The organism is Streptomyces endocoffeicus, assembly GCF_016741935.1.
Classification (GTDB): domain Bacteria; phylum Actinomycetota; class Actinomycetes; order Streptomycetales; family Streptomycetaceae; genus Streptomyces; species Streptomyces endocoffeicus.
The window spans coordinates 1-111,785 of record NZ_JAERRG010000026.1; the positions used below are offsets into that span (position 1 = coordinate 1).

Below are 111,785 nucleotides of genomic sequence, written 5' to 3' on the forward strand. Positions count from 1 at the left end.
CCGGGCGGCCGCGGGCGGCGGGCCGCAGATGACCCCGGCGTCCAGGCTGCCGTCCAGCAGCGCCTCGATCTGCCGGGCGCTGGGGAGCTCCCGCAGCTCCAGCCGGACCTGCGGGCGGCGGGTCCGGAAGGCGGTGAGCACCTCGGGCAGCACGGCGGCCAGCGCGGTGCCGAGGAAACCGATGGCGAGCGAACCGGTCTCGCCCCGCCCGGCGTCGGCCGCGTCCCGTACGGCGAGGTCGAGATGGTCCAGCACCTGCCGGGTCCGGGCCAGGAACGCCTCACCCGCGGCGGTGGGCCGCACCCCGTGCCCGGTGCGGTCGAAGAGCCGCACGCCCAGCTCGGTCTCCAGCGCCTTGATCTGCTGGGACAGCGGGGGCTGCCGGATGCCCAGCGCGGCGGCGGCGCGGCCGAAGTGGGCGTGCTCGGCGAGGGCGAGCGCGTAGCGGAGATGGCGCAGCTCCATAAGGGCCAAGCCTATATCTGATCGCGAATAATCCCTTCACGTCTCATATATCAAAGAGGAAAGCATCGTCGCGCCGGTGTTCGACTGGCCCGCTCGCCCCGGCGACCCGCGGCGCCGTGATCGACGACAGCGGCCACTTCCCCAGCTCACGCGGTGGCCTGCCGGGCCTCGTTCACCACGGCGAGGAGTTCGTCCATGGCGGCCCGCCAGGCCGGGGCGTCCTTGTCGAGAGTGTGTACCGCGTGTTCGGCGTTACGCCGTCGTGCGGCCAGGTCGGGGCGGCGCTCGATCTCCACCTCGCCGGCCCAGATGGTCAGCCATTGGCGGATGGGGCCGAGGTTGTTGTGTTCGGCTGCCAGGGCGAACGCCTCGTTCTTCTGGGTTTCCATCTCGCCCAGCCGATGGGGGGCGACGCGGGCGAGCGCGAGGCGCAGCGATTCAGGAGTGCGCTCCGGTCGGGGGCATTAGCGTCGCGTCGGCCGCGAGTCGGAGCCGCGTGGCCGGGATGTCGGCTCGGCCACGCGGGTGCGGCTTTGGGCCCGCCGCCGTCGGACGAAGGTCGCGAGGGTGGTGAGCGGGGAGCGGCGGTGCGGTGGGGTGGTGCCTGGGTGGGCGGGGCGGGGGACGACGGGGCGGGAGGCGAGGAAGAGGATCATGCCACTACGGTCCAGGGCCCGGCCGGGGGCGGTCCAACACCTGATCGGGGGGCATTCACGCATCTCTGTTGTCAATTCTGCCGTCAATGCCGGCCGGATGAGGATCGAGGGGCGCGTCGGTCACCATGTGCGGGTGAACCGGGACATCGAACCGCGGCTGCTGCGCGCCTTCACCGCCGTCGCCGACGAACTGCACTTCACCCGCGCCGCCGCCCGCCTCTACATCGCCCAGCAGGCCCTCAGCCGCGACATCCGGCGCCTGGAGCGGGAGTTGGGCGCGGAGCTGTTCGTCCGTACCACCCGCCAGGTCGCCCTCACGGCCGCGGGCGAACGGCTGCTGCCGTACGCCCGGCGGGTGCTCCAGGCCCAGGACGACCTGGCGGCGGCCTTCAGCGGGGCCGAGCGCCGTCCGCTGCTGGTGGACGTGAGCGCCCCGGTGAGCACCGGAAACCAGGTGCTGGCGGAGGCGCGGCGCCGTATCGGCCCCGAGACCGAGCTGGTGGCCCGCTTCCACAGCGGGCTGGCCGGGGCCGCCGCCGAGCTCCTCGCCGGACGCCTCGACGTCTCCTTCGGCCGGGCCCGCGGCCTCGACCCCGCCGTGCTCGCCCGGCTGGACCACCGGCTGATCCGCTACGAGCGCATCGCCGTGGTCCTGCGCGCGGACCACCCGCTGGCCCGGCTGGCGGAGATCCCGCTGTCCGCGCTCGCGGGCGAGACCCTGTACGCGGCGGCGGGCAACGACACCACCACCGAGTGGACGGACCTGGCCACCCAGCTCTTCGCGGGGCGCGGGATCGCGGTGGCGGAGCCGTTCCCGGAGATCGACGGGGACGAGGAGTTCATCCGGGTGGTGACCAAGCGCCGCTGGTCGGTGCTGGCCAGCGAGGTGTTCACCCACCTGCCCGGCGCGGTGCTGCGGCCCCTCACCGAGCCCGTTCCGCTCTCACCGGTCTCCATCGTGTGGCGCAAGGGCCTCACCCACCCCGGTCTGGACGCCCTCCACGCCGCGGCCCGCGCGCTCGCCACCACGTCCGGCTGGCTCCACCGCCCACCGGACTCCTGGCTGCCGCGCCCGGAGGCGGACTGAGCGATTTGCGGGAAGCGCGTTGAGCTCCCGTCGCTCGTCTGCGTCGTGGCTGTTCGCGCCCATGCGGCGGAGCCGCACCCGGCTGTCGGAGGCGTGGTCTACGGTGGGGATCGTCCTGGCCCCCTTGGGGTCGTAGAGCCCCTTCCGTCCCCTGAGCCCCTTCAGCCGAGTGCGAGTCGAGTGCGAGTCGAGTGCGAGGAGAATCCGGAGTGAGCCCCGAGCAACTGCGGTCCTTCTGCCTCTCCTTCAACGCGGTGGTGGAGGAGTTCCCGTTCTCCCGGCACCCGGAGGTCTCGACCTTCAAGGTGCTCGGCAAGATCTTCGCCCTGACGACGCTGGACGCCCGTCCGCTCACGGTGAATCTGAAGTGCGACCCGGCGGACGCGGGTCGGCTCCGTGAGGGGCATCCGGACCTGATCGTCCCGGGGTGGCACATGAACAAGCGCCACTGGAACACGGTGACGGTCGACGGGGCCCTTCCGGACCGGCTGGTCCGGGAGCTCATCGAGGACTCCTACGACCTGGTGGTCGCGGGGCTGCCGAGGGCCGAGCGGCTCCGGCTCGACCGGCCTTGAGGGCGTCGTGGCCGCCCTAGAGGGTGCCGTGGCCCTGGCTTCCACGGGGTTCCGGGCCCCCGGGGATCCCCCTCACCGCCACCCGGCCCCCCAGGTGAGAGCAAGGTTTCGTCCGCGTCACCTGCCGCCACAGCCCGGAAATCCGCTGTCCCTACCGTCTGCAGCGACACCGAGAACTGTGGAGGCGTGATGACTGCCCCGACCACCACCGCCGCGCGCAAGGGGGGCCGCTGGATAGAGCAGTGGGACCCGGAGGACGAGAGGTTCTGGAAGGAGGAAGGCGAGCGGATCGCCGCCCGGAACCTGGTCTTCTCCATCCTCTCCGAGCACATCGGGTTCTCGATCTGGAGCCTGTGGTCGGTGATGGTGCTGTTCATGGGGCCGGAGTACGGGGTCGACCCGGCCGGGAAGTTCTTCCTGGTCGCGATGCCCACGCTGGTGGGCGGGGTGCTGCGGGTGCCGTACACCTTCGCTGTCGCGCGGTTCGGCGGGCGCAACTGGACGATCATCAGCGCGGGGATGCTGCTCGTGCCCGCGATCGCCGCCGCCGTGGTGATGGAGCCCGGGACCTCGTACACCACGTTCATGGTGGTCGCGGCGCTCACCGGGGTCGGGGGCGGCAACTTCGCCTCGTCCATGACCAACATCAACTCCTTCTACCCGCTGCGCAGGAAGGGCTGGGCGCTCGGCCTCAACGCGGGCGGCGGCAACATCGGCGTGCCCGTGATCCAGTTGGTCGGCCTGCTGGTCATCGGCACCGCCGGGGCGGCCCATCCGCGGCTCGTACTGGCCGTCTACGTCCCGCTGATCGTGGTCGCGGCGGCGCTCTCGGCGCTCTTCATGGACAACCTGGCGCCGGTGCGCAACGACACCGGGGCGGCTAAGGAGGCGGCGCGGGACGCCCACACCTGGATCATGTCGCTGCTCTACATCGGCACCTTCGGCTCGTTCATCGGCTACAGCTTCGCCTTCGGTCTGGTGCTGCAGAACCAGTTCGACCGCACCCCGCTGCAGGCCGCCTCGCTCACCTTCATCGGCCCGCTGCTCGGCTCGCTCATCCGCCCCGTCGGCGGCCGGCTCGCCGACGCCCACGGCGGCGCGAAGATCACGCTGTGGACCTTCGCGGCCATGGCCGCCGCGACCGTCGTGGTCGTCTACGCCTCCGCGCAGAAGTCGCTGACCGTCTTCCTCGTCGGCTTCATCGCCCTCTTCGTCCTCAGCGGACTCGGCAACGGCTCCACCTTCAAGATGATCCCCGGCATCTTCCAGGCGAAGGCCGTGGCCCGCGGCCTGACCGGCGAGGAGGCCGCGACCTACGGGCGGCGGCTGTCGGGCGCGGCGATGGGGCTGATCGGGGCGGTCGGCGCGCTCGGCGGGCTCGGGGTCAACCTGGCCTTCCGGGAGTCGTTCGCGGGCGCCCACTCCGGGACCCCCGCCTTCGTCTCCTTCCTCGGCTTCTACGCGGTGTGCTCCGCGGTCACCTGGGCCGTATACCTCCGTGGTGCCCGCCGCCCGGCCGCGGTGTCCGCCGCGCGGGCGGGTGCGCATGATCCGCGGTCGGAGCGGCAACCCGCCTACGCGGACGTCTGAGCGGGACGCCCAGGGGCTCCGGACGCCCAGGGGGCTCCGTACGCCCCGGCGGTTCGGGGCGTACGGTCGGCCGGGGAAGCCCCCGGCCGTCCGCTCCGTTACGCCTGGGAAACCTCTGTGAACCGCCACCGACACGGGACGGCGACAGGATGCGGAACCGAAGGCGCCCATACACGAGTGAATCGGGAGATCGGGAGATCGGGACGAGAGCCATGCACCGAGAACAGACCGGAGCCGCGGGTGACGAGACGCCCGTCGCCCCTCTCGCCGGATTCACCGTGGGAGTCACCGCCGCGCGCCGCGCGGATGAGCTCGGCGCCCTGCTGCGGCGCCGCGGCGCGGAGGTGATGCACGCGCCCGCGCTGCGGATCGTGCCGCTGGCCGACGACTCCGAACTCCTCGCCGCCACCAAGCAGTTGATCGACAGCGCGCCGGACGTCGTGGTCGCCACCACCGCCATCGGCTTCCGCGGCTGGGTCGAGGCCGCCGACGGCTGGGGCCTGGGCGACGCCCTGCTCGACCGGCTGCGCGAGGTGCGGCTGCTGGCCCGCGGGCCCAAGGTGCGCGGGGCGATCCGGGCCGCCGGGCTCACCGAGGAGTGGTACCCGGCCTCCGAGTCGATGGCCGAGGTGCTCGAGCGGCTGCTGGAGGAGGGCGTCGAGGGGCACCGCATCGCCGTCCAGCTGCACGGCGAGCCACTGCCCGGCTTCGTCGAGTCGCTGCGGGCCGGGGGAGCGGAGGTGGTCGGGGTGCCGGTGTACCGCTGGATGCCTCCGGAGGACATCGGGCCCGTGGACCGGCTGCTGGACGCGACGGTGGCCCGCTCCCTGGACGCCGTCACCTTCACCAGCGCGCCCGCCGCCGCGAGTCTGCTGGACCGGGCGGAGCGGCGCGGGATGCGCGAGGAACTGCTGGACGCGCTCCGCCATGATGTGCTGCCCGCGTGTGTCGGGCCGGTCACCGCGCTGCCGCTGGAGGCCCACGACATTCCCACCTCCCAGCCCGAACGGTTCCGGCTCGGGCCGCTGGTGCAGCTGCTGACCGCGGAACTTCCGGGGCGGGTGCGGCCGTTGCCGGTCGCCGGGCGGCGGCTGGAGATCCGTGGCCACGCGGTGGTCGTGGACGGGGAGCTGCGTACGGTGCCGCCCGCCGGGATGGCGTTGCTGCGGGCCCTGGCCCGCCGGCCCGGCTGGGTCGTGGCGCGGTCGGAGCTGCTGCGGACGTTGCCGGGGGCGGGGCGTGATGAGCATGCGGTGGAGACGGCGATGGCTCGGCTGCGGGCGGCTCTCGGCTCGCCGAAGCTGATTCAGACGGTGGTCAAGCGGGGGTATCGGCTGGCGCTGGATCCGTCGGTCGACACGAAGTATGGGGGCGGGTAGCCGTTGTTGTCGGGGCTCCGCCCCTTGCCCCGCCGGGGCTCCGCCCCGGACCCCGCTCCTCAAACGCCGGAGGGGCTGGAATTCCCGGAGAGGGCTAGAGATCCCGGAGAGGGCTGGAGTTCCCGGAGGGGCTGAAACAAGGGTTCGCCCGGCGTTTGCCCGGGGCCTGGTCCTGAGGGGTTACGGGGGACAGGCGGGGCGGGCACTCTGAAGGGTGACCGGATCGGGCCTTCCCCGAAGGGGTGACAGGAACATGGCGTCGGCGTTGGCCTACGACCTGCGGTTCGACTCGGGGCGGATCTGCCTGGACCTGGTGGCCACGGTCGGCGGCCGGCTCAGCGAGGCGCCCGTCGAGCGGCTCGGCGGGGTGGAGCCCCTCAGGGCGTGGCTGCTGGGCGCCGGACTGGTGCCCGGCGGCACCTCGCTCGAGGCCGTGGACCACCGCTGGCTCATCCGCTTCCGGGCCGCCCGCGACCTGCTGCACCGCATCGTCCACACCGAGGTCGAGGGCCATGCCGCGGCCGCCGATCTGGAGCGGATGAACGCGCTGGCCGCCACCGCCCCGCCCGCCCTGCGCGCCGTACGGACCCCCGACGGCGCCCTGGTCGGCGCCCTCGCCGGGAAGCCGGACTGCGGTGCGCTGCTCTCCCAGATCGCCCGGGACGCGGTGCAGCTGCTCACCGACCCGGTGGCGCGCGGGCAGTTGCGGCGCTGTGCGGGGGAGACCTGCTCGCTGGTCTACCTCGACACCTCGCGCGGCCGCCGCAGGCGCTGGTGCTCCAGTGAAGTCTGCGGAAACCGCGAGCGGGTTGCCCGTCATCGCCGCCGGGTAAACCCGAGCATCAGCAAAGCATGAGCGATATTCAGTCATGACCCGGACATGACGCAGGCCCCGGATGGGGGGACCGGGGCCTGCGGGGCGGATTTGGGGAGGGAGCCCTTCCTGGCAGCCGGCGCCCGCCCGGCGTCGGCCTTACTCGGACTGAAGTACGCACCGCACAGCGGGAGATGTTCAGTCCGGGAATGGGATGTACATCACACGGTGACGGGTGAACGGCGAGCGTTTCCAGCCCGTACCCCCCTCGACCCGGCGGCTTGCGTACGCAAAGATGCCCTCGTGACCGAGAGGACGACACCGGACGACGCGCTCATGCGCGCGCTCTACGCGGAGCACGCAGGCCCGCTTCTCGCCTTCGTCCTGCGCCTGGTCGCGGGCGACCGGCACCGCGCCGAGGACGTGGTCCAGGAGACCCTCCTGCGCGCCTGGCGCAACGCCGACCAACTGCGCCGCTCCGGAGGATCGGTACGGCCCTGGCTGGTGACCGTGGCCCGCCGCATCGTCATCGACGGCCACCGCCAACGCCGCGCACGGCCCCACGAAGTGGACGCGGCGCCGCTCCATGCGATGCCCGCCGCGGACGACATCGACCGCGCATTGCGCCAGATGACCATCTCCGACGCGTTGAATGACCTCACCGACGCACATAGAGCGGCGCTCGTCGAGACATACTTCAAGGGACGGACGGTGAGTGAGGCGGCCGAAGTGCTGGGCGTTCCCCCCGGGACGGTGAGGTCCCGGGTCTTCTACGCGCTGCGCTCCCTGAAGCTCTCGCTCGAGGAACGGGGGGTCACGGCATGATGCCGGCAGCGGACGACCAGCAGCACACCGCGGTCGGCGCCTATGCGCTCGGGGTGCTCGACCCCGCCGACGCGGCGCGCTTCGAGGACCACCTCATCGGGTGCGAGCGGTGCGCCGTCGAGCTCGACGAGCTGATGGGCCTCCCGCCGCTGCTGGCCGAGTACGCCACCGCCGCCGACGGCACCGCGCTCCCGGATCCGGCGGTGGTCACCGCCCGCCCGGGGCCCGAACTGCTCGACCGGCTGCTGGACGACGTCGCGGTGAGCCGCAAAGCCGCCGGCAGACGGCGTCTCTTCCTCGTCGCCGCGGCCGCCGTCCTCATCGTCGGCGGCCCGCTCGCGGGAGCGGCGATCACCGCGAGCTCCGACGACGGCGGGGGCAACGACCAGGTGGTGGCCTCCTCCTCCAAGCAGGTGTACGACCAGGGCGAGAAGTTCAGCTCGGTCGACCCCGTCACCAAGGTGGACGCCTCCGTCTCGCTCCAGCAGAAGGGGTGGGGCACCTCCGTCGCCCTCAAGCTGGGCAACCTCAAGGGGCCGCGCACCTGCGACCTGGTCGCCATCGGCAAGGACGGCCACGAGGAGACCATCACCACCTGGGCTGTGCCCACCTCGGGCTACGGCGTCAAGGACGGGGACGGCTCCCGCTGGAGCAAGGAGCCGCTCTACGCCCAGGGCGGCGCCGCCATGAACACCGACGACATCGAGCGGTTCGAGGTCCGCACCCTGGACGGCCAGCGCCTGGCCCAGGTCAGGCTCTGAGAAACCCCCTCCCCTTCAGGTGTACGGTTGACGGCTGCCCTTAAGAACACAGAAGGGGGCCTGGGTGGCCGCGCAGAACGCCACGCATGACGACCGGACGGCACCGCGGGGGGACCGCGGGGACGGGGTCCGGGACAGCGAGATCCGGATCGAACAGGCGCATCTGGACCGGGTGTACCACCGCCTCGCGGAGAAGATCCACGAGGCGGAGTTCCTCATGGACGACGCCGCCAAGCGCGGTCAGGTCGGCACGCCCGGCGCGCTCGCCGAACGGGACGCCCAGGTCTTCCGGGCCGGGGTGCACCTCAACCGGCTGAACAGCGAGTTCGAGGACTTCCTCTTCGGCCGCATCGATCTGCTGCCGGGCAAGGACGGCGAACGCGGCCCCGACGGCGCCTACACCTCCGTGGAACCCGCCGACGACGCCATCCGCACCGGCCCGGACGGCGACCGCGCGGAGATCGCCGAAACGTTGCACATCGGCCGCATCGGGGTCCTCGACGCCGACTACGCCCCGCTGGTGATCGACTGGCGGGCGCCCGCCGCCGCGCCCTTCTACCGCTCCACCCCGGTCGCCCCCGGCCGGGTCGTCCGCCGCCGGGTGATCCGCAGCAAGGGCCGCCGGGTGCTCGGCGTCGAGGACGACCTGCTGCGCCCGGAGCTCAGCGCCACCCTCGACGGCGGGGCGCTGCCGGTGGTCGGCGACGGCGCGCTGATGGCGGCGCTCGGCCAGGCGCGCGGCCACACCATGCGGGACATCGTGGCCTCCATCCAGGCCGAGCAGGACCAGGTGATCCGCGCCCCCGCCGCCTCCATCACCGAGGTCGAGGGCGGCCCCGGCACTGGCAAGACGGCGGTCGCGCTGCACCGCGCGGCGTACCTCCTCTACCAGGACCGGCGGCGGTACGCGGGCGGCATCCTCGTGGTCAGCCCCACCCCGCTGCTGGTCGCCTACACCGAGGGCGTGCTGCCCTCGCTGGGCGAGGAGGGCCAGGTGGCCATCCGGGCGGTGGGTTCACTGGTGGAGGGCGCCGAGGCCACCACGTACGACACCCCGGCCGTGGCCCGCGTCAAGGGCTCGTCCCGGATGGTGAAGGTGCTGCGCAAGGCCGCCCGCGGCGCGCTGGAGCTGCCGCGCGGAGCCGCCGCGTCCGCCGGTTCGGCCCCTTCGCCGTCATCGGCCTCGTCATCGGCCTCGTCATCCGAGTCGTCCGACCACGGCCAGCTGACACTGGACGGGGAGCTGGAGGCCCACGGCGGCAGACCCGGTGCGGGCCCCGGGTCCAGACCCGGCGGCCCGCCCGAGCGGCTGCGCGTGGTCGCCTTCGGCGCCCGGGTCGAACTGGGCGCCGAAGAGCTGCGCACCATCCGCGAACACGTGCTGGGCGGCACCGCGCCCGTCAATCTGCTGCGCCCCCGCGCCCGGCGGCTGCTCCTGGACGCGCTGTGGACCCGCTCCGGCGCCCCCAGGCGGTACACCGACCCCGAGTTGGCCGCCGAGGCGCGGGAGGGCTTCGACGAGGACATCTCCTCCGAGGACTCCTTCCACGAGTTCCTCGACGCCTGGTGGCCCGAGCTCACCCCCCGCTCCGTCCTCGCCGCCATGGCCGATGAGAGGCGGCTGAACCGCTGGTCACGGCGGGTGCTCAACTCCCGCGAGGTCCGTCAGGTGGCCCGGTCGCTCGGACGGCTCGGCCCGGACGGGCAGGGCCCGCTGTCGGTCCACGACGTGGCGCTGCTGGACGAGCTGACCACCCTCCTGGGCACCCCCGCCCGCCCCGCGTCCCCCCGCGAGGCCGACCCGCTGGACCAGCTCACCGGTCTGGACGAACTGACCACCTACGCCGACCGGGTCAGCCCCCGCCGCAGCCGCGCCGACCGGGCCGAGCGGGAGCGCGCCGACTACGCCCACGTGATCGTCGACGAGGCGCAGGACCTCACCCCGATGCAGTGGCGGATGATCGGACGGCGCGGCCGCCACGCCACCTGGACGGTCGTCGGCGACCCGGCCCAGAGCTCCTGGTCCGACCCGGACGAGGCGGGACGGGCCCGGGACGAGGCGCTCGGCAGCCGCCCGCGCCGCCGCTTCACCCTGACCGTCAACTACCGCAACCCGGCGGAGATCGCCGAACTGGCCACCAAGGTCCTCACCCTCGCCATGCCCGGCACCCCCGCCCCCGAGGCGGTCCGCTCCACGGGCGTGGCACCGCGCTTCACACCGGGCGCGGACGGTGGCCTCGGCGCGGCCGCCCGCCGCGAGGCGGCCCGGCTGCTGGACGAGGTGGACGGCACCGTCGGCGTCGTCGTCGCGATGAACCGGCGCGCCCAGGCCCGTCAGTGGCTGACGGGCCTGGGCGACCGGGTGGTGGCGCTGGGCAGCCTGGAGGCGAAGGGGCTGGAGTACGACGCGACGGTCGTGGTCTCGCCCGCCGAGATCGCCGACGAGTCCCCGGCGGGGCTCCGGGTGCTGTACGTGGCGCTCACCCGCGCCACCCAGCGGCTGACGGTGGTCTCGGGCGACCGCGACGAGCCGGACGCCAACGCCGTCCCCGACCTGCTGCGGGACTGACCACCACCCGGGCCGCGGGACCCCATCGCCCGGTGTTCCGACGGCCTCGAAAATCCACCCCCCGGGAGGGGAATCCCTTCCCGGGCCTGTTTGTTAGCCTTGATGTGGCACCGGCCCGATCCAAGCCCCCGGGCCCAACCTTCGTCGCTTCGAGCGACCACTTGCCGCGAGGCGAGCATGGCGGGTCGGTGCCACTTCTCATCTCTTCCGTAAGGGGTCCGCGCCCGGCGGCGTCAGCCGCCCAGGACGCGGACCTCTTCCGCTTGGGGGCCCTTGCGGCCCTGCACGATCTGGAATTCGACCCGCTGCTCGTCGACCAGGCTGCGGTAGCCGCTGCCGTCGATCGAGCTGTAGTGGACGAAGACATCCGGTCCGCCGTCCTCCTGGGCGATGAAGCCGTAGCCCTTCTCGGCGTTGAACCACTTCACGGTGCCCTGAGCCATGCCCGCGCTCCTCGTTGTCTCTTCCTCGACGTCCTTACGACGCTGTAGCGCGCCAGAGCCTAGGGCGGCGGCTGCGGCGGGCGGCCCGCCTCGCCAGGCGTTCCCGCGAAGGAGTGGGGCTTTCCACTCGCCTGACCCCACTCTGCTATGTCAGAACAATATGTCCGAAAGTCGGGCCGGGTTACCCCGTACCCAGAGGTAGGTGTAACCATCTGAGGACGTGGCCCGGCATTCCGAGGCACGGAGAGCATGAACAAGGGAAAGCAAAGGAAGCAGGCCATGGCAACGGCGCCCAGCGTCTCGTACTCGATTACGGCTCGGCTGGAGGTGCCCGCGAGCGGTACCGCGGTCAGCCAGCTGACCACGGCCGTGGAGTCCTCCGGTGGCTCGGTCACGGGCCTCGATGTGACCGCGTCCGGCCACGAGAAGCTCCGTATCGACGTGACCATCGCCGCGACCTCGACCGCGCACGCCCAGGAAATCGTGGAGAAGCTGCGCGGCATCGAGGGTGTCTCGCTCGGCAAGGTCTCCGACCGTACGTTCCTGATGCACCTCGGCGGCAAGATCGAGATGTCGTCGAAACACCCCATCCGCAACCGTGACGACCTCTCCATGGTCTACACGCCGGGCGTGGCCCGGGTCTGCCAGGCCATCGCGGACAACCCCGAGGACGCCCGCCGCCTCACCATCAAGCGCAACAGTGTGGCCGTCGTCACCGACGGCTCCGCGGTGCTGGGCCTCGGCAACATCGGCCCCAAGGCCGCCCTGCCGGTCATGGAGGGCAAGGCGGCCCTCTTCAAGCGCTTCGCGGGCATCGACGCCTGGCCGATCTGCCTGGACACCCAGGACAGCGACGAGATCGTCGCGATCGTGAAGGCCATCGCCCCCGGCTTCGCGGGGATCAACCTGGAGGACATCTCCGCCCCCCGCTGCTTCGAGATCGAGGCGCGGCTGCGCGAGGCCGTGGACATCCCGGTCTTCCACGACGACCAGCACGGCACCGCGATCGTGGTGCTGGCCGCCCTCACCAACGCGTTGCGGGTGGTCGACAAGAAGATCGAGGATGTGAGGGTCGTCATGTCCGGCGCGGGCGCCGCCGGCACGGCCATCCTGCGGCTGCTGATCGCCGCGGGCGTGCGGCACGCGGTCGTGGCCGACATCCACGGTGTGGTGCACGCCGGGCGCCAGGACCTGGTCTCCGCCGACCCGGAGTCCCCGCTGCGCTGGATCGCGGACAACACCAACCCCGAGGGCGTCACCGGCACCCTGCGCGAGGCCGTGCGGGGCGCGGACGTCTTCATCGGCGTCTCGGCCCCGAACGTGCTCTCCGGCGACGACGTGGCCGCCATGGCGGACGGCGCGATCGTCTTCGCACTGGCCAACCCGGACCCCGAGGTGGACCCGGCGATCGCCCGCCAGACCGCCGCCGTGGTCGCCACCGGACGCTCGGACTTCCCGAACCAGATCAACAATGTCCTGGTGTTCCCGGGCGTTTTCCGTGGTTTGCTGGACGCGCAGTCGCGTACGGTGAACACCGAGATGATGCTGGCTGCTGCCGGTGCGCTCGCCGACGTCGTTCACGACGACGAGCTCAATGCCAACTACATCATTCCGAGCGTCTTCAACGACAAGGTCGCTGGGGCGGTCGCCGGGGCCGTGCGGGACGCGGCGCGCGCTGTGACCGGTACCACTGCGGTCTAGGCGGGGTACGGCGCGTCGCGCGCTTCGGGGTCCCGGAAGCGGCCATAGGGTGGCGGACAGGAAAACGACCGCCACGGCGCTTTTCGTGTGACTCTCCAGGGCTCCGGATTGGCATTCCCGCCACAGGTGGGGGCAGGATGCGTTCCGGGCGCGAGGGTCTGAACAGCAGACCCGGGTCCGGGGACTGTCCGAGGGCCCTGGCAGCATCGGCTTCGATCTCACGCCTCATTGGCAAGATGAACACGGGAGTACAACATGAACCGCAGTGAGCTGGTGGCCGCTCTGTCCGAGCGCGCCGAGGTGACCCGAAAGGACGCCGACGCCGTGCTGGCCGCCCTCGCCGAGGTGACTGGTGAGGTCGTCGCGAAGGGCGACGAGAAGGTCACCATCCCCGGCTTCCTGACCTTCGAGCGCACCCACCGTGCCGCTCGCACCGCGCGCAACCCGCAGACCGGTGAGCCGATCGAGATCCCGGCCGGCTACAGCGTGAAGGTGTCCGCGGGCTCCAAGCTCAAGGAAGCCGCCAAGGGCAAGTAAGCCCCCGCGAATGAGAGGGGCGGCCACCCGTGAGGGTGGCCGCCCCTTCGGCGCTCCTACGGGCCCTGAGGCCCGCCCATGAGCCTCCACGAGGCCCCACGGAGGCTCTACACGGCGTTGCCGCCGCCGGGGAGCTCCACCTTCGCGCCGAGCTCGACCAGTTTCTCCATGAAGTTCTCGTAGCCGCGGTTGATCAGGTCGATGCCGTGGACCCGCGAGGTGCCCTGCGCGGCCAGGGCCGCGATCAGGTAGGAGAAGCCGCCGCGGAGGTCGGGGATGACCAGGTCGGAGCCCTGGAGCTTGGTGGGTCCCGAGACGACCGCGGAGTGCAGGAAGTTGCGCTGGCCGAACCGGCACGCGGAGCCGCCCAGGCATTCGCGGTAGAGCTGGATGTGCGCGCCCATCTGGTTGAGCGCCGAGGTGAAGCCCAGCCGGGACTCGTAGACCGTCTCGTGGACGATGGACAGGCCCGACGCCTGGGTCAGGGCCACCACCAGCGGCTGCTGCCAGTCGGTCTGGAAGCCGGGGTGGACGTCGGTCTCCAGGGCGATCGCGTTGAGCTTGCCGCCCGGGTGCCAGAACCGTATGCCCTCGTCACCGATGTCGAAGGCGCCGCCGACCTTGCGGTAGGTGTTCAGGAAGGTCATCATCTCGCGCTGGCGGGCGCCGCGCACATAGATGCTGCCCTCGGTGGCCAGCGCCGCGCTCGCCCAGGAGGCGGCCTCCAGGCGGTCCGGGAGGGCGCGGTGGTTGTAGCCGCCGAGCTGGTCGACACCGGTGATCCGGATCGTGCGGTCGGTGTCCATGGAGATGATGGCGCCCATCTTCTGCAGTACGCAGATGAGGTCCTCGATCTCCGGCTCGACCGCCGCGTTGGAGAGTTCCGTCACACCCTCGGCGAGCACCGCCGTCAGCAGCACCTGCTCGGTGGAGCCCACCGACGGGTACGGCAGCCGGATCTTGGTGCCGCGCAGCCGGTGCGGGGCCTCCAGGTACTGGCCGTCCGCCCGCTTCTCGATCGTCGCCCCGAACTGGCGCAGCACGTCGAAGTGGAAGTCGATCGGCCGGCCGCCGATGTCACAGCCGCCCAGGCCCGGGATGAAGGCGTGGCCGAGGCGGTGCAGCAGCGGGCCGCAGAAGAGGATCGGGATCCGCGAGGAACCTGCGTGTGCGTCGATGTCGGCGACATTGGCGCTCTCCACGTGCGTGGGATCGAGCACCAGCTCACCGGGCTCGTCACCGGGTCGCACCGTCACACCGTGCAGCTGCAGCAGCCCGCGCACCACCCGCACATCGCGGATGTCGGGGACGTTGCGCAGCCGGCTGGGCGCGCTGCCGAGCAGGGCGGCCACCATGGCCTTGGGCACGAGGTTCTTCGCGCCGCGGACACGGATCTCGCCTTCGAGCGGGGTGCCGCCATGGACGAGCAGGACATCGTTCGAGCGGGTCATCTGGTCTCGCGTTCCTGAGACGGGCAAGGGCCAAAAGGCACAAGGGCCAAAGGGCAAGAGTAATAGCCCCGGAGACCGCCTCCGTAAGGCTCTTGCACCCTTTGCGTCACCCCGTAGGCGACACAACACGTTCCGTTCCGGTCGAAAGGCCCACAGTCACGTGCGCCGCATCTGCTGTCTTGCGCCCCGACCTGCTCTCATACGGGACTCGACTTCCACTCCCCCTCCGGCCCGGATATGGGGGATCATGTGGCCATGACCGAGGTGTCCTCGCTCACAGGACGGCTGCTTGTCGCGACACCGGCGCTTGCTGACCCGAATTTCGACCGTGCGGTGGTGCTGCTCCTCGACCATGACGAGGAGGGCTCGCTCGGCGTGGTCCTGAACCGCCCGACCCCGGTGGGGGTGAGCGACATCCTGGAGTCGTGGGCCTCGCTGGCCGGGGAGCCGGGGGTGGTCTTCCAGGGCGGTCCGGTTTCGCTGGACTCGGCGCTGGGCGTGGCCGTCGTACCGGGCGAGTCGGGCCGGTCCTCGGCGCGCAGTGAGGACGGGCCACTCGGTTGGCGCAGAGTGCACGGCGCCATCGGCCTGGTGGACCTGGAGGCGCCGCCGGAGCTGCTGGCGGCGGCCGTGGGCTCGTTGCGCATCTTCGCCGGTTACGCGGGCTGGGGGCCCGGTCAGCTGGAGGACGAGCTCTCCGAGGGCGCGTGGTACGTGGTGGAGTCCGAGCCGGGCGATGTGTCCTCGCCCGCCCCCGAGCGGCTGTGGCGGTCGGTGCTGCGCCGCCAGCGCAGTGAGCTGGCCATGGTCGCCACGTATCCGGACGACCCTTCTCTCAACTAGGCATGAGTACCCTAGGGCTGTATGAGCACTCTTGAGCCCGAGCGCGGGGCAGGCACGGGGACCCTCGTTGAGCCGACACCACAGGTGTCGCACGGTGACGGCGACCACGAGCGCTATGCCCACTATGTACAGAAAGACAAGATCATGGAGAGCGCCCTCTCCGGATCTCCCGTCGTCGCACTCTGCGGCAAGGTCTGGGTCCCGGGCCGTGACCCGAAGAAGTACCCGGTCTGCCCCATGTGCAAGGAGATCTTCGAGGGCATGGGTGCCGGTGGCGACAAGGGCAAGGACGGCGACGGCAAGAAGTAGCCGGTCCGTCGGCCCTGGGCGCTGACGAAAAGCCTCGACGAGAAGCCTCGACGAGCAGCCTCGGCGAAAAGCCTCGACGAGAAGCCTCGCGCGAACGGACGGCACGCCCGGCCCGCGATCCCGAGACGGGGTCGCGGGCCGGGCGTGCCGTGCCGTGTGCGCCCTGCCGCGCGCCGGACGGCCCCAGTAGGGTCGGCCCATGAGCGGGCGTACGGAGAACGGGGCGGCGCGGGCCGCCTATCTGGTGTTCGGGGCGCGTGAGGTCGACGAGCCCGAAGCAGAAGGCGCCAGCGCCTACTGCCAGTTCGAGAAGGACTGGGACGCCCAGCTGGAGCGGTGCGGGCGGCTGGCCGCCGAGCGGGGCTACCGGCTCTCCGGCGGCTGTGTGATGTCGGTCGCCCAGCCGACCCTTCCCAGGCTCCTGGAGTGGGCGGAGGACCCGGGCGCCGATGTGGTGCTGGTGGCCAGCGACCGCGTTCTGGAGCGGTTCCGGAAGACCTGGCCGGACTGGGACCGGGTGGTCGAGCGCCTGGCGGAAGCGGGTGCGCGGGTGGAGGCCGTGCCGTATGTTGAACCCGCCTATCCGGGCGAGGAGTTGCCGCGTCGCTAGCGCGAAGTTCCTTTTGTCGCGGAGTGGTTCGGTTCGTTTTCCCGCCGAGTGGTTCAGACCTCTTGTGGGGTCGCTCAAGGTTCCCTAGCCTCACGCATATTGTGCTGTGCGAAACATGCGTTGCATTACTTGCAACGCCAAATGGTTAAGGGTCCCTATGAAGTCGTCCCATCTCTCCGTTTCCCGGCTGTCCTCCCGTATCACCGTGCCCGTGGTGGCACTCGCCCTGGCCGGGCTGGCCGCGACCGGATGCGCCCCCTCCACCTCCGACAACAGCTCCAAGGAGGACGAGAAGAGCGGCAAGCTGCGGGTCTGGCTCTTCCAGGAGGTCAATAACGCGCCCAAGAAGAAGGTGATCGACGCGGCGGTCGCCGGCTTCGAGAAGGAGCACGACGGAACCGACGTCGAGGTGACCTACATTCCCATCGACACCCGGGCGCAGAAGATCAAGGCGGCTTTCAACGACCCCAAGAGCGCTCCCGACGTCATCGAGTTCGGCAACACCGACACCGCCGGCTATGTCAAGGACGGCGGGCTGCTGGACATCAGCAAGGAGTTCGGCGCCTGGGTCGACTCGACCAATATCGACCCCACCGCGAAGTACTCGCTGACCATCGGCGGCAAGGTCTACGGCGCCCCGCTCTTCGTCGGCGTACGGGCGCTGTACTACCGGACGGACGTCTTCAAGGAGCTCGACCTGGAGCCGCCGACCACCCAGGACGAGCTGATTGCGACTGCGAAGAAGATCCGCTCGGAGCGGCCGGATCTGTACGGTCTCGCGGTCGGCGGCGCCTACACCTACGGCGCGATGCCCTTCATCTGGGCCAACGGCGGCGACCTCGCCGATGAGAAGGGCAAGTTCGGCTCCAACGAGTACGCGGCGGCCATCGACAGCGCCGACGCCCAGAAGGGCGTGAAGGCGTACACCTCGCTCTTCGGCAACGACAACTGCCCGGCCGCCAAATGCGCCCAGTGGGGCGGCAACGACACCGTCGAGGCGTTCGCCTCGGGCAAGGCGGGCATGGCGATCGGCGGCGACTTCAACCGCCAGGCCGTCGAGGCGGGCAAGGTCAAGGGCAAGTTCAAGGTCGTGCCGCTGCCGGGCGTGAAGAAGGGCGACATCGCACCGGCCTTCGCGGGCGGCAACAACCTCGGGGTGCTCAAGAGCACCTCGCACCGCACGATCGCCGTGGACCTGCTCAAGACGTTCGCCGGGAAGCAGACCCAGCGCGAGCTCTACGACGCCATGGGCTTCCTGCCCACCTTCACCGATGTGCGCGGCGACATCTCCCACAAGGACGCCTTCGTCAAGCCCTTCGTGAAGACCCTCAACGACAGCGCCAAGTTCGTGCCCACCTCGCCCGGCTGGGCGGCCATCGACGCGCAGCTCGTCCTGCCCACCATGTTCCAGGAGATCGTCAGCGGCCGTAAGAGCGTGCCGGCCGCCACCCAGGACGCCGCGAAGAAGATGGACGAGGCATTCGAGCAGTGAGCGCCGGCACCGCACAGCACGCCCGGCGAGCCCCCGCCAAGGGCCGCCGGTCCCGGCCGGGATCCACCGTCCCGGCCGGGCGCCGATCCGGGAAGGGCGCCCGGCGCGGCACCTGGACCCCCTGGCTCTATCTCGCCCCGGCGCTCATCGTCCTGGGCGGGCTGCTCGTCTACCCCATCTACCAGCTCGGTCTGATCTCCTTCCTGGAGTACACCCAGGCGCAGGTCAGCGGCGGTGAAGCGACCACCTTCCAGGGGTTCGCCAACTACGCCGAGCTGTTCGGCGACGGCGAGTTCTGGAACGTCACCGTCGCCACCCTGCTCTTCGCCGCCGTCTGCGTGGTGTCCACCCTCGCCGTCGGCTGTGCGCTGGCGGTGCTGCTGACGCGCGTACGGGCGATTCCGCGGCTGGCGCTGATGCTGGCCGCGCTCGGCGCCTGGGCCACCCCGGCGATCACCGGCTCGACGGTCTGGGTCTTCCTCTTCGACCCCGACTTCGGGCCGGTGAACCGGGTCCTGGTGTGGTTCGGCCTCTCCGGTTTCGAGGACTACTCCTGGACCTACGACCGCTACAGCGCCTTCGCCCTGGTGCTGTTCGAGGTCGTGTGGTGCTCGTTCCCGTTCGTCATGGTCACCGTCTACGCGGGCATCCGGGCCATCCCCACCGAGGTGCTGGAGGCCGCCGCCCTCGACGGCGCCTCCGCCTGGCGGATCTGGCGCACGATCATGGCGCCGATGCTGCGGCCGATCCTCGTCGTGGTGACCATCCAGTCCATCATCTGGGACTTCAAGGTCTTCACGCAGATCTACGTCATGACGAACGGCGGCGGGATCGCCGGCCAGAACATGGTGCTCAACGTGTACGCGTACCAGAAGGCGTTCGCGTCCTCGCAGTACAGCCTGGGCTCGGCGATCGGCGTGGTGATGCTGCTGATCCTGCTGGCCGTCACGCTGGTCTATCTGCGGCTGCTGCGACGCCAGGGAGAAGAACTGTGAGCCACTCGCGCGTTTCGCTGCGCATCCGCCGTCCCTGGCGCTTCGCCGCCGAGGCCACCGCCCTGCTCGTGGCGGCCGTGGTCGCCTTCCCGCTGTACTGGATGGTGCTCTCGGCCTTCAAGCCCGAAGGGGAGATCCAGTCCACCGAGCCCCGGCCGTGGACGGGGTCCCCGTCGCTGGACTCCTTCCGGCGCGTCTTCGAGCAGCAGGACTTCGGGCGCTACTTCCTCAACAGCCTGTTCGTGGCCGGGGTGGTGGTGGTCGCCTCGGCGCTGATCGCCTTCCTGGCGGCCACGGCGGTCGCCCGCTTCAAGTTCCGCTTCCGCACCACGCTGCTGATCATGTTCCTGGTCGCCCAGATGGTGCCGATCGAGGCGCTGACCATCCCCATGTTCTTCCTGATGCGCGATCTGGGGGAGTCGGTGCCGGGGGTGGGGCTCAACACCCTGGGCTCGCTGATCCTGCCGCACATCGCCTTCTCGCTGCCGTTCGCCATCTGGATGCTGCGCGGCTTCGTCAAGGCGGTGCCCGAGGCGCTGGAGGAGGCGGCCTATCTGGACGGGGCCAGCCGCTCCCGCTTCCTGTGGCAGATCCTCTTCCCCCTCGTCTTCCCCGGACTCGTGGCGACGAGCGTCTTCTCCTTCATCTCCGCCTGGAACGACTTCCTGTTCGCCAAGTCCTTCATCATCAGCGCGACCGAGAACTCCACCCTTCCGATGGCGCTGCTGGTCTTCTTCAAGGACGAGGGGAACGACTGGGGAGGGATCATGGCGGCGTCCACCGTCATGACCATCCCCGTGCTGATCTTCTTCGTGCTCGTCCAGCGCCGGCTGGTCTCCGGCCTCGGCGGCGCGGTGAAGGACTGACGCGGACTGACGCGGACTGACGCGGACTGATGAGTACTGAGGACTGACTGAGTACTGAGTACTGAGGACTGACGAGTACGGACAAGAGCTGACGAGGGACCGACAGGGGAGCAGATGACTCACGACGCCGCGGGGCTGATCCCCGCGCCCCGCCATGACCAGAGCCGTCCCGGCCGCGCGGGCGCGCGGATCCACCCGCGGCGCACCGCCCTGGCCGCCGGGCCCGGCACCGAGGGGGTGGCGCGGCTGCTGCGCACCACCCTCGGCCAGGCGTTCGGCCTGTCCCTGCCGGACGGTGAGCCCGGCGGCGACGACACCATCAGCCTGCGGATCGACGCCGCGCTGGAGCCCGAGGGCTACCGGCTCACCGTGGCCGACGGCCGGGTGGAGATCGCGGGCGGCACGGCCGCGGGCGTCCACTGGGGCACCCAGACCCTCCGTCAGCTGCTGGGCCCCGACGCCTTCCGCCGCGCCCCGCTCAGGGGCGCGGAGACCGGCTGGGAGCTGGCGGAGCGGACGGTCGAGGACGCGCCGCGGTTCGCCTGGCGCGGGCTGATGCTGGACGTGGCCCGCCACTTCATGCCCAAGGACGGCGTCCTGGCCTATCTGGACCTGCTCGCCGCCCACAAGCTCAATGTGTTCCACTTCCATCTCACCGACGACCAGGGCTGGCGTGTCGAGATCCGCCGCTACCCGAAGCTGACCGAGGTCGGCGCCTGGCGCGAGCGCACCAAGCTGGGCCACCGGGCGTCCCCGCTGTGGGACGAGCGGCCGCACGGCGGCCACTACACCCAGGACGACATCCGCGAGATCGTCGCCTACGCCGCCGAGCGGCATATCACCGTCGTGCCCGAGATCGACATCCCCGGACACTCGCAGGCCGCCATCGCCGCGTACCCGGAGCTGGGCAACACCGACGTCATCGACACCGCCTCCCTCGGAGTCTGGACCACCTGGGGCATCAACCCGAACGTACTCGCCCCCACCGACAACACGCTCCGCTTCTACGAACACGTGCTGGAAGAGGTCCTGGAGCTGTTCCCCGGAGCCTTCGTCCACATCGGCGGCGACGAGTGCCCCAAGGACCAGTGGAAGGCGTCCCCGGCCGCCCAGGAGCGCATCCGCGCCCTGGGCCTCGCCGACGAGGACGAGCTGCAGAGCTGGTTCATCCGCCACTTCGGCCACTGGCTCGCCGAGCGCGGCCGACGGCTGATCGGCTGGGACGAGATCCTCGAGGGCGGCGCGCCCGACGCCCCGCTGCCCGAGGGCGCCGCGGTCTCCTCCTGGCGCGGCTACGCGGGCGGGATCGCCGCCGCGCGGGCCGGCCACGACGTCGTCATGTGCCCCGAGCAGCAGGTGTACTTCGACCACCGGCAGGCCCCGGGCGAGGACGAGCCGGTCCCGATCGGCTATGTCCGCACCCTGGAGGACGTCTATCGCTTCGAACCGGTTCCCCCGCAGCTCACCGGCGTAGGAGCGGACCGGGTGCTGGGCGCCCAGGCCAATGTCTGGACCGAGGTGATGGAGGACCGCCGGCGGGTGGACTACCAGGCCTTCCCCCGGCTCGCCGCCTTCGCCGAGGTCGTCTGGTCGGCGCTGCCGCCCTCTCCCGAACGGGACTTCGAGGCGTTCCAGGGGCGCATGGAGGCACATTACGCGCGCCTGGACGCGCTCGGCGTGAGCTACCGCCCGCCCGCCGGGCCGCTTCCCTGGCAGCGGCGCCCCGGCCTTCTCGGACGCCCGCGCGAGGGGGCGCCCCCGATCGTGTGAGCCGCCCGTAAGGTGCGCACCGCGCTCCGCCGCCCCTGGGAGCGTAGTCCCACCGGCGCAAGCCCAAATCGCACAAGGGTCCCTGAAACGTGGCAATCCACTCCCGGCGGAGACGTCGTAAGAAACCCGTACCATCCCCCAGGTCAGGGACGGATCCACGGATCACGGACCCCCGCGACGGCGGGCTCGCAAGATGTGCCAGAGTTGCCACGTCCGGGCTGTCAGCACGTACCGTACGGCGCAACAGCCGGGACACCGGGGAAGGGGCAGCTGGGTTGACCACGCACGCACCGCAGGCGGCGCACACGGTGACGTTGCCGGGCACGCTCGACGAGGCCGTGGCGGCACTGGCCGCCATGCCCGCCGCCGTGCCCGTGGCGGGCGGTACCGATCTGATGGCCGCGGTCAACTCCGGCCTGCTGCGGCCCGCCGCGCTCGTCGGCCTCGGCCGGATCAGCGAAATCCGCGGCTGGCGCTATCTGGACGGGCACGCCCTCCTCGGCGCCGGACTCACCCACGCCCGGATGGGCCGCCCCGACTTCGCCGCGCTGATCCCGGCGCTGGCCGCGTCCGCGCGCGCCGCCGGGCCCCCGCAGATCCGCAACGCCGGCACCCTGGGCGGCAACATCGTCACCGCCGCCCCCACCGGCGACGCGCTGCCGGTGCTCGCCGCCCTGGAGGCCACGGTGATCATCGCCGGGCCCGAGGGGGCCCGCCGCGAGATCCCGGTCAGCCATCTGCTCGCCGGGGTCGATCTGCTGAACCCCGGTGAACTCGTCGGATTCGTCCGGGTTCCGCTGCTGCACGCCCCACAGACCTTCATCAAGGCCACCGGGCGCACCGGGCCCGGCCGGTCCACCGCCTCCGTCGCCCTCGTCCTGGACCCCGCGCGGCGCGGGGTGCGCTGTGCCGTCGGCGCGGTCGCGCCGATGCCGCTGCGCCCCCTGGAGGCCGAGCGCTGGGTCGCCTCGCTCATCGACTGGGACGGCGACCGCGGCCATCTGGACCCGCAGGTCACGACCGCTTTCGGCGAGTACGTCGCCGCCGCGTGCATCCCCGATCCGCTGCCTCCGCAGGACGGCAGCGAGCCGGTCCCCCTGCCGCCTGCCGCGATCCACCTGAGGCGTACCGTGGCAGCCCTGGCCCGCCGAGCACTGGGGAGGGCACTCGCGTGAGTGATGAACAGCAGCCGCACCGGCCGGATCCGGGGAGCGGATGGCAGCCGATGCCGCACGGCCCGGAGTACGACGCCGAGTCGACGGCCTTCGTCCAACTGCCGCCCGAGTTCGCCCACCCGGACCCGACCGACCCCTCCGGCCGTTGGGACCCGCTCGCGGCGCCCGGCACGGGTTACGCGCCCCCGCCGATGGACATCGGGCACGGTGACCCGTCCCAGGGCGGCCACTGGCAGCCGTCCGGCCATGGCCAGGGCGCGCCCCACGACCAGGGCATGACCGGCCACTGGACCACCGCCGAGACCGATGGCGGCTACCTCTATGGCGGCCACCACGATCCCCAGCACGGCTCCGGCCAGTGGCCGATGCCCGCCGAGGACCAGCAGGGCCACCACCTGCCGCACACCGGCCACTGGCCGGCTCCGGCGGCCGAGGAGCCGGTGGACGACTGGCCGGTGCCCGCTCCGTCGGACGACGGCGCCGGGCGGCCCGTGCACACCAGCCAGTGGACCATCCCGGTCGCGGGCGACGAGGGGGTGGACGAGACCGGTGAGTACCGCGTCGACGACCACCCCGGTCCGGCCGCCCCTCCGTACGGCGGCCATGCGGACGGTCCCCAGGACCCGCAGACGACGGCCCAGTTGCGGATGCCCTTCGCCGGGCCGGCGCAGCCCCGGCAGCAGTCGCACCAGCCCCATCAGCTGCACCAGCCTCATCAGCAGCCTCACCAGCCGCAGTCCGGGCAGCAGCAGGGGCACTCCGGCCAGTGGTCGGTTCCGGCCGCCGACGAGGGCATGGAGGACTCCGGGGAGTACGCGGCCGAGGGCCACCCGGGCCCGGCCGCGTACTCCCCACCGGCCGCGCCCATGCCGCCGCCCGCCCGCCGCCGGCTGCGCATGCCCAACCGCGACGAAGCGGCCCCGGCCGCGGACCCGGCGTGGCCGGGCCCCTCCGCCGGGGACTCGGGCGAGTTCACGACCGAGGGGCACCAGGGGCTGCACACCCCGCCCCGCGGCACCCCGCCGCACGGCACGTCCCCGCACGGCAGCCCCGCGCCCGAGCGGCCCGCCGCCGACGACCCCGGCCGGCGACCGGGCGATATCGGGGACTCCGGCGCGTTCCCGGTCGACGGGCAGCACACCGGGCCGGCGACCCCGCCGCACGGCAGCCCGGCTCCCGGACTGCCCCAGGAGGCGTCCTGGCACGACGCGTTCGCGGACGACCGGTTGGCGGGCGCCCCCTTCGCGGGCGACACCCATGGGCACGCCCCGCACCCCGGCCCCGAGGACGGCGTGGGCCACACCGACGCCGCCGAGGCCGCGCCGGGCGCCGCCGAGGCCCCCGCCGAGGCGGTGCCGGACGACGCCGGGCCCGAGTTCAGCGATGCCGCTACCGCGGCCGGGTCCGAACCGGCCTTGGCCGAGGGCGAGTTCACGGACGCGCCTGACGCCGCCGGAGCGCCCGCCCCGGCCGGGGCTCCGGCCGACGCCCCCGAGGCCGCCGACACCCCCGTCGAGCCCCTTGCGGAGCCCCTCCTCGCCGAGGCCGCCCAGGCCGCGGACGAGGGCCCGAGCCACAGCGAGCATCCGCTCGCCTCGTACGTGCTGCACGTCAACGGCGCCGACCGCCCCGTCACCGACGTCTGGATCGGCGAGTCGCTGCTCTACGTCCTGCGCGAGCGCCTCGGCCTCGCCGGGGCCAAGGACGGCTGCTCCCAGGGCGAGTGCGGGGCCTGCTCGGTCCAGGTCGACGGGCGGCTCGTCGCCTCCTGTCTGGTGCCCGCCGCCACCGCCGCGGGCAGCGAGGTCCGCACCGTCGAGGGCCTCGCCACCGGCGGACAGCCCTCCGACGTCCAGCGCGCGCTCGCCCAGTGCGGGGCCGTGCAGTGCGGCTTCTGCGTACCCGGGCTCGCGATGACCGTGCACGACCTCCTCGAGGGCAACCACGCCCCGACCGACCAGGAGACCCGCCAGGCGATCTCCGGCAACCTCTGCCGCTGCTCCGGCTACCGCGGCGTCCTCGACGCCGTCCGCGAGGTCGTCGCGGGCCGTGCGGCCGCCGACGAGGCGGAGGCCGAGGCGGACGAGGGACACGACGCCCACCAGGACCCGGCCCGCATCCCGCACCAGGCGGGACCGCACGGCATCACCGGCAACGGGAGCGTCAACGGAAGCGGTAGCGGAAGGGCATCGGCATGACCGGAATCGCGGACGGCGCGGGCGCCGTCACCGCCACCCCCGCCGCCGGAACGCCCGTCCAGCCCCCGTCCACCATGGGCCTCGGGGTGTCCCTGCCGCCCACCGACTCGGCCGCCAAGACCTCGGGCACCTTCCCGTACGCGGCCGACCTGTGGGCCGAGGGGCTGCTGTGGGCGGCCGTGCTGCGTGCCCCGCACCCGCACGCCCGTATCGTCTCCATCGACACCAAGCAGGCCGTCGACATGCCCGGCGTACGGGCCGTGGTGACCCACACCGACGTGCCCGGCGACGCCTCCCACGGCCGCCGGGTCGCCGACCGTCCGGTGTTCGCCAAGGAGCTGGTCCGCCACCACGGCGAGCCCATCGCCGCGGTCGCCGCCGACCACCCCGACACGGCCCGGCTGGCGGCCGCCGCCATCGCCGTCGAGTACGAGGTGCTGGAGCCGGTCACCGACCCCGAGCAGGCGTTCTCCGCCGAGCCGCTGCACCCCGACGGCAATCTGGTCCGCCACATCCCGCTGGCCTTCGGCGACCCGGACGTGGTCGGCGAGGTCATCGTCGAGGGGCTGTACCGCATCGGCCGCCAGGACCCGGCGCCCATCGGCGCCGAGGCGGGCCTGGCCGTGCCGCGCCCCGACGGCGGGGTGGAGATCTACACCGCCTCCACCGATCCGCACGCCGACCGCGACCTGGCCGCCGCCTGCTTCGGTCTTGAGCCGGAGCGGGTGAAGGTCGTCGTCACCGGCGTCCCCGGCGCCATGGGCGAGCGCGAGGACCCGGGGATGCAGCTGCCGCTCGGGCTGCTGGCGCTGCGCACCGGCCATCCGGTGAAGCTGGCCGCGACCCGTGAGGAGTCCTTCCTCGGCCACGCCCACCGCCATCCCACCCTGCTGCGCTACCGGCACCACGCGGACTCCCAGGGCAAGCTGGTCAAGGTCGAGGCGCAGATCCTGCTGGACTCGGGCGCCTACGCCGACTCCTCCGCGGACACGCTGGCCGCCGCCGTCTCCTTCGCCTGCGGCCCCTATGTCGTTCCGCACGCCTTCATCGAGGGCTGGGCGGTCCGCACCAACAACCCGCCCTCCGGCCATGTGCGCGGCGAGGGCGCGATGCAGGTGTGCGCCGCGTACGAGGGCCAGATGGACAAGCTGGCGGCCAAGCTGGGCCTCGACCCCGTCGAGATCCGCATGCGCAATGTGATGGCCACCGGCGATCTGCTGCCCACCGGACAGACCGTCACCTGCCCGGCCCCGGTCGCCGAGCTGCTGCAGGCCGTAAGGGACGCACCGCTGCCCACCCTCCCCAAGGACGACCCCGAGGAGGAGTGGCTGCTGCCGGGCGGCCTGGAGGGCGCGGGCGAACCGGCCGCGGTGCGGCGCGGGGTCGGCTACGCCCTGGGCATGGTCCATATGCTCGGCGCCGAGGGGAGGGACGAGGTCTCCACCGCCACCGTCAAGGTCACCGGGCCGGTGGCCACCGTCATCTGCGCGGCCGTCGAGACCGGCCAGGGTTTCACCACCCTGGCCCGCCAGATCGTCCAGGACGTCCTCGGTATCGAGGAGGTCCATGTGGCGCCCATCGACACCGACCAGCCCCCGGCCGGGCCCGCCTCGCGCGGCCGCCACACCTGGGTCTCGGGCGGTGCGGTCGAGCGCGCCGCGAAGATGGTCCGCACCCAGCTGCTGCAGCCGCTGGCGCATACGTTCGGTATGTCCACCGAGCTGCTCAGCATCGCCGACGGCAAGATCACCTCGTATGACGGGGTGCTCAGCACCACCGTCGAGGAGGCTCTGGAGGGCAAGGAGCTGTGGGCCACCGCGCAGTGCCGTCCGCACCCCACCGAGCCGCTGGACGAGACCGGCCAGGGTGACGCCTTCGTCGGGCTCGCCTACTGCGCGGTGCGCGCCGTGGTGGACGTCGACATCGAGATCGGCGCGGTACGGGTCGTCGACATGACGGTGGCCCAGGACGTGGGCCGGGTCCTCAACCCGCGTCAGCTGAGGACCCGTATCGAGGCGGGCGTCGCCCAGGGCATCGGCGCGGCCCTCACCGAGAACCTGCGCACCTCACGCGGGGTGGTCCGGCACCCGGACCTGACCGGCTACGCCCTGCCGACCGCCCTGGACGTCCCCGACGTCCGCATCGTCAAGCTGGTCGAGGAGCGGGACGTGGTGGCGCCCTTCGGCGCCAAGGCGGCCAGCGCGGTGCCGGTGGTCACCACCCCGGCGGCGGTGGCGGCGGCGGTCCGCGCGGCCACCGGCCGTCCGGTCAACCGCCTCCCGATCCGCCCCCAGGCGGCGGTGGTCAACCGGGGCCAGGACACCCGGTAAAGAGGCCGCGGGCGGGGCCACCGCCCGCACCTCGCCGTCCGCGGCGCGGGACCGTGCGAGACGTGTGGTCGCGGGATTGTCCGAGACGTGTAACAGAGGGATCCTTCCCCGCCCCGGCTCCATCCTCATGTTTGCGAAAGCGACACAGGAGACATGGGGAGCGAGGCGGACATGGCGCGGCACCGGATCATGGGGGCGAACGGCCGAATACTGGCGGCGGCGTTCGGTGTGATGGGGGTGACCGCCCTGGCCGCCGTGTGGACCGCCCAGTCCGGGTCCGCCGAGGCGGACCCGGGCGCGTCCCCGACGCCGAAGCCGATCGTGGGCCAGACCTCCAAGCCGGACCCGAAACTGCCCGACCCCGTGGTCAACATGGACATAGCCCACGCCTCCGACAAGGGCGCCAAGGGCGTCAACATCACGATCGACGACGGTCCGGATCCGACCTGGACCCCGCAGGTCCTCCAGGTGCTCAAGGCCAATGGCGTCAAGGCCACCTTCTGCATGGTCGGTCCGCAGGCCCAGGCCCATCCGGACCTGGTCAAGGATGTGGTCGCGGACGGGCACCGGCTGTGCGACCACTCCATGTCGCACGACACGACGATGGGCACCAAGTCATCCGCCTACCAGTCCAAGGAGATCCTCGACGCCCAGCGAATGATCACCAAGGCGTCAGGGGGCGTCAAGCCGCTCTACTACCGTGCCCCGGGCGGTGCGTTCACCCCGTACAGCCGTCAGATCGCCGCCTCGCAGGGCATGCGGCCGCTGGGCTGGAACGTGGACTCCAAGGACTTCAAGCAGCCGGGGGTCGACACCATGGTCAACACCGTCAAGAACGAGATCTCCAGCGGCCCCACCGTGCTCTTCCACGACGCGGGCGGCGACCGCGGCCAGACGGTCGAAGCACTGCGCCAGGTCCTGCCGTGGCTGAAGGAGCAGGGGTACGGCTTCGGTTTCCCGGTGCGCTGATCAGGGAGACGGAGCGCCGGCACCGCTGGGCCGGTGCCGGGTCCGTCACCGGCGGACGCCTTCCTCCCACCGGTGCCGCGTCTGTCACCGGCGGACGCCATCCGCCCGCCGGTGACGGACACCCCGCTCAGGCCGGGGGCCGACCCGTCAGCGCGGGCTCGCGCTCGCCCTCGGCGGCGGCGAACGGGCACTGCCAGTCAGCGGGCTTCGGGCGGCCGGAGTAGCGGCGGGCCTCGGAGAGCTCCTCGTACTCGAGCAGGTTGGGGTTTATGTCGCCCTGGAGCTGGATGTCCTGCTTGCGGATCTTCTCCGCGAGCCGGTCCCACATCTTGGCGCCCTTGATGCGGTCGAACTGCTCATGCGAGTTGAAGGCCAGCATCGGGAAGGGAGGACGGCGGCCCCAGCGGCGGTGGGTCTCGTGCAGACCGATGACGAAGAAGGGGTGACCGGCGACGCTGTAGGCGAACTCCCTGGCCTGCGGATCGGACGAACAGGCCGCGGCCCAGCGATAGGACCTTGAGTCCTGTTCGTGGAGTAGCTGGAGCTGTTCCCACAGCAGCTCCTCGAACCGCAGCTCATCCACCCCGCGAGGCTGCTCGAAGGTCGCGATGAAGCTCGTGAACGACCGGTGGCTCCAGTCGGCCGAGTCCACGAAATCCGCGAGATCGAGTGCCATCAGCCGGGCCGAATCGTCGGACCCCATCAGGTCATAGTGACGATGGGTGATGCCACCCTTGCGCCAGGCGGACCGTCCCGCCAGGCAGGCGAACCGATCCCCCAGAATGAACCGCTCCACCTCGTCCGTTGCGTCCACTGTCATGGCCAGCCTTCCTTCCAACTACGTGCCTCCGCGCTGGGAGCTCATCTCCTTCTCCACATGAAGGCGCCCACCCTGCTCACCTGCGTAGGAGAGCAGGAGAACGAGATGGGGCGCCTGGCTGAATTGTGATCGTCGAGGGCCCATTCGGCGAAATCGGGTCCGGGCCGCCCTCGAGGGAGCGGCCCCGACCCGGGCCCTGAGCCCCTGCCTTTCAGCTCCGGGTGCGGTCCAGCGCCGCCGCCACCACCGGGCCGATCCGGTCCAGGGACTCCTCCCGCATCATCCGGTAGTGGTGATCGGGGACGCCGTGCACCACCAGGGCGCCGTCCACGGAGGAGAGCCAGGCGTCCGCCACATGCAGCGGATCGCGCCGGTAGCCGGGGATCTCCCGCACGGCCCGGAACAGCAGCATGTCGCCCTGGAACCGCTCGGGCGCGAACTTCCGCATCAGCTCCTGGTCGTTGAGCAGGATGTCGAGCAGCGGGAAGCTGGTCTCGCCCGCCAGCAGCCGGGCGGGCAGCCCGGTCTCCCGGCAGAGGTCGGCCACCAGGTCGGCGGTGCCGTCGGCCCCGTCGGGGTGCGCCTCCAGCCAGCCCGGGGCGAAGATGTCGCCGCCCCCGATGTCGTCGAGCAGCACCCCCAGCCACTGGCGCTTGCTGAGTTCCGGCGCCTCGGGCAGCGCCTGGGCGTTGTCGGGGTAGGCGTCGACCACGGCCAGCGTGGCGACCTCCTCGCCCCGCGCCTGCAGCCGGGTGGCCATGGCGTGGGCGATCAGCCCGCCGAAGGACCAGCCGAGCAGATGGTACGGACCGGTCGGCTGGACGGCCCGGATCTGCTCCAGATAGTCGGCGGCCATCTCCTCGACGCTCGCCGGGAGGACGTCCGGTTCGGTGAGACCGCGCGCCTGGAGGGCGTACACCGGCTGGTCCGGGGCGAGATGGCGGAGCAGTCCGGTGTACGACCAGCCGAGACCGCCGCCGGGGTGGACGCAGAACAGCGGCGGGCGCGCCCCCTCGCCGCGCAGCGGCAGCAGGATGTCCAGCGGCTGCTGGCGGTGCGCCTCGGCCGGGCCGGCGGCGTCCAGGCGGGCCACCAGCCGGGCGACGGTCGGCGCCTCGAAGAGGTCGCGCATCGACAGCTCGGTGGCCAGCGCGGCGCGGGCCTGGCTGGCCAGCTTGGAGGCGAGCAGTGAATGGCCGCCGAGCAGGAAGAAGTCGTCGTCGACGGTGACGCCGTCGACGCCCAGGACCTCGCCGAAGAGCGCGCACAGCGTCTCCTCGCGCGGGGTGCTGGGCGCCCGCCCGCCCGTGGCGGCCTCGAAGGAGGGGGCGGGCAGCGCGGCGCGGTTCAGCTTGCCGTTGGCGGTCAGGGGAAGGGCGTCGAGGATCACGAACGCGCTGGGCACCATGTGCTCGGGCAGCACCTCGCCCAGCGCCTCGCGGGCCGCGGCGACGTCCGGCGGGGTGTCCCCGGCGGACGTCACATAGCCGATCAGCCGCTGGTCGCCGGGGCGGTCGGCGCGGACCGCCGCGGCGGCCTCGGCCACCTGGGGGAGCGCCCGCAGCGCCGCCTCGACCTCGCCCAGCTCGACGCGGAAGCCGCGCAGCTGGACCTGGCCGTCGGCGCGGCCGACGTACTCGACGTCGCCGTCCGGCCGCATACGGGCCAGGTCGCCGGTGCGGTACATCCGGGTGCCGGGCGGGCCGTAGGGGTCGGCGACGAAGCGCTCCGCGGTCAGGGCGGCCCGGTTGAGATAGCCGCGGGCCAGCTGCGCCCCGGACACGTACAGCTCGCCGGTGACCCCGGCCGGGCAGGGCTTCAGGGCGCTGTCGAGGACGTACATCCGGGTGTTCCACACCGGCCGGCCGATCGGCACCGGGCCCTCGCCGCCGGGTGCGGAGGGGTGGTGGGCGATCTGGATGGTGGTCTCGGTGGGCCCGTAGAGGTTGTTCAGCGGCACGCCGGGGAACCGCTCGTGGAACCGCTCGGCGGTCTCGCGCGGCAGCGCCTCACCGCCGCTGAAGGCCCGTCGCAGGACGCCCGCGCACGCGTCGGCGGCGCCCGGCTCGGCGAGGAACGCCTGGAGCATCGACGGCACGAACTGGAGCGTGGTGATGCCCTCCTCGCGCACCGTGCGCGCCAGATACGCGGGGTCCTTGTGGCCGCCGGGCTTGGCCACCACCAGGGTCGCGCCGCTGATCAGCGGCCAGAAGAACTCCCAGACGGAGGCGTCGAACCCGGCCGGGGTCTTCTGGAGCATCCGGTCCCCGGGGGCGAGGCCGTAGGCGCCCCGCATCCACTCCATGTTGTTGGCCACGGCCCGGTGGGGCACCAGGACGCCCTTGGGGCGGCCGGTGGAACCCGAGGTGTAGATGATGTACGCGGGGTGCTCGGGGCCGATCGCCACCGCCGGGGCGGAGCCGCCCGCCGCGCCGCCGCTGCCCGTGAGGTCCACGACGTCCAGCAGCAGCCGCCCCACACCGTGGCGCGCGGGCAGCGCACCGGCGCTGTCGGCGCGGGTGACCACGAGCGCGGGACCCGCGTCGTCGAGCATGTACGCCAGCCGCTCGGCCGGGTAGTCCAGGTCCAGGGGCAGATACGCGGCCCCCGTCCTCAGCACCGCGATCAGCGCGATGACCAGGTCCGCGGAGCGGGGCAGGGCCACGCCGACGGTGCGCTCGGGCCCGGCGCCGCGCGCGATGAGCACCCGGGCCAGCCGGTTGGCCGCCCGGTCCAGCTCCGCGTAGCTGAGCACGGTGTCATCGTCATCGCAGACCAGGGCCTGGGCGTCGGGGGTCCGGGCGGCCTGGGCCGCCAGCAGCGCCGGGAGGGTGGCGCCGGAGGTGGGGTGCGCCGTGTCGCCCGGCGCGCCCAGGACCCGCCGGCGCTCCTCGGCGGACAGCAGCTCCAGCGAGCCGACGGTGCGCTGCGTGTCGGAGGTGTCGGAGGTGTCGGAGAGGGTGCGCAGCAGGCCGAGATAGCGCTCCCGGTGGCCGATGAGGGCGTCCTCGGTATAGAGGTTGGAGTTGGCGTTGAGGTCGATCCGGATACCGGTGCCGTCGGACCGGTCGTATCCCATGATCGAGAGGTCCTCGACGGTGCCGTTGGAGAGGTTGTGCGCCTTGACCCGGTGACCGGCGAAGTGGAAGTCGTAGTCGTACGTCATGATGTTGACGTGCGGGCCGAGCAATCCGTTTCCGCCGTCCGGGAGTCGCAGATCCCGGGCCAGGTCGATTCGGCGGTAGCGCTGATGCCGAAGGGCCTGCCTGACTTCACGTGAGATCTGCCGGACCAGCTCCCGTATTCGCATATCGGCGCGTACCTGGATGCGCAGCGGCACCACATTGGCGAACATCCCGGGAATAGCGCGGGAAGTGGCATCGGTACGGCCGGATACGGGGAGCGTCAGAATGATGTCCGATTTACCGGTCAATCGGTGCAGATACAGCGCGGTTGCCGCAATGATCATAGCGGACCAGTGGGTGGCGTATTTACGCGCGGCGGCCCGCAGCTCGACCGCTTCCGCCTCGGTCAGGTAGGCGGTCTGGCGGCGGACGGTGGAAAGTTCCCTGGTGGGGTGGGTGGAAAGCCGCGCTGGGCGCGGGGAATCACCGAAGTGTTCCAGCCAGTACGCCCGGTCTTTGGCGAAATCCGGTGAGGCCCGGTATTCCGCGTCCTGGTCGAGCATCGCCCGCAGGGAGGCGAAGACCGTTTCCCCCTCGGCCGGGTCGGTCCCCTCGACGAGCGCGGTGTACACCTCGGCGGTCCGCCGGCCCAGCAGGGCGGCCGAGCCGGCGTCCGAGACGATGTGGTGGGTGCCCTGGTACCAGAGGAAGCGCTCGGCCTCCACCTTGATCAGGGCGAAGGAGAACGCCGGGTGGTCGCCCAGCTTGAGCGCCCCCGTGGCCAGGTCGTTCTTCATCCACCGCTCGGCCGCGGCCCAGGGGTCGTCCTCGGCGGTGAGGTCAAGCTTCGGGAGCTCCCAGTCGGTCACCGGGTCAAGGGCCTGCCAGGGCTCCCCGTCGTCCTCGCCGACCCGGATGTTGTAGGGCTCGGCCTCCGCCACCGCTCTGCGCAGGGCCCGCTCGAATAGCTCGGTGTCTATCGGTCCTTGTATCTCCAGGTACTCACCGACCCGGAAGGTGGTGCTCTCCGGCGGCTCCAGCTGCTCTATGAACCAGATTTCACTCTGGCCGGTCGAGAGCGGCAGACGGGCGGCCGGTACGGCGGGCTGCACATTTCCCCCACTGAGAATGGGACCACGGTCGAAGAATGTGCCCGCCGACCGGGAGTAGTTTTCCGCACGGTCACAGGCACCACACGCGACCCTATGAGACGGAATTGCACTCAGTGCGGGGGCCAGGAGACCGTTCGGTGGCGAGACTGTGAAAATCGCCGAGCCCTAGGTGTTTACCTGGAGTATCCGCGATGGCTCAACGGCATGAGCGCGTGCACGAGCATGCGCCCTACGGGCTCAAGTGTCGAGAGGATGTCGGGGAGTTCACCGAGCGGCAACCCAATGCGCGGGCGCCGAGTGAGGCGCCCGCGCCGGGGTGTGGAGGCCGTGGCGGGAATCGAACCCACGTAACTCGATTTGCAGTCGAGCCCCTCAACCACTCGGGCACACGGCCGATGTCGTGCTTACGTTCCCGACGATAGGACCGGGGCGGGGCGGGCACAACGGAGCGGCGGGGGCTGCCATACGACTGACACACTGCGTTCACGCCCCGCCGGGCGGCGCCCGGGCCCCTTCATGGCGTGGGCGCGCGCCCCGCCTTCACCGCGCGCCCCGCCTTCACCGCGCGGGGCGCTGTGCCAGGAAGTCCTCGACCACCTGGCGGAAGAGGTCCGGCTCGTCGACCCACGGATAGTGGCCCACCCCGGGCAGCGGCCGCGCTTGGCCGTTCGGGAAGGACTCGGCCACCAGCTCCCCGGCCCGCATCCCGGTCACCGCGTCCCGGTCGCCGGTGATCGCCAGGACCGGGCACGGCACCTCGCGCAGCCGGGCCAGCACCGCGCGCCGCCCCGCCTCGTCGACGCCCTGCCAGAAGCCGGCCCGCGCCACCCGCCCCAGCTGCTCGCCCTCGCTCTCGGCGTGCGCCCGCTGGGGCTCCTCCCAGCGGCCGTACGCCATGGGGGCGGCCTGGAGCAGCAACCTGCGCATCTCGGGGAGGTCGGTGGTGTCGGGCAGGAGCTGCACCGCCGTGTACGCCTCCTCCCACCAGGGCTCGTCGGCGCGGGACTCGAAGATCTCCCGGGCGTCCTCGGGGAGTTCGCCCTGAAGGCGGGCGCCCGGACTGACCAGGGTCAGCCGGCTGAGCCGCTCGGGGTGGGCGGCCGCGTACGCCTGGGCGGTGGCGGCGGCCGCGTCATGGGCGAGCAGCGGGAAGCGGACGAGGTCCAGATGGCGGCGGAGCGCCTCGAGGTCCTCGGCGAGCCCGGGGAAGGCGTAGCCGATGGGGTCGAAGGCCGGCGGGGAGTCCCCGGTGCCGCGGCTGTCGGGGATGAGGAGGGTGTGGTGGGCGTTCAGCCCGCCGAGGTCGCCCAGATACGCGGCGTCCCGTCCCGGCCCGCCCGCCAGGCAGATCAGCGGTGGCCCCGCCGAGCCGTCCCGGGCCTCCAGGACGCGGTAGGCCAGCTCGGTTCCGTCGTACGAGGTGTAGTGCGGCATGGGGTCAGCTTGCCCCAGCTTTGTCATCTTGACCGTGCTTGACCGGGTGTCCTCGCGCACCGGGTGTGGCGCCGGGCGGTATGTCCCGTGGCGCCGGGCGGTATGTCCCGTGGCGCCGGGCCGTAGGTTTCGTGGCGCCGGGCCGTGGGGCGGCTCCGGTCCGGCCCAGTGGTCCGGCTCAGTGGTCCGGGTCCGGCCCGGCCCGGGGGCCCGGCTCCGTGGCGCGGTGGGCCGTGTGACGCAAAAGCGCCGGTAGGGGCGATCTTGTGGGGCCCCAAATCCCGCTTATGGTTTCGGTCTCGGGCTCCGTATGATGCGAGTGTGTTCGATTCCCGGCACATCAAGACGTTCCATGAGGTGGTGCGCTCCGGCTCCTACTCCGGGGCCGCCCGTGCCCTCGGCTACACCCAGCCGGCCATCACCCAGCAGATGAAGGCGCTCGAACGGGCCGTGGGCAGTCCGCTGTTCATCCGGGTCGGCCGGGGGATGCGGCTCACCGAGGCGGGGGAGACCCTCGCCCGGCACGCCGACACCATCCTGACCAGCATCTCCACCGCACAGCAGCAGATGAGCGCCATCACCCGGCTGCGCTCGGGCCGAGTGCGGATCTGCGCCTTCCCCAGCGCCAACGCGACCCTCATCCCCGAGACCATGGCCCGGCTCGCCGCCGCCCATCCGGGGGTGCGGGTGGAGCTGCTGGAGGGCGAGCCGCCGGATTCGCTGGGGCGGGTGGTGCGCGGGGAGTGCGACATCACCCTCGCCTTCACCTATCCCGGGCTGCGCGAGGAGACCCCCGCCGAGCTGGTGGAGATCCCGCTGCTGGAGGACCAGCTGACCGTGCTGCTGCCGACCGGCCACCCGCTGGCCCGGCGGCGGGCGGTCAAGCTGGCCGAGCTGAGCGAGGAGCGCTGGATCGCCGGATGTCTGCGGTGCCGCGCCAACTTCCTGCACGAATGCGCCGAGCAGGGCTTCGCCCCGGACATCGCCTTCACCACCGACGACAATCTGGTGGTGCAGAGCATGGTCGCGGCCGGGCTGGGCGTGGCGATGATGCCGGGCCTGGTGCTGTCGTTCCTGTGCCACCAGAAGGTCACCGGGCGCGCCCTGGACCCCGCCTCGCGCCGCCATGTCTCGGCGTACGTCCTCCGCGAGCACCTGGGGATACCGGCCACCGCGCGGGTGCTGGAGGAGCTGAAGACGGTGGCCGGGAACCGGGTCGGATGCTGACCCCTTACCCATAAGCGGAGCTTGGGGACGGCTCAACAACCTGTCGTTGGACGTGATGGTGCGAGCGGCAGGACGCTGCCACCATGACCACCCCGACCGCGTATCCGTCCTCCCGTCTTCTCACGGCACGCCTCGGCGCGTTCGTCGGCGACGTCCGCGAGGCCGTCGGCCGGGGCCTGGCACCCGATGTGACCGCCTATCCGGTGGGCGAGCGGCTCGCGCCCCACCTCGGCGCGGACGATCTGCTCACCCCCGGGCAGCGCGAGGGCCACCCCGACCGCTACCGCCAGCACATCCTGCACGCCGAGCCCGACGGCAGCTTCTCGATCGTCGCGCTGGTGTGGCTGCCCGGCCAGCGCACGGCGATCCATGACCATGTGTCCTGGTGCGTGACCGGCGTCCATGAGGGCGAGGAGCACGAGCGGCGCTACCGCCTCGTCCCGGACGGCCCTGGCTCGCGGCTGATCGCGGTGGAGGACGTGGTCAACCCGCGCGGCGCGGTGTGCGGATTCGCGCCGCCCGGAGATATCCACAGGGTGTGGAACGCCTGTGGGTCGAAGGCGATCTCGATCCATGTCTACGGGGCGGACATCGCCCGCCTGGGCAGCAGCGTCCGGCGGGTCTACGACCTCCCGACGGCGGATGACCACCTTCCGACCGCGGACGACCACCTTCCGGCCGCGGATGGCCACCTCCCGACGGCGGATGGCCATCTCCCGACGGCGGACGGCCAGTGACGCTGACCGCCGCGCCCGGCCGGGCGCGGCAGGCTGCCGGATGGCGGCCGCCCGCCCCGGCGTACGGGCTCGGGCTGGCCGCGGCCGGGGTCGGGGCCGCCTGGGGCGTCCACCGGCTGCTCCCCGCCGTCCCCCTGCTGACCGCCGCCGTGGTGCTGGGCATCGTCGCCGCGCATCTGCCGGGGGCGCGCGGCCTGGTCCGGGGCGTCTGCCGGGCCGGGCTGTCGCTCGCCGGGAAGCGGCTGATGCGCCTGGGCATCGTGCTGCTCGGCCTCAAGCTCAGCCTGAACGATGTGCTGGGCCTCGGCTGGGCCACCGTGGCGATGGTCCTGGGCGTGGTCGCCGCCACCTTCTGCGGCACCTGGTGGCTCGGCCGCCGGATGGGGCTGAGCGGCGACCAGCCGCTGCTGATCGCGACCGGCTACTCGATCTGCGGGGCGTCCGCGATCGGCGCGGTGAGCGAGGTGTCGGACAGCGATGAGCGCGATGTGGCCACCTCCGTGGCGCTGGTGACGCTGTGCGGCACGCTCGCCATCGCCGTCCTGCCGCTGCTCCAGCACCCCTTGGGGCTCGGCGACGAGGCGTTCGGCCGGTGGGTGGGGGCGAGCGTGCACGACGTGGGCCAGGTGGTGGCCACCGCGCAGACCGCCGGGCCGTCGGCGCTGGGCGACGCGGTGCTGGTCAAGCTGGTGCGGGTGGCCCTGCTCGCCCCGCTGGTCGCGGTCCTCGCGACATCCGTACGGGCGCGGGCGCGCGCCAAGCAGGCGGAGGGTGAGACGGCGGAGGGTGAGCAGGCGGAGCGGCGGCGGCCGCCGCTGGTGCCGCTCTTCGTCCTCGGCTTCCTCGCGATGACGGCCCTGCGCAGCACGGACGTCCTGTCCACCACCGTGCTGGACAGCGCCGCCACGGCCCAGGAACTCCTCCTCGCCGCCGCCCTCTTCGGCCTCGGCAGCGCCGTCCACCTGCCCTCCCTCACCCGCACCGGCGCCCGGGTCGCCGCGCTGGGGCTGTGCGCGTGGGTGGTGATCGCGGGCGCGTCGTACGGGGGCGTCCTGCTCACCACGTAGGGCTTCACGTCGCGGGGTTCCGCGTACGCCCAGGAGGCACGGGGCTCCGCCTCGCCCACGGGAGGTGGGGGCGCTTCCGACTGCGAAACGTTCGCCTACCGCACCATCGACCTGCCCGGCGAGGTGGCGCAGCAGCTCGTCGCCCTGCGCAAGCGCCTTGGGCTGCGATTCGGCGGGGGTCGACTTTCGCCGTTCCGCGGGGCATCGAGCCCCCGACAGCAGCCCGATCTCATCGGCCGACGCTCTCGATCAGGTGGTCGTCGAGGTCGGCGACGAAGCTCTCGGCGCGCCACGGGCGGAGTTCCCGCCTGGCCCTGCGAAGCCGGATCGAAGCTACGCGGCCCCCCGTGGTCACCGCGTCATCGATGCATTGGTGAAGGAGATCAGCCGCCGCGTGCGGCTCGTTGAGCTTGAGCCGAGCGAGAGCCTGGTCTGTTGCGACGATGGCGTGCTGCACGCGCTCACGCGGGGCGGTCAGCGCACGCGCGGACTGGGCGAACGTCTCGTGTGCGACCGCCGGATCACCGACGTAGAGCTCGCACAGTCCCTCGAATCCGCGCAGATGGGCAGGCGAGAAACTGCTGACGGAGGGATCGCCTTCCTGGTCGCCGTCCATGTCGTACCAGGCGAGAGACAAGGCAGCCCGCGCATGTTTCGCGGCACCGGCTCGGGCTGCCACCTCAGCCTGCAAAGCGTGCGCGCGAGCACGCACGATGACGCTGCCACCAGCCCGAGCGTCACGTACGGCCTCGTCAACGAGGAGCCGAGCGGCGTCGATACCGGGAGTCGAGTACAGAGTGACCAGGGAATGACTCATATGGACGACCGCACGCCGCCACGGATCGTCAAGGCGCCCGGCAACACCGGTAGCGGCAGCGTACAGAGCGCGCGAGGCGCCATCGTCGCGCGTCTCGAAGGCGAGGCGTCCCGCGAGGGTGTATGTCTGCGCTGCGATCGAGCGCAGTTCGTGCAGCAACCCGTCGGGAACGGGCCCGCTGAGGAGTCGGCGGCAGGATTCGACGACCGGCGCGAGCAAAAGCTGTAGGCGAACAAACGGCACGGTGCCGACCTGTTGGTTCACGTCCGCTACGACTGCCCGGAGTCCGTCGACGAGCGCCTCGTCTGTGCGCGAAGGATCGGCCAAGGCATCCGCCATCAGGCGTTGAGTAGTCGGTCCGAGCAGGGCCAACAAGCCCGTTCCATCATCGGTGACGGTACGGACGCACAGCACGCGGAGTTCTCGGAGTTGGTCGCTCCCTGCCCCCAAGTAGGCCAGGGCGTCGAGAAGTTCGGCGAAGTCGCTGCCTGGACCGAGGATGTACTGCCCGCCAGGGGTACGCGCATATACGTAGGCAAGCAGCAGTTGGTAGCGGTCGCCCGGAAGGATGGCGGAACGAGGACTCTCCCACCGGGCGACGCATCGCTGCACACTGGCCGTATCGACTTCAAGGGGCCGGCCGAGTTGCTCGGCTGCTTGGGCGATCGCCCGCGCAGCGCCCGCAAGAGACCAACCGCGCGACAGCCGAAGTCGCTTGAGAGCAGCAGCGCCGAGCTGTCTGTCGCGCACGTTCATGCGGCCATCATGGCGGGGAGGGTGGCTACACGGGCACGATCAGACGAGGTTTCCCCCGTTCCGTACCGTAGTTGAGCGTCTGCCATGTGCCGGATGTCTCCGGCGCATCCTCCTTCGGGAAGCCGATCACCATATCGGAGCGGTCGACCATCCAACGATTCCGGGCGTGGTAAGCGGGGGTGCGTACTTCCTCCGCCCTCAGCTCGACAACTTCGGCGATGCGACTCCGGCACTGGCTGATCGCCTGCCGCGCCTCGGCAGGCTGCTGCGCCACGGTCCCCGGAACCACAATCGTGATCTTTGACTTTGCGTTCCCGGCGATCCACAGCAGAGTCAAGCTGTCGATGCCCTTTGCACCGCCGACGTGGAAGTGCGCCTGATCCTCCGCGAACGGTCCCAGGTAGGACGCGAAGAGCTGTGCGTACCAGCTCATTTCACGGTGTCCCGTTGAGCGCGTGCCGGTGATCGTCACAGCCAGAGGCATTGATCAACTCCGTGTCATAGGTTGTCAGATCCCCTGCGGCGCCGTCCTGCGGTGGGATCAGAGCATGGACGCGAACGCCCCGGCCATTCTGGCCGAGCAGCTCAAGGTGCGGGGACTCTCTGCCATAAGCCATGACGAAATAGTTGTTAATGTTATAAACCCGTTGAACCCTCATCTCGTCGAGGCGGTCGGCATCCGGGACGGGCGCTACGTGACCAACTGGGGATATGAGCTCGGCGAGGCCGGTGACGAGGTGGGCACCGCACTGCGACGCGCCTTCCTGCTGGGCATCCCCACCAGTGCCCATACGAGCGACGACCTGAGTCCACGCAGATGAGGGGGCGTCGTGCAGAAACCAAGTGAGAGGCAATTCACACGTCACCCGGCATCGGTGGCCAAGGCTCGAACCTTCGTAGCCGAGGCGCTGACCGTCTGGCGCTTGGACGGCCGCCTTGACGATGTCCGCGCGTGTGTCTCCGAACTGGTCACGAATGCCGTCGAGCACGGGACGTCCGCTGGCCCTGACTTCCTTGTGCGAGTCGCGCATGACGACGAACGAGTTCGCGTCGAGGTGCTCGACAGCGGCGACGGTACGCCCGCCATGAAGCAGACAACCCCCGATGACGACGACGGGCGCGGCTTGTTCCTCGTCGACGCCATAGCGGACGAGTGGGGATTCGAGCCCCGCACCGGACCGGGCAAAGCCGTATGGATCGAGTTCAAGCTCAGCGTTACGCCGTCCGGCCCCGGGGCCATCCCTTGCTGACCTCTGTCGGTGTCGCACCGTCCGCCGGACTGATCGTCTCACTCATAACTGTGGCATGGATGGACGTCGTGCGGAATGACCAACCAACGCCCCAAGCGCTCGGCCGACGGTCTGCGGCAGGGGAGCGGGGAACACCCCACAGGAGAGAGAACCCCATGCCCGATCCGCTCGTACAGACCGTGACCGTGACGGGTGATCGCGTACGGCCCGGCGACGTGATCGCCGTGGGCGGCATCCCACACGCCGTCGAGGACGTGCGCGAACTCGTCGGCAACCGCAAGCGGCTCCAGTTCGCCGACGGCAACGCCTACGTACTCGGCCGCTCCATCACCGTCGAGGTCACGCGCACCTACATCCCGGTGCACGGACGGCCGCACACGCCGCAGCGTCCCCGGTCCATGGCCGCCCGCTGACTCCGCGCCCGCGCGCCGGGCGCGCGGGCGCGGGTGGTGCGCCCTTGTCGGTCAACACCGACTTCCGCACCGTTCCTCGAAGAACCACACACCGAGAGAAGGAGAGCGCAGCATGACGACGCCTAGCCACGTCGACGCCGATCCGCTCGACCTCGTCCTGCACTCGCCCGACGGCGAGTCGCGTGGGATGTTCCACCGGACCGGCGATCTCTTCCCGCTCAACCCGATTCGGCACATCCTCTCCAGCACCGACGAGCAGCCCACCGCGGCGCGTCCGTGGGGCCTGCGGTTCCTGACCGTCCCGAGGCCGACCGCCGGCGCGCACGAGGGCGGGTCGAAGGAGACGAGCGAGGGCTCGCCCGACGGCAGCGCCCCGCAGAACGAAGAGATGCAGAGCGACTGAGAAAGGGGATCAGCGTGGCACACGTCCTTGTCATCACTGACGAGGACGACCGGACGGCGAGCCGGGTTACTTCCGAGCTCGCCGTCCGCGGCGTCCCCGTAGCGCGCATCGACGCTACGGACTTTCCCACCAAGCTGCATATGTCCGCCCGGATCGGCACCGGCGCTACGTGGACGGGCCAACTCGTCGACGCCGACACCGGCCGTGAGCTCGTCACCCTCTCCGCCGTGCGCAGCGTCTACTACCGTCGCCCGACGCAGTTCACCATGGACCAAGAGATGAACCGGGCCGAACGGGTCTTTGCCTACGGCGAGGCACGCCGCGGGTTCGGCGGAGTGCTGCAAGCCCTCGACGGCGCCCTGTGGGTCAACGACCCTGCTGCCGCAGCCCGCGCCGAGTACAAGCCCAACCAGCTCGCCGCAGCCGCAGCCGTCGGGCTCAACATCCCGCGTACGCTCATCACCAATGAGCCGGAACGCGCCTACGAGTGGGCAAAGGACCTCGGCCGCCCCATCATCTACAAGCCGCTGTCCGGCATCTGGCACGCCGACGAGGGCAAGGTGCGCATCATTTACACGAGCCCCGTCACCGACCTCGACGAGCTGCGCGCCCCCGCCCTCGAACGCACCGCCCACCTGTTTCAAGAGCAGGTCGACAAGGATCACGAGGCCCGCGCGATCATCGTCGGTGAACAAGTCTTCGCCGTAGCGATCGACGCCGCATCCGAGGCAGCCCGTACCGACTGGCGATCCGACTATGACTCGCTCACCTACCGCACCATCGACCTGCCCGGCGAGGTGGCGCAGCAGCTCGTCGCCCTGCACATGCGCCTCGGGCTGCGATTCGGCGCGGTCGACCTCATCCACGACACCGCAGGCCGCTGGGTCTTCCTGGAGACCAACCAGAGCGGCGAATGGGGATGGCTCGTTGCCAAGACGGGCATCGGCGTAGCCGACGCCCTCACCGACCTACTCATCAAGGGGTACGACACATGATGAGCACCGAGCCCGAACAGGCGTTCGCGGACACGCTCACCGCATCGGGCAGACTCGGGCCCACATGGCGCGCCGCCTACGAGGCCGTACCACGGCACCAGTTCATTCCCGCCGTGGCATGGGTCGTCCCCGACGGCCCCGAGCCGGGCTACCCCATCGATCGCGGCCAGGATCCCGACGGCTGGATGCGGGCCGTGTACTCCGACGCCTCGATCGTCACGCAACTCGACGACGGCGACAGCGACCTGACCACCGGGAAGGGAACACCGAGCAGCTCCGGCTCGGCCCCCGGAATCGTGTTCGCCGCCCTCGACACCCTCGACATCCGGGACCATCATCGCGTCATGGAGATCGGCACCGGCACCGGCTGGACGGCAGCCCTTCTCTCGCAGCGCGTCGGCGCACACAACGTCGTGTCCATCGAGGTCGACGAGCAGGTCGCCGGACAGGCCGAGAAGAATCTCACGGCCGCCGGGCACACTCCGCACCTCATCGTCGGCGACGGCGCCGCCGGCTGCCCCCCACGTGCCCCCTACGACCGTGTGCATGGCACGTGCGCGGTGGCCACCTTCCCGTACGCGTGGGTCGAGCAGACCCGTCCCGGCGGCGTCATCGTGGCCCCCTGGGCGCCTCTCTATGGTTCCGGACAACTCGCCCGCCTCGTCGTTGACACCAACGGACGCGCGAGCGGACGGTTCCCCGCCCTCGTCTCGTACATGATGCTGCGTTCCCAACGCCGCACGGTGAGATGGAACCCGCACCACGCCGACGAGGCCCGCGAAACCACGACCCGAATCGACCCTCGGACTCTCGCCGAAGCCCCATACGCGGCAGACTTGATGATCGGTGCGCTCGTGCCGGGCGTTGCTCGCATCCCGGCACCGAGCGACGACGGCTCGGGCCGGTTCTCCCTGCTGTTCGTCGAGGCCGAAAAGGACGATGCCGCTTGGGCCGCGGTCGACTACGTCCCGGGAGAGGCCGAATACCGGGTCACCTCGTTCGGACACCGCGACCTGTGGCAAGAGGTCTCCGACGCCTTCCTGCGCTGGATCGCCTGCGGTCAGCCCGAACGCAGGCGATTCGGCCTCACGGTCACGCCGGAGGGACAACGCCTCTGGCTCGACGACCCATGCCAACCGGTCACCTCATGACCGAGCCCACCTCTCACCAGCGTCCCGACCTCGCCGACGAACTGCTGCGCCGCGTGGCCGCCGACCAGCACGCCCGCGGCGTACGCGAGAACGGGCCCGACGCCGAGTGCGATCACGACCTGATGCGTACCGTCGACGCGGACAACGTCGCCGCCCTACAGCGCATCATCGACGAGCACGGATGGCCGGGGCACTCGCTCGTCGGCGAGCAGGCCGCCAACGCCGCATGGCTGATCGCCCAGCACGCCGAACTCGCCTTCCAACTGCGCGCCCTCGACCTGCTCGACGAGGCAGTCGCCCAAGGCGAGGCCACCCCTGTACAGCGGGCGTACCTCCTCGACCGCTGCCTCATGCGGCAGGGGAAACCGCAGCTCTACGGCACGCAGTACCACGACCCCGGCGGCGGGATGCGGCTATGGGAGGTCGCTGACCCCGAAAACCTCGACAGACGTCGCGGCGAGGTCGATCTCGGGCCGCACGCCGAGTACGACGCCGCAATCCGCTCACGCCAGTAATCCGACCGCCAAAGCGCCCCAGCGACCGCGGGCACGGTCGCCGGGGCAGGCCACCGGCTACACCGTTGAGGAGAGCCGACGGCCAACGCGCCGCCCTATCGCCTGCCTGTGCACACCGCTGCCTAGGACCGACGGCCGAGGCCGGTTCCGTCCCACGACAGGTGTGACCTTGCCGTACGCCTCTTACGCTGGCGCCATGACCCCACGTGACCCCCAGGACGCCGACGCCGCCGTCGGCGCCGTTCCGCCCCTGCCGTCCACCGCCCCGCACGGGCCGGACGGCAGGCACGGCGCCGTGGATCCGGAGGACGGCGGCGGCACCGGCGACACCGTACTGGGGAGGCGCTACCGCGCCCTCACCCTCGGCATCGTCACCGTCGTCTCCCTCATCGCCTTCGAGGCGAGCGCGGTCAACACGGCGATGCCGGTCGCGGCCCGCGCGCTGGACGGGGTCGAGCTCTACGCGTACGCCTTCTCCGCCTACTTCACCGCGAGCCTGTTCGCGATGGCCCTGTCGGGGGAGTGGTGCGACCGCAAGGGGCCGCTGGCGCCGCTGTTCGCCGGGATCGCGGCCTTCGCCGCCGGGCTGCTGGTGGCCGGTTCCGCGCAGACGATGTGGATGTTCGTGGGCGGGCGCGCGGTGCAGGGCATAGGCGGCGGGCTGGTGATCGTCGCGTTGTACGTGGTGGTGGGCCGCGCCTATCCGCAGCGGCTCCAGCCCGCCGTGCTGGCGTCCTTCTCCGCCGCCTGGGTGCTGCCCGTCATCGTCGGCCCGCTCGCCGCCGGGACCGTCACCGAACACGCGGGCTGGCGCTGGGTGTTCCTCGCCATTCCGGTGCTGGTGCTGCCGCCGCTCGCGGTGATGCTCCCCGCGCTGCGCGCCCTGCCCCCGAGCGAGCTCTCCGCGGGCATGAACCGCCGCCGCATCCTGCTGGCGCTCGCCGTCGCGGTGGGCGCCGGGCTGCTGCAGTACGCGGGCCAGGACCTCAACTGGCTCTCCCTCGTCCCGGCCGCCGCCGGGCTCGCCCTGATCGTCCCGTGCGTACTGCGGCTGCTGCCCAAGGGCACCTTCCGCGCCGCCCGCGGACTGCCGTCGGTGATCCTGCTGCGCGGGGTGGCGGCGGGGTCCTTCCTGGGCGCGGAGAGCTTCGTTCCGCTGATGCTGGTGACCCAGCGCGGCCTGTCCGCGACCGCCGCCGGGCTCTGCCTCACCGGCGGCGGCCTCACCTGGGCCCTGGGCTCGTACACCCAGAGCCGCCCCCGCCTGGAGCCGCACCGCGAACGGCTGATGGGCCTCGGCCTGCTCCTCATGGCCGTCTCCATCGCCATGGTGCTCCTGGCCCTCATCGACTCCGTCCCCGCCTGGATCGTGGCCGTGGCCTGGGTGATCGGCGGCTACGGCATGGGGCTGGCCATCTCCAGCGGGAGCGTGCTGCTGCTGAAGCTCTCCCGCCCGGAGGACGCGGGCAGCAACTCCGCCTCCCTCCAGGTCTCCGACGCGCTCGGCAACATCACGCTGGTCGGCCTCAGCGGTGTCCTCTTCGTCACCTTCGGCGGTGGCGACATCGCGCCCAGCGGCACCGCGGCCACCCACCAGCCGGCCGCCTTCGGGGCGGTCTACGTGGCGATGACGGCGGTGGCGCTGGTGGGGGCCTGGGTGACGACGCGGTTGCGGCCCGAAATCCGTTAGCACCGCGTGGTACCACGCGGTACCATCTGCTCATGGCAGCACTGAATCTACGCTTTACGGACGAGGAGCTCGACGCCCTGCGCAAGCGCGCGGAGGCGGAGGGCCGGAGCATGCAGTCATTCGCCCACGACGCGGTGATCGCTGCGATCAACGAGCACTCCCGGCTGTTCAACGAGGCCGCCGCCCATGTGTTGCGGGCGAGCGAAGAGCTCAACCGGAGGCTCGCCTGATGCACTACCTCACCCTGCCCGAGCTGCTGAACCTCGCGGAGCGCCTCGGGGCCGACGAGGTGCGCGACTACGGGCTGCTGGAGTCCGCGCTCGCCCGTCCGCAGGCGAGCGTCTTCGGGCAGGACGCCTATCCGGACGTGTGGCAGAAGGCGGCGGCGCTGATGGAGTCGCTGGCCCGCAACCACGCCCTGGTGGACGGCAACAAGCGGCTCTCCTGGTACGCGACCTGGGTCTTCCTCCACATCAACGGACACCCGCTGAACGCGGACTTCGACGTCGACGAGGCCGAGCGCTTCGTACTGGGCGTCTGCCAGGGCGAGCTGGACGTGCCGAAGATCGCGGAAGGGCTGACCCGGTTCACGAACGGAGTGTGAGCCTGATCCCACCCTCGGGTGGGATCCCCGCGTACCCCCGAAGCGTGAGGACGGCACCGGTAGGCTGACGCGGTTCCCGATCGACCCCGCCGAGTCAGCCCGACGGAGACCGTGAGTACTACTGCCGCCTCCACCAGCCATCACCTCTCGCCCGCCTTCCCCGGCCGGGCGCCTTGGGGTACCGCTAGCAAGCTGCGCGCCTGGCAGCAGGGCGCGTTGGACAAGTACATCCAGGAGCAGCCGCGGGACTTCCTCGCGGTGGCGACCCCCGGCGCCGGTAAGACCACCTTCGCCCTCACCCTCGCCTCCTGGCTGCTGCACCACCACGTCATCCAGCAGGTGACGGTCGTCGCGCCGACCGAGCACCTCAAGAAGCAGTGGGCGGAGGCCGCGGCGCGGGTCGGCATCAAGCTGGACCCGGAGTACAGCGCGGGCCCGCTGAGCCGGGAGTACCACGGCATCGCCATCACCTACGCGGGCGTCGGCGTCCGGCCCATGCTGCACCGCAACCGGATCGAGCAGCGCAAGACGCTGGTCATCCTCGACGAGATCCACCACGCCGGCGACTCCCGCTCCTGGGGCGAGGCGTGTCTGGAGGCGTTCGAGCCGGCCACCCGGCGGCTGGCGCTCACCGGCACCCCGTTCCGGTCCGACACCAACCCCATCCCCTTCGTCACCTACGAAGAGGGCAACGACGGCATCCGGCGCTCCTCCGCCGACTACACCTACGGCTACGGCAACGCGCTGGGGGACGGCGTCGTGCGCCCCGTCATCTTCCTCTCCTACAGCGGCAACATGCGCTGGCGCACCAAGGCGGGCGACGAGATCGAGGCGCGGCTCGGCGAGCCGATGACCAAGGACGCCGTCTCCCAGGCCTGGCGCACCGCGCTCGACCCGCGCGGCGACTGGATGCCGAATGTGCTGCGCGCCGCCGACCAGCGGCTGTCCGAGGTCCGCAAGGGCATCCCGGACGCGGGGGCGCTCGTCATCGCCTCCGACCAGGACTCGGCCCGCGCCTACGCCAAGCTGATCCGCGAGATCACCGGCACCAAGGCGACGCTGGTGCTCTCCGACGAGGCGGCGGCGTCCCAGCGGATCGAGGACTTCAGCCACTCCGACGACCGCTGGATGGTCGCGGTCCGCATGGTGTCCGAAGGGGTGGACGTGCCCCGGCTGGCGGTCGGGGTGTACGCGACCACCATCTCCACCCCGCTCTTCTTCGCCCAGGCCGTCGGCCGCTTCGTACGGTCGCGGCGGCGCGGCGAGACCGCGTCCGTCTTCCTCCCCACCATCCCGAACCTGCTCGGCTTCGCCAACGAGATGGAGGTCGAGCGCGACCACGTCCTCGACAAGCCGAAGAAGGACGGCGAGGAGGAGAACCCGTACGCGGAGGAGGAGAAGCTCCTCGAGGAGGCCGAGAAGCAGCAGGACGAGGACACCGGCGACCAGGACCAACTGCCCTTCGAGGCACTGGAGTCGGACGCCGTCTTCGACCGGGTGCTGTACGACGGCGCCGAATTCGGCATGCAGGCGCACCCCGGCAGCGAGGAAGAGCAGGACTACCTGGGCATCCCGGGACTCCTCGAACCCGACCAGGTGCAGATGCTGCTCCAGAAGCGGCAGGCCAAGCAGATCGCGCACAGCCGCAAGAAGCCGGACACGGAGGCGGATCTGCTGGAGCTTCCGGCGGAGCGGCGGCCGGTGGTCACCCACAAGGAGCTGCTGGAACTGCGCAAGGAGCTCAACTCGCTGGTCGGCGCGTACGTCCACCAGAGCGGAAAGCCGCACGGCGTGATCCACACCGAACTGCGCCGGGTGTGCGGTGGCCCGCCGAGCGCGGAGGCGACGGCGGGGCAGATCCGCGAGCGGATCAAGAAGGTCCGGGAGTGGGCAACACGCATGCGCTGACGCGCGGACCTTTCCCCACCCCGACGCCTGACGCGATGCGGTTCCGGCGCGTGGTGGGGGCTTCGCCTCTGGTCTCCGGGGTCTGGGGCGGAGCCCCAGTTGCGGGAAGGGGCGGGGAGGGGAACGGCTCGCCGCAGGCGTTACGCCCTCCGCAACCCCCTTTCGAAAAATTTCATGAACTGGTCGCAGACCCCCCTTGTCAATCCGGGTAAACCCGGACGATTTGGGGTGCTCTCGCGCCGCACTCTTTGACAGCTCCGCTCGGATTCTGGACAAACCCTTCCGCAAAGCGGACCAGCTCGCTAGCGTTCGGGCACGCACACGCCCCGTGGCAGCGCCGCCGCGGAGCGCAGCCGGTGCGTGACCACCGCGACCGGCGGCCTCTTCGCGCGCCGTCGTCGGGACCGACGGGGCACCGCACGAAGAGCCGCCACTCATCACCGAGGAGGGGGCGTCGTGACCGCGGAGACCTCTCAGACGCTCGATCGGGGACTGCGCGTCCTCAAACTGCTCGCCGACACCGACCACGGGCTGACCGTGACCGAGCTGTCCAACAAGCTCGGCGTCAACCGCACCGTGGTCTACCGGCTGCTGGCCACCCTCGAGCAGCACTCCCTGGTCCGCCGGGACATCGGCGGGCGGGCGCGCGTCGGGCTCGGGGTGCTCCAGCTCGGCCGCCAGGTGCATCCGCTCGTACGGGAGGCGGCGCTGCCCGCGCTGCGCTCCCTCGCCGAGGACGTCGGCGCGACCGCCCACCTCACCCTGGTCGACGGCACCGAGGCACTCGCCGTCGCGGTCGTCGAGCCGACCTGGACCGACTACCACGTGGCCTACCGGGCCGGATTCCGGCATCCGCTCGACCGGGGCGCCGCCGGGCGCGCGATTCTCGCCGCCCGCGCCGGCCGCCCCGACGACCCCGGGTACGCCCTCACCCACGGCGAACTGGAGGCGGGCGCGAGCGGCGCGGCCGCCCCACTCATCGGGGTGACGGGGATAGAGGGCAGCGTCGGGGTCGTGATGCTCTGCGACTCGGTCCCGGAGCGCGTCGGCCCCCGGGTGGTCGACGCGGCCCGAGAGGTCTCGGACGCCTTGAGGTGACCACGGGGCGGCGGGCACCTTGGGTTCGCCGCCCGCCGCCCGCCGCCCGCCGCCCGCCGCCCGCCGCCCGCCCCTGCCGTCCCCGGGCGGCGCCATGGGACGGGGCGGCGGCTCATACGGCTCAGCGGTCAACTAGATTCGCACCATGCCTGCCGTCTCCCCCCGCGCCCGCACCCTCGCGCTCTGTTCCGCGCCCGTGCTCGCCCTGCTCGCGGTGGCCGCGTTCGCGCCGCTGCCGTTCACCGTGGCCCAGCCCGGTTCGACCGTGAACGTCCTGGGCTCCGACCGCGGCAAGCAGGTGATCAGCGTCTCGGGGACCGGCACCCGCAAGACCGCCGGGCAGCTGCGGATGACGACGATCCTGGCGACCGGCCCGGACGCCACCGTGCGGGTGAAGGACGTGGTCAGCGGCTGGTTCGCCACCGACCGCGCCGTCATGCCGCATGACTCGGTCTACGTCGGCGGCACCACCAAGGAGATCGAGCGGCACAACGCCGAGGAGATGGAGGAGTCCCAGTCCTCGGCGACCAGCGCCGCACTGGGCTACCTCCACCGTTCCCCGCGCGACGTCAAGGTCACCCTGCGCCTCGCCGACGTCGGCGGTCCGAGCGCCGGGCTGCTCTTCTCCCTCGGCATCGTCGACAAGCTGGACGGCGACGGCCGCGGCGGCGACCTCACCGGCGGCCGGACGATCGCGGGCACCGGCACCATCGACGCCAAGGGCAAGGTCGGGGCCGTGGGCGGGGTCCCGCTGAAGACGCAGGCCGCCAAGCGGGACGGCGCCACGGTCTTCCTGGTGCCGAAGGCCGAGTGTGCCGATGCCACGGCCGAACTGCCCAAGGGGCTGCGGCTGATCCCCGTCACCACCCTCAAGGGTGCGGTGACGGCTCTGCGGGCGCTGCGGTCTGGCGGCGCGGTCCCGCACTGCTGAGCGGCGCCGCCGCCCCTTCATTCACGGTCATCGCCGCCCCCTCATCCACCGTCATCGCCGTCCCCTCGTCCATCCCGCGCCAGGCCGGGAAGACCAGCGGGCTGAGCGTGGCCAGGAAGTAGACACCGCCCGTCACCAGGAAGGCAGCGGTCAGCCCCACCCCCTCGACCAGACATCCGGCCGCGAGCCCGCCGAGCGGCATCACCACCCACACCCCCGCGGTGAGCGCCCCCGAGACCCGGCTGCGCAGCTCATCGGGGACGGCCTCGTACGTCACCGTGGTCAGGATCGGGTTGAGCATCCCCGCCGCGACCCCGCTGGCCGCCATCGTCACGGCGAGCGGGGACACCCCGGGCACGAACGCGGCGATCAGGAACCTCGGCAGCCCGCACACCAGGAAGCTCACCGCGAAGACGGTCCGGCGCGGAAAGCGGTCGCCCACCGCCCCGTACAGCAGCGCCCCCACCAGCGCCCCGCCGCCGAACAGCGCCGTGAGCAGCCCCAGTTGCACCGAACCGCCCAGGTGCCGCTCGGCGTGGACCGGCAGCAGTACGGAGGACAGGCCCTGGTCGAGGCCGTTGGTGACCATGACCATCAGCACGATGGCCAGCAGCAGCCGATGGCGCAGCAGGAAGCGGTACCCCTCGCCCAGCTCGGCGCGGTAGGCGCGGGCGGACACCGGGACGACGGGCTTGCGCGGCGCGGCGGCGGGCAGCCCGCGCAGCCCCGCCATGATCAGTACTGCGGACGCCGCGAACGTCGCCGCGTCCAGCAGCAGTACGGACGGCGGGCCGAGCAGCGCGATCAGCAGTCCGCCCAGCGCGGCGCCCAGCATCCTGGCCCCGCGCGAGGCCCCGTCGTAGAAGCTGGCCGCGCGGCTGAGGGTGGTGCCCGCCCGCTCGGCCAGCGCGGGCACGAGCACCTGGCGGGCGGTCTCGCCCGGCGCGTGGAGCAGTCCGCAGAACGCCATCAGCGCGCACAGCTGCCAGAACCGCAGCAGCCCGGCGAAGTGCAGCACCGGAATCGTGGCGACGGCCACCCCGCACATCGAGTCGGAGGCGATGGAGACCCGTCGGCGGCCGATCCGGTCGATGACCGGCCCGCCGATAACGGCCGAGACGACCACCGGCAGGGTCGCGCAGAAGGAAACTAACCCGGCCTTGGCCGCGCTGCCCGTGGTCTCCAGGACGAACCACGGGACGGCGATCAGAGTGAGGGAATTGCCCGCGATGGAGACGGTGTTGGCGGCGAGGACGAGTAAGAGTGGTCTTCGGTCGTCCCCGCTGTTCCCCCGGCGCTCTCCGTCTCCTGTGTCACCGGCCATGTCAGTGGTCGAACCTGGCGGTCAGACCGGATTGTGGCAGCCGCGGCGTGGCCAGCCGCAGCCCGACCTCCACCAGCGTCCAGCCGACCCGGGCGCGCAGCACCCGGGCGCGGGCGGGGCGGGAGCGGCGGGACCGGCGGTGGGGCCGGGGCGCCTCGCGGGCCTCGTCACGCAGACGCTCGGCGCGTATGTGGTGCAGCCACAGATGGATGTCGTCGCCGTACATGTGGTTCCCCCCAGGGATCGGTCAGTCCTCGTCGCGCGGGAAGGCGTGCAGATGGACGCGGAGGCGAGCTGAGTTCTCGACGTCCTGGTCCACCTCCTTCTCGCGATAGCTCTCGATCACTTCGTGCACCCTGTCGCGCATTTCCGCGGCGAGCTCAGGAGCGAGGCGGATGGTGAAGCTGCTGATGTCCCAAGCGCGTCGCCATTCCTCGGACCAGTCGTGCAGGGTGCCCAGCCAGGTGGACATCTCCTGCGTGTGCAGGGTGGCCACTTCATGCAGCATGGTGTTCACCGCCCCCCGTACGGCCGGGTCGGGGTGGGCCAGGAACTCGTCGGTGCCCAGCCGCGTGCCCCTGTGCGCCGCCTTCCACCACCGCTCCCGCCCCTTGCCCCGCTCCGGGTCGTCCTTGACGAAGCCATGGGCGGCCAGCTGTCGCAGATGGTAGCTCGTGGCGCCGCTCGACTCGCCCAATCTGTCGGCCAGTTGGGACGCGGTGGCCGGTCCGTACTCGCGCAGCGCTCCGAGCAGGCGTATCCGCAGCGGATGCGCGAGTCCGCGCAGGGAGCGTGGGTCGAGCACCCGGACATCGTCGGGCGCAGGCTCTTCGTTCTCTGCCATGAGCGGAGCCTAAGCGTGCAAAGATGTGCTTGCAACACTTTCTTTGCAACGGATTCTTTGGATCCGCTTCAGGGCCCCGGGCCCCGGTGCTCAGTCCCGCGCCGCCTGCCGCACCAGCGGGATGATCCGCAGCGGCACCGGGTTCTCCATCACGATCGCCGTCGAGGCCCGGACGATCCCCTCGAACCCCACCACCAGGTCGATCACCCGCTGGAGATCGGCGTTGGAGCGGGCCACCAGTCGGCACAGCATGTCCCCGTGACCCGTGGTGGTGTGCAGCTCCAGCACCTCCGGAACGGTCGCCAGGTGGGCCCGTACGTCCGGCCCCTGCCCCTGCTTGATCTCCAGCGTCGCGAACGCGGTGACCGGGTAGCCGAGCGCCGCCGGGTCCACATCGGGGCCGAAGCCCCGGACCACCCCCTGCGCCCGCAGCCGGTCCAGCCGTGCCTGCGCCGTGCCGCGGGCGACACCGAGGCGGCGCGATGCCTCCAGTACCCCGATCCGCGGCTCCTCGGCGAGCAGCTCGATCAGGCGGGCGTCGAGCCCGTCGATTCCCATGCGGTCCCCCTCCAGGTCCCAGGCTTCTCTTGAGGTGTCCCCTGTGACGGTAGTCACTCTGTACATGATGCGCTGCTGAATGCACTCGTGGCTATACACACTGACCAGCGTTTTCTCTAAGTGTTGCGCATCTTGAGTCGCCGGGGGACGCTTCGAAGTATGACTGAGACGACAGAGATGCTGCAGCAGGGGGACGCACGGCACGCCGACCCGTTCCCCGTGAAGGGGATGGACGCGGTCGTCTTCGCGGTCGGCAACGCCAAGCAGGCCGCGCACTACTACGCCACCGCCTTCGGCATGAAGCTCGTCGCCTACTCCGGCCCGGAGAACGGCAGCCGGGAGACGGCCAGTTACGTCCTCGTCTCGGGTAGCGCCCGCTTCGTGTTCACCTCCGTCATCAAGCCGGTGAGCGCCTGGGGCCGCTTCCTGTCCGAGCATGTGGCCGAGCACGGCGACGGTGTGATCGACCTCGCGGTCGAGGTGCCGGACGCGCGCGCCGCGTACGCGTACGCCCTCGATCACGGCGCCACCGGGATCGAGGAGCCGCACGAGCTCAAGGACGACCACGGCACGGTGGTCATGGCCTCGATCCGCACCTACGGCGACACCCGCCACACCCTCGTCGAGCGCACCGGCTACTTCGGCCCGTACCTCCCCGGCTACGCCGAGGCCGAGCCGATCGTCGCCCCGCCGGCGCGCCGGAACTTCCAGGCCATCGACCACTGCGTGGGCAATGTGGAGCTCGGCCGGATGGACGAGTGGGTCCGCTTCTACAACGACGTCATGGGCTTCACCAACATGAAGGAGTTCGTGGGCGACGACATCGCCACCGAGTACTCCGCGCTGATGTCGAAGGTCGTGGCGGACGGCACCCGCAAGGTGAAGTTCCCGCTCAACGAGCCCGCGGTCGGCAAGAAGAAGTCCCAGATCGATGAGTATCTGGAGTTCTACGGCGGCCCCGGCGTCCAGCACATCGCGCTCGCCACCAACGACATCGTCGCCACGGTGCAGGCGATGCGCGCGGCCGGGGTGAGCTTCCTGGACACGCCGGACTCGTACTACGAGACCCTGGGGGAGTGGGTCGGCGACACCCGCGTCCCGCTGGAGACCCTCCGCGAGCTGAAGATCCTCGCCGACCGGGACGAGGACGGCTATTTGCTCCAGATCTTCACCAAGCCGGTCCAGGACCGGCCGACCGTCTTCTTCGAGCTGATCGAGCGGCATGGCTCGATGGGCTTCGGCAAGGGCAACTTCAAGGCGCTGTTCGAGGCGATCGAGCGCGAGCAGGAGAAGCGCGGAAACCTCTGACGCCATGCGCGGAAACCTCTGACCGCCAAGCGCGGCAATCTCTGACGGCCATGCGCGGCAACCTCTGACCGTCACGCGGGGCGGGGCCGCACGATCGCGGCCCCGCCCCGCCCCGCATGCCCGCCTTACGCGATCGACCGCGCTTCCACACTCCAAGGGCGGAAGCCCGGGCCGGGCCGTGGCCGGGCGGCTGGGTGGGCGGCTGAGTGGGCGGCTGAGTGGTAAGAATAGGTACGTGTCGAAAGAGGCCCAGGTCAGCGCCCCGCGCACGCGCAACCGCTGGGGGGAGGGCGAGCGGCTGCGCGGGGAGATCCTCGCCGCGGCCAGCCGATTGCTGTCCGAGCTCGACGGGGAGGACGGACTGACCATCCGCGGCGTCGCCCGCACCGCCGGTATCGCGCCGGCCAGCATCTACCAGCACTTCACCGATCGTGCCGCGCTCGTAGCGGGCCTCACCGACCACGAGTTCGCCCGGCTGCACACCGCGATGGAGGCGGCCGAGGATCGCGTGGATTCTGGCGACGTGGTGGGCCGCGTGCGAGCGATGCTCCACGCCTCCTGCCGGTTCGCGATGGACAACCCGGGGCACTACCGGCTGATGACGGCCAACGGGCCGCCCCGGACCGCGCCCGGCGTCCGTCAGGCCGGGCCACTGGCCGACGTGATCGACCTGCTCGTCGCCGGCTTCGCGCGCTGCGCCGCGGCGGGGGTCGCACTCCGGGTGCCCGCGGAGCGAGCTGCCGTGATCGCGTTCGTCGGCGCGCACGGTCGCGTCGCCCTCTTCCAGAACTCCGCCAAGCACGCCGATGCGGACTCCGTGATGTCGTTCGTCGATGAGTTCGTGTCGCTCGTTTTTGCCTGAGATACGGCGTTTTCGCCCATCATTTTCCCCATCTCATCCCAGCTGTTCTCCTCTGTAGTGGCGATCTTGATCAGGAGGGGTGGACGAGTGCCCTCAAGATTCCTAACATCTGTTCAGTAAGTCTCTGAACAATCGTTCGGTAACTTTCTGTGGGGGCGAGATTGGAAAGGATCGACATGTTTCATCTTGATCACCTCTGCCTGGGCGTCCGCGAGTTGGGCGACGGCGTCCGCCGGGTGCGGGAGGAGACGGGACTCGCCCACTACGACGGTGGCGTCCTCGCCGCCGCCATCGCGAACACGATCTTCCCGCTCGGCGGGGACGTCTACCTGGAGGTCGAGGCGGTGACGGCCCCCGCGGCCGTGCGGGATGCGGGGGCCGCCTGGTTCGACCGGGCCGTCGCGGATGGCGACCGGTGGATGTTCTGGAGCCTGCGCGCCGACACCCTCGAGGAGCTGGCCGCGGTCGCGCAGCGGCTCGGCGGCGAAGTGGCGCGGCTTCCGGGACGCGTCCAGCCCGACGGCACCCAGCGCATCATCACCACCGCGCCCGGCCCCGGCCGCGCGCTCGACACGTGCTGGCGCCGGGGGCTGCCGAACTGGTTCTACCGGGAGGACCCGGCCACCAACCCGGATCGTGGGGCGGCGGAGCACGGTGAGCGCGGGGTGGCCGTGACCCGGCTGGAGATCGGCGCTGACGCCGGGGAACTGCGGGAGCACATCGGTGCCGAGACCTTCGACCGGCTGCCGCTGGCGGTCGTGCCCGGCCGGCCGGGCGTGCACGCGGTCACGGTGCGCACCGCGTCCGGGCGCGAGGTCACGCTGCGCAGGGACCCGGCCGACCTGTAGGGCATATGCGCCCACACTCCCGTGTCCATGCGCCGCTGGTGCCAGAAAAAGCGAACACCTGAATGGGAGCGCTTTCTCACCGTCTACACTCACGGCGATCTGTTCACTCCAACACGGCGTGATCACACGGGAGTTGTTGAGTATCAATGCACACGGAAAAGTACACTGCGGGCCGTTTGACCAGGCGTAGGTTCACCCTCGGCGGGGGAGTCGCCGCGGCCGGCGCGCTCGGTGCCTTCGCCGCCCGCGCGGGGGCCACCACCGTGGCGGGCGGCCGGTTCGACCTGTCGGTGCCCTCCACCCAGCTGATCCGCGAGAAGACCCCGCACAACTCCACCGTGCTGCAGTCCTTCGCGTTCGACGACGTGGGCGGGCACGTCTACACGATCCAGCTGATGGAGGGCGGGATCCGGCTCAGCGGGGAGTCCGCCCCCGTCTCCGGCGCCGACCGCGCCGCCCACGGCGATCTGTGCGTCACCAAGCTGTCCCTGGCCGGGGCGGAGCTGGGCTCGATGTACCTCAAGGGGTTCGGGCACGGCGTCGCCATGGGCTGTGAGCCGGTCGGCTCGACGGCCTATCTGTGGACCGAGTCGGACGCCAACCCCGACTCCGGCTACGGCCGCGCCATCAGCCGCCTCAAGTTCGCCGATGGCACCGTGCTGTCGTCCGGTTCGTCCTCGCTGGTCAAGCACCGCCCGGTGGCGGGCTCCACCAGCAATCAGCCCGCCGTCGACATGCTCAACCGTCGGCTGCTGCTGCGCCACCGCCTCGGCGGCGAGGTCCGCTACCGGCTGATGAGCCTGTCCGGGGTCAGCGCGGGCGACTACACCGCCGTGTACGACGACATACCCCAGACCGGTGTCGAGGACGGCGAGGTCTTCCAGGGCTTCACGGTCCTCGGCGACTACGTGTACCAGCTCACCGGCACCGCCTACACCGGCGAGGACGGCGCCAACCCGCCCTCCGGCCACGGCAACACCTACGTCTCCTGCGTCGATCTGCGCACCGGCGAACTCGTCCAGCGCGCCCGCACCGAGGCCGCCTACTCGCTGAGCTACCGCGAGCCCGAGGGGATGGCCGTCCAGCTGTCCAGCCCGCGCCGGCTGTGCATGGGCTTCGCCTCGGGCGCCGCCGGGGACCGTAAGGTCAGCGTCTACTACAAGGCGCAGTAGACCGACAATTTCGCGGTAACCCGTCCGCTGCAGCGATCTTCCCCGGGCGCTTCCCGGGTGCGAGTCTGGAGATATGACGGACCTCATCGAGCTGCTGCGGGAGGGCCTCCCCGAGGAGGCGGTGCTCACCGATCCCGATGTGACCGGGGCCTACGCCAATGACATGGCGAGCTTCTGCGAGGCGGGCGCGCCGGCCGTGGTCGTCCTCCCGCGCACGGTGGAGCAGGTGCAGCACGTGTGTCGCACCGCCACCGCGCTGCGCGTGCCGATCGTGCCCCAGGGCGCGCGCACCGGGCTGTCGGGCGCGGCCAACGCGTCCGACGGTTGCGTCGTGCTGTCCCTGGTCAAGATGGACCGGATCCTGGAGATCAACCCGGTGGACCGGATCGCGGTCGTCGAACCGGGCGTGATCAACGCGACCCTGTCCCGCGCGGTCATGGAGAAGGGCCTCTACTATCCGCCGGACCCCTCCAGCTGGGAGCAGTGCACGATCGGCGGCAACATCGGCACCGCGTCCGGCGGGCTGTGCTGTGTGAAGTACGGCGTCACCGCCGAATACGTCCTCGGCCTCGATGTCGTCCTCGCCGACGGCCGGCTGCTGAAGACCGGCCGCCGCACCGCCAAGGGCGTCGCGGGCTACGACCTGACCCGGCTCTTCGTCGGCTCCGAGGGCAGCCTCGGCATCGTCGTGCGCGCGGTCCTCGCCCTCAAGCCCGCCCCGCTCGAACAGCTCGTGCTCGCCGCCGAGTTCCCCTCCACCGCGTCCGCCTGCGACGCCATCTGCCGGATCATGGAGCGCGGCCACGCCCCCTCGCTGCTGGAACTGATGGACCGTACGAGCGTCCGCGCGGTCAACGCGATCGGGAACATGGGCCTCCCGGAGTCCACCGAGGCCCTGCTGATGGCGGCCTTCGACACCCCGGACCCGGCCCCCGACCTCGCCGCCGTGGCCGAGCTGTGCACGGCGGCCGGTGCCACGGAGGTGGTCCCCGCCGAGGACGCCGCCGAGTCCGACATGCTGCTCCAGGCCCGCCGGATGACGCTTCCGGCGCTGGAGGCGGTCAAGGGCGTCACCATGATCGACGACGTCTGTGTGCCGCGCTCCCGGCTCGCCGAGATGATCGACGGCACGGCCGCCATCGCCACGAAGTACGGCCTGACCATCGGTGTCGTCGCCCACGCCGGGGACGGCAACACCCATCCCACGGTGTGCTTCGACCCCGCCGACCCCGACGAGTCCCGCCGCGCCCGGGAGTCCTTCGACGCCATCATGGCGCTGGGCCTTGAGCTCGGCGGCACCATCACCGGGGAGCACGGCGTCGGCGTCCTCAAGCGGGAGTGGCTGGCGCGTGAACTGGGCCCGGTGGGGGTGGAGCTGCAACGCGGCATCAAGCAGGTCTTCGATCCGCTGGGCCTGCTCAACCCCGGCAAGCTCTTTTGACGGCGGCCCTGGCAAGTCCCCGCCTCGGGGCGAGCCCTCTGCGCGACCTCTCCCTTCACTGATCTTGAGTACCCGCAGCAGGCGGACGACCTCGGGCGCGGCCGCGCCCGCTGCGTCGAGCCGCTCGACGAGTCGGGCGACGGTGCCCCATGCGGTGTCTTTCATGCGCGCCCAGCCGTGGAGTGGGGGAGGCTCCATCGCGTTCCGTCGGGGATGTGCCAGACGTAAGCGCTTCCGTCCGCTTCACGGGCGTACCCGAACCGGTCCTGCGACGGGCGGCCGACGTCGTTCCACCAACGCCAAGCCGTCTCGGCCTGCTGCCAGAGTTCGGCGTCGCCGCCGTAGCTGACGGTGCCGGTGTTGTCGCCGGTCAGGGGTGCGCGGGCCCAAGACCCGTCGGGCTGCTGAATCTGGATGGCCATGGTGCCTGTGGTGTCGTCGAGGTGGTAGACGAATTCCGCCTCGGGCAGGTGGAAGGCGAGCAACAGGCGGAAGGGGTAGTGACCGCGGATGCTCTCGGCGGTGACCACCGTGGGTCGGGTCTCTGCTTCCGGTGCCCGTTCAGGTCGTGGGGGTGGGGCGTAGGCCCGTGCGTCGGTGCGGGCTGCCATGAAGCGGCCGGCGACGGTGGTGAAGTGGCCGAGGGCGCGCTGTCGCTCGTCGACGGCGAGGCGGACGAGGCCGCCCTCGATGCCGAGGGCGACATCGGCGACCAGGGTGGTTCCGGGCTTGCTCTGGTCGATCCACGCTTGGGGGATGGCGGGCACGGAACAGGTGGCGATGATCCGGTCGAACGTGTCCCCGGTGGGGTAGCCCCGCGTTCCGTCGCCCGGGACGACTTGGGGGGTGCATCCGGCGTCGGTGAGGCGCTGCTGTGCCGCCTCGACGAGGGCGGGGTCGACGTCGACGGAGTGCACGAGGTGTTCCCCGAAGCGTGCGCACAAGAGGGCGGCGTTGTAGCCCGTGCCGGTGCCGATTTCGAGAATCCGGTGTCCATCTTCGGCGTTGAGGTCTTCGAGCATGCCGGCCATGAGGCTTGGCAGAGTGCTGGACGAGGTCGGGACCCCGGTCCATGCCGTCTCGTCGACCTGCTCGGCGGTGGCCGGGTCGAGGGCGGTCACGAGCGTCTGGTCGCGGTAGACGGCGGCGAGGGTGTCCTCGGCGGTGGTGGCGCGGTGCTCGCGCCAGACGGTGATGCCTTTGTCGTTGGTCTCCTGCTCGAACCACTGGGGGACGAACACGTGGCGGGGGACATTGGCGAATGCTTCGGCCCATGGGCGGGTGCGGATGGCGCCGGCCCGAGTGAGTCCGTCGGCGAGGGCCGCCATGTAGGGGCGGGCCTGGTCGAGGGCTGGGGCGTTCATCGGGAGACTCCTTGCAGTTCGTCGGCGATGGCCTGGGCGATGGGCAAGCCGGTTGCGTGCTCGATCCAGTCCCACTGCCCGCACGGATTCGCTTCCAGGTACGTCCACACCCCGTCGGGGCTGACGACGAAGTCGAAGGCGGCGAACCGGAGATCAAGGCGATCCATGTAGCGTCGCACGCCCTCGACGACGTTGGGTGGGGCTGTGCCGATCCGGTACGTGAGCGAGCGGTAATCGCTGCGCCAGTCCGTATGCGCGGCGTCGCTGCCCGCGTGGACTTCGGCGGCGAAGAGCCGGTCGCCGACGACCGTGAGCCGCACCTCGTACGCCTTGTCGACCCACGCTTGGAACAGGTGCGCGGTGGTGTCGATGCCGCGCAGGTCGGCGAGGTCGTCCTCGGTGACACGACGGGTGTACACGGCCTTGAACTGGTCGTCTTCGATGAACACAGGTGTGGCCGTCGGCTTGCAGACGATCGGACCGGTTACGTCGCCGACGAACGCGCGGACGGCATCGGGGCTGTTGGTGATGAGCGTGGGCGGAACGGTCAAGCCGCAGGTTCGAGCGGTGGCGAGCTGAAGTGGCTTGTACTCGGCGCGGGACATGGCGGCGGGGTGGGAGACCCATCGGCAGTCGAGGGCGGTGATGATGCCGCCGAGTCCGGCGCGGGCCTGCGCGGCGGCGAACCGGTGCTCGGGTTCCGACATGGTCGCGGGCAGGCTGAACGGGTTCGGGGCGCGGTAGTAGACGGCGGAGACGTCGGCGAGGTCGACGGCGCGGTGAGCGGTGGTGAGTCCGCCGGACCATCCTCGTCGAGCGTCGATACGCCCGGCGAGGGTGACCTCTTGCGGGAACTCGGCGGTGTCCATGCGGAACACCTCCGCTCCACCGTCCGTGAGTGCCTTGACGACGCGGTCGGTCGGCCAGTCGTCGCGCGCTGCGATCACGAGAACGGTGGACATGGGGGCATCAGTCCTTCGCGCCCTCGTCGAGCGGCGGCGGGTTCTTCACGTTGCCGTCGGGAACCGTCGGGTTGTGGGTTTGCATGTAGGGGAGCGGGCCGTCGTACAGGCCCCGGGACATCTGTAACTCGTTGTCGTAGACGGCCGGTGGCTTCACGATCGCCTGCGTGGCGTCGGGGACGCGGGCGAAACGGAGAATCCATGGGCGCGTGTCCGGTCCGCTCGGCGGTGTGCTGCCGTACGGGATGCGCCCACCCTCGGGCGCGAGCGGGAAGGCTTCCCTCACATCAGCGGTGGCTGTTGTCATTCCGCATTCCTTCCTGTGACAGGTCGGCCGCGCCCCGACGGCGTGGCCTCGACCGAGCGGCATCACGGGGCCGTCTTCATTTCGGCCCAGCAGCGCTTACGGTTCGGCCGCCGCGCGGGGCCCAACAGGTCGTAGCCCCACCGGTCGGCAAGAACGTCGACCAGGATCAGGCCCCGCCCGTCGGTGTCGTCGCCGCCGGGGGTGCGCAGCATCGGCACCCGGGACGGGTCCATGTCCACGATCGCCAGGTACAGCCGGTCATTCGCCGGGCGGTCCACGATCACGCGCAGGCTGTGCCCCCGGGCGTGCTTCACGGCGTTGGTGACGAGTTCGGACATCGCCAGCGCGGCGGTTTCCGCCGTCTCGTCGCCGAGGCCCCACGCGGCGCACGCCGTGCGGACCAGGCCGCGCGCCACGGACGCCGTCTCTTGTGCGTGCGGGTGGGTCTCGCTGTAGCCCTGGCATCCCGTCGCGCGGGCTCTGCTTGCCGTCATCGTTATGGATCACGCCTTGGTCAGGGGGCGGGGGAAACCGCGCCGGTCCTTCTTGGAGGTTGGGGGTGAAGAAACCGGTGCGATCGTCAACCGGTCGCCCGATCTCGATCACCGAACGGCCGGTAATCACTCAACTCCAGTGCGTGCATCGGGGTAAGGGAGCAGAGTGGAGGCACGGTTGAACTGGTTGAACACAGCTCGGGGGTTGGAATGGCGCGACGACTGCGCACGCCGAACAGGGCTCTCGCGAGCCTGATGCAGACGGAGGGGATCGGAAACGCGAGGCTGGCACGGCGTACAAACGCTGTCGGAAAAGAACTCGGGGTCACGCTGCATTACGACAAGTCGAGCGTGTCGCAGTGGCTCGCCGGCAGTACGCCGAAGCCGCAGGCACGGCCCGCGATCCTCGAAGCGCTCTCCCGACTCGCCGGGCGGCCGGTAACGTCCGACGAAGTCGGCTGGGGGGACGATCCGGTCGAAGAGCGCGATGCTGTTTCGGGAGTGATGGCGCTGAGCCGAGCAGATATGGACCCGTCCCGCCGCAGCGTGCTGACCGCGGCAATGTACGCGGCCACGCTGGTGGTCCCCACATACGACGAGTTAGCCGGGGAACCGGACCAGCGCGTGAAGGACACCAGCGCGGGGAGCCTTCTTCGTATCGGTATGAGCGACGTTGAGACCGTGACCAAGATGACGGACAAGGTCGCCGAGATCCTGGACGAGATCGGAGCTGGTCACGCTCGGCCGATGGCGGCGGCGTTCATCACCAACACCATCGGCACCTATCTGCGCGCTGACGCCTCGGACAAGGTGCGCAAGGCCATGCTCGCGGCCGTCTCGGACTTCGTGTACCTCACGGGCTGGATGGCGATGTACGAGATGAAGCAAGGGCTTGGGCAGAAGTACTACCTGCGCGCGCTCGATCTCGCTGCGAGGGGCGAGGACCACGTCACCTACTGCCGGACCCTGCGAGGCATGTCCTTGCAGGCGTCCCACCTCGGCTACGGGCCAAAGGCGTTGGAACTTGCGGACGCAGCGGCGGAGGCCGCCCCCGCATCTGGGCCGCGTCTGGTGGCGTTCCTGCGAGGACAGCAGGCCGCTGCGGCGGCGATGACCGGCGACCGGAACACCGCTGTGACGCGCTTGCGTGAGACGGAGGCCGCCCTGGCTCAGGCGGACAACCGGAGGGATGCCGTGGGTGGGTACGACGAAGCCGCCTTCCACTTCCACGAGGCGCACGTCAGGTGGTCACTCAAGGACGGGCCGGGCAGCATCAAGGCCCTGCGCCGCTCCAACGCCGCCCGCAGCCCTCAAGAACGTCAGGGGCGAGTGCACTGCCTTGGGGTGATCGCTCAACGGCAGATGGCCATGCGGCATGTCGAGGCAGCCTGTGCCACCTGGAACGAGTTCCTCGACGAGCACCAGATGATCAGCTCTGCGCGGGGGGATGAACACCTGCGGAACCTGCGCACCGGCCTCAAACCGCATGCATCGCTGCCGGTTGTGCGCAGCGTCGCCGAACGGGCGCGCGAAGTCGCCCATCTGAAGGCAGCTTGAAATAAAGATCCGAGACGGAGAGGCCGCCCGGACCCGGGGGTGGTCCGGACGGCCTCGGTCTCAGCGGCTGATCAGGCCTCGGCGCCGATCAGGCCTTGAGCGAGGCGATGTCGATCACGAAGCGGTAGCGCACATCGCTGCTCACGACGCGGTCGTACGCCTCGTTGATCTGGTCGCCGTCGATCAGCTCGATCTCCGCGCCGAGCCCGTGCTCGGCGCAGAAGTCGAGCATCTCCTGGGTCTGCCGGATGCCGCCGATCTTGGATCCGGCCATCGACCTCCGGCCCATGATCAGCGAGAACTGGCTGAAGGCGCTGGGGTTCTCCGGCGCGCCCACGTGCACCAGCGTGCCGTCCACCTTCAGCAGCGACAGATAGCCGTCCAGCGGCAGGTTCGCCGAGGTCGTGTTGACGATCAGGTCGAAGGTGCCCGCCAGCTCGGTGAAGGTGGACTCGTCACCGGTGGCGTAGAAGTGGTCGGCGCCCAGCCGCAGCCCGTCGTCCTTCTTGCGGAGCGTCTGGCTCAGCACGGTCACCTCGGCGCCCATCGCATGGGCGATCTTCACGCCCATGTGGCCGAGGCCGCCGAGGCCCACGATGGCGACCTTCTTGCCGGGACCGGCGTTCCAGTGGGCCAGCGGGGAGTAGAGGGTGATCCCGGCGCACAGCAGCGGGGCGGCGACGTCCAGCGAGATCCCCTCGGGGATGCGCAGCACGTAGTTCTCGTCCACCACGGTGTGGGTGCTGTAGCCGCCGTAGGTGGGGGCGCCGTCGTACTCGTTGCCGTTGTACGTGGGCACCTCGCCTTTGAGGCAGTACTGCTCCTCTCCGGCGAGGCAGTTCTCGCACTCGCGGCAGGAGTCGACGAAGCAGCCCACGCCGACCCGGTCGCCGACGGCGTACTTGGTGACGGCGGAGCCGACCTCGGCGACCACACCGGCGATCTCATGGCCGGGCACCATCGGGAAGAGGGCGGTGCCCCACTCCTCGCGGGCCTGGTGGATGTCGGAGTGGCAGATACCGGCGTAGGCGATCTCGATCAGCACGTCGTGCTCGCGCAGGGCGCGGCGCTCGACGGTGGTCCTTTCCAGCGGGGCCTTCGGAGCGGGGGCTGCGTAGGCGGTGACGCTGGTAGTCATAAACGTGTCTCCCTGTGACGAACTAGGAAAAAGGGGATGGGTGAAGGGAAGGGGGAAGTAAGGAGGGGGAAGGGGGAAGGGTGTGCGGGGGGAAAGGGGAAGGGTGTGCGGGGGAAAGGGGTGGGGTCAGGGGGAAACGTCGGAGGACGGTCCCCCCGAAGGACGCGCTTCGGACGAGGGCGCGGATCGATCGGCCGAGGGAGTCACGGTCCAGCTCGCCAGCAGCCGCAGGGCCGTCTCGGAGGGGGAGCCGGGCTCGACCGTGTAGATGCACAGAGCCTGGTCGGGATCGCCGGGCACGGTCACGTTCTCGTAGGCCAGCGTCATGTCCCCGACCACCGGATGGTGGTAGAGCTTGACGCCGTGGGTCTTCTCCCGCACGTTGTGGTCGGCCCACCACGTGCGGAACTCAGGGCTCTTGATGGTGAGCTCGCCCACGAGCTCGGTCAGCCGGGGATCGTCGGGATGACGCCCGGCCTCCAGCCGGAGGGACGCCACCCCCTCCGCCGCGACCGTCTCCCACTCCGGCCACAGCGAACGGGCCGCCTCGTCGAGGAACATGAAGCGGGCCATGTTCCGCTCGTGGTACGGGAGCGCCTCGAAGTCGATGATCAGCGCCCGGGCCAGCTGGTTGGAGGCCAGGACATCGCCCCTGCGCCCGAGGACGAAGGCCGGTGAGACCCCGTCCAGCATGCGCAGCAGCGCGTGCACTCCGGGCCGCACCCGCTGGGGGCGGGGCGGCCGGCGGCGCACCGTGCGCCGGGGGCGCGGCCGGGTCAGCTCGAAAAGGTACGCACGTTCGGTTTCATTGAGCTGAAGAGCGCGGGCCACGGCGTCCAGCACCGTCTCCGACACATTGAGGTGCCGGCCCTGCTCCAGACGCGTGTAGTAGTCCGTGCTCACGCCGGCCAGCTGCGCCAGCTCCTCGCGGCGCAGCCCCGGCACCCGACGGGGGCTGTTGTTGCTCACGCTCACGCCCGCGTCGCCGGGGCTCAGACGTGCCCTGCGGCTCCGCAGGAACTCACAGAGCTCGGTATTGCGGTCCATGGGTTCCAGTATTGGCAACGGAAAAGGCATCTGAGCGTGCCAAAGTAGGTCTGCTGAACCTAGGCCGGGCGGGGCCATGCGGGCCGTCGCCGCTCGTACGGCTTCGTGGCGCTCGCACGGGAGAGTGGTGGCGGGAGCGGTGGGCTGGTGCCGGTGGGCCGGTCTGATAGACCTTGACCGCGCGCTCCGGGTTGCACTGCGGCTCCTGTACGGCAAACTGCTTACGCCCCACCCTCACCGCGAGGCACCGCAAAGGCGCAGCGCAGTACAGCACGGCCGAGCAGATATGGGACATCGGAGATCATGAGCGCCCCTACCTCAGGATCCGCGGACGGCAGCTCCATTCCTGGCTTTTATCCTGATCCGTCCATCCCTGGCTACATCCGTTACTGGAACGGCGCCGCCTGGGTGCCCGGCACCAGCCGTCCCGCCCCGGCCGAGGGCGAGGCCATGCCCGCGCCGCCGCCCGGGGTCACCCATACCCAGGTGATCAGCCCGCCGCCGGACGAGACGGGCCCGATGTTCCTGGACGACGATCCGGCGCCGCGGGCCGCCGAGGAGACCGGTAGCGCACTGCCCGAGCTGCGCCGGAGCGCCGAGATGGACGTCCGGGGCGCGGGCGGGCCGCCCGAGGCGGCGGCCGGGGGCATGGGGGCCCAGCCGGTGCCGCCCGGCGGTGTCCCGGCGTCCGTGGACTGGAACGACCCCCAGCGGCTGCACGGCACCCGCCCCGACGCCGGCTCGGCCTGGCAGGCGGACGCCGCCCAGCAGGGCGGATTCGGCGGTGAGCAGGACCGCCGGATCTCCTGGGGCGCGGAGCCGGACGCCCCCGGCGACCCCCAGGCCGGTGGGGGACAAGCCGGTGGGGGGCAGGCCGGTGGGGGACAGTGGCCCGGGGTGCCCGACCCGCGGCGCGCGGGCCCGGGTGAGGACGCCGGGCGCGATGACGGCACGCTGACCATGCGCGCGGGCGGGAGCGGGCGTACGACGGACCGCTCGACGCAGGCCCTGCCGCCCGTCCGCCGGGCCCCGGAGCTGCCCCCGGCGGACGAGGGCGGGACGCCCGCCCCGGCGGGCGACGGGACGATGACGTTCCGCACGGTGGGGCGCGGCGGCGGCGCGGCACCCACGACCGGCCAGGGGCAGGGGCAGGGGCAGGACCAGGGCTGGGACCAGGGCCGGGGCCAGACGGCCGGCCGGGACGACGGGACGATGGCGATCCGGGCGATCGGCCGCGGCGGTGCGCGCAAGGGCGCCGAAACCGCACCCCCGGCCCAGCCCCCGCACCAGCCCCAACAGCCTCCGCAGACACATCAGCCCCAGCAGCCCCCGCAGCCGCACCAGCCTCAGCAGCCCTTCGGCAGCATCCCCGCCCAGGGCGGCGGCCCGGCCTGGCAGCCGCAGGGGCAGTTCGCCCAGCAGTCCGGCCCGCCGCAGCGCCCGCCGCAGGCCGCCCCGCACGCTCCCCAGGCGGCCCCGCACGGCGCCGGCCCGGGTGCGCCCGAGGGCGTCATCCCCTGGAAGCCGCCCGTCGACAACCCCTTCCTCCTGGCCGCCCAGGAGGGCCGGCCCGCCTCGCTCGGCCGCCGCCTCGCCGCCCGGCTGATCGACTCGGTGGTGCTGCTCGGCGTCGTCGGCGCCGTCGCGTTCCCGCTGTGGAGCAAGGCGAGCGACCACATCGACGAGAAGGTCGAGGCGGCCAAGCAGAGCGGCGAGACCGTCACGGTCTACTTCCTGGACGGCACCACCAGCGGCTATCTGGGCATCGTCCTCGGTCTGCTGCTCATCCTCGGCGTCGTCCTGGAGACGCTGCCGACCGCCAAGTGGGGCCGCACCCTCGGCAAGAGGCTGTGCGGGGTGCGGGTGCTGGACATCGAGGAGCACGACACCCCGTCCTTCGGCACCGCGCTGCGCCGCTGGCTGGTCTACTCGGTGCTGGGAGTGCTCGTCATCGGCGTGCTGAACGTGCTGTGGTGCCTGTTCGACCGCCCGTGGCGGCAGTGCTGGCACGACAAGGCGGCCCGCACCTTCGTCGCGTCGGCCGACTGAGCGTCGGCCGACTGAGCGTCGGTCGGCCGAGCGTCGGTCTGCCGAGCCGCCCTCCGCCGAACCGAACATCCGTCCCGGCTGCGGCGGATGGACGATCCCGGTCGCCCGAACGGGGCGCGCCGGATGCGACAGTCCCGGCTCCGGGGTCGACTCGGGCCATGAGCACCGATCAGCCGCCCCCCGGGCCGGACGAGCCCCGGGACCGGGACAGCAGCGATCCGTTCGCGAAACAACCGCGTGCGAACGGCTCCCCGTACGGGGACCACGAGGACCACGGGGACCAGACCGCGGGGCCCGAGCCGTACGCCGGGATGCCCCCGCTCGCGCACCTCGGCCGCCGTCTGATCGCCCGGATCATCGACGCGCTGCTCATCGGCATCCCGGTCGGGCTCGTCGTGACCGCGATCGCCGGGACCTACGACCCGATCGAGGGCAGCGCCCGCTCGACCACCGTCACGCTGGTCTACGTCCTGGTCTACTTCCTCTACGAGGGGCTGATGCTGACCCGGGACGGCCAGACCGTCGGCAAGAAGGCGATGAAGATCCGGGTCGCCATGCTGGAGAACGGCCGGCCGCCGGCGGGCCAGGCGGGCTGGCTGCGCGCCGGGGTGTACGCCCTGCCCGAGATCGTGCCCTGCTGCGGCTTCGTCTTCTGGCTGATCAATGTGTTGTGGTGCACCTGGGACCGGCCCTACCGGCAGTGCCTGCACGACAAGGCGGCCAAGACGCTGGTGGTGTCGACCGTGCCCTGACCCCCGGAGGAGCCACCCTGAGCTTCCGGCCCGCCCGGCGCGCTGATGTAATCGGGGCATGGCCCCCGACCCGCTGTCCTCGCCCCCGCCTGTGATCCCCCCAGGGATGCCCCCGCTGGCCACCCCTGGTCAGCGCTTCACCGCCCGGCTCATCGACATCGTCATCCTCGGCGCGATCTGGACGGTGGCGCTCACGGCGACCGGCGCGCTCCAGTACACGATGGACCACCCGGGCGAGCAGGACATCGGCAAGGTGACCCTCGCGCTCGTCATCACGATGGCGCTCTACTTCGGCTACGAGGGCGTCATGCTGGCCCGCAGCGGACAGACGCTCGGCAAGAAGGCGCTGCGCATCCGGGTGGCGATGCTGTCCGACGGCAATGTGCCGGCCGGCCAGGGCTGGGTCCGCGCGGCGGTCTATGTCCTGCCGGGGATGCTCATCCCGCTGTTGGTCGGCACGGTCTTCTGGCTGGTCAACTCGGCCTCACTGCTGTGGGACAAGCCGCTCCAGCGCTGTCTGCACGACAAGGCCGCGCGGACCGTCGTGGTGTCAGCCGTGCAGTGAGTCGGCCGTGGTGTCAGCCGTGCAGTGAGTCGGCGTGCGCCCGGGCGTGCGCCCGCGCCGGGTCGGCCGGTCCGGACCCCGCCACGGGGCGGCTGGTACGGACGGTGCGGCCGGGGCGGGACGCCCGGGCCACCGGCACGGTGACGGCGACGAGGAGCCCGAGAACCAGCCCGACCACGGTCACCACCGCCACCCCGAGCCCCGATCGGGTCTGGGAGAGCAGCAGCATGGCGAAGGTCGAGAGAACGACGGTGGCCGAACCATAGGCAAGCTGTGCAGGAGTCGGACGCGGCATGGCGGGATCCGTCCTCGGGGGCGATATGCAGGGGGCAAGAGTCAGGCCGATGTGCACCGTCAGTCCTGACTCTACGGTCCTGCATGCCCGTGGGGAACGGAAGTAAGCGTGACCTCACCCACGGCGCTGTTGCACAGGGGGCGCACGGAATCATCGGGTGTGCCAACCGGCGTGCAAGGCGCGCCCGTTGCTGTCCGTTAAACGGAACGTCGGGATCGCAGAACGTACTTGTCTCATCAGTCCAAGTCAAGGTCTGTCTTTTCTCCTGCCACTCCGGTCAAATGTCCGGCACTGGTGTGGAAAGGGGAGGACTGAGCGAGTGAACAGCCAACGGAGGACGGCCAGATCGGCCGCCATAGCCGCAGTGGTGGCCGCGCTCGGAGCGGCGGCACTCTCGACCGGCATGGCTCAGGCGGACGCACCGTCTACGCGTGTTGAGCGCCATGATCCGGCGCCCGCGAAGACGGATGTCCAGCACGACCTCGAAGGTCCGTACAGCAAGCAGCGGGAAGCACAGCGCCAGGAGGCGCTGCGTCAGGTCATCTCCGGCGACGCCAAGGCGACCACGCGCGGGGCGTCCAAGGTCGTGAAGCTCGGCAAGGGCAAGTACGTCGAGCTGGCCCGGGAGAAGACCGACAAGATCTTCACCATCCTGGTCGACTTCGGCGACAAGGTGGACGACACCACCATGTACGACCCGGATGGGGACGGCCCCGAGCCGCCGGTGAAGAAGTACGGCGGCGACCCGGGCCCGGCGCACAACACCATCGCCCAGCCGGACCGCGCCGACGACAACAGCACGGCCTGGCAGAAGGACTACAACCGCCAGCACTTCCAGGACCTCTACTTCTCCAAGGACAAGAAGAAGGAGTCCCTGAAGAAGTACTACGAGAAGCAGTCCTCGGGCCGCTACTCGGTGGACGGCGAGGTCTCCGACTGGGTTAAGGTCGACTGGAACGAGGCCCGCTACGGCTCCAACTACTGCGGCGACACCAACTGCGCCAACGCCTGGGACCTGATCCGCGACGGCGTCAACCAGTGGGCCAAGGACCAGAAGGCGGCCGGCCGCACCGACGCGCAGATCAAGGCGGACCTGGCCAAGTACGACCAGTGGGACCGCTACGACTACGACGCCGACGGCAACTTCAACGAGCCCGACGGCTACATCGACCACTTCCAGATCGTCCACGCCGGTGAGGACGAGTCCGCGGGCGGCGGGGTCCAGGGCGAGAACGCCATCTGGGCGCACCGCTGGTACGCGTACGGCACCGACGCGGGCAAGTCCGGCCCCGGCGACAACAAGTCGGGCGGTACGCAGATCGGCGACACCGGCATCTGGGTCGGCGACTACACGATGCAGCCGGAGAACGGCGGCCTCGGCGTCTTCGCCCATGAGTACGGCCATGACCTGGGCCTGCCGGACGAGTACGACACCACCGGCAAGGGGGAGTCGTCCGTCGCCTACTGGTCGCTGATGTCCGCGGGATCCTGGCTCGGCACCGGTAAGGACGCCATCGGCGATCTGCCCGGCGATATGAACGCCTGGGACAAGCTCCAGCTGGGCTGGCTGAACTACGCCTCGGCCAAGGCCGGTAAGAAGTCCACCCACACCCTCGGGGTGGCCGAGTACAACACCAAGAACAAGCAGGCGCTGGTGGTCGAGCTGCCCGCCAAGGCCGTCACCACCGAGGTGGTCGCCCCCGCCGAGGGCTCCAAGCAGTGGTGGAGCGGAATGGGCGACGACCTCAAGAACACCCTTACCCGGTCGGTGGACCTCACGGGCAAGTCCAAGGCCAGTCTGGACCTCCAGGGCTGGTGGGACATCGAGGAGAACTACGACTACCTCTACGCCGAGGTCTCCACGGACGGCGGCGCCAACTGGACGCCCGTCGACGGCACCGCGGACGGCAAGGCCATCCCGCGCGACGCCGGAGACAAGCCCGCGCTGACCGGCACCTCGGGCGCGTACAAGAAGCTCTCCTTCCCGCTGGACGCCTACGCGGGCAAGAAGATCGACCTGCGCTTCCGCTACCAGACCGACGGCGGGGTGGCGCAGAAGGGCTTCGCGGCCGACGCGATCACCCTGACCGCGGACGGCGCCCCGGTCTTCAGCGACGGCGCCGAGGGCGACGACAACGGCTGGACGGCGAAGGGCTTCTCGCGCATCGGCGGCTCCTTCACCAAGGACTACCCGCAGTACTACCTCGCCGAGAACCGCCAGTACGTGTCGTACGACACCACCCTCAAGACCGGCCCGTACAACTTCGGCTGGGCCTCCAGCCGGCCCAACTGGGTCGAGCACTTCCCGTACCAGAATGGGCTGCTGATCTGGCAGTGGGACACCTCGCAGCCGGACAACAACGTCGGCGTCCACCCGGGCAGTGGTCTGATCCTGCCGATCGACGCGCACCCCGCCGCCGAGAAGTGGGCGGACGGCAAGCTGATGCGCAACCGGATCCAGGCGTACGACTCGCCCTTCAGCCGGCTCCCCTCGGACGGCTTCACGCTGCACAACGACGGCAAGGCCGCCAAGGTGAAGCCGAAGCCGGGCATCCCGGTCTTTGATGACCATAAGGGTACGTACTGGGACGAGGGCAACCCGACCGGAAGTGTCAAGATTGCTGACACCAACACCCGGATCAAGATCCTCAAGGAGCTCCCGGGCGGCTCGACGATGACCGTCCAGGTCGGACCGTCCGCCTCCTAGATCCACACCAGTCTGCGTTTTCGCAGGTCAGAGCGGTAGCGGCCGTCGCCCCCTAGCGGGCGGCGGCCGTTAGCGTTTAGATGCCCCTACGACCTGCTTGTTGACACGACGTCTCACGGGGGCATGACCCGCAATGGCCGACGGAGGATTTACCAAGCTGCCGGGTGGCAGTGTGGTGGTCGCACTGACGCTGCCGCGCCCACTGGGCGAGGGCGGCGTCCGCGTACTGGTACACGCCGCGAACCGCCAGCGAGCCCTGACCAGGCTCCGCAATCTCGGGCTCCGCGCTGTCTATCTGCGCGGCAACACCGCGCCGCCGACACCCGACGAGGTGACGGCGGTGCTCCACCATCCCGACGGGGTGGTCTGGCGCGCCGCGCCGGACCGCGGAGGGGAGCTCTGGCATCCCATGGCCGCCCTCCTCAGACCCCCGGCCCCGGCCTCGTAACGCCGGGGCCCGGGGCGGCGGCCGATCGAGCCTGGCCGGGCAGCCGCCGGGGAGGGGGCTGGGGGCGCTCAGGGCGCCTCCGGGACCCTCAGACGACCGGCTTGCCGCTGAGCTCGACCCCGGCCGCCCGCAGCTCCTCCAGGGCGCGCTCGGTCGTGCCCGGGGAGACGCCCGCGGTCAGGTCCAGCAGGACATGCGCCGTGAACCCCTCGCGGCGCGCGTCCAGCGCCGTGGCCCGTACACAGTGGTCGGTGGCGATGCCCACCACGTCCACCTCGGTCACCTCCCGCTCGCGCAGCCACTGGGCGAGCGGGGTGCCGTGCTCGTCGGCGCCCTCGAAGCCGCTGTACGCGCCCGTGTACGCGCCCTTGTCGAAGACCGCCTCGATCGCGCCGGAGGCGACGGCGGGCGCGAAGTTCGGGTGGAACCCGACGCCCTCGGTGCCCGCGACACAGTGCACCGGCCAGGTGTGCTCATAGTCCGGATTGTCCGAGAAGTGATCGCCCGGATCGATGTGGTGATCACGGGTGGCGACGACATGCCGGTAACCGGGCGTGGCCTCCCCGATCAGATCGGTGATCGCGGCGGCGACGTCCGCGCCCCCCGTCACCGCGAGGCTTCCGCCCTCGCAGAAGTCGTTCTGGACGTCGACGACGATCAGTGCCCGGTGCATGTCACCGAGGGTAGACACTCCGCGTCGATTACGGCAGTGGGCGTGCCCCGCGTTCCCGCTCATGACCCGCCCGCCTCAGGCCCGCGCGTACTCGGTGGGCAGGACCGGCTCCCCGCGCGAGAGCTGGGTCGCCGACAGCGGCAGCCCGGCCCGGGCCGCGATATGCCGGTCCCGCGCCGCGTCCAGCGGCTCGCGGGCCACGATCTCGCCCCCGCGCACCAGCTCCACCAGCAGTTGATGGCCCGCCAGCTCCTCGGGGACCGCACCGGTGCCGATCACCTCGGCCTCGGCCACACCGTGCTCGTCCACCCGCCGCGCGGCCCATTTGCGGCCGCCCACCGAGGTCTTGGCGCCCATGGACTTCTTGGCCACCGGCAGCAGCGGCGCGTCAGCGTCGTCCGAGACCGCCCGCGCCACCAGCTTGTAGACCATCGAGCTGGTGGGGTGGCCGCTTCCGGTGACCAGCTGGGTGCCGACCCCGTACGCGTCCACGGGGGCCGCGGCCAGCGAGGCGATCGCGTACTCGTCGAGGTCGCTGGTCACCACGATCTTGGTGTTCTTGGCGCCCAGCTCGTCCAGCTGCTGGCGCACCCGGTGGGCCAGCAGCAGCAGATCGCCGGAGTCGATCCTTACGGCGCCCAGGTCCTTGCCGGCCACCTCCACGGCGGCGCGCACCGCCTCGGCGACGTCATAGGTGTCCACGAGCAGGGTGGTGTCGCTGCCGTGCGCCTGGACCTGCGCCGTGAAGGCGTCCCGCTCGCTGTCGTGCAGCAGGGTGAAGGCGTGGGCGCTGGTGCCGACGGTCGGGATGTTGTAGCGGAATCCGGCCGCGAGGTCGGAGGTGGTGGTGAAGCCGCCGACGTAGGCGGCGCGGGCGGCGGCCACGGCGGCCAGCTCATGGGTGCGGCGGGCGCCCATCTCGATGAGCGGCCGGTCGCCGGCGGCGGTGGACATCCGGGACGCGGCGGCGGCCACCGCGGAGTCGTGGTTGAGGATGGAGAGGATGACCGTCTCCAGCAGCACCGCCTCGGCGAAGGTGCCCTCCACCCGGATGATCGGCGAGCCGGGGAAGTAGACCTCGCCCTCGGGGTAGCCCCAGATGTCGCCGCGGAAGCGGTAGTCGGCGAGCCAGGAGAGCGTGGGCTCGTCCACGATCCGCTGCTGGGCGAGGAAGTCCAGCACGCCGGTGTCGAAGCGGAAGTTCTCGACGGCGTCCAGCACCCGCCCGGTGCCGGCCACGACGCCGTAGCGCCGGCCCTCGGGGAGGCGCCTGGTGAAGGCCTCGAAGACCGAGCGGCGGTCGGCGGTGCCCGCCCGCAGCGCGGCCTGCAGCATGGTGAGTTCGTACCGGTCGGTGAAGAGTGCGGTCGACGGCACGTCCACCGGCAGTCCCAAGTCCGCAGTGTCCATGGTTGACGATGCTACCTCCCGTACTCGTCAGAGTGACGAGATCTGGGTGCCGGTTTAGGCGACGGCCCGTGCCGGGTGGCAGCATGGGACGTGTGAGTGTCGCGCCCGTGGAGATCGAACGTCCTGAATCCCGTGAAGCACCCTCGTCGGTGCCGGAACCCGACGTTCCCTGGGTGACGGTGGTCCATAACGACCCCGTCAATCTCATGAGCTATGTGACCTACGTCTTCCAGAGCTACTTCGGCTACTCCAAGGACAAGGCCAACCGTCTGATGCTCGATGTCCACCACAAAGGCCGCGCGATCGTCTCGAGCGGCACCCGCGAGGAGATGGAGCGCGACGTACAGGCGATGCACGGCTACGGCCTGTGGGCGACTCTCCAGCAGGAGCGCTGATGTCGGGACGTTTCGAGCCGTTGCCGGGTGGCGGCGCCGCCATCGCCCTGGACGAGGTGGAGGTCTCCATCCTGCGCAGCCTGGCCATGCAGCTCGCCGAGCTGATCGGCCCGGGTGACCAGCCCGCCGCGGGCGACGATCCGCTGGCCGCGCTCTTCGCGGACGGCCCGAGCAAGCCGCCGGAGGATCCGGCGCTCGCCCGGCTCTTCCCGGACGCCTACTCCCCGCCGGACCAGGAGCTCGGGGCGCGGGAGGAGAAGGAGGCGCGGGAGGCGTCCGCGGAGTTCCGCCGCTTCACCGAGAACGACCTGCGGGCGCGCAAGCGCGACGACGCCCTGACGGTGGTGCGCGACCTGGACGCGCTGGGCCCCGGCTCCTCGGGTGGGGCCCCGGCGGTGCTGGAGCTGGCGCCGGAGCGGTCCCGGTGCTGGCTGGGCGCGCTCAACGACCTGCGGCTGGCCATCGGGACCCGGCTGGAGGTCACCGACGAGGACGACGGCGGTGAGCTGCTGGGGCTGCCGGACTCCGATCCGCGCAAGCCGATGGTGATGGCGTACTTCTGGCTCGGCGGGCTCCAGGAGACCCTGATCGAGACGCTCATGCCGGAATGATTCCCTCCGGCGATTACTGAGTGTTCGTTTAGAGGATGCTCAACTCCGGATAACGATCGCATCACCGCGGTCGTTATCTTTGTTGCGCAGTACAACCTTTGTCCACTTCTTCCTGTGGTGTGCACCACACGCGGCCCAGCCGATCGGTGTTGCGGGCGTGATAAATCTTCACGATCGCAGCCAGCCGCCACAGGGAGAAAGGCACAGCAATATGACCTCAGCGGCTCCTGAAGAGGGCTATGAGCGCGGCCTTGGCAGTCGCCAGGTCCAGATGATCGCTATCGGCGGCGCCATCGGCGTCGGCCTGTTCATGGGTGCCGGGGCGAACATCGCCAAGGCCGGCCCGAGCATCATCCTGATGTACGCCCTCGCGGGCGTGATCGTCTTCTTCATCATGAGAGCGCTCGGTGAGCTGCTCCTCTATCGGCGGTCCACGGGCTCCTTCGCGGAATACATCCGGGAGTTCCTGGGCCCGTTCTTCGGCTATGTGACCGGCTGGACCTACTGGCTGCTGTGGGTGGTGACCGGCATGGCCGAGCTCACGGCCGCCGCCATCTACATCAACTTCTGGTTCCCCTCGATCCCGCAGTGGGTCAGCGCCCTGGTCTTCCTGGTGGTGCTCTTCGGGGTCAACCTGATCTCGGTCAAGGTCTTCGGTGAGGTCGAGTTCTGGTTCTCGATGGTCAAGGTCACCGCGATCATCGGCATGATCGTGATCGGCCTCGGTGTGCTCACCCTCGGCTTCTCCGACGCCGGTGACACCGCCGCCGCCTCGAACCTCTGGTCACACGGCGGGTTCTTCCCCAACGGCATCGGCGACAGCCTGATGACCCTCCAGGGCGTGATGTTCGCCTACATCGCCGTCGAGCTCGTCGGCGTCACCGCGAGCGAGTCCGAGGACCCGGAGAGGACCCTGCCCAAGGCGATCAACACCCTGCCGTGGCGCATCATCATCTTCTACGTGGGTGCGCTGACGGTGCTGCTGGCGGTCGTCAAGTGGACCGAGTTCTCGGCCGGCGAGAGCCCCTTCGTGCACGGCTTCTCCAAGATCGGCATCCCCCTCGCCGCCGGTATCGTCAACTTCGTCGTCCTGACCGCGGCCCTGTCCTCCTGCAACTCCGGCATGTACTCCACCGGCCGGATGCTGCGCGACCTGGCGACCAGCGGTGAGGGGCCGAGCATCTTCGCCCGGCTCAACGTCCGCAAGTCCCCGGCCCTCGGCATCACCTTCTCCGTCCTCTTCATGGGTATCGGCGTGCTCCTCAACTACGTCGTCCCCGAGAAGGCGTTCACCTACGTCACCTCGGTGTCCACGGCCTGCGGCATCTGGACCTGGCTGATGATCCTGTTCGCCCACATCCGGTACCGCAGCGCGTTCCGCGCCGGCCGGCTGCCCGCCTCGAGTTTCCCGGCCCCGGGCGGCTCGTTCTTCAGCTGGGTGGCGGCGGTCTTCCTGCTGTTCGTGACCTGCTTGGTCGCCTACGACAAGGACGCCCGGGTCTCCCTGTACATCGGTGCCGGTTGGGCCGTCTGCCTGGTGATCGGCTGGTACGTCCTCAAGGCCCGCGGCGGTGCCCAGCCGCTCGGCCAGTCGGACGCGGTGGAGCCGGAGTACGCGCGCAAGTAGTCCACGACGAATCCGTATCGCCTTTCGGGCGCTATATCTCAGCAGGCGGGCTCCGGACCTCTGTCCGGAGCCTGCCTCCTATTGTGTGGTCATGCTGACCATCACCCAGGCGCTCCACGACAAGATCGTCGCGCACGCCCGCGCCGACCACCCCGACGAGGCATGCGGTGTGATCGCGGGCCCGGCCGGAAGCGGCCGCCCCGAGCGGTTCATCCCGATGCTGAACGCGGCCCGTTCCCCCACCTTCTACGAGTTCGACTCGGGTGACCTGCTCAAGCTCTACCGCGAGATGGACGACCGGGACGAGGAGCCGGTGGTCATCTACCACTCGCACACCGCCACCGAGGCGTACCCCTCCCGCACCGATATCTCCTACGCCAATGAGCCCGGTGCCCACTACGTCCTGGTCTCCACGGCCGATTGCGGCAATGACGAGGGGCCCTTCCAGTTCCGGTCCTTCCGGATCGTGGACGGCGAGGTCACCGAGGAAGAGGTGGAGATCGTCCCGGGTGGCTGAATCCCCGCTCTGTCTTGCATCGCGGTCGCTACCCGTCCGTATCGCGGGATCACCTACCCGAGCCCGGTTCGGGAATCGATACGATGAGTCCATGGTTTTCGATGACGTGAGCGAGAAGACGCCGGGCATGCTGCTCGTGGCGCGGCTCCACGTCGACCTGTGCCGGCTCGCCAGCGCGATGTGTCCGCGCCGCGCCGTGGCCGCCTGAGCGCGCGCCCGAGACGCCCGACGCCCTTCGACGACGCCCTCCCGGCCGCTCCCGGCCCGGGAGCCCACCCCGCCCTCCGACAGGAGCCCAGACATGGCCATCGAGGTCCGCATCCCGACCATCCTCCGCACCTACACCGACGGCCAGAAGGCGGTCGAGGGCAGCGGAGCCACGCTCGCCGAGCTCTTCACCGACCTGGAGAGCCGGCACTCCGGGATCCAGGAGCGCCTGGTCGACGGCGGCGAGCTGCGCCGCTTCGTCAACGTCTATCTGAACGACGAGGACGTCCGCTTCCTCGACGGCATCTCCACCAAGCTCTCGGACGGCGACAACGTGACGATCCTCCCGGCCGTCGCCGGCGGAATGCTCTGATGCGTTACGACAGCCCCCTGGCCGCGGTCGGCAATACGCCGCTCGTCGGGCTGCCGCGGCTCTCGCCCTCCTCCGACGTACGGATCTGGGCCAAGCTGGAGGACCGCAACCCCACCGGCTCGGTCAAGGACCGCCCCGCGCTCCATATGATCGAACAGGCCGAGAAGGACGGCCGGTTGACCCCCGGCTGCACCATCCTCGAGCCCACCTCCGGCAACACCGGCATCTCCCTCGCGATGGCGGCCAAGCTCAAGGGCTACCGCATCGTCTGCGTGATGCCGGAGAACACCAGCGAGGAGCGGCGCCAGCTGCTCGCCATGTGGGGCGCGGAGATCATCTCCTCGCCCGCCGCCGGCGGCTCCAACACCGCCGTCCGGGTGGCCAAGGAACTGTCGGGGCAGCACCCGGACTGGGTGATGCTGTACCAGTACGGAAACCCGGACAACGCCGGCGCCCACTACGCCACCACCGGCCCCGAGATCCTGGCCGACCTGCCCTCCATCACCCACTTCGTCGCCGGTCTGGGCACCACCGGCACCCTGATGGGCGTCGGCCGCTTCCTGCGCGAGAACAAGCCGGACGTCCAGATCGTCGCCGCCGAACCGCGCTACGACGACGTCGTCTACGGACTCCGCAACCTCGACGAGGGCTTCGTCCCCGAGCTGTACGACGAGTCCGTCCTGACCACCCGCTTCTCCGTCGGCTCCGAGGACGCGGTGTCCCGCACCCGGGAACTCCTCGCCCAGGAGGGCATCTTCGCGGGCGTCTCGACCGGCGCCGCGCTGCACGCGGCCCTCGGTGTCGCCCGTAAGGCGGTCACGGCCGGGCAGAGCGCCGATGTGGTCTTCATCGTCGCCGACGGCGGCTGGAAGTACCTCTCCACCGGTGTCTACACGGCGGCCACCACCGAGGAGGCGATCGAGACGCTGCACGGCCAGCTCTGGGCGTAGGGGGCCGAATCGGCGGGCGGGGGACAGGGCCGGGCACCACCCGGCTCCGTCCTGGTGATTCCGCCCACAACGCGGCCCCGTGGAGGAGCTGCCTGGGCTTTTGCGCCTTACGCTCGTGGGCACCGCATGACCCCCCGCACCTGCCCATGGCCCTCGGCATGGGGACCCCTCAAGGAGGTTCCTGCTTCATGAAGCTCACCGTCGTCGGATGCTCAGGGTCGTTCCCGTCCGCGGAATCGGCCTGCTCGAGCTACCTCATCGAGGCCGACGGCTTCCGGCTGCTCCTCGACATGGGCAATGGCGCCCTTGGCGAGTTGCAGCGCCACTGCGGTCTTTACGACCTCGACGCTGTGCTGCTGTCCCATCTCCACCCCGATCACTTCATCGACATGTGCGGATACTTCGTCGCGCGCTACTACCGGCACGACGGTGGCCGCGCCGAGGCGATCCCCGTCTACGGCCCCGAGGACACCGAGCGGCGGCTGGTCCAGGCGTACGACGACGTGCCCGACGACAAGTCGATGCGCGAGGTCTTCGACTTCCGCACGCTCACGCCCGGCAGCTTCCAGATCGGCCCCTTCACCATCCGCGCCGAGCGCGTCTGCCATCCGGTGGAGGCGTACGGCTTCCGGATCGAGTGCGACGGCCGCTCGCTGGTCTACTCGGGCGACACGGGCCCCTGTGAGGCCCTGGTGGACCTGGCCCGGGGCGGCGACCTCTTCCTGTGCGAGGCGGCCTTCACGCACGGCAAGGAGGACATCCCGGGGCTGCACCTCAACGGCCGCGAGGCGGGCGAGCACGCGCTGCGGGCGGGGGTCGGGGCCCTGGTGCTCACCCATGTGCCGCCGTGGACGGACCCCCAGATCAACCAGCGCGACGCCCAGGCGGTCTTCGGCGGCCCGGTGGAGCTGGCCAAGGCGGGCGCGGTCTACGAGGTCTAGGCCCACGGTCCCCGTACGCGCGAAGGCCCCGGAACCGGCTCGGTTCCGGGGCCTTCGCGCGGGGCGCGGGCCGGCGTTCTGCGCCGGGCCGACGGTCTGCGCCGGGCCGGCGTGCTACGCCTTGGTGAGGTCCTCGACCTCTTCCTCGGGCTCACGGCCCGGGGTGGGCAGGTCGAACTTGGTGATCGCGAAGCGGAAGACCACGTAGTAGACCACCGCGAAGACCAGCCCCACCGGGATGATCAGCAGTGGTTTGGTGGCATGGCTCCAGTTCAGCGCGTAGTCGATGAACCCCGCGGAGAAGTTGAAGCCCGCGTGCACGCCCAGGGCCCAGGTGATCGCCATCGAGAGGGCGGTCAGCACCGCGTGGATCACATAGAGCAGCGGGGCGATGAACATGAACGAGAACTCGATCGGCTCGGTCACGCCCGTGACGAACGAGGTCAGCGCCAGCGAGATCATCATGCCGAGCACGGCCTTGCGGCGCTCGGGGCGGGCGGTGTGCGCCATGGCCAGGGCGGCGGCCGGCAGGCCGAACATCATGATCGGGAAGAAGCCGGACATGAACATGCCCGCGCTCGGGTCACCGGCCAGGAAGCGGCTGAGGTCGCCGTGCACGGTCTCACCGGCCGCGTTGGTGAAGTCGCCGAGCTGGAACCAGGCCACGGTGTTCACGAACTGGTGCATGCCGATCGGGATCAGGGCGCGGTTGACGGCGCCGAAGAGGGCCGATCCCGCGGAGCCGAGCCCGGTCATCCACTCGCCGAAGTTGCTGATGCCGTCGCCGATGGGCTCCCAGACCAGGCCGAAGAAGACGCCCACCGCGATACCGGTGAAGGCCATGATGATCGGCACCAGCCGGCGGCCGTTGAAGAAGCCGAGCCAGTCCACCAGCCGGGTGCGGTGGAACCGCTGCCACAGCACCGCGGTGAGCAGCCCCATGATGATGCCGCCGAGCACCCCGGGGTCGTTGAACTTGGCCGGTATGTCCTCGCCCTTCTGGATCACCGCGTCCGCGACCGGGAACGCCTCCAGCACCTTGCTGTAGACCAGGAACCCGACCACGGCGGCCAGCGCGGTGGAGCCGTCCGACTTCTTGGCGAACCCGATGGCCACGCCGACGCAGAACAGCAGCGGAAGGGCGCCGGTCAGCGCGCCACCGGCGTTGCTGAACACGGCGGCGACCTTGTCCCAGCCCAGTCCGTCGGCGCCGAACACATCGGGCTGTCCGAGCCGGACCATGATTCCGGCGGCGGGCAGGACCGCGATCGGCAGCTGAAGGCTGCGGCCGACCTTCTGGAGTCCCTGGAACAGGCCGGCACCCCGCTTCTGGGCGGGCGCCGCATTGGCGGTGGCCGTACTCATCGGATTCCTCCTGGTGAGGCGGGCTCTCGGGGGAAGGGACGGCCCGCTTTATGGTCTAAACCACATGTGGTGTAGACCTGTTGTAGCACGGAGGGATCCGATGAAGGAATCTATCGTTCCAAGTGACGTGTAACGTCTTCGCCTACATAATGGTGTAGACCACTTGCCGCATGGTGAACGGACGACCATGGTGAACGGACGACAGGGAGCGAACATGGCCAGCAAGGCTGAGAAGATCGTCGAGGGTCTCGGCGGCATCGACAACATCGTCGAGGTCGAGGGCTGCATCACCCGACTCCGTACCGAGGTCAAGGACGTCTCCCTGGTCGACGAGGCGCTGCTGAAGGCCGCGGGCGCCCACGGCGTGGTGAAGATGGGCAGCGCGATCCAGGTGGTCATCGGCACCGACGCGGACCCCGTCGCCGCCGAGATCGAAGACCTGATGTGAGCCGCTGAGCCCGTCGCGCCGTCCTCCGGACACGGCCCCGCCGCGAACGCGGACCGGGGCCCTTCGCGATGCCGATAGGCTCATCCCATGTCTCGTATCGACGGCCGCACCCCCGACCAGCTCCGCCCCGTGACCATCGAGCGCGGTTGGAGCAAGCATGCCGAGGGCTCGGTCCTCGTCTCCTTCGGCGATACGCGGGTCCTGTGCACCGCGAGCGTCACCGAGGGCGTGCCGCGCTGGCGAAAGGGCAGCGGCGAGGGCTGGGTCACCGCGGAGTACGCGATGCTGCCGCGCTCCACCAACACCCGGGGCGACCGCGAGTCCGTCCGCGGCAAGATCGGCGGCCGTACGCATGAGATCTCCCGGCTCATCGGCCGCTCACTGCGCGCCGTCATCGACTACAAGGCGCTCGGTGAGAACACCATCGTCCTGGACTGCGATGTCCTCCAGGCCGACGGCGGCACCCGCACCGCCGCCATCACCGGCGCCTATGTGGCCCTGGCCGACGCCATCGGCTGGGCCCGGGGGAAGAAGCTGATCAAGGCCACCCGGCAGCCGCTGACCGGCACCGTCTCCGCCGTCAGCGTCGGCATCGTCGGCGGCGTCCCGCTGCTCGACCTCTGCTACGAGGAGGACGTGCGCGCCGAGACCGACATGAACGTGGTCTGTACCGGTGACGGACGCTTCGTCGAGGTGCAGGGCACCGCCGAGGGCGAGCCCTTCGCCCGCGAGGAGCTGAACGGGCTGCTGGACCTCGCCGTGGCGGGCTGTGACACCCTGTCCGGAATCCAGCGCGCGGCACTGGCCGAGGGGAACTGACGGCGGCACCAGGCAACCGTCGCGCGGCGCCTGGCGTTTAGTCAGGTACCACCACCTTTCCCGGGGAAGGACCCATTCCATGGCGCCGCGCCACCGTCACCGCCGTACCACCGCCGTCACCGCCCTCGCCGCCGTCGCGCTCGCCGTGCCGGTCACCGTCGGCTGCGGCGCGGTGGAGAAGGCCCTGGACTGCGCCCAGCTCGCGCTCGAGATATCCAACGACGTGGACAACCTCCAGGACGCCCTGGCCGGCGCCGCCCTCGACCCGCAGCAGGCCGACAAGATCCTCGACGCCCTCGACAAGGACATCGACAAGATGGGCGACCGCACCGACAACGCGGACGTCGGCAAGGCCATCGACGACCTCCAGAAGGCCGTGGACAACGTCCAGAAGTCCGTCGACAGCGGCAAGGACCCCGATCTGACCCCGGTCAAGGACGCGGCGGGCGAGCTGACCAAGGTCTGCTCGCCCTGACCTCCCCCGGCCCGATTCGCCCTGACCGCCCCCGATCGGCACGAGTCACCCACCCTCGATAATCGAGAGCTATGCAGCAACGCACTGACGGACACCCTCCGCACCCCCGCCGTCTCATCCTCGCGACCCGCAACGCCTACAAGATCACCGAGCTGCGCTCGATCCTGGGCGAGACCGGCCTCGATGTCGAACTCGTCGGCGCCGACGCCTATCCGGAGGTCCCGGACGTCAAGGAGACCGGCGTGACCTTCGCGGAGAACGCCCTCCTCAAGGCCCACTCCCTGGCCCAAGCCACCGGCCACCCCGCCATCGCCGACGACTCCGGGCTGTGCGTGGACGTCCTCGGCGGCGCCCCCGGCATCCTCTCGGCCCGCTGGTCGGGCCGGCACGGCGACGACCGCGCCAACCTCGATCTGCTGCTGGCCCAGCTCACCGACGTCCCCGACGAACACCGCGGCGCCCACTTCGAATGCGCCGCCGCCCTCGCGCTCCCCGACGGCACCGAACGCGTGGTCTCCGGCCGGCTCACCGGCACCCTCCGCCACGAGCCCGTGGGCGGCGGGGGGTTCGGCTACGACCCGATCCTCCAGCCCCACGGCGAGACCCGCACCTGCGCCGAACTGACCCCCGACGAGAAGAACGCCATCAGCCACCGCGGCAAGGCGTTCCGCGCCATCGCCCCGGTGGTGCGCGAACTGCTGGGGTAGGTGCCGCGCTGCGGCAACGTATAACGGCCTGCGATTCGAGTCATGAATCGCAGGCCGTATGCAGTGCGGCGGAAGGGATTCGAACCCTCAAGCCCTGTCACGGGCCACAGATCCTAAGTCTGCTGCGTCGCCGTTGCGCCACCGCCGCTCGCTTCCCACCATGGTAGCGGGCCGACATCTGAACGGTCACTTCGCATCGACGCTGCGCGACGGCCGCCCCGGCACCAGGTATTCGTGGCCGCGTGGCAGTTGGGACAGAGCAGTCGGAGGTTCTCGGGCCGATCGTCGCTCCAGTCGCCGTTGTTGTGATCCACCTCCAACGTCATCGGCCGCCCGTGCCAGAGGGGTCCTGTCCCGCATTCCACGCACCGCTCGGGCACGCCGATGTCCCTGAGGGCTCGCCGCAGCAGCACTGTCCTCGTGCGCCGCTGGCCGCTGTGCTTGACCAGGATCTGCTCGGGCGTCTTCCGGGGCGTTGTGCCGGGCTTTCCGCGTTGGTGTGCTTGCCCCAGGAAGTGTGCGGTGTCGATGCCTTCCTCGGCCGTCCAGAGGCGGAACAGGGCGCGTGAGCGTGTGTTGTCCGGCCGGTTGAGCTGCCGCAAGGCGCCCGCTATGGATGTGGATTCGGCGACGGCACAGCGAAGTTCCTCCCCAGCCGGACGCATCTTGGTACCGCGGCGTCCGAGAGGCGCGAAGTGGGAGATGTCGATGTCGAAGTGATCGAAACGCTGGTAAAGGTAACAACGCAGGCGACCGTAGGGCCGAGTGCCGAAGAAGACGATGACTTGGTTCATGTCGGAGCAGCGCTCGGCGGCCTCGGCCAGGAGTTCCCGCGTGTAGTGGACACGATGGCTCATAGAGCCGCGCCGACATGGGTGGCGCGAGGCCGCCGCCGCTTGCCACGCCCGCGGTAGCTGTCCGTCGCCGAGTGGCAGTTCGGGCACAGGAGGCGCAGGTTGGTGGGGCGGTTGTTGCGCCAGTCGCCATCGATGTGGTCCACCTCAAGCGGCAGTCGGCCGCCACGCCAGCGTGGTCCGGTTCCGCACAGCACGCAGCGCTCGCTCACGCCGAGCGTCAGCATCGCCCGCTTCAGTCGCTCGCTGGGCACGCGGCGCGCATGAGCCGGGGCCATCTCCACCAGCAACTCTTCCGGACTGCGGCGTCGACGGTTGTCTTTCATCGCGTCGGTGCGGCGCTGCGGGACAAAGTGCGACGTATCGATGCCGTATGCCTTGATCCGACGGCTGATGTTGGTGTGATGGCCACCCACCAATTCGATGCCGAGGTACCGCAACACGTCGTACACGCTTGTCGACGCAGCCACGGCGGGTTCGAGGATCTCTCTTGTCCAGCGGCCGCCCTCTCGTTCGAAGTGCGACGTGTCGATGTCCATTCTCTTCATGCGCCCGTGGACATAGCGGCGGGTCGCGCTTTCGGGAGCGACCCCGAGTTTGGCCAAGGCCTCCGAGAGCGTCGTCGAGGCTGCTGCGACTTCGGCAAGGCGATCTCGCGTATACGGGCTGACTGGCACGCTTTCCTCCCCTATGCGACTGCGTGTCGCACCATCGCACTGAGTAACGAATCACTCGGCCAGCGGTTACGCGGTTACGCGGTTGCGCACGACAAGCCCGAGGTCCCGCACTCCCGGATGCGGGACCTCGCAGGCGGAATTCGATCGTCCGTGCCGAGCCGACGCCCTGGGGCCGGTTCCTCGAACACGCCGTGGGCTGCACCCCGATCCCTTGGGGCAGGGTTCCCCGTGGGCGACGCGCTTTGGTTGGCGGCTGGTCACGACCATGCGACGGAAGCGGTCACCTCCGAACCGGATCCGTCCGCTTCAGGAGAGCGGGGGTCAGAGGCCCAGGTCTTTGATGATCTTGGCTACGTGACCGGTGGCCTTCACGTTGTACAGGGCGCGCTCGACCTTGCCCTGCTCGTCCACGATGACGGTGGAGCGGATCACGCCCGTCACCGTCTTGCCGTAGAGCTTCTTCTCGCCGAAGGCGCCGTACGCCTCCAGGGTCTCCTTGGAGGGGTCGGCGAGCAGGGTGACCTTCAGGTCCTCCTGGGCGCGGAACTTGGCCAGCTTCTCCGGCTTGTCGGGGGAGATGCCGATGACGTCGTAGCCGTGACCGGAGAGGAACTCGAGGTTGTCGGTGAAGTCGCACGCCTGCTTGGTGCAACCGGGAGTGAGGGCCGCGGGGTAGAAATAGACGATCACCTTGCGGCCGGCGTGCTCGGCGAGCGAGACCTGCTTGCCGTCCGCGTCGGGGAGGGTGAAGGCGGGGGCGGTGTCGCCGGGCTGCAGTCGCTCGCTCATGGTCTGGTGCTCCTCGTGGCATCGGGGGTACACACCCGACATTAGCCAGCTTCCCGTCCGGGGGTGCCGTGGGGCGGTGCGGAGATCGAGCTGACAGACTGTCCACTACGAAGCATCGAGACTGAATCATCGAGATTGACGGAGGCAGCGCGGTGTCGGATGCCAGGACCCCTGCGCAGATCGAGGCGGACATCGCCCGCAGGCGGCAGGAGCTCGCCGTGACGCTCGACGAGATCGGGGTGCGGGTGCACCCGAAGACGATCATCGGGGACGCGAAGGCGAAGGCGGCGTCGGCCGTGGACCGGACCGCCGGGCGGGCCTATGTGTCCGTCAACCGAGTGGTGACGGGCGTACGCGGCCAGCTGGTGTCCGAGGAGGGCGCGCCCCGCATGGAGCGGATCGTGCCGGCCGCGCTTCTCGTGGCCGGGCTGGTCGGTCTGCTCGCGCTCTCGGCCAGGTCCTCCCGGTCCGCCAAGGCGTCCCGCTCCTCGTGGTGCGCCAAGCGGCGCCGGTGAGGGAAGGGCGGCGGTGAGGGAGGCCGGCGGGCTCGGCGGCGGGCTCCGGCCCTGAGGCGTCATCCCGCCCTCCGGCCAGGTACGGTCATGGCGTGAGTGCGAACACGACCCATGACAAGCTGCCCATCCGGATGCTGCACGACCGCGTGCTGGTCCGCACCGACATTCCGGAGGGCGAGCGCCGGTCGTCCGGCGGAATCGTCATCCCCGCCACCGCGGCGGTCGGCCGGCGGCTGGCCTGGGCCGAGGTGGTCGCGGTCGGGCAGAACGTACGGACCGTGGAGCCCGGTGACCGGGTGCTCTACGACCCGGAGGACCGGGCCGAGGTCGAGGTCCGCGGGGTCGCCTACGTACTGATGCGGGAGCGCGATCTGCACGCGGTGGCCGCGGAGCGGCTGGAGGGCGCGGAGGACTCCACGGGGCTTTACCTGTAGGACGGCCCGGGGTGCCCGCCGGGTCTTGACGCCCGCGGCGCGCTGTTCCCCTGCCCGCCCCTTCCCACAACTGGGGCTCCGACCCAGGCCCCGGGGTCCGGGGGCGGAGCCCTTGCCACGCGGCGGAGCCGCATATCGATCGATCGTCCGCGGCGCCGTCGTGGCTGGTCGCGCAGTTCCCCGCGCCCCTCAGGGGCGCCCCCGTGGGGCGCCCCCGTGGGGCGCCCCCTCAGCCGCCTACCGGGCCTCCTGGGTCGCCGGGGTCGCCCGGTCCTCCCGGGTCGCCGGGGCCGCCTGGGCCGGGCTCGGTGGTCGGGCCGCCGGTGGGGAAGTCCGTCGGCGGGGTGGGGATCGTCGGGGGCGTCGTGGGCAGGGTCGGCGGGGTGTAGGTCGGCGCCGTGGGGACCGAGGTGTCCGGCGGCGCGCCGGTCGGGGGAGAGGTGACCACCGGCGGCAGGGAGCCAGGAGGCTGCTGGGTCTCGGAGCCGTCGGGGGTGTCCGTGCCGTCCTCCAGCCGCAGATCGAACTCGGCCGGTTCCTTGCCCTCCAGCGCCCCCGCCGTGTATTGCGCCCAGATCTCGGCGGGGTAGCCGCCGCCGTTGATCCGCTCCAGGCCCGTCGCCCCGTACAGCGACTTCTGCACGCCCGTATTGGAGTCCTGGCCCATCACCGCGACCACGGTCGCCAGATCCGGGGTGTAGCCCGCGAACCAGGCGGCCTTGTCCTCCTCCGCGGTGCCGGTCTTGCCCGCCGCCGGGCGCTCGGCGGCCTGGGCGGCGGTGCCGGTGCCGCCGTCGACCACGCTCTGCAGTATCGAGGTGGTGGTGTCGGCGGCGCTGCGCGGGATGGCCTGGCGGCTTTCCCGCGCCGGGAGCTTGATCCGCGCCCCGTCCTTGGTGACCTCCTCGACCAGGCTGTACCGGCCGTGCTCACCGTGGTTGGCGAGGGTCGCGTACGCCTCGGTCATGTCCAGCACGCTCGCGGTGGCGGGGCCGAGCGCGATCGAGGGGGAGGCGTGCAGATCGGGGGTGCTCTTGGGGACGCCCAGGTCGATGGCGGTCTGCTTGACCTTGGCGGGGCCGACGTCCTCGGCCATCTGCGCGTACACCGAGTTCACCGAGTTGTCGGTGGCCGTGGTGACGTCGATGTCGCCGTAGTCCACGTCGTCCTCGTTGGCGGGGGAGTAGCCGGTGGGCCCGTCGGAGCCGATGACCTCGCGCTTGTTGTCGCCGTTGTAGAGGGTGTCCGGGGTGATCGTCTGGCCGTCCTGGGTGGTGGCCCCGTAGCGCACCGCCGAGGTGAACACGAATGGCTTGAAGGTGGACCCCACCTGGTAGTCACGGCGGGTCGCGTTGTTGACGAACTGCTTGGTGTAGTCGATCCCGCCGTAGAGGGCGACCACCTTCCCGGTCTTCGGATCGATCGAGGCGCCGCCCGCGCGGACGTAGGAGTCGACCTTGCGGTCCTTGCCGAGCTTGCTCATCAGCCGGTCGCGCACGGCCTCCGTGAAGGCGTCCTGCTTGTCCTTGTCGATCGTGGTGGTGATGCGGTAGCCGCCGCGCGCCAGGGTCTGCTCGTCGATGATCCCGTTGCTGGTGAGGTAGTCCTCGACGGCCTCGATGAGATAGCCGCGCTGGCCGGACATGCCGGAGGGGGCCTTGGCCTCGGAGGGGCCGGGGAAGGTCATCTTCTGCCGCTCGGCCCTGGTCAGCCAGTGCTTCTTCACCATGCCGTCGAGCACGTAGTTCCAGCGGGCCACGGCCCGGCCCTTGTTCTGCGGATGGGCGACGATGTCGTAGGAGCTGGGGGCGTTCAGCAGGGTGGCGAGATACGCGCCCTGGGCGGTGTCGAGCTCGCCGATGTCCTTGCCGTAGTACGCCTGGGCGGCGGCCTGGATGCCGTAGGCGTTGCGCCCGAAGTAGCTGGTGTTGAGGTAGCCCTCGAGGATCTTGTCCTTGCTCACCTCGCGGTCCAGCTTGATTGCGATGAAGAACTCCTTGGCCTTGCGGGAGACCGTCTGCTCCTGGTCCAGGTAGTAGTTCTTCACATACTGCTGGGTGATGGTGGAGCCGGACTGCTTGCCCTTGCCGGTGGCGGTGTTCCAGGCGGCCCGGATCATCGCCTGGGGGTCGATGGCCGACTCCGCGTAGAAGTCCCGGTCCTCGGCGGCCAGCACCGCGTGCTGGATCCGCTTGGGCACCTGGCTGAGCTGCACGCTCTCCCGGTTGACCGTGCCCTCGCGGGCCAGCTGGGAGCCGTCGGAGTAGAGGAAGACATTGCTCTGGGCGATGGCGGCCTTGTTGGCCGGGGGGATGTCGACGAGCAGATAGCCGGTGACGAGCCCGCCCGCGACCAGCAGGACGATCAGCAGGAAGCCCCCGAGGACCATGCGCCAGGTGGGCAGCAGACGGCGCCATCCGGTGCGCTGGGGACGCCCCTTTCTGCCCTTGGCCGGTTTGCCCGCCGTCACCGTCAGGCCGTCCGCACGGTGCGGCGTGTCGTGGTTGCCATCGTCGGTGCCGGGCCGGTCACCCGTTCCGGCCGCGCCGCCATCGATCAACTGGGGCTCGTCGCTCATGTCTCCTGAGACTCCTCGGCCGCCGTCGAGGGTTGTGCGGCGGCAGGATCGTGCACGGTCGGGCGATTCGCGTCGTACGCCCGATAAAACACTGTCGCATCATCCGTTCCGGGCCGAGGACGAGGCGCGCACCTGTGACTGGTCTGTGACCGGTCGAATGGATGATTCCGCTCACACCATCCGGTGAATAATGCCTCGCCGTCTCTCCCGTCACCCCACTAGGCTCCGGATTTTGGCGCCGTTCGGGGCGGTGGCGGTCGGGCCGGTCGGGCGGGCCGGTCGGGCGATGCGGTCGGGGAGGGAGGCAGGAGCGGATGCGGCTGTACGCGGCCGTCGCGGTCAGCGGCTTCAAACGCTACGCGACGTATCGGGTCGCCACGGTGGCCGGGGTCTTCACCAACACGGTTTTCGGCTTCATCCTCGCCTATACCTATACCGCGCTGTGGGACGAGCGGCCGCACCTCGGCGGTTACGACCTCGCCCAGGCGCTGACCTTCGTCTGGCTCGGCCAGGCGCTGCTGGCGGCCGTGGCGCTGATGGGCGGCGGCTTCCAGGAGGAGCTCCAGGAGCGCATCCGCTCCGGGGACATCGCCGTGGACCTCTACCGCCCGGTCGACCTCCAGATGTGGTGGCTGGCCACCGAGCTCGGCCGGGCGCTGTTCCAGCTGCTGGGGCGCGGTGTGGTGCCGATGGCCGTCGGGGCGCTGGTGTTCGAACTCCGGCTGCCCGCCTCGCCCTTGACCTGGCTGTGGTTCCTGCTCGCCGTGGTGCTCGCGGTGTGCGTCGGCTTCGCGGTGCGCTATCTGGTGTCGCTCGCCTCCTTCTGGCTGCTCGACGGGACGGGGCTGTCCATGCTGAGCGGGCTGCTGTGCCTGTTCTTCTCCGGGATGATCCTGCCGCTCAACGTCTTCCCCGGGCAGCTGGGCGAGATCGCCCGCGCGCTGCCGTGGGCGGCGATGCTCCAGGTGCCCGCGGACGTCTTCCTGGAGGAGCGCCGGGGGCCGGGGCTGCTGGGGGCGTTCGCCTTCCAGGCGGGGTGGGCGGTGGCGCTGCTGGCGGCCGGGCGGGCGCTGCAGTCGGTGGCGACCCGGAAGGTGGTGGTCCAGGGTGGCTGAGTCCGCCGTGTCCAACGGGCTGCGGGCCTACGGCCTGATCGTCGGGATGTGGGTGCGCTCCACGATGGCGTACCGCACCTCGTTCCTGATCATGACGTTGGGGAACTTCCTCGCGACCGGGCTGGACTTCGTCACGATCACCCTGATGTTCACCCACATCGGGGAGCTGGGCGGCTTCACCCTGGACGAGGTCGCCTTCCTCTACGGCACCACCAGCGTCGCCTTCGGCCTCGCCGATCTCGTGCTGGGCACCATGGGCCGGCTGGGCCAGCGGGTGCGCGACGGCACGATGGACACCCTGCTGGTGCGGCCGGTGCCGATACTCGCCCAGGTGGCCGCCGACCGCTTCGCGCTGCGCCGGCTGGGCCGGATCACCCAGGGGGCGGTGGTGCTCGGCTGGTCGCTGGCCCGGCTGGACATCGACTGGACGGTGGACCGGGCGCTGCTGATGCCGGTGATGCTGCTGAGCGGGGGCGCCATCTTCGGGGCGCTGTTCGTGCTCGGCGGCGCCTTCCAGTTCTGGGCCAAGGACGCCTCCGAGGTGCAGAGTGCCTTCACCTTCGGTGGGACCACCCTGCTGGAGTACCCGCCGACGGTCTTCGGCAAGGAGCTGCTGCGGGGCGTCACCTTCGTCATCCCGCTGGCCTTCGTCAACTGGCTCCCGGCGCTGTACATCCTGGGCCGCCCCGATCCGCTGGGGCTCCCGGCCTGGATCGGTTTCGCGGCGCCGCTGGTCGCGGGCGGCTGCTGTGCGGTGGCGGGGCTGGCCTGGCGGGCGGGGCTGCGGGCGTATCAGAGCACGGGGAGCTGAGGGGAATGGTCGTGGGGAATGGCTCGGGGAGTGCCGTGGGGAGTGCCGTGGACGATCTGATCGAGCTCGACGGCGTCGAGAAGGTCTTCCAGGTGCGGCGCAAGGTGGGGCTGATGCGCCGCGAGCGCCGTGAGGTGCGCGCCGTGGACGGCATCAGCTTCCGGGTGCCGCGCGGCGAGATGGTGGGCTACATCGGCCCGAACGGCGCCGGGAAGTCCACCACCATCAAGATGCTGACCGGGATCCTGGTGCCCAGCGGCGGACGGCTCAGGGTCGCCGGAATCGACCCCTCCAGGGAGCGGACGAGGCTCGCGCGCCGGATCGGGGTGGTCTTCGGGCAGCGCACCACCCTGTGGTGGGACCTGCCGCTGCGCGATTCGTACGCGCTGGTGCGGCGGATGTACCGGATCCCCGACGACCGCTACCGCCACAACCTGGACCGCTGTGTGGAACTGCTCAACCTCGGCGCGCTGTTGGACGTGCCGGTGCGTCAGCTCTCGCTCGGCCAGCGGATGCGCGGCGACATCGCGGCCGCCCTGCTGCACGACCCCGAGGTGCTCTACCTCGACGAGCCGACCATCGGGCTCGATGTGGTGAGCAAGGCGAAGGTGCGGGAGTTCCTGCGCGATGTGAACGCGGAGCAGGGCACGACGGTGCTGCTCACCACCCACGATCTGACCGATATCGAGCTGCTGTGCAAGCGGGTGATGGTCATCGACCACGGGCGGCTGGTCTACGACGGCGGGCTGGACGAGCTGCACGCGGTGGGGGAGAGCGAACGCACCCTCGTGGTCGACCTGGAGCGGGAGCTGCCGCCCATCGAGGTCCCCGGGGCCCGGACGGTGCGGGTCGAGGGGCCCCGGCAGTGGCTGGCCTTCCCGGCGACCAGCAGCGCGGCGCCGATCGTCGCGGCGGTCGCCGACGGCTGTCCGCTGGTGGACCTCTCGGTGCGCGAGCCCGAGATCGAGGACGTCATCGCGAGGATGCTGCACGGGGCGGAGGACCGGGTGGGGCGGACCATGTAGTGGGCAAGGACGCGGTGTGCGAGAACGACGAGGGCACGGTGTGCGAGAACGACGAGGGCACGGTGTGTGAGAGGGGCCAGGGCCGGTGCCCGCCATTAGTCTGTCCGTATGACGAGCGCTGGTTCTTCCCAGGGGGCGAGCCCCGACCTCCCGGACCCGGCCGGGATGCGGGCATCGGACGCCGAGCGTGAGCGGATCGCCGAGGTCCTCCGTGAGGCGGTCGCCGAAGGCCGCCTGGACATGGAGGAGTTCGATGAGCGGCTGGGCGCGGCCTACGCGGCGCGCACCCACGGCGAGCTGGAGCCGCTGGTACGGGACCTCCCGGTGCCCGGCGGCGCCGCTCCGGCCCCGCCGTCCCCCGCCGATCCCACCGGCTGGGCCGAGCGGATCGGCGGCACCCCGACCTCGAAGTGGGCCGTGGCGATCATGGGCGGCTTCCAGCGCAAGGGGACGTGGACCGTCCCCCGTGCGTTCACCGCCCTCACCGTCATGGGCGGCGGTGAGATCGATCTGCGCGAGGCCCGGTTCGAGGACCGCGATGTGGTGATCCGCTGCTTCGCCCTCATGGGCGGGGTGGAGATCATCGTCCCGCCGGACCTGGAGACGCATGTCAGCGGCATCGGTCTCATGGGTGGCTTCGACCACACCGGATCCGCCGACGGGGATCCCACCGGACCCCGGGTGACCGTCACCGGCCTCGCGATCTTCGGCGGGGTCAGCGTCGAGCGCAAGCTCCGCAAGGAGGAGCACCGGCGCATGAAGGAGGAGCGCCGCCGGCTGAGGGCCGAGCACCGGGAGGAGCTGCGGGGCGCGCGGCGCGATGAGCGCAAGGAGCGGCGGCTGTCCTTGGAGAAGGAGCGCCGCGAGGATTAGGGGGCGACGGGCCGTGGCGCCTGCGGCGGGCTGTTCCCCTCCCCGCCCCTTCCCTCAACTGGGGCTCCGCCCCAGACCCCGCTCCTCAAACGCCGGAGGGGCTGGAAGGCGGGGCTTCGCCCCGGACTCCGGGGTCCAGGGGCGGAGAGGGGAAAGATCCCCCGGGTCCGCTAGAGCTCGGCCGCCGTGCGGCCCCGCAGGTGGTCCAGGTCCAGCGCCCGCGCCATCGCGCGGTAGCCGTCGTCGCTGGGGTGCAGATGGTCGCCCGAGTCGAACATCGGGCGCAGCCGCAGCGGGCTGACCGGGTCGCGCAGCGCCTTGTCGAAGTCCACGACCTCGTCGAAGACCCGCCCGGCGCGGATCTGCGCGTTGACCTGCTCGCGCACGGCGTCCAGCCGGGGGGTGTAGCCGCGGTGTCCGTAGAAGGGCGTCAGGGTGGCTCCGATGACTCGCAGGCCCCGGGCGTGGGCCTGCTCGGTCAGCCGCTTCAGGCCCCACACGATCCGGTTGGGGTCGGTCTGGTGGGGGATGCGGAGTATGTCGTTGACGCCCAGCTCGATGATCACGGCCTTGACGCCCGTACGGGACAGCACGTCGCGGTCGAAGCGGGACAGCCCGCTGGGGTTGTTGGGCGGGAACTGTGTGCCGTCGCTCAGCACGCGGTTGCCGCTGATGCCCTGGTTGAGCACGCCGAAGCGGGGCGCCCCGGGCTCGCTGCGCAGCCGCTCGGAGAGGAAGTCGGTCCACCGGTGGTTGGCCCCGGCGGTGGAGGTGATGCCGTCGGTGATCGAGTCGCCCAGCACCGCGACCGCGCCCTCGGCCTGCTTGGACCACACGTCCACACCGGTCAGATAGCGCCAGTACGGGCTCTGCTGGGTGTAGGCGGCGCCCGCCGTGTCCTCCGTACGGTCGCCACGCGCCATGTACGACGTCTGGCGGGCGTGCGGATGGTAGGTCACGGACCCGGCCGCCTGCGGGGTGTAGGTGGTGACCAGCAGATCGGCCGCGTCCGGGACGGCGAGCCGCACGGGGTCGCTGGTGGCGGCCTTACCGGGCGGGATCGTCACCCAGGTGCGGTTGTTGAAGGTGAGACGGCGCATGGTGCCGGCGGCCGCGGTGGGGTTGCTGGGCGCGGCGGCCAGTGCCACCGAGGCATGCGTGATCGTCAGCGGACGGTTGCTGTAGAAGTTCGAGAGCTGGATGCGGGTGCTGGTGCCGCCGATGCTGGTGTGCACCACGTTCCGTATCGACATGCCCGAGAGGCCGCCGCGCAGCGTCCTCGGCTCGGCGGCCGCGGCCGAGGTCGACCAGGTGCCCACCCAGGCACCGGCCGAGGCCGGGGCGGCCGAGCCGCGGGCCCCCTGCGCGCGGGGGCCCGAACCGCCCTTGTCGCCACCGAGCCCGATGAATATCGCGGTGGAGACGAGGATCACCACAGCCGCCAGCGCAGCGAGCACGGCATACCCCGTGCGTCTGGGCATTGGGGGCATGCTCATGGGCGGGTTGTCTCCTCGGGCAGACGGAGCCCGAGGCTCCGGAAGTGGACGGGGACGGCGGGTGGTATCCGGCAATGCCGATGCGGTCCGGTCGGTCTCCCATGATCCCATGGTGGGACCCGGCTCCGCCTGTCGGCCTGCCCCCAATGTGCTGGGTCGCTCCCCCAGACAGACGACGGGAACTCACCGTTCGTTCCACACATGGGCGACTGAGACCGGAAAGAGACAATGCATGGGGAGACGGGTCGACCGGGTGGAGCGTATGGAGCGAAGAACGACTGGTGAGACGGCGGCCGCGCCGTCTCGGGGCGCGGCTGTGCCCTTCGTCACGGACAGCCCCCTCGACATGGAGCGGCGGCGCGGGGTGCGCCGGATGAAGGCGTTCGCCACCGGACTGCTGCTCGGCGTCGCACTGCTGTACGTGCTCGCCACCTGGGCGCGGTCCTCCGGCATCGGCGGCTGGCCCGGCTATGTGGCCGCGGCCGCCGAGGCGGGCATGGTGGGCGCCCTGGCCGACTGGTTCGCGGTCACCGCGCTCTTCCGGCGGCCCATGGGGCTGCCGATTCCCCATACGGCGATCATCCCCACCAAGAAGGACCAGCTCGGGGCCAGCCTCGGGGAGTTCGTCGGGGAGAACTTCCTCTCCGGCGACGTCGTACGGATGCGGCTGCGCGCGGTCGGCATCGGCAGCCGGCTCGGCACCTGGCTCGCCGAGCCCGAGCACGCCGACCGGGTGACCGCCGAGCTGGCCACCGCGCTGCGCGGCGCGCTCACGGTGCTGCGCGACTCCGATGTGCAGGCGGTGGTGGGCGAGGCGATCACCCGCCGGGCCGACAGCCAGGAGATCGCGCCGGGCCTCGGCAAGCTGCTGGAGCGGGTGGTCGCGGACGGCGGCCACCGCCGCGCCGTGGACCTGGTGTGCCTGCGCGCCCACGACTGGCTGGTGGAGCACAACGACTCGGTGATGCTGGCCGTGACCGGCGGCGCCCCCGGCTGGACGCCCCGGTTCGTGGACCGCAAGGTCGGCGAGCGCGTCTACAAGGAACTGCTGCGTTTCGTGACCGAGATGCGGGACATGCCCGACCATCCGGCGCGCGGCGCCCTGGACCGCTTCCTCACCGACTTCGCCGGGGACCTGCAGTCCGACACCGACACCCGGCTGCGGGTGGAGCGGGTGAAGAGCGAGGTGCTGGGGCGCGGCGACGTCCAGGACATCATCGCCTCGGCCTGGGCCTCGGTGCGGGCGATGATCGTCGCGGCGGCGGAGGACGAGCGCAGCGAGCTGCGGCAGCGGGCGCGGGCGGCGATTCTCTCGCTGGGCAGGCGGATGGTGACGGACCAACGGCTGCGGGACAAGATCGACGGCTGGCTGGAGGACGCCGCCGTCTATGTGGTGACGACGTATCGGGACGAGATCACCTCGCTGATCACCGAGACGGTGGCGAGCTGGGACGCGGACCACACCTCGCGGAAGATCGAGGCGCACATCGGCCGGGACCTGCAGTTCATCCGGATCAACGGCACGGTGGTGGGTGCTCTGGCCGGGCTGGTGATCTATACGGTCTCGCGGGCGATGGGCGCATAGCGCTCGGGCGGTGGGGGGTTGGCCCGTAGGCGGTTGGTCCGTGGCGCGCGGGCGGTGGGCGGTTGGCCCGTGGCGCCGGGCGGATTGCCGCGTCGCGGCTCTGGAAGGTGTGCGCGGCCTGGCCTATGGTGCGCGCGTGCGACGTCGTGGAGGGCGTGCCGTGCTCGCCCGGGGACTGTGGACGGCCGGTGAGCTCGCCGTCACCCTCGGGGTCGTGGTGCTGCTCTTCGTCGTCCACCAGCTGTGGTGGACCAACCGGCAGGCGAGGGCGGGCGCACGACACGAGGTGTCGGTGCTGGAGCGGCAGTGGCAGGACGGGGCGGCGGAGTCCGCGACGCCGTCGCCGGGCGCGACGGAATCCTCCGATCCGGCTCAGGGGGACGACCGCGACCGTGACCGTGACCGGTCGGCCGGGGGCGGCACCGGGGGCCAAGGGCCGCGGCGGGACCAGGCGTACGCGGTGCTCAGGATCCCGCGTATCGGCCTTACGGTGCCCATCGCCGAGGGCATCGGCCGCGCGGCGGTGCTCAACAAGGGCTATGTGGGCCACTATCCGCGCACCGCCCAGCCGGGCCAGGCGGGCAACGTCGCCCTCGCGGGCCACCGCAACACCCACGGCGAGCCCTTCCGGCAACTGGACGAGGTGCGCCCCGGCGACACGGTGCGCATCGACACCGCCGACGCCCGCTATACGTATGTGATCGAGCGCACCCTGCCGCGCACCTCGCCCGCCGACGGCACGGTGATCGCGCGGGTGCCGTACAGCTCCGCCCACCCCCGCTACCGCTACACCGAGCCGGGCTACTACCTCACGCTGACGACCTGCACCCCCGAATTCACCTCCCGCTACCGCCTGGTGGTCTGGGCCCGGCTACGGACCGCCGCCCCCCGGGACCTGTGACGCCTGCGGCGGGCTGTTCCCCTCCCCGCCCCTTCCCTCAACTGGGGCTCCGCCCCAGACCCCGCTCCTCAAGCGCCGGAGGGGCTGGAAGGCGGAGCCGCATATCGGCACAGCCCCGCGCCGCTTCGGGGGCGCTGCCGAACCGGAGCCGACTTCCGCCGATCTGCTTAGACTGGCGGAGCCAGGAGGGGAGACCGGCCGGGAGAGGGGGGACGTGACGGTGTCGCGACGACTCGAACGCTTGCGGACGCATCTGGGCGTCTGTCTGTTCCTGCTGACCGGGGTTCTGCTGGCGCAGAGCGGGGTGGTCAGCGCCGTCGCCCTCGCCGCCACCGTCGCGACCACGACGGCCGTCGCCGCCGCGCTGGCCCTGTGCGCGATCCTCGCCTCCCGCGGCCGCATGCCCGTCCCCGCCGGGCGGATTCGCACCGCGATACGGGACCGGGAGCGCCGTACGGCGTTCCTGCCACAGCGGGATCCCGATGCCGCCGGACGCCCGAGGCCCCGAGCGCCGGGCCGTCGCCTGCCGACGGCCGCGTAGGCGCACCGCTTTCAGCCTCTCCAGGGGGCACCTCCCAGCGGTAGCTGGGGGAGATTGAGGAGCGGGGTCCGGGGTGGAACCCCGGAAGCTCCAGGATCCGTACCGCCGCGCCACGCGGCTCGTCACGCCGATGTCTTCCTCACTCCGGCACGACGAGACCCGCGGAGGGCTCCCATGTCCCTTTTCTCTTCCCTCGGCTCCCTGTTGACCACCATGGCGGACGGCCTCGATCCGCTCTTCGGCGCGTCCGCGGCGGCGGCCGCCATCGTCCTGTTCACGCTGTGCGTCCGCGCCGCGCTGCATCCCCTCGCACGGGCCGCGGTGCGCGGCGAGAAGGCGCGGGCCGCGCTCGCGCCGAAGATCACCGAGCTGGGCCGCAAGCACCGGGACGACCCCGAGCGGATGCGGCGCGCCATGGCGGAGCTCCAGACGAAGGAGGGCGCGTCACCGCTGGCGGGGTGTCTGCCGACGCTCGCCCAGCTTCCGGTCTTCTTCGTCATGTACCACGTGTTCTCGACCGGCAGCGGCGCCGGAGACCTCCTCGACCACACGCTCGCCGGGGCCCCGCTCGGCGCCCACTGGGGCGGGGTGCTCAGCGGTGGGCCGGGGCTGGTCTACCTCGGGCTCTTCGCGCTGATCGCGGCCGTGGCCACCTGGACGTATCTCCGCGCCCGTAAGGCGACCGTCCTCGGGGCGCCCGGGGTGGCCCGGGCGCTGCCGCTGCTGTCGTTCGGCACTCTCGTCACCGCCGCCGTGGTCCCGCTGGCGGCGGCGCTCTACCTGGCGACCAGCGCGACCTGGACGGCGGTGGAGCGGGCCCTGCTGCACCGCTGACGACGACACCGGCCGCGGCCACCCTTGAGACCGATGTCACCCTTTTAGGCGCGGTCACGCTTGAGACCGATGTCCCAGTCCGTGAACGAGGTCTTGCGGGCTGGACGCCCCTGAAGGGAGGATCAATCGGCCGGTTGGCGCCTCGCACCGGCCTGTGACCTCGGGAGTCTTGGGATGAAACTGCTGCGAGTCGGACCGGCGGGCGCGGAACGCCCCGCGCTGCTCGATCAGAACGGCACCCTGCGCGATCTGTCCGCCCTGGTCCCGGACATCGACGGCGCCCTCCTCGCCGATGAGGCCGCCCTCGCGCGGGTGCGCGCGGCGGCGGCCGCCGAGGGGGACGACGCGTTGCCCGCGATCGAGGACGGCGGGGTGCGGATCGGCCCGCCGCTCGGCCGTATCGGCAAGATCGTGTGCATCGGGCTGAACTACCATGACCACGCCACCGAGACCGGCGCGAGCATCCCCGAAGAGCCCATCGTCTTCATGAAGGCCCCGGACACGGTCGTCGGCCCCGATGACACGGTCCTCGTCCCGCGCGGCAGCGTGAAGACCGACTGGGAGGTCGAGCTCGCCATCGTCATTGGCCGCACCGCCCGCTACCTCGACTCCGACGAGGCCGCCCTCGCCGCGGTCGCGGGCTATGCGGTGGCCCACGACGTCTCCGAGCGCGCCTTCCAGATCGAGCGCGGCGGCCAGTGGGACAAGGGCAAGAACTGCGAGACGTTCAACCCCCTGGGCCCCTGGCTGGTCACCGCCGACGAGGTCCCCGACCCGCAGGCCCTGGGCCTGCGCCTCTGGGTCAACGGCGAGCTCCAGCAGAACGGCAACACGGCGGACCAGATCTTCGGCGTGGCCCAGGTGGTCCGCTACCTCAGCCAGTTCATGACCCTCTACCCCGGCGATGTCATCAACACCGGCACCCCGGCGGGCGTGGCCATGGGCCGCCCCGAGCCCAAGCCGTACCTGCGCGCGGGCGATGTCGTCGAGCTCGAGATCGAGGGGCTGGGCCGCCAGCGCCAGGAGTTCAAGGACGCCTGACGCGGGGCCGGATGACCCGGGTTGACCGGATGACCCCGCTTGACCGGATGACCCGGCTTGAACGGGGGAGGGGCGGTCCCGCCGGGGCCGCCCCTCCCCCGACTCAGGCCCGGGTCAGCTCAGGCCCGGGTCGTCGACAGAAAGCGCCCCAGCGCCTCCACCACCAGCGCGTGGTCCTCGGCCTGCGGCAGCCCCGAGACCGCGACCGCGCCGATGACGCCCGTGCCCGTCACATGGATCGGGAAGGCGCCCCCGTGCGCCGCGTACCGGTCGGGGTCGAGGCGCGAGGACTCCTCGAAGCTGCTGCCCTTGGCGCGGAACCGGGTGCCGACCAGGAACGAGCTCGCCCCGTAGCGCTCCACGACCCGGCACTTGCGCTCCAGCCAGGCGTCGTTGTCGGGGGAGGTGCCCGGCAGGGCGCGGTGGAAGAGGCGCTGACCGGCCCGCTGGATGCCGATCGTCACGGCGGCGCCGCGCTCCTGGGCCAGATCGGCGATGAGGCAGCCGAGCCGCCAGGCGTCGTCGTTGTCGAAGCGGGGCAGCCGCAGCCGGCGCTCCTGCTCCTCCAGCTCCGCCACGCGGGATATCGCGTCGGTGTGCTCGCTCATGCGGGGACCTCGATCCGGACGGTACGGCGCTCCGCGGCCGCCACCCGGGCCGCCTCCAGCACATGCAGGGTGGCCGCGGCCTCGGCGGCGGTGACCGGCGGCGGGGTGCCGTCGCGGAGGGCGGCGGCGACGGCGGCGTAGTACGCGGGGTAGTCGCCCCGGAGGGTCTCCACCGGGACGCCGCCGCCGGTCGTCGGGGATTCCCCCGCGCCCAGCCGGCCCCAGTCGCCCTCCGGTTCGGCGCCCCATGCGACGGACGGGTCGCCGGGGCGCAGCCCCTCGCGCAGGGCGGCCTCCTGCGGGTCGAGACCGTACTTCACATAGCCCGATTCGCTGCCCAGCACCCGGAAGCGCGGGCCGAGCTGGGCGGTGGTCGCGCTCATCCACAGATGGGAGCGGACCCCACTGGTGTGGGTGAGGGCGATGAAGGTGTCGTCGTCGGTCCGCGCTCCGGGACGGCGCACATCGACCTCGGCGTAGACGGACTCGACCGGGCCGAAGAGGGTGAGCGCCTGGTCGACCAGATGGCTGCCCAGGTCGTACAGCAGCCCGCCGACCTCGGCCGGGTCGCCGGACTCCCGCCAGCCGCCCTTGAGCTGCGGCCGCCACCGCTCGAAGCGGGACTCGAAGCGCTGCACCTCGCCCAGCGCGCCCTCGGCGAGCAGCTTGCGGAGGGTGCGGAAGTCGTTGTCCCAGCGGCGGTTCTGGAAGACGGTCAGCAGCAGCCCGCGGGCCTCGGCGAGCGCGGCCAGCTCCTCGGCCTCGGCGGCGGTCGCGGCCAGCGGCTTGTCCACGACGGTCGGCAGCCCGGCCTCGAGGGCGGCGCGGGCGAGCGGGACATGGGTGCGGTTGGGGGAGGCGATGACGATCAGGTCCAGCTCATCCGCGCGGGCCCACAGCTCATCGGCGGAGTCCACGAGCCGGACGTCGGGGAACTCGGCGCGCGCCTGCCGCTGCCGCTCCGGGCTGGAGGTGACGATGGTGTCGAGGACCAGCCCCTCGGTGGCCGCGATCAAGGGGGCGTGGAAGACGGATCCGGCCAGGCCGTAGCCGATCAGTCCCACTCGGGTGGTGCTGCTGTCATCGGTGGCATCCATGAAGGCCACTTTGGCAACAGTGTTGCCAAAGTGCAAGCGGTGGCCACAATGGAGGAGTGAACAGCACGATGTCCGGAGCGGCCGGGCCCGGAGCCAATCTGACCGCCCTGCGCAGCCACAACGCGGCACTCGTCCTGCGACTGCTGCGGGACGCGGGCGAGGACGGCGTCAGCCGGCCGGAGCTGGCCGGGCGCACCGGCCTCACCCCCCAGGCCGTCAGCAAGATCACGGCCCGGCTGAGGGCGGAGGGGCTGCTGGCGGAGGCCGGTCAGCGCGCCTCGACCGGCGGCAAACCGCCCACCGCGCTCCGGCTGGTCCCGGACGCCCGCCACGCGATCGGGCTCCAGCTCGACCGCGACGAGGTGACGGCGGTCCTGGTCGACCTCGCGGGCACCTCGGTCGCGGCCCGCTCGGCCCCCTTCGACTTCGGCGCCCCCGCCGAGGAGGCGCTCGCGGCGGCCACGGCGGAGGTCAGGGCGCTCCTCGCGGACGCGGCGGCAGGCGGCGTGGTGGCCGGAACGGTGGGCGGCGTGCTGGGCGGAACGGCGGGCGGCGGCATCGAGGCGGGCGGCGGCAGTGGCTTGGCGGCAGGCGGCGGGCTGCTCGGCGTCGGCGTCGCCGCGCCCGGACCTCTCGACCACGGCTCGGGCGTGCTGCACCGCGTCACCGGCTTCCCCCAGTGGGACGGCTTCCCACTGCGCGACGCCCTCGCCGAGCGGCTCGCCCTCCCCGTCGTCCTCGACAAGGACACCAACGCCGCGGCGCTCGGGCTGGTGACCGCCGGGACCGCCGAGTCGGCCGCGTACCTCCACCTGGGCACCGGCCTGGGTGCCGGTCTGGTGCTCGGCGGGGATGTGTACCGGGGGGCGCGGACCGACGCGGGGGAGTTCGGGCACCAGGTGATACACCTCGACGGGCCGCCCTGCGAGTGCGGCAACAACGGCTGTCTGGAGGCGCTGTGCCTCGCGGCCGCCGCGCGTGGCGACCGTACGGACGCCGCGCGGCTGCTCGGCATCGGCGCGACCAACCTCGTACGGCTCCTCGACATCGACCGGGTGCTCCTGGGCGGCCGGATGGTGCTGGCCGACCCCGAGCCGTACGTTCGCGGTGTGGCCACGATGATCGCCGAGGACTCCGCCCGCGCCAGCCGCCCGCCGGTCTCCGTGGACGTCGTGGAGCGGGGCGAGCGGGCCGTCGTCGAGGGCGCCGCCCGGCTGGTGCTCGCACCGCTGTTCGCACTGGGCTGATCGAGCGGGATTCTGACCGCCAGTCGGGGGCAATCCGGGCCTGGTGCGGTGTGTCGGCGTGCGGACGCGGAATGTAGCGGAGTGCTCGGGGAAAACCGCAGCACAGCAGAGGTCACTCATGCGCTTGCCCACCGCACTGTCCCTACGAGCTGTCCTTCCGGCGGCCGCGCTCGCGTTCGCCCCGGCCCTCTATGGAGTCCCGGCGTACGCCGCCGAGGCCGAGCCCGCCGCCTGCGGGGACCGGAACGCCTCCGACTTTCCGATCGAAGCCCATCTGAGCGGCGGGCCGGACCAGTACGCCCTGGGCGGCGGCTGGCGCGGCTGGCACCTCGAGCTGCGCAACGCCACGGACACCGGCTGCCGCGCCATCCACCCCATCGCCGTCCTGGTCGACGAGGCCCGTCAACTGCGGCCCCGCCATATCGGCTTCGAGTTCCTGGACCCCTCCGCGGACGGCGGTGCCACCTGGCGGGCCGTCTCCTTCCAGACCACGGACGAGGACGAGAACATCGGGGTCTTCGACGACCACTTCAAGGGCTTCACCGTGCCCGCGCACAAGACCGTCGACGTCCACGTGCGCACGCGCTTCACCGCGGACGCGCCCGAGGGGCCGGTGACGGCCAACGCGATCGCCGTACAGCGGCGCGCGGACGACGGCGACTGGGTGGGGCAGTCGAACGACTACGTCTTCCGCATCGGCGGGACGGCGACGGCTACGGGTTCGGGTACGAGTACGGATTCGGGTTCGGATACGGGCATGGGTTCGGATACGGGCATGGATGCGGATGCCGGTACTGCGGGCACCGGTTCCGGCACCGGTACCGGAACCACGGGCCCGGACGCCGGAACGCGTACGAGGGCGGCCACGCGCTCCGGCGGGCTTACGGAGACCGGGACAGGGACGGATGCCGGTGCCGACGCCGGAGCCGCCACCGACGGGGACACTGAGACGAAGGCCGTTCCGGAACCGACCACCCGCTCCAAGCGCCCCACGGCCACGCCGAGCCGAACGTCCGAGGAGACCGCCTCGGCCGCGCCGAGCCGGAAGCCGGGCGCCACCAGAAGTCCTGGCGCGACCCATAAGGAGAGCAGCCCGGCCGCGGTGCCGCCCCGCGCCGACAGCGACGTTGACGACTCCGATCCCAGCGCCGAAGAGGACACCGGGACCGGAGCGGATACCGATACCGATACGGATTCCGAGTTGGGCGCGGATGTCGATACGGACATGGACACCGACCTCGGGGCGGACACGGACCCGGACCCGGGCTCGGACTCAAGCACGGACGCCGATACGGGTACCGACACCGAGGCGGGTACTGACACCGGCACCGACACCGGCACCGACACCGGTACCGATCTCGACGAGGGCCTGGACACCGACACCGACACCGGCACCGACACCGGCACCGACACCGACCTCGGTACGGAGACCGATCCCGGCACCGACGTGGGCACCGACCTCGGCACCGACACCGGGCTGGGTACGGAGACCGACGACCCCGGCGCCGAATCCGACCTGGGCACCGAAACCGACGCTGGACGCGAGCCCCAGGCTGAGCCCAGCACCGGTACCGGTACCGGCACCGGCAGTGACGGCCGTCACGAGGAGGACGGCGGCCACGAGCGCGAGCACGAGCGGATGCCCGAACTCGCCGCGACGGGCCGTCACACCGCCCTGCTCGCGGGGCTCGGCGTCATCAGCGCCGCGCTCGTGACCTGCGGGACCGTCCTCGTGGTGAGGTCCCGGCGCTCGGGGGTCTGAAGCCCCGGCGCCCGGACGCCCTCACGTCGTCCGACGCATGGACGAACTACTGGCCCCGGGGCCCCTCGCCCCGGGGGCGCAGTTCGTCGTCGACCTTGTCCGAGCCGGACTGGATCTGCTCCGAGTACTTGCCGCCGGTCTTCTTGTCCGCGGTCTCGGCCCCCTTACGGGCGCCCTTCCGAGCCTTGTCCGGGTTCTTGCTGATCGCGCCCTTGAGCTTGTCCATCATGCCCATCGCGGCCTCCTTACGGTCCGGCCTGGTCCGGCCTTACGGTCCGGCTCGTTCCACGGAGGGGCGGATTCCGCCCCTTCCCCAGGATCAGACACCTGTGCGGATCTGTCGCGCTGGGACGGAGCGCGAACGGACGGCGAACGGACCGTGCTCCGGAACACAGGGCGGTCTCCCCAGCGCTTTCCCCGGTTAGGCTGAGGTCGTCGCAGAGGTCGATTCCGAGGGGAGAGCAACCAGTGGCAGAGCGCAAGCCGATCGAGTCATGGCTCACCGACATGGACGGTGTGCTGATGCACGAGGGCATACCGGTGCCCGGTGCCGACGCCTTCATCAAGCGGCTGCGCGAATCCGACACGCCCTTCCTGGTGCTCACCAACAACTCCATCTACACTCCGCGCGACCTCCACGCCCGGCTGTCCCGTATCGGGCTGGACGTTCCGGTGGCCAACATCTGGACGTCGGCGCTGGCCAGCGCCCAGTTCCTCGATGAGCAGCGCCCCGGCGGCACCGCGTATGTCATCGGCGAGGCGGGGCTGACCACCGCGCTGCACGACATCGGCTACGTCCTTACGGATGTCGAGCCGGATTATGTGGTGCTCGGTGAGACCCGTACGTACAGCTTCGAGGCGCTCACCAAGGCCATCCGGCTGATCAACGACGGTGCGCGGTTCATCGCCACCAACCCCGATGAGATCGGCCCCTCCGCCGAGGGCGCGCTGCCGGCCACCGGCTCAGTGGCGGCGCTGATCACCAAGGCCACCGGCCAGGAGCCCTACTTCGTCGGCAAGCCCAACCCGCTGATGATGCGGTCCGGGCTGAACGCGATCGGCGCCCACTCCGAGTCCAGCGCGATGATCGGCGACCGGATGGACACGGATGTGCGAGCCGGGCTCGAGGCCGGTATGGAGACCTTCCTGGTGCTCACCGGGGTGACCAAGGCGGGAGAGGTGGACCGGTACCCGTACCGCCCGTCCACCGTCGTCGATTCCATCGCGGACCTCGTGGAACGCGTCGCATGACCCGCCGGTGGGCGCCGGCATGACCCGCCGGTGACCCCTGGCATGACCCGCCGGTGAGCCCTGTGCCCCGGATGGCGCAGTAGGCGCCCGCAGCGGATGCGGGGCCCTGCCGGGCGCGTGAGCCTCTTGGTATCGGGAGGTTTCACCATGCGCATTGTCGCACTCACTCTCTGTAGCGCAGCATGCGCCGCCGTCGCGGCGATGACGGCCGCGGCTCCGGCCCTCGCCGAACAGCGCCACTCCGCCACCACCACGATCCGGATCAGTCCGCGGGCCCTCGCCCCCGGCACCGAGGTCGAGGTCTGGGCCTTCGGCTGCCCGGACCGGGTGGCCACCGCCTCGTCACCGGTGTTCGTGGACGACGCGGAGCTGACGCCCGAGGGGGACGCGCTCTTCAGCGAGGCGACGATCCGCTCGACGGCGGCCAAGGGGGCGCACCGGGTCACCCTGGACTGCGCGGCCGGCGGCCTCGTACGCGCGGACGGAACGAGCGCGGACGGAACGAGCGCGGACGGCGCGGGCGCGGACGGCGCGGGCGGGGAAGGCGTGGACGGGGAAGGCGCGGACGGGCAGGGCGGCGCGGGCCGGGTCGCCCTCGCCGTGGAGCGCCCGCCCTCGCCCGTCGCCCCCGTCCGCGCCGGCGGGGGCGGCGCCGCGCCCGACGAGGCGCGACCACGCGACGACATCGGCGCCGCGGAGGCGTACGGCCTGGTGCTCTCCGGTGGTACAGCCGTGGCCGTCGGCGGCCTCGCGGTCCACCGCCGCCGCCATCCCTCCCGCGCCGCGAGCTGATCCCCATGGGTCTGGATACCGAGACGGACGGAAACGACGGAAACATGGACGGCATCGGGAATCGCTTCTCCGGCCTCGGGCGGCTGGCCATCGGACTCGCCTGGGCGGCGCTGCTGCTGGGCCTGTGGATGTGGGGCCGGGACACGACGGAGGGGCCGGGCGGTCCGGCGCCGATGACCGGGGACGTGGCCGCGGTCGGGCGGCCGTCCGCCCATCCGCTGCCCCCGGCACACGCGCCGCTGGCCTCCGCCCGGCCGAAACGGGTCGTGATCGAGGCGGCGGGGGTCCGCGCCCCCGTCGTCGCCAGCGGCCTGGACCGCGACGGCGCCGTGAAGCCCCCGCCCTTCAGCGCCCCCGGCACGGTCGGCTGGTACCGCGCCGGCCCCGAGCCCGGCTCCCCGGGCGCCGCCTTGCTGGTCGGCCACCTGGACACGAAGAGCAAACCGGCGGTCTTCCACGAGCTGAGCGACCTCAAGCGGGGGGAGCGGGTGCGGGTCGCGCGATCGGACGGGACGACGGCGGAGTTCACGGTCGAGGACGTCGAGGTGGTGCCGGAGAAGCACTTCGACGCGCGACGGGTGTACGGGTCGCGGTCCCATGACCGCGCGGAGCTGCGGCTGATCACATGCGGGGGCAAGTACAACCGCTCGACCCGGACGTACTCGGCGAACGTCGTCGTCTCGGCCTACCTGACCGGCACAACGGGCTCTCCGGGCAATGTGTCGGCGGGCAGCCGCAATGCGCCGCACTAAGCGCTCCGCGGGAAGTGCCGTGAGGTGCGGTCGTTCATCTGCGGCTGCGTCGTGGCCGGTCGCGCAGTTCCCCGCGCCCCTACCGGGGGCTCTGCCCCTTGCGCTTCCACCGGGGTTGCGCCGGGTCGAAGCGCGGCGCGGGCGCGCCGGCCGTTCGCATCAGGTTGCCCGTACCCACACCGGCGCCCGCAGCCGTATTCGCGTGGTCTCCGTCGCCGGGGCGCTCCTGTCATGTGTCGTGGTCTCCGGGTGCTTCGGGGCGTCGAAGGGGGGCAGCGACCATGCCTCGGTCGCCAGGGAGCCGAAGCAGCGGCCCAAGGCCACGATCCCCTATTGGGTGAATCCGGACGGCAGCGCGGCGCGCCAGGTCGCGGCGTATCGGAAGAAGGGCGAGGACGGCGAGGCCAGGCTGATGGAGAAGATCGCGGAGCAGCCCGTCGCGGAGTGGCTGGGGGTGGACGATCCGGAGCGGCAGGCGCGGGGGTTCACCGCGGCCGCGGACCAGGTGAACCGGGACGCGCTGCTGGTCTTCTACGACATCCCGCACCGCGACTGCGGGCAGTACTCCAAGGGCGGCGCGGCCGATGGCGACGCCTATCGCACCTGGCTGGACAAGACGGTCCGGGGGATCGGCGACCGCCGGGCGACGGTCATCCTGGAGCCGGACGCGCTGCCGCACGTGGTGGACGGCTGTACGCCCAAGCGGTACCTCGAGGAACGGTACGACTTACTTACCGGCGCTGTGGACAAGCTCAAGGGGCTGCCGCGCACCAAGGTCTATCTGGACGCCGGAAACCCCCACTGGATCAAGGACCCGCGCCGGCTGGTCGAGCCGCTGAAGCGGGCCGGTATCCGTAAGGCCGACGGCTTCGCGCTGAACACCTCCAACTACCAGACGACCCGGGAGAACCGGGCGTACGGCAAGCGGCTGTCCGCGCTGCTCGGCGGCAAGCCCTTCGTGATCGACACCAGCCGTAACGGCAATGGCCCGGCCCCGGGGAAGAACGACCCGCAGGCGTGGTGCAATCCGAAGGGCCGGGCGCTGGGCGAGCGGCCGACCGTCGACACCGGGGACAAGCGCATCGACGCCTATCTGTGGATCAAGCGTCCGGGCGAGTCGGACGGTACCTGCAAGGGCGGTCCCACCGCGGGTCGGTGGTGGCCCCGGTACGCGCTCGATCTCGCCCGTAACGCCGACCGTAAGGACAGCTAGCGACAGCTGGCCAAGGACAGCTGGCCATGGCCGGCGGTCAAGCGGCTGTCACTTCTTCTTCGGGTTCTTCGGGGCGGGCACCTTCACCCACACCGCCTTCGACGGCGTCCCCTGGTCGTCCACCGCGTTGAGCATGTACCACCCCGGCGGCACCACGGACGAGTCCTTCGGCAGGGTCACCGTCACCCCGTCCTTCGCCCGGGTGAAGTCGAGCGCGATCGACCGCTGCTCGACATTGGTCACATGGGTGAAGGAGCCGGGCCGGATCAGCCGCATCTTGGTGATCGCCGACGCGTGCGCGGTCCGGTAGGTGGTCTTCCCGCCGAGCTTGACCGTCCTGGGCGCGGTGTCGGCGAGCTTCGGACGGGAGTCGCGGAAGAGATACGGCGGGGTGTAGAGGTCGATCTGCTGCTGGAACTCACCCGGTGTGGTGTTGGCCTTGTCGGCGAAGAGCGAGTCCGAGCCGAAGGTCATGACCCGGCCGTCCGGCAGGAGCAGCGCCCCCGAGTGGTAGTTGCGGCCCACCAGCGGATCGGCCACCCCGCGCGCGGTGTTGCTCTTCGGGTCGTAGAGCTCGGCCTTGAGCACATTGGTGGCGCCGCGGCCCCGGTAGTCGCCAGAGCCGTTCGTGGTCAGAACGGTGTCATCGGGCAGGATCACACTGCTCGGATAGCGCGCCTTCGCATACAGATCCGGGCCATCGCGGAACCGCGGCTTGTCGGCGTGCAGATCGACGATCCGGGTCTTCGCCGAGGACTTGGGGTCCTCGCCGACCCCGCCCCCGCCCTGCACCATGTACCGCTGGTCCTGCGCGGGCGGCAGCAGCACGGACATCGACGTCTCCAGGGCGTCCGAGTCGCTGATCCCCGGGATCACATCGAACCGATTGGTCTTCAGGTCCCAGATCCCGGGCGTGCGGCCCTTGTCGTCCGGGCCGTATCCGGCGTTCGAGCCGGTGTAGAAGATCCGGCCCTTGTCGGTCAGGAACAGCGCGGGGTAGGTCGGGAAGAAGCGCTTCTTGGGCAGGTACTTCCACTTGTTGGTCTTGGGGTCGTAGATCTCGTTCTTCCCCGGCACCATCTGGCCGATCTCGTCCAGCCCGGAGACCGCGAGCACCTTGCCGTCCTGGAGGGGGGTCAGGGTCGGGTACCAGCGGGCCTCGTTCATCGGATCGACCGGGACATACCGCTCGGCCTTCGGGTCGAACTCGTACACCTGCTTGATGCCCTGGAAGTCCTTCTTGTCGAACGACAGCTTCTGGGCCATCCCGTAGAAGTTCCGCTTGTCCTTTCCCTTCAGCCCGGAGATCCGGTAATTGTCCTCGGTGCCGGTCTGGTACTTCTTCCCCTTGCGCAGTGCCTCCACATAGACCCGCGCCGTGCTCGCGGTGACGGTGACCTTCCCCTTGCGATTCTTGCTCTTCTTCGCGCGCGGAACGAGAATCGGATCCTTGGACTCGAACGTCTTGCCGTTCTCCTTCCCCGTGAAGCGGGTCCCGGCGGGGAAGGTCTTCGGCTGGTCGGGGCTCTCGTTGTGGACGAACATCAGTCCGCCCGCCTTCTCGACATTGCCCCTGAGCTTCTCATAGCGCTGGGTACCGCCCGCCACCAGCAGCTTTCCGTCCGGGAGCTGGCTGTGCCCGGAGCAGAAGAGGTCCTTGGGGGTGGGAATGTTGGTGAAGGTGTTCTTCTCCGGGTCCCACAGGACGCTGCGGAAGGATTTGGCGGCGAAATTCTTGGCGTTGTTCCCGGAACCGGCCACCAGCAGCACCTTGCCGGTGTGCAGCAGGGCGGCGTGGATCGTATTGATCCGGTATGCCTCGGGGACATCGACCACATCCCAGTGGCCGTTCTCCGCCTTGTACTCCGGTTGGTCGATTTTGTACGCGTGGTACTTGTCCGAGCTGAAACGGTAGAGGGCCGGGCCGTTCATCCCGGCCAGCACGGTGATCGCCGCCGCACCGATCCCGAAGCGGCGGGTGCGGCGACTCGGTCGGTACTTCACTTCTTATCGTCCCCCAAGGGCGGGCTGCGTGTTCCGTTTCTCCTGGCGGACGGTCCACCGCCAGGCGATGATCGGCGCGGCTGTGGCAGCCAGGGCAAATGATGCCCAAACGGTCATCGCGGGATGACTGTGGCCGAAGTAGAAGGAAGAGGCGAGCGACCCGCCGAAGACCACCAGGAATTGAGATCGCTCTCGGCACCTCTTGATTCGGACAACAGTTTCAAGGGTGAATGTGTGGCTCCGGTGCGGCATTCGGGCTCGGGGGCTGGCACTCTGCTTCGGGGCTGGCACTCTGCTTCAGGCGCGATCGCCGTGTTGACCTGTGGTGGCGGGCCAAGGGGAGGGCTGTCGTGGTAGCTGGGCACACCGCGGGCGATGCGTTCGCCGATCCCGCTTCCGCCTCGCGGTTCGCCGATGGTGACCGGTCGCTTGGGGTGCCGCGTCACGTGGCGTGTGTGATGGACGGCAATGGACGGTGGGCGGCCCAGCGGTCGCTGCCGCGTACGTCAGGTCATCGGGCGGCGGAGACGACCGTGATCGACGTCATCGAGGCGGCTCGGGCCGCGGGCGTGGAGTGGCTGAGCCTGTACGCCTTCTCCACCGAGAACTGGAGCCGGCCGGGTGCCGAGGTCGACTATTTGATGCGGCTGGTGCGCGCGGTGGTGCGCAAGCACGCGCCGCTGCTGCACGCGCGGGGGATCCGCTGCCGTTTCCTCGGGGTGAGCGACCCGAGGATCCCTGGGGCGTTGGCACGCGACTTCGCCGATCTGATGACACTGACCGGCGACAACCGAGGTATGACCTTGACCGTCGCGTTCGATCACGGCGGCCGCGGGGACATCGTCGCGGCGGCGCGGTCACTGATCCGCGCGGGTGTGGCGGCCGAGGCGGTGGACGAGCGGAGTTTCGCCGCCCATCTGCCGTTCCCCGACACACCCGACGTGGACCTGGTCATCCGGACCTCGGG

The 111,785-nt window shown here is 70.9% G+C and carries 110 protein-coding genes and 2 tRNA genes (1 of these 112 running past the window's edge); 78 read left to right on the top strand and 34 right to left on the bottom strand.

All coding sequences use genetic code 11. The annotated features are described in order from the left end of the window. Together JK364_RS41515 and JK364_RS41520 are read right to left on the bottom strand one after the other, a co-directional pair. A partial coding sequence (locus JK364_RS41515; protein WP_201856609.1) for a LysR family transcriptional regulator occupies nt 1-465 on the bottom strand: 465 nt, incomplete at its 3' end. Nucleotides 466-611: 146 nt separating this feature from the next. Then, a complete protein-coding gene (locus tag JK364_RS41520; RefSeq protein WP_307841541.1) occupies nt 612-854 on the bottom strand; it encodes a hypothetical protein in 243 nt (80 codons plus the stop codon). A gap of 400 nt (nt 855-1,254) precedes the next feature. Between JK364_RS41520 and JK364_RS41525 the strand changes: the two genes are divergently transcribed. From JK364_RS41525 to JK364_RS41560, 8 genes are all read left to right on the top strand, one after another. Further along, entirely contained in the window at nt 1,255-2,208 is a 954-nt protein-coding gene (locus JK364_RS41525; protein ID WP_307841542.1) for a LysR family transcriptional regulator, read from the top strand. Nucleotides 2,209-2,417: 209 nt separating this feature from the next. Further along, the gene (locus JK364_RS41530) at nt 2,418-2,783 is read left to right on the top strand and encodes an MmcQ/YjbR family DNA-binding protein (protein ID WP_201856611.1); all 366 of its coding nucleotides are present in this window, start codon (nt 2,418-2,420) and stop codon (nt 2,781-2,783) included. Between the two features lie 189 nt (nt 2,784-2,972). Then, nucleotides 2,973-4,373, top strand: coding sequence for a nitrate/nitrite transporter (locus JK364_RS41535; RefSeq protein ID WP_201856612.1), 1,401 nt, complete (start codon nt 2,973-2,975; stop codon nt 4,371-4,373). Nucleotides 4,374-4,585: 212 nt separating this feature from the next. Continuing rightward, nucleotides 4,586-5,752, top strand: a complete 1,167-nt coding sequence (locus JK364_RS41540) for a uroporphyrinogen-III synthase (RefSeq protein ID WP_201856613.1) — start codon at nt 4,586-4,588, stop codon at nt 5,750-5,752. 253 nt (nt 5,753-6,005) lie between these two features. Then, a complete protein-coding gene (locus JK364_RS41545) occupies nt 6,006-6,608 on the top strand; it encodes a CGNR zinc finger domain-containing protein (protein ID WP_201856614.1) in 603 nt (200 codons plus the stop codon). A gap of 261 nt (nt 6,609-6,869) precedes the next feature. Next, on the top strand, nt 6,870-7,391 hold the full coding sequence (locus JK364_RS41550; protein WP_201856615.1) for a sigma-70 family RNA polymerase sigma factor: 522 nt from the start codon (nt 6,870-6,872) through the stop codon (nt 7,389-7,391). After that, nucleotides 7,388-8,152 carry an anti-sigma factor family protein gene (locus JK364_RS41555; protein ID WP_201856616.1) on the top strand — a complete coding sequence of 255 codons (765 nt, stop codon included), beginning with the start codon at nt 7,388-7,390 and terminating at the stop codon, nt 8,150-8,152. The genes JK364_RS41550 and JK364_RS41555 overlap by 4 nt, the downstream gene beginning before the upstream one ends. A gap of 64 nt (nt 8,153-8,216) precedes the next feature. Further along, entirely contained in the window at nt 8,217-10,721 is a 2,505-nt protein-coding gene (locus JK364_RS41560; RefSeq protein WP_201856617.1) for a HelD family protein, read from the top strand. Between the two features lie 233 nt (nt 10,722-10,954). Here the strand turns inward: JK364_RS41560 and JK364_RS41565 are convergent, their stop codons facing one another. Continuing rightward, nucleotides 10,955-11,164 (bottom strand): cold-shock protein, encoded by a 210-nt coding sequence (locus JK364_RS41565; protein ID WP_020870916.1) that lies wholly within the window; start codon nt 11,162-11,164, stop codon nt 10,955-10,957. A gap of 279 nt (nt 11,165-11,443) precedes the next feature. Here JK364_RS41565 and JK364_RS41570 point away from each other — a divergent pair, with 279 nt between their 5' ends. Together JK364_RS41570 and JK364_RS41575 are read left to right on the top strand one after the other, a co-directional pair. Beyond that, nucleotides 11,444-12,865, top strand: a complete 1,422-nt coding sequence (locus tag JK364_RS41570; protein WP_201856618.1) for an NAD-dependent malic enzyme — start codon at nt 11,444-11,446, stop codon at nt 12,863-12,865. 255 nt (nt 12,866-13,120) lie between these two features. Continuing rightward, nucleotides 13,121-13,402, top strand: a complete 282-nt coding sequence (locus tag JK364_RS41575) for an HU family DNA-binding protein (protein ID WP_009717479.1) — start codon at nt 13,121-13,123, stop codon at nt 13,400-13,402. A gap of 107 nt (nt 13,403-13,509) precedes the next feature. Here the strand turns inward: JK364_RS41575 and murA are convergent, their stop codons facing one another. After that, nucleotides 13,510-14,853 (bottom strand): UDP-N-acetylglucosamine 1-carboxyvinyltransferase, encoded by a 1,344-nt coding sequence (murA, locus tag JK364_RS41580; protein ID WP_198270315.1) that lies wholly within the window; start codon nt 14,851-14,853, stop codon nt 13,510-13,512. 255 nt (nt 14,854-15,108) lie between these two features. On the opposite strand from murA, the gene JK364_RS41585 reads away from it, so the two are divergent. From JK364_RS41585 to JK364_RS41635, 11 genes are all read left to right on the top strand, one after another. Then, entirely contained in the window at nt 15,109-15,696 is a 588-nt protein-coding gene (locus tag JK364_RS41585) for a YqgE/AlgH family protein (protein WP_201856619.1), read from the top strand. Between the two features lie 21 nt (nt 15,697-15,717). Beyond that, on the top strand, nt 15,718-16,005 hold the full coding sequence (locus tag JK364_RS41590) for a DUF3039 domain-containing protein (protein ID WP_075200572.1): 288 nt from the start codon (nt 15,718-15,720) through the stop codon (nt 16,003-16,005). A gap of 199 nt (nt 16,006-16,204) precedes the next feature. Next, on the top strand, nt 16,205-16,615 hold the full coding sequence (locus JK364_RS41595) for a recombinase family protein (protein WP_044574522.1): 411 nt from the start codon (nt 16,205-16,207) through the stop codon (nt 16,613-16,615). A gap of 157 nt (nt 16,616-16,772) precedes the next feature. After that, nucleotides 16,773-18,107 carry an extracellular solute-binding protein gene (locus JK364_RS41600; RefSeq protein ID WP_201856620.1) on the top strand — a complete coding sequence of 445 codons (1,335 nt, stop codon included), beginning with the start codon at nt 16,773-16,775 and terminating at the stop codon, nt 18,105-18,107. Further along, the gene (locus tag JK364_RS41605) at nt 18,104-19,102 is read left to right on the top strand and encodes a carbohydrate ABC transporter permease (protein ID WP_201856621.1); all 999 of its coding nucleotides are present in this window, start codon (nt 18,104-18,106) and stop codon (nt 19,100-19,102) included. Before JK364_RS41600 ends, JK364_RS41605 begins: the two co-directional genes overlap by 4 nt. Beyond that, entirely contained in the window at nt 19,099-19,968 is an 870-nt protein-coding gene (locus JK364_RS41610; protein ID WP_201856622.1) for a carbohydrate ABC transporter permease, read from the top strand. Before JK364_RS41605 ends, JK364_RS41610 begins: the two co-directional genes overlap by 4 nt. A gap of 114 nt (nt 19,969-20,082) precedes the next feature. Then, nucleotides 20,083-21,738, top strand: coding sequence for a beta-N-acetylhexosaminidase (locus tag JK364_RS41615; protein WP_201856623.1), 1,656 nt, complete (start codon nt 20,083-20,085; stop codon nt 21,736-21,738). A gap of 275 nt (nt 21,739-22,013) precedes the next feature. Then, nucleotides 22,014-22,913: an FAD binding domain-containing protein gene (locus JK364_RS41620; RefSeq protein ID WP_201856624.1), complete on the top strand. Its 900-nt coding sequence runs from the start codon at nt 22,014-22,016 to the stop codon at nt 22,911-22,913. Continuing rightward, nucleotides 22,910-25,111: a 2Fe-2S iron-sulfur cluster-binding protein gene (locus tag JK364_RS41625; protein ID WP_307841543.1), complete on the top strand. Its 2,202-nt coding sequence runs from the start codon at nt 22,910-22,912 to the stop codon at nt 25,109-25,111. Before JK364_RS41620 ends, JK364_RS41625 begins: the two co-directional genes overlap by 4 nt. Then, nucleotides 25,108-27,441 (top strand): xanthine dehydrogenase family protein molybdopterin-binding subunit, encoded by a 2,334-nt coding sequence (locus JK364_RS41630; protein ID WP_201856625.1) that lies wholly within the window; start codon nt 25,108-25,110, stop codon nt 27,439-27,441. Before JK364_RS41625 ends, JK364_RS41630 begins: the two co-directional genes overlap by 4 nt. Nucleotides 27,442-27,612: 171 nt before the next feature. Continuing rightward, the gene (locus JK364_RS41635; RefSeq protein WP_201856751.1) at nt 27,613-28,410 is read left to right on the top strand and encodes a polysaccharide deacetylase family protein; all 798 of its coding nucleotides are present in this window, start codon (nt 27,613-27,615) and stop codon (nt 28,408-28,410) included. 127 nt (nt 28,411-28,537) lie between these two features. On the opposite strand, the gene gntA is transcribed toward JK364_RS41635, so the two are convergent. From gntA to JK364_RS41655, 4 genes are all read right to left on the bottom strand, one after another. Then, nucleotides 28,538-29,230, bottom strand: coding sequence for a guanitoxin biosynthesis heme-dependent pre-guanitoxin N-hydroxylase GntA (gene gntA / locus JK364_RS41640; RefSeq protein ID WP_201856626.1), 693 nt, complete (start codon nt 29,228-29,230; stop codon nt 28,538-28,540). Between the two features lie 211 nt (nt 29,231-29,441). Next, a complete protein-coding gene (locus JK364_RS41645; protein WP_307841544.1) occupies nt 29,442-33,467 on the bottom strand; it encodes a non-ribosomal peptide synthetase in 4,026 nt (1,341 codons plus the stop codon). Between the two features lie 319 nt (nt 33,468-33,786). Further along, nucleotides 33,787-33,861, bottom strand: a tRNA-Cys gene (locus tag JK364_RS41650). A 164-nt stretch (nt 33,862-34,025) separates the two neighbouring features. After that, nucleotides 34,026-34,901: an alpha/beta fold hydrolase gene (locus JK364_RS41655; RefSeq protein ID WP_201856627.1), complete on the bottom strand. Its 876-nt coding sequence runs from the start codon at nt 34,899-34,901 to the stop codon at nt 34,026-34,028. Between the two features lie 321 nt (nt 34,902-35,222). Between JK364_RS41655 and JK364_RS41660 the strand changes: the two genes are divergently transcribed. The 3 genes from JK364_RS41660 to JK364_RS41670 all read left to right on the top strand — a co-directional run bounded on the left by JK364_RS41660 (nt 35,223) and on the right by JK364_RS41670 (nt 37,932). Continuing rightward, nucleotides 35,223-36,128: a LysR family transcriptional regulator gene (locus JK364_RS41660; RefSeq protein WP_201856628.1), complete on the top strand. Its 906-nt coding sequence runs from the start codon at nt 35,223-35,225 to the stop codon at nt 36,126-36,128. An 83-nt stretch (nt 36,129-36,211) separates the two neighbouring features. Further along, nucleotides 36,212-36,865: a cysteine dioxygenase family protein gene (locus tag JK364_RS41665; protein ID WP_201856629.1), complete on the top strand. Its 654-nt coding sequence runs from the start codon at nt 36,212-36,214 to the stop codon at nt 36,863-36,865. Then, a complete protein-coding gene (locus tag JK364_RS41670) occupies nt 36,862-37,932 on the top strand; it encodes a YeiH family protein (protein ID WP_307841545.1) in 1,071 nt (356 codons plus the stop codon). Before JK364_RS41665 ends, JK364_RS41670 begins: the two co-directional genes overlap by 4 nt. 229 nt (nt 37,933-38,161) lie before the next feature. Here the strand turns inward: JK364_RS41670 and JK364_RS41675 are convergent, their stop codons facing one another. Beyond that, nucleotides 38,162-39,505: an NsdA family TPR-like regulatory protein gene (locus JK364_RS41675; RefSeq protein WP_201856630.1), complete on the bottom strand. Its 1,344-nt coding sequence runs from the start codon at nt 39,503-39,505 to the stop codon at nt 38,162-38,164. A 25-nt stretch (nt 39,506-39,530) separates the two neighbouring features. Then, nucleotides 39,531-39,989 (bottom strand): DNA-processing protein DprA, encoded by a 459-nt coding sequence (locus JK364_RS41680; protein ID WP_201856631.1) that lies wholly within the window; start codon nt 39,987-39,989, stop codon nt 39,531-39,533. A gap of 64 nt (nt 39,990-40,053) precedes the next feature. Here JK364_RS41680 and JK364_RS41685 point away from each other — a divergent pair, with 64 nt between their 5' ends. The 13 genes from JK364_RS41685 to JK364_RS41745 all read left to right on the top strand — a co-directional run bounded on the left by JK364_RS41685 (nt 40,054) and on the right by JK364_RS41745 (nt 50,463). Continuing rightward, on the top strand, nt 40,054-40,326 hold the full coding sequence (locus tag JK364_RS41685) for a hypothetical protein (RefSeq protein WP_201856632.1): 273 nt from the start codon (nt 40,054-40,056) through the stop codon (nt 40,324-40,326). 9 nt (nt 40,327-40,335) lie between these two features. Next, a complete protein-coding gene (locus JK364_RS41690; RefSeq protein ID WP_201856633.1) occupies nt 40,336-40,755 on the top strand; it encodes an ATP-binding protein in 420 nt (139 codons plus the stop codon). A 155-nt stretch (nt 40,756-40,910) separates the two neighbouring features. Beyond that, nucleotides 40,911-41,168 carry a hypothetical protein gene (locus JK364_RS41695; protein ID WP_201856634.1) on the top strand — a complete coding sequence of 86 codons (258 nt, stop codon included), beginning with the start codon at nt 40,911-40,913 and terminating at the stop codon, nt 41,166-41,168. Nucleotides 41,169-41,280: 112 nt separating this feature from the next. Further along, nucleotides 41,281-41,571 carry a hypothetical protein gene (locus tag JK364_RS41700; RefSeq protein ID WP_201856635.1) on the top strand — a complete coding sequence of 97 codons (291 nt, stop codon included), beginning with the start codon at nt 41,281-41,283 and terminating at the stop codon, nt 41,569-41,571. Between the two features lie 14 nt (nt 41,572-41,585). Continuing rightward, the gene (gene tgmB / locus JK364_RS41705; protein WP_201856636.1) at nt 41,586-42,566 is read left to right on the top strand and encodes an ATP-grasp ribosomal peptide maturase; all 981 of its coding nucleotides are present in this window, start codon (nt 41,586-41,588) and stop codon (nt 42,564-42,566) included. Continuing rightward, nucleotides 42,563-43,717, top strand: a complete 1,155-nt coding sequence (locus JK364_RS41710; RefSeq protein ID WP_201856637.1) for a methyltransferase domain-containing protein — start codon at nt 42,563-42,565, stop codon at nt 43,715-43,717. The genes tgmB (JK364_RS41705) and JK364_RS41710 overlap by 4 nt, the downstream gene beginning before the upstream one ends. Next, entirely contained in the window at nt 43,714-44,232 is a 519-nt protein-coding gene (locus JK364_RS41715; protein ID WP_201856638.1) for a DUF6624 domain-containing protein, read from the top strand. Before JK364_RS41710 ends, JK364_RS41715 begins: the two co-directional genes overlap by 4 nt. A 196-nt stretch (nt 44,233-44,428) precedes the next feature. Further along, nucleotides 44,429-45,922, top strand: coding sequence for an MFS transporter (locus JK364_RS41720; RefSeq protein WP_201856639.1), 1,494 nt, complete (start codon nt 44,429-44,431; stop codon nt 45,920-45,922). Between the two features lie 32 nt (nt 45,923-45,954). Next, a complete protein-coding gene (locus JK364_RS41725; protein WP_020870939.1) occupies nt 45,955-46,152 on the top strand; it encodes an Arc family DNA-binding protein in 198 nt (65 codons plus the stop codon). Beyond that, nucleotides 46,152-46,526 carry a type II toxin-antitoxin system death-on-curing family toxin gene (locus JK364_RS41730; protein WP_201856640.1) on the top strand — a complete coding sequence of 125 codons (375 nt, stop codon included), beginning with the start codon at nt 46,152-46,154 and terminating at the stop codon, nt 46,524-46,526. The genes JK364_RS41725 and JK364_RS41730 overlap by 1 nt, the downstream gene beginning before the upstream one ends. 111 nt (nt 46,527-46,637) lie before the next feature. Beyond that, nucleotides 46,638-48,434, top strand: coding sequence for a DEAD/DEAH box helicase (locus JK364_RS41735; RefSeq protein ID WP_201856641.1), 1,797 nt, complete (start codon nt 46,638-46,640; stop codon nt 48,432-48,434). Nucleotides 48,435-48,890: 456 nt separating this feature from the next. Further along, nucleotides 48,891-49,532 carry an IclR family transcriptional regulator gene (locus JK364_RS41740; protein WP_044574552.1) on the top strand — a complete coding sequence of 214 codons (642 nt, stop codon included), beginning with the start codon at nt 48,891-48,893 and terminating at the stop codon, nt 49,530-49,532. 145 nt (nt 49,533-49,677) lie between these two features. Then, nucleotides 49,678-50,463, top strand: coding sequence for a S16 family serine protease (locus JK364_RS41745; protein ID WP_201856642.1), 786 nt, complete (start codon nt 49,678-49,680; stop codon nt 50,461-50,463). Here the strand turns inward: JK364_RS41745 and JK364_RS41750 are convergent. The 4 genes from JK364_RS41750 to JK364_RS41765 form a co-directional block, all read right to left on the bottom strand. Beyond that, on the bottom strand, nt 50,402-51,787 hold the full coding sequence (locus JK364_RS41750) for an MFS transporter (RefSeq protein ID WP_201856643.1): 1,386 nt from the start codon (nt 51,785-51,787) through the stop codon (nt 50,402-50,404). The genes JK364_RS41745 and JK364_RS41750 overlap by 62 nt on opposite strands. A gap of 1 nt (nt 51,788) precedes the next feature. Next, nucleotides 51,789-52,013 (bottom strand): hypothetical protein, encoded by a 225-nt coding sequence (locus JK364_RS41755; protein ID WP_201856644.1) that lies wholly within the window; start codon nt 52,011-52,013, stop codon nt 51,789-51,791. 21 nt (nt 52,014-52,034) lie between these two features. Beyond that, nucleotides 52,035-52,631, bottom strand: a complete 597-nt coding sequence (locus JK364_RS41760; RefSeq protein WP_201856645.1) for an ArsR/SmtB family transcription factor — start codon at nt 52,629-52,631, stop codon at nt 52,035-52,037. Nucleotides 52,632-52,721: 90 nt separating this feature from the next. Beyond that, nucleotides 52,722-53,189 (bottom strand): Lrp/AsnC family transcriptional regulator, encoded by a 468-nt coding sequence (locus JK364_RS41765; protein ID WP_201856754.1) that lies wholly within the window; start codon nt 53,187-53,189, stop codon nt 52,722-52,724. Between the two features lie 159 nt (nt 53,190-53,348). Here JK364_RS41765 and hppD point away from each other — a divergent pair, with 159 nt between their 5' ends. The 5 genes from hppD (at nt 53,349) to JK364_RS41790 (ending at nt 58,820) form a co-directional block, all read left to right on the top strand. Further along, complete coding sequence (hppD, locus tag JK364_RS41770; RefSeq protein ID WP_201856646.1) at nt 53,349-54,497, top strand: 4-hydroxyphenylpyruvate dioxygenase; 1,149 nt, start codon at nt 53,349-53,351, stop codon at nt 54,495-54,497. 235 nt (nt 54,498-54,732) lie between these two features. Beyond that, nucleotides 54,733-55,359, top strand: a complete 627-nt coding sequence (locus JK364_RS41775) for a TetR/AcrR family transcriptional regulator (RefSeq protein WP_201856647.1) — start codon at nt 54,733-54,735, stop codon at nt 55,357-55,359. Between the two features lie 176 nt (nt 55,360-55,535). Continuing rightward, complete coding sequence (locus JK364_RS41780) at nt 55,536-56,207, top strand: VOC family protein (RefSeq protein WP_201856648.1); 672 nt, start codon at nt 55,536-55,538, stop codon at nt 56,205-56,207. Between the two features lie 176 nt (nt 56,208-56,383). Next, nucleotides 56,384-57,379, top strand: coding sequence for a phage baseplate protein (locus JK364_RS41785; protein ID WP_230993301.1), 996 nt, complete (start codon nt 56,384-56,386; stop codon nt 57,377-57,379). Nucleotides 57,380-57,452: 73 nt separating this feature from the next. After that, on the top strand, nt 57,453-58,820 hold the full coding sequence (locus JK364_RS41790; RefSeq protein WP_201856650.1) for an FAD-binding oxidoreductase: 1,368 nt from the start codon (nt 57,453-57,455) through the stop codon (nt 58,818-58,820). A 161-nt stretch (nt 58,821-58,981) separates the two neighbouring features. Here the strand turns inward: JK364_RS41790 and JK364_RS41795 are convergent, their stop codons facing one another. The 4 genes from JK364_RS41795 to JK364_RS41810 all read right to left on the bottom strand — a co-directional run bounded on the left by JK364_RS41795 (nt 58,982) and on the right by JK364_RS41810 (nt 61,947). Then, entirely contained in the window at nt 58,982-60,184 is a 1,203-nt protein-coding gene (locus JK364_RS41795; protein WP_201856651.1) for a methyltransferase domain-containing protein, read from the bottom strand. Then, a complete protein-coding gene (tgmB, locus tag JK364_RS41800; protein WP_201856652.1) occupies nt 60,181-61,146 on the bottom strand; it encodes an ATP-grasp ribosomal peptide maturase in 966 nt (321 codons plus the stop codon). Before tgmB (JK364_RS41800) ends, JK364_RS41795 begins: the two co-directional genes overlap by 4 nt. Nucleotides 61,147-61,153: 7 nt before the next feature. After that, nucleotides 61,154-61,453, bottom strand: a complete 300-nt coding sequence (locus tag JK364_RS41805) for a hypothetical protein (RefSeq protein WP_201856653.1) — start codon at nt 61,451-61,453, stop codon at nt 61,154-61,156. Nucleotides 61,454-61,515: 62 nt separating this feature from the next. Continuing rightward, on the bottom strand, nt 61,516-61,947 hold the full coding sequence (locus JK364_RS41810) for an ATP-binding protein (RefSeq protein ID WP_201856654.1): 432 nt from the start codon (nt 61,945-61,947) through the stop codon (nt 61,516-61,518). A gap of 210 nt (nt 61,948-62,157) precedes the next feature. Between JK364_RS41810 and JK364_RS41815 the strand changes: the two genes are divergently transcribed. Further along, entirely contained in the window at nt 62,158-63,504 is a 1,347-nt protein-coding gene (locus JK364_RS41815) for an NsdA family TPR-like regulatory protein (RefSeq protein ID WP_201856655.1), read from the top strand. Nucleotides 63,505-63,592: 88 nt separating this feature from the next. On the opposite strand, the gene JK364_RS41820 is transcribed toward JK364_RS41815, so the two are convergent. Further along, nucleotides 63,593-64,642: an NAD(P)-dependent alcohol dehydrogenase gene (locus tag JK364_RS41820; RefSeq protein WP_201856656.1), complete on the bottom strand. Its 1,050-nt coding sequence runs from the start codon at nt 64,640-64,642 to the stop codon at nt 63,593-63,595. Between the two features lie 126 nt (nt 64,643-64,768). Beyond that, on the bottom strand, nt 64,769-65,689 hold the full coding sequence (locus JK364_RS41825) for a helix-turn-helix transcriptional regulator (protein ID WP_201856657.1): 921 nt from the start codon (nt 65,687-65,689) through the stop codon (nt 64,769-64,771). A 303-nt stretch (nt 65,690-65,992) separates the two neighbouring features. Here JK364_RS41825 and JK364_RS41830 point away from each other — a divergent pair, with 303 nt between their 5' ends. The 3 genes from JK364_RS41830 (at nt 65,993) to JK364_RS41840 (ending at nt 69,055) form a co-directional block, all read left to right on the top strand. Then, nucleotides 65,993-67,738, top strand: coding sequence for an RDD family protein (locus tag JK364_RS41830; protein WP_201856658.1), 1,746 nt, complete (start codon nt 65,993-65,995; stop codon nt 67,736-67,738). Nucleotides 67,739-67,896: 158 nt separating this feature from the next. After that, nucleotides 67,897-68,490, top strand: coding sequence for an RDD family protein (locus tag JK364_RS41835; RefSeq protein WP_201856659.1), 594 nt, complete (start codon nt 67,897-67,899; stop codon nt 68,488-68,490). A gap of 58 nt (nt 68,491-68,548) precedes the next feature. Next, nucleotides 68,549-69,055, top strand: coding sequence for an RDD family protein (locus tag JK364_RS41840; protein ID WP_201856660.1), 507 nt, complete (start codon nt 68,549-68,551; stop codon nt 69,053-69,055). Between the two features lie 13 nt (nt 69,056-69,068). Here the strand turns inward: JK364_RS41840 and JK364_RS41845 are convergent, their stop codons facing one another. Further along, the gene (locus JK364_RS41845; protein WP_201856661.1) at nt 69,069-69,350 is read right to left on the bottom strand and encodes a hypothetical protein; all 282 of its coding nucleotides are present in this window, start codon (nt 69,348-69,350) and stop codon (nt 69,069-69,071) included. 319 nt (nt 69,351-69,669) lie between these two features. Between JK364_RS41845 and JK364_RS41850 the strand changes: the two genes are divergently transcribed. Then, complete coding sequence (locus JK364_RS41850; protein ID WP_201856664.1) at nt 69,670-72,057, top strand: immune inhibitor A domain-containing protein; 2,388 nt, start codon at nt 69,670-69,672, stop codon at nt 72,055-72,057. Between the two features lie 133 nt (nt 72,058-72,190). Continuing rightward, nucleotides 72,191-72,505: a hypothetical protein gene (locus JK364_RS41855; protein WP_164430298.1), complete on the top strand. Its 315-nt coding sequence runs from the start codon at nt 72,191-72,193 to the stop codon at nt 72,503-72,505. 88 nt (nt 72,506-72,593) lie between these two features. Here JK364_RS41855 and JK364_RS41860 read toward each other — a convergent pair whose 3' ends face one another. Both JK364_RS41860 and JK364_RS41865 read right to left on the bottom strand, forming a co-directional pair. Beyond that, entirely contained in the window at nt 72,594-73,178 is a 585-nt protein-coding gene (locus JK364_RS41860) for a nicotinamidase (protein WP_201856666.1), read from the bottom strand. Between the two features lie 75 nt (nt 73,179-73,253). Further along, nucleotides 73,254-74,588, bottom strand: a complete 1,335-nt coding sequence (locus JK364_RS41865) for a nicotinate phosphoribosyltransferase (protein WP_201856668.1) — start codon at nt 74,586-74,588, stop codon at nt 73,254-73,256. Nucleotides 74,589-74,671: 83 nt separating this feature from the next. Here JK364_RS41865 and clpS point away from each other — a divergent pair, with 83 nt between their 5' ends. From clpS to JK364_RS41900, 8 genes are all read left to right on the top strand, one after another. Then, nucleotides 74,672-74,983 (top strand): ATP-dependent Clp protease adapter ClpS, encoded by a 312-nt coding sequence (gene clpS, locus JK364_RS41870; protein ID WP_037962133.1) that lies wholly within the window; start codon nt 74,672-74,674, stop codon nt 74,981-74,983. Beyond that, nucleotides 74,983-75,594 carry a DUF2017 domain-containing protein gene (locus tag JK364_RS41875; RefSeq protein ID WP_201856670.1) on the top strand — a complete coding sequence of 204 codons (612 nt, stop codon included), beginning with the start codon at nt 74,983-74,985 and terminating at the stop codon, nt 75,592-75,594. Before clpS ends, JK364_RS41875 begins: the two co-directional genes overlap by 1 nt. A gap of 211 nt (nt 75,595-75,805) precedes the next feature. Beyond that, nucleotides 75,806-77,221, top strand: a complete 1,416-nt coding sequence (locus JK364_RS41880) for an amino acid permease (protein ID WP_201856672.1) — start codon at nt 75,806-75,808, stop codon at nt 77,219-77,221. A gap of 91 nt (nt 77,222-77,312) precedes the next feature. After that, a complete protein-coding gene (locus JK364_RS41885; protein ID WP_201856673.1) occupies nt 77,313-77,738 on the top strand; it encodes a M67 family metallopeptidase in 426 nt (141 codons plus the stop codon). A gap of 91 nt (nt 77,739-77,829) precedes the next feature. After that, nucleotides 77,830-77,946: a putative leader peptide gene (locus JK364_RS58210; protein WP_014061047.1), complete on the top strand. Its 117-nt coding sequence runs from the start codon at nt 77,830-77,832 to the stop codon at nt 77,944-77,946. 93 nt (nt 77,947-78,039) lie between these two features. Further along, entirely contained in the window at nt 78,040-78,318 is a 279-nt protein-coding gene (locus tag JK364_RS41890) for a MoaD/ThiS family protein (RefSeq protein ID WP_201856674.1), read from the top strand. Next, on the top strand, nt 78,318-79,268 hold the full coding sequence (locus JK364_RS41895) for a PLP-dependent cysteine synthase family protein (protein WP_201856676.1): 951 nt from the start codon (nt 78,318-78,320) through the stop codon (nt 79,266-79,268). Before JK364_RS41890 ends, JK364_RS41895 begins: the two co-directional genes overlap by 1 nt. Nucleotides 79,269-79,456: 188 nt before the next feature. Beyond that, the gene (locus JK364_RS41900; protein WP_201856677.1) at nt 79,457-80,209 is read left to right on the top strand and encodes an MBL fold metallo-hydrolase; all 753 of its coding nucleotides are present in this window, start codon (nt 79,457-79,459) and stop codon (nt 80,207-80,209) included. A gap of 114 nt (nt 80,210-80,323) precedes the next feature. Here JK364_RS41900 and JK364_RS41905 read toward each other — a convergent pair whose 3' ends face one another. After that, nucleotides 80,324-81,574 carry a PTS transporter subunit EIIC gene (locus tag JK364_RS41905; RefSeq protein WP_201856679.1) on the bottom strand — a complete coding sequence of 417 codons (1,251 nt, stop codon included), beginning with the start codon at nt 81,572-81,574 and terminating at the stop codon, nt 80,324-80,326. A 214-nt stretch (nt 81,575-81,788) separates the two neighbouring features. Here JK364_RS41905 and JK364_RS41910 point away from each other — a divergent pair, with 214 nt between their 5' ends. From JK364_RS41910 to rdgB, 4 genes are all read left to right on the top strand, one after another. Further along, nucleotides 81,789-82,022, top strand: coding sequence for a PTS sugar transporter subunit IIB (locus JK364_RS41910; protein ID WP_069863737.1), 234 nt, complete (start codon nt 81,789-81,791; stop codon nt 82,020-82,022). Nucleotides 82,023-82,109: 87 nt separating this feature from the next. Continuing rightward, a complete protein-coding gene (gene rph / locus JK364_RS41915) occupies nt 82,110-82,841 on the top strand; it encodes a ribonuclease PH (protein WP_201856681.1) in 732 nt (243 codons plus the stop codon). Between the two features lie 79 nt (nt 82,842-82,920). Next, nucleotides 82,921-83,316 (top strand): hypothetical protein, encoded by a 396-nt coding sequence (locus JK364_RS41920; RefSeq protein ID WP_201856682.1) that lies wholly within the window; start codon nt 82,921-82,923, stop codon nt 83,314-83,316. 71 nt (nt 83,317-83,387) lie between these two features. Then, complete coding sequence (gene rdgB / locus JK364_RS41925) at nt 83,388-84,023, top strand: RdgB/HAM1 family non-canonical purine NTP pyrophosphatase (RefSeq protein ID WP_201856683.1); 636 nt, start codon at nt 83,388-83,390, stop codon at nt 84,021-84,023. 64 nt (nt 84,024-84,087) lie between these two features. On the opposite strand, the gene JK364_RS41930 is transcribed toward rdgB, so the two are convergent. The 4 genes from JK364_RS41930 to bcp all read right to left on the bottom strand — a co-directional run bounded on the left by JK364_RS41930 (nt 84,088) and on the right by bcp (nt 86,343). Beyond that, nucleotides 84,088-84,171 (bottom strand) — tRNA-Leu (locus JK364_RS41930). After that, nucleotides 84,137-84,880: an HNH endonuclease signature motif containing protein gene (locus JK364_RS41935; RefSeq protein WP_201856684.1), complete on the bottom strand. Its 744-nt coding sequence runs from the start codon at nt 84,878-84,880 to the stop codon at nt 84,137-84,139. Before JK364_RS41935 ends, JK364_RS41930 begins: the two co-directional genes overlap by 35 nt. Then, a complete protein-coding gene (locus tag JK364_RS41940; RefSeq protein WP_201856685.1) occupies nt 84,877-85,554 on the bottom strand; it encodes an HNH endonuclease signature motif containing protein in 678 nt (225 codons plus the stop codon). Before JK364_RS41940 ends, JK364_RS41935 begins: the two co-directional genes overlap by 4 nt. 321 nt (nt 85,555-85,875) lie before the next feature. After that, nucleotides 85,876-86,343, bottom strand: coding sequence for a thioredoxin-dependent thiol peroxidase (gene bcp, locus JK364_RS41945; protein WP_037962151.1), 468 nt, complete (start codon nt 86,341-86,343; stop codon nt 85,876-85,878). Nucleotides 86,344-86,495: 152 nt separating this feature from the next. Between bcp and JK364_RS41950 the strand changes: the two genes are divergently transcribed. Then, a complete protein-coding gene (locus JK364_RS41950; RefSeq protein WP_201856686.1) occupies nt 86,496-86,858 on the top strand; it encodes a DUF3618 domain-containing protein in 363 nt (120 codons plus the stop codon). A gap of 131 nt (nt 86,859-86,989) precedes the next feature. Next, nucleotides 86,990-87,292 carry a GroES family chaperonin gene (locus JK364_RS41955; protein WP_051886695.1) on the top strand — a complete coding sequence of 101 codons (303 nt, stop codon included), beginning with the start codon at nt 86,990-86,992 and terminating at the stop codon, nt 87,290-87,292. 229 nt (nt 87,293-87,521) lie between these two features. Here JK364_RS41955 and JK364_RS41960 read toward each other — a convergent pair whose 3' ends face one another. Beyond that, nucleotides 87,522-89,870, bottom strand: coding sequence for a transglycosylase domain-containing protein (locus tag JK364_RS41960; protein WP_201856688.1), 2,349 nt, complete (start codon nt 89,868-89,870; stop codon nt 87,522-87,524). Between the two features lie 314 nt (nt 89,871-90,184). Here JK364_RS41960 and JK364_RS41965 point away from each other — a divergent pair, with 314 nt between their 5' ends. The 4 genes from JK364_RS41965 to JK364_RS41980 all read left to right on the top strand — a co-directional run bounded on the left by JK364_RS41965 (nt 90,185) and on the right by JK364_RS41980 (nt 93,694). Then, nucleotides 90,185-90,985, top strand: coding sequence for an ABC transporter permease (locus tag JK364_RS41965; RefSeq protein ID WP_201856690.1), 801 nt, complete (start codon nt 90,185-90,187; stop codon nt 90,983-90,985). 46 nt (nt 90,986-91,031) lie between these two features. Continuing rightward, on the top strand, nt 91,032-91,796 hold the full coding sequence (locus tag JK364_RS41970; RefSeq protein ID WP_230993317.1) for an ABC transporter permease: 765 nt from the start codon (nt 91,032-91,034) through the stop codon (nt 91,794-91,796). Nucleotides 91,797-91,801: 5 nt separating this feature from the next. Next, nucleotides 91,802-92,821 (top strand): ABC transporter ATP-binding protein, encoded by a 1,020-nt coding sequence (locus JK364_RS41975; RefSeq protein WP_201856694.1) that lies wholly within the window; start codon nt 91,802-91,804, stop codon nt 92,819-92,821. A 108-nt stretch (nt 92,822-92,929) separates the two neighbouring features. Next, the gene (locus tag JK364_RS41980; RefSeq protein WP_230993302.1) at nt 92,930-93,694 is read left to right on the top strand and encodes a DUF1707 SHOCT-like domain-containing protein; all 765 of its coding nucleotides are present in this window, start codon (nt 92,930-92,932) and stop codon (nt 93,692-93,694) included. 170 nt (nt 93,695-93,864) lie between these two features. Here the strand turns inward: JK364_RS41980 and JK364_RS41985 are convergent, their stop codons facing one another. Next, nucleotides 93,865-95,175: an SGNH/GDSL hydrolase family protein gene (locus tag JK364_RS41985; protein ID WP_201856695.1), complete on the bottom strand. Its 1,311-nt coding sequence runs from the start codon at nt 95,173-95,175 to the stop codon at nt 93,865-93,867. A gap of 247 nt (nt 95,176-95,422) precedes the next feature. Here JK364_RS41985 and JK364_RS41990 point away from each other — a divergent pair, with 247 nt between their 5' ends. The 5 genes from JK364_RS41990 (at nt 95,423) to JK364_RS42010 (ending at nt 100,092) form a co-directional block, all read left to right on the top strand. Next, nucleotides 95,423-96,775: a DUF445 domain-containing protein gene (locus tag JK364_RS41990; RefSeq protein ID WP_201856696.1), complete on the top strand. Its 1,353-nt coding sequence runs from the start codon at nt 95,423-95,425 to the stop codon at nt 96,773-96,775. 136 nt (nt 96,776-96,911) lie between these two features. Continuing rightward, on the top strand, nt 96,912-97,676 hold the full coding sequence (locus JK364_RS41995) for a class E sortase (RefSeq protein WP_201856697.1): 765 nt from the start codon (nt 96,912-96,914) through the stop codon (nt 97,674-97,676). A gap of 220 nt (nt 97,677-97,896) precedes the next feature. Then, nucleotides 97,897-98,217, top strand: coding sequence for a DUF6412 domain-containing protein (locus JK364_RS42000; protein WP_201856756.1), 321 nt, complete (start codon nt 97,897-97,899; stop codon nt 98,215-98,217). Between the two features lie 174 nt (nt 98,218-98,391). Continuing rightward, nucleotides 98,392-99,051 carry a YidC/Oxa1 family membrane protein insertase gene (locus tag JK364_RS42005; RefSeq protein WP_201856698.1) on the top strand — a complete coding sequence of 220 codons (660 nt, stop codon included), beginning with the start codon at nt 98,392-98,394 and terminating at the stop codon, nt 99,049-99,051. 174 nt (nt 99,052-99,225) lie between these two features. Beyond that, a complete protein-coding gene (locus tag JK364_RS42010; RefSeq protein ID WP_138915436.1) occupies nt 99,226-100,092 on the top strand; it encodes a fumarylacetoacetate hydrolase family protein in 867 nt (288 codons plus the stop codon). Nucleotides 100,093-100,211: 119 nt separating this feature from the next. Here JK364_RS42010 and JK364_RS42015 read toward each other — a convergent pair whose 3' ends face one another. Continuing rightward, nucleotides 100,212-100,700 (bottom strand): heme-degrading domain-containing protein, encoded by a 489-nt coding sequence (locus tag JK364_RS42015; protein WP_201856699.1) that lies wholly within the window; start codon nt 100,698-100,700, stop codon nt 100,212-100,214. Further along, nucleotides 100,697-101,797: a Gfo/Idh/MocA family protein gene (locus JK364_RS42020; protein ID WP_201856700.1), complete on the bottom strand. Its 1,101-nt coding sequence runs from the start codon at nt 101,795-101,797 to the stop codon at nt 100,697-100,699. The genes JK364_RS42015 and JK364_RS42020 overlap by 4 nt, the downstream gene beginning before the upstream one ends. Before the next feature lie 68 nt (nt 101,798-101,865). Here JK364_RS42020 and JK364_RS42025 point away from each other — a divergent pair, with 68 nt between their 5' ends. Together JK364_RS42025 and JK364_RS57210 are read left to right on the top strand one after the other, a co-directional pair. After that, nucleotides 101,866-103,044, top strand: a complete 1,179-nt coding sequence (locus tag JK364_RS42025; RefSeq protein WP_201856757.1) for an ROK family protein — start codon at nt 101,866-101,868, stop codon at nt 103,042-103,044. Nucleotides 103,045-103,162: 118 nt separating this feature from the next. Then, complete coding sequence (locus JK364_RS57210; protein ID WP_201856701.1) at nt 103,163-104,806, top strand: hypothetical protein; 1,644 nt, start codon at nt 103,163-103,165, stop codon at nt 104,804-104,806. A gap of 46 nt (nt 104,807-104,852) precedes the next feature. On the opposite strand, the gene JK364_RS42035 is transcribed toward JK364_RS57210, so the two are convergent. Continuing rightward, nucleotides 104,853-105,041 (bottom strand): antitoxin, encoded by a 189-nt coding sequence (locus JK364_RS42035; protein WP_201856702.1) that lies wholly within the window; start codon nt 105,039-105,041, stop codon nt 104,853-104,855. Nucleotides 105,042-105,274: 233 nt separating this feature from the next. Here JK364_RS42035 and JK364_RS42040 point away from each other — a divergent pair, with 233 nt between their 5' ends. From JK364_RS42040 to JK364_RS42055, 4 genes are all read left to right on the top strand, one after another. Then, complete coding sequence (locus JK364_RS42040) at nt 105,275-106,057, top strand: HAD-IIA family hydrolase (protein WP_201856703.1); 783 nt, start codon at nt 105,275-105,277, stop codon at nt 106,055-106,057. 147 nt (nt 106,058-106,204) lie between these two features. After that, nucleotides 106,205-106,849, top strand: coding sequence for a hypothetical protein (locus JK364_RS42045; RefSeq protein ID WP_201856704.1), 645 nt, complete (start codon nt 106,205-106,207; stop codon nt 106,847-106,849). Between the two features lie 44 nt (nt 106,850-106,893). Next, complete coding sequence (locus JK364_RS42050; protein WP_504942590.1) at nt 106,894-107,601, top strand: class F sortase; 708 nt, start codon at nt 106,894-106,896, stop codon at nt 107,599-107,601. 196 nt (nt 107,602-107,797) lie between these two features. Next, nucleotides 107,798-108,814 (top strand): glycoside hydrolase family 6 protein, encoded by a 1,017-nt coding sequence (locus JK364_RS42055; RefSeq protein ID WP_372462066.1) that lies wholly within the window; start codon nt 107,798-107,800, stop codon nt 108,812-108,814. Nucleotides 108,815-108,862: 48 nt separating this feature from the next. On the opposite strand, the gene glxA is transcribed toward JK364_RS42055, so the two are convergent. Continuing rightward, nucleotides 108,863-110,818, bottom strand: a complete 1,956-nt coding sequence (gene glxA, locus JK364_RS42060) for a radical copper oxidase GlxA (protein WP_201856707.1) — start codon at nt 110,816-110,818, stop codon at nt 108,863-108,865. A gap of 434 nt (nt 110,819-111,252) precedes the next feature. Between glxA and uppS the strand changes: the two genes are divergently transcribed. Beyond that, nucleotides 111,253-111,785: the 5' portion of a polyprenyl diphosphate synthase gene (uppS, locus tag JK364_RS42065; RefSeq protein ID WP_307841549.1), read on the top strand. 181 nt of this gene lie beyond the right edge of the window; only the first 533 of its 714 coding nucleotides appear in the window; the start codon lies at nt 111,253-111,255; the stop codon falls past the right edge of the window.

What these genes read in the sequence shown, in the direction of transcription:
- JK364_RS41520 (WP_307841541.1), bottom strand. Translation starts at nt 854, where the DNA reads ATGGAAACCCAGAAGAACGAGGCGTTCGCCCTGGCAGCCGAACACAAC.
- JK364_RS41535 (WP_201856612.1), top strand. Translation starts at nt 2,973, where the DNA reads ATGACTGCCCCGACCACCACCGCCGCGCGCAAGGGGGGCCGCTGGATA.
- JK364_RS41540 (WP_201856613.1), top strand. Translation starts at nt 4,586, where the DNA reads ATGCACCGAGAACAGACCGGAGCCGCGGGTGACGAGACGCCCGTCGCC.
- JK364_RS41545 (WP_201856614.1), top strand. Translation starts at nt 6,006, where the DNA reads ATGGCGTCGGCGTTGGCCTACGACCTGCGGTTCGACTCGGGGCGGATC.
- JK364_RS41555 (WP_201856616.1), top strand. Translation starts at nt 7,388, where the DNA reads ATGATGCCGGCAGCGGACGACCAGCAGCACACCGCGGTCGGCGCCTAT.
- JK364_RS41565 (WP_020870916.1), bottom strand. Translation starts at nt 11,164, where the DNA reads ATGGCTCAGGGCACCGTGAAGTGGTTCAACGCCGAGAAGGGCTACGGC.
- JK364_RS41570 (WP_201856618.1), top strand. Translation starts at nt 11,444, where the DNA reads ATGGCAACGGCGCCCAGCGTCTCGTACTCGATTACGGCTCGGCTGGAG.
- JK364_RS41575 (WP_009717479.1), top strand. Translation starts at nt 13,121, where the DNA reads ATGAACCGCAGTGAGCTGGTGGCCGCTCTGTCCGAGCGCGCCGAGGTG.
- murA (WP_198270315.1), bottom strand. Translation starts at nt 14,853, where the DNA reads ATGACCCGCTCGAACGATGTCCTGCTCGTCCATGGCGGCACCCCGCTC.
- JK364_RS41585 (WP_201856619.1), top strand. Translation starts at nt 15,109, where the DNA reads ATGACCGAGGTGTCCTCGCTCACAGGACGGCTGCTTGTCGCGACACCG.
- JK364_RS41590 (WP_075200572.1), top strand. Translation starts at nt 15,718, where the DNA reads ATGAGCACTCTTGAGCCCGAGCGCGGGGCAGGCACGGGGACCCTCGTT.
- JK364_RS41595 (WP_044574522.1), top strand. Translation starts at nt 16,205, where the DNA reads ATGAGCGGGCGTACGGAGAACGGGGCGGCGCGGGCCGCCTATCTGGTG.
- JK364_RS41600 (WP_201856620.1), top strand. Translation starts at nt 16,773, where the DNA reads ATGAAGTCGTCCCATCTCTCCGTTTCCCGGCTGTCCTCCCGTATCACC.
- JK364_RS41615 (WP_201856623.1), top strand. Translation starts at nt 20,083, where the DNA reads ATGACTCACGACGCCGCGGGGCTGATCCCCGCGCCCCGCCATGACCAG.
- JK364_RS41630 (WP_201856625.1), top strand. Translation starts at nt 25,108, where the DNA reads ATGACCGGAATCGCGGACGGCGCGGGCGCCGTCACCGCCACCCCCGCC.
- JK364_RS41635 (WP_201856751.1), top strand. Translation starts at nt 27,613, where the DNA reads ATGGCGCGGCACCGGATCATGGGGGCGAACGGCCGAATACTGGCGGCG.
- gntA (WP_201856626.1), bottom strand. Translation starts at nt 29,230, where the DNA reads ATGACAGTGGACGCAACGGACGAGGTGGAGCGGTTCATTCTGGGGGAT.
- JK364_RS41655 (WP_201856627.1), bottom strand. Translation starts at nt 34,901, where the DNA reads ATGCCGCACTACACCTCGTACGACGGAACCGAGCTGGCCTACCGCGTC.
- JK364_RS41665 (WP_201856629.1), top strand. Translation starts at nt 36,212, where the DNA reads ATGACCACCCCGACCGCGTATCCGTCCTCCCGTCTTCTCACGGCACGC.
- JK364_RS41675 (WP_201856630.1), bottom strand. Translation starts at nt 39,505, where the DNA reads ATGAACGTGCGCGACAGACAGCTCGGCGCTGCTGCTCTCAAGCGACTT.
- JK364_RS41680 (WP_201856631.1), bottom strand. Translation starts at nt 39,989, where the DNA reads ATGCCTCTGGCTGTGACGATCACCGGCACGCGCTCAACGGGACACCGT.
- JK364_RS41685 (WP_201856632.1), top strand. Translation starts at nt 40,054, where the DNA reads ATGGACGCGAACGCCCCGGCCATTCTGGCCGAGCAGCTCAAGGTGCGG.
- JK364_RS41695 (WP_201856634.1), top strand. Translation starts at nt 40,911, where the DNA reads ATGCCCGATCCGCTCGTACAGACCGTGACCGTGACGGGTGATCGCGTA.
- JK364_RS41700 (WP_201856635.1), top strand. Translation starts at nt 41,281, where the DNA reads ATGACGACGCCTAGCCACGTCGACGCCGATCCGCTCGACCTCGTCCTG.
- JK364_RS41710 (WP_201856637.1), top strand. Translation starts at nt 42,563, where the DNA reads ATGATGAGCACCGAGCCCGAACAGGCGTTCGCGGACACGCTCACCGCA.
- JK364_RS41715 (WP_201856638.1), top strand. Translation starts at nt 43,714, where the DNA reads ATGACCGAGCCCACCTCTCACCAGCGTCCCGACCTCGCCGACGAACTG.
- JK364_RS41720 (WP_201856639.1), top strand. Translation starts at nt 44,429, where the DNA reads ATGACCCCACGTGACCCCCAGGACGCCGACGCCGCCGTCGGCGCCGTT.
- JK364_RS41725 (WP_020870939.1), top strand. Translation starts at nt 45,955, where the DNA reads ATGGCAGCACTGAATCTACGCTTTACGGACGAGGAGCTCGACGCCCTG.
- JK364_RS41730 (WP_201856640.1), top strand. Translation starts at nt 46,152, where the DNA reads ATGCACTACCTCACCCTGCCCGAGCTGCTGAACCTCGCGGAGCGCCTC.
- JK364_RS41745 (WP_201856642.1), top strand. Translation starts at nt 49,678, where the DNA reads ATGCCTGCCGTCTCCCCCCGCGCCCGCACCCTCGCGCTCTGTTCCGCG.
- JK364_RS41750 (WP_201856643.1), bottom strand. Translation starts at nt 51,787, where the DNA reads ATGGCCGGTGACACAGGAGACGGAGAGCGCCGGGGGAACAGCGGGGAC.
- JK364_RS41755 (WP_201856644.1), bottom strand. Translation starts at nt 52,013, where the DNA reads ATGTACGGCGACGACATCCATCTGTGGCTGCACCACATACGCGCCGAG.
- JK364_RS41760 (WP_201856645.1), bottom strand. Translation starts at nt 52,631, where the DNA reads ATGGCAGAGAACGAAGAGCCTGCGCCCGACGATGTCCGGGTGCTCGAC.
- JK364_RS41765 (WP_201856754.1), bottom strand. Translation starts at nt 53,189, where the DNA reads ATGGGAATCGACGGGCTCGACGCCCGCCTGATCGAGCTGCTCGCCGAG.
- hppD (WP_201856646.1), top strand. Translation starts at nt 53,349, where the DNA reads ATGACTGAGACGACAGAGATGCTGCAGCAGGGGGACGCACGGCACGCC.
- JK364_RS41780 (WP_201856648.1), top strand. Translation starts at nt 55,536, where the DNA reads ATGTTTCATCTTGATCACCTCTGCCTGGGCGTCCGCGAGTTGGGCGAC.
- JK364_RS41790 (WP_201856650.1), top strand. Translation starts at nt 57,453, where the DNA reads ATGACGGACCTCATCGAGCTGCTGCGGGAGGGCCTCCCCGAGGAGGCG.
- JK364_RS41795 (WP_201856651.1), bottom strand. Translation starts at nt 60,184, where the DNA reads ATGAACGCCCCAGCCCTCGACCAGGCCCGCCCCTACATGGCGGCCCTC.
- tgmB (WP_201856652.1), bottom strand. Translation starts at nt 61,146, where the DNA reads ATGTCCACCGTTCTCGTGATCGCAGCGCGCGACGACTGGCCGACCGAC.
- JK364_RS41805 (WP_201856653.1), bottom strand. Translation starts at nt 61,453, where the DNA reads ATGACAACAGCCACCGCTGATGTGAGGGAAGCCTTCCCGCTCGCGCCC.
- JK364_RS41810 (WP_201856654.1), bottom strand. Translation starts at nt 61,947, where the DNA reads ATGACGGCAAGCAGAGCCCGCGCGACGGGATGCCAGGGCTACAGCGAG.
- JK364_RS41815 (WP_201856655.1), top strand. Translation starts at nt 62,158, where the DNA reads ATGGCGCGACGACTGCGCACGCCGAACAGGGCTCTCGCGAGCCTGATG.
- JK364_RS41820 (WP_201856656.1), bottom strand. Translation starts at nt 64,642, where the DNA reads ATGACTACCAGCGTCACCGCCTACGCAGCCCCCGCTCCGAAGGCCCCG.
- JK364_RS41825 (WP_201856657.1), bottom strand. Translation starts at nt 65,689, where the DNA reads ATGGACCGCAATACCGAGCTCTGTGAGTTCCTGCGGAGCCGCAGGGCA.
- JK364_RS41830 (WP_201856658.1), top strand. Translation starts at nt 65,993, where the DNA reads ATGAGCGCCCCTACCTCAGGATCCGCGGACGGCAGCTCCATTCCTGGC.
- JK364_RS41835 (WP_201856659.1), top strand. Translation starts at nt 67,897, where the DNA reads ATGAGCACCGATCAGCCGCCCCCCGGGCCGGACGAGCCCCGGGACCGG.
- JK364_RS41840 (WP_201856660.1), top strand. Translation starts at nt 68,549, where the DNA reads ATGGCCCCCGACCCGCTGTCCTCGCCCCCGCCTGTGATCCCCCCAGGG.
- JK364_RS41845 (WP_201856661.1), bottom strand. Translation starts at nt 69,350, where the DNA reads ATGCCGCGTCCGACTCCTGCACAGCTTGCCTATGGTTCGGCCACCGTC.
- JK364_RS41855 (WP_164430298.1), top strand. Translation starts at nt 72,191, where the DNA reads ATGGCCGACGGAGGATTTACCAAGCTGCCGGGTGGCAGTGTGGTGGTC.
- JK364_RS41860 (WP_201856666.1), bottom strand. Translation starts at nt 73,178, where the DNA reads ATGCACCGGGCACTGATCGTCGTCGACGTCCAGAACGACTTCTGCGAG.
- JK364_RS41865 (WP_201856668.1), bottom strand. Translation starts at nt 74,588, where the DNA reads ATGGACACTGCGGACTTGGGACTGCCGGTGGACGTGCCGTCGACCGCA.
- clpS (WP_037962133.1), top strand. Translation starts at nt 74,672, where the DNA reads ATGGGACGTGTGAGTGTCGCGCCCGTGGAGATCGAACGTCCTGAATCC.
- JK364_RS41875 (WP_201856670.1), top strand. Translation starts at nt 74,983, where the DNA reads ATGTCGGGACGTTTCGAGCCGTTGCCGGGTGGCGGCGCCGCCATCGCC.
- JK364_RS41880 (WP_201856672.1), top strand. Translation starts at nt 75,806, where the DNA reads ATGACCTCAGCGGCTCCTGAAGAGGGCTATGAGCGCGGCCTTGGCAGT.
- JK364_RS41885 (WP_201856673.1), top strand. Translation starts at nt 77,313, where the DNA reads ATGCTGACCATCACCCAGGCGCTCCACGACAAGATCGTCGCGCACGCC.
- JK364_RS58210 (WP_014061047.1), top strand. Translation starts at nt 77,830, where the DNA reads ATGGTTTTCGATGACGTGAGCGAGAAGACGCCGGGCATGCTGCTCGTG.
- JK364_RS41890 (WP_201856674.1), top strand. Translation starts at nt 78,040, where the DNA reads ATGGCCATCGAGGTCCGCATCCCGACCATCCTCCGCACCTACACCGAC.
- JK364_RS41895 (WP_201856676.1), top strand. Translation starts at nt 78,318, where the DNA reads ATGCGTTACGACAGCCCCCTGGCCGCGGTCGGCAATACGCCGCTCGTC.
- JK364_RS41900 (WP_201856677.1), top strand. Translation starts at nt 79,457, where the DNA reads ATGAAGCTCACCGTCGTCGGATGCTCAGGGTCGTTCCCGTCCGCGGAA.
- JK364_RS41905 (WP_201856679.1), bottom strand. Translation starts at nt 81,574, where the DNA reads ATGAGTACGGCCACCGCCAATGCGGCGCCCGCCCAGAAGCGGGGTGCC.
- JK364_RS41910 (WP_069863737.1), top strand. Translation starts at nt 81,789, where the DNA reads ATGGCCAGCAAGGCTGAGAAGATCGTCGAGGGTCTCGGCGGCATCGAC.
- rph (WP_201856681.1), top strand. Translation starts at nt 82,110, where the DNA reads ATGTCTCGTATCGACGGCCGCACCCCCGACCAGCTCCGCCCCGTGACC.
- JK364_RS41920 (WP_201856682.1), top strand. Translation starts at nt 82,921, where the DNA reads ATGGCGCCGCGCCACCGTCACCGCCGTACCACCGCCGTCACCGCCCTC.
- rdgB (WP_201856683.1), top strand. Translation starts at nt 83,388, where the DNA reads ATGCAGCAACGCACTGACGGACACCCTCCGCACCCCCGCCGTCTCATC.
- JK364_RS41935 (WP_201856684.1), bottom strand. Translation starts at nt 84,880, where the DNA reads ATGAGCCATCGTGTCCACTACACGCGGGAACTCCTGGCCGAGGCCGCC.
- bcp (WP_037962151.1), bottom strand. Translation starts at nt 86,343, where the DNA reads ATGAGCGAGCGACTGCAGCCCGGCGACACCGCCCCCGCCTTCACCCTC.
- JK364_RS41955 (WP_051886695.1), top strand. Translation starts at nt 86,990, where the DNA reads ATGCTGCACGACCGCGTGCTGGTCCGCACCGACATTCCGGAGGGCGAG.
- JK364_RS41960 (WP_201856688.1), bottom strand. Translation starts at nt 89,870, where the DNA reads ATGAGCGACGAGCCCCAGTTGATCGATGGCGGCGCGGCCGGAACGGGT.
- JK364_RS41965 (WP_201856690.1), top strand. Translation starts at nt 90,185, where the DNA reads ATGCGGCTGTACGCGGCCGTCGCGGTCAGCGGCTTCAAACGCTACGCG.
- JK364_RS41970 (WP_230993317.1), top strand. Translation starts at nt 91,032, where the DNA reads ATGTGGGTGCGCTCCACGATGGCGTACCGCACCTCGTTCCTGATCATG.
- JK364_RS41975 (WP_201856694.1), top strand. Translation starts at nt 91,802, where the DNA reads ATGGTCGTGGGGAATGGCTCGGGGAGTGCCGTGGGGAGTGCCGTGGAC.
- JK364_RS41980 (WP_230993302.1), top strand. Translation starts at nt 92,930, where the DNA reads ATGACGAGCGCTGGTTCTTCCCAGGGGGCGAGCCCCGACCTCCCGGAC.
- JK364_RS41985 (WP_201856695.1), bottom strand. Translation starts at nt 95,175, where the DNA reads ATGCCCAGACGCACGGGGTATGCCGTGCTCGCTGCGCTGGCGGCTGTG.
- JK364_RS41990 (WP_201856696.1), top strand. Translation starts at nt 95,423, where the DNA reads ATGGGGAGACGGGTCGACCGGGTGGAGCGTATGGAGCGAAGAACGACT.
- JK364_RS42005 (WP_201856698.1), top strand. Translation starts at nt 98,392, where the DNA reads ATGTCCCTTTTCTCTTCCCTCGGCTCCCTGTTGACCACCATGGCGGAC.
- JK364_RS42010 (WP_138915436.1), top strand. Translation starts at nt 99,226, where the DNA reads ATGAAACTGCTGCGAGTCGGACCGGCGGGCGCGGAACGCCCCGCGCTG.
- JK364_RS42015 (WP_201856699.1), bottom strand. Translation starts at nt 100,700, where the DNA reads ATGAGCGAGCACACCGACGCGATATCCCGCGTGGCGGAGCTGGAGGAG.
- JK364_RS42020 (WP_201856700.1), bottom strand. Translation starts at nt 101,797, where the DNA reads ATGGATGCCACCGATGACAGCAGCACCACCCGAGTGGGACTGATCGGC.
- JK364_RS42025 (WP_201856757.1), top strand. Translation starts at nt 101,866, where the DNA reads ATGTCCGGAGCGGCCGGGCCCGGAGCCAATCTGACCGCCCTGCGCAGC.
- JK364_RS57210 (WP_201856701.1), top strand. Translation starts at nt 103,163, where the DNA reads ATGCGCTTGCCCACCGCACTGTCCCTACGAGCTGTCCTTCCGGCGGCC.
- JK364_RS42035 (WP_201856702.1), bottom strand. Translation starts at nt 105,041, where the DNA reads ATGGGCATGATGGACAAGCTCAAGGGCGCGATCAGCAAGAACCCGGAC.
- JK364_RS42045 (WP_201856704.1), top strand. Translation starts at nt 106,205, where the DNA reads ATGCGCATTGTCGCACTCACTCTCTGTAGCGCAGCATGCGCCGCCGTC.
- JK364_RS42050 (WP_504942590.1), top strand. Translation starts at nt 106,894, where the DNA reads ATGGACGGCATCGGGAATCGCTTCTCCGGCCTCGGGCGGCTGGCCATC.